This window comes from Pseudomonas sp. KCJK9016 (assembly GCF_046231795.1).
Lineage (GTDB): Bacteria > Pseudomonadota > Gammaproteobacteria > Pseudomonadales > Pseudomonadaceae > Aquipseudomonas > Aquipseudomonas bananamidigenes.
This window is the reverse complement of record NZ_JBJJMM010000005.1, coordinates 167,976-265,044: the sequence shown is the minus strand read 5'-3', so window position 1 is coordinate 265,044 and position 97,069 is coordinate 167,976. Positions and strand designations below refer to the sequence as shown.

General features: G+C 61.8%; 65 protein-coding genes, 1 tRNA gene and 1 pseudogene (1 of these 67 running past the window's edge). 52 read left to right on the top strand and 15 right to left on the bottom strand.

What is annotated here, in order from left to right; translation table 11 throughout:
• Positions 1 to 253: 253 nt before the first annotated feature.
• Positions 254 to 1,279, top strand: a pseudogene (locus ACK6BI_RS07155) (cache domain-containing protein); the annotation flags it as partial.
• Between the two features lie 69 nt (positions 1,280 to 1,348).
• Entirely contained in the window at positions 1,349 to 2,134 is a 786-nt protein-coding gene (locus ACK6BI_RS07150) for a methyl-accepting chemotaxis protein (protein WP_404820990.1), read from the top strand.
• A gap of 58 nt (positions 2,135 to 2,192) precedes the next feature.
• Here ACK6BI_RS07150 and ACK6BI_RS07145 read toward each other — a convergent pair whose 3' ends face one another.
• The 5 genes from ACK6BI_RS07145 to ACK6BI_RS07125 all read right to left on the bottom strand — a co-directional run bounded on the left by ACK6BI_RS07145 (position 2,193) and on the right by ACK6BI_RS07125 (position 9,251).
• A complete protein-coding gene (locus tag ACK6BI_RS07145; protein ID WP_409316494.1) occupies positions 2,193 to 2,660 on the bottom strand; it encodes an SRPBCC family protein in 468 nt (155 codons plus the stop codon).
• A gap of 23 nt (positions 2,661 to 2,683) precedes the next feature.
• Positions 2,684 to 6,073 carry an amino acid adenylation domain-containing protein gene (locus tag ACK6BI_RS07140; RefSeq protein ID WP_409316493.1) on the bottom strand — a complete coding sequence of 1,130 codons (3,390 nt, stop codon included), beginning with the start codon at positions 6,071 to 6,073 and terminating at the stop codon, positions 2,684 to 2,686.
• A gap of 13 nt (positions 6,074 to 6,086) precedes the next feature.
• On the bottom strand, positions 6,087 to 7,016 hold the full coding sequence (locus tag ACK6BI_RS07135; protein ID WP_409316492.1) for a diiron oxygenase: 930 nt from the start codon (positions 7,014 to 7,016) through the stop codon (positions 6,087 to 6,089).
• Positions 7,013 to 7,786, bottom strand: a complete 774-nt coding sequence (locus tag ACK6BI_RS07130; RefSeq protein WP_409316491.1) for a DUF3050 domain-containing protein — start codon at positions 7,784 to 7,786, stop codon at positions 7,013 to 7,015. The genes ACK6BI_RS07135 and ACK6BI_RS07130 overlap by 4 nt, the downstream gene beginning before the upstream one ends.
• A 754-nt stretch (positions 7,787 to 8,540) precedes the next feature.
• The gene (locus ACK6BI_RS07125) at positions 8,541 to 9,251 is read right to left on the bottom strand and encodes a GntR family transcriptional regulator (protein WP_065261688.1); all 711 of its coding nucleotides are present in this window, start codon (positions 9,249 to 9,251) and stop codon (positions 8,541 to 8,543) included.
• 195 nt (positions 9,252 to 9,446) lie between these two features.
• On the opposite strand from ACK6BI_RS07125, the gene lapG reads away from it, so the two are divergent.
• Entirely contained in the window at positions 9,447 to 10,139 is a 693-nt protein-coding gene (gene lapG / locus ACK6BI_RS07120) for a cysteine protease LapG (protein WP_409316490.1), read from the top strand.
• A gap of 14 nt (positions 10,140 to 10,153) precedes the next feature.
• Positions 10,154 to 12,097: a cyclic di-GMP receptor LapD gene (lapD, locus tag ACK6BI_RS07115; protein WP_260521719.1), complete on the top strand. Its 1,944-nt coding sequence runs from the start codon at positions 10,154 to 10,156 to the stop codon at positions 12,095 to 12,097.
• Positions 12,098 to 12,142: 45 nt separating this feature from the next.
• Here lapD and ACK6BI_RS07110 read toward each other — a convergent pair whose 3' ends face one another.
• Positions 12,143 to 12,481 carry a tryptophan synthase subunit beta gene (locus ACK6BI_RS07110; RefSeq protein ID WP_065261691.1) on the bottom strand — a complete coding sequence of 113 codons (339 nt, stop codon included), beginning with the start codon at positions 12,479 to 12,481 and terminating at the stop codon, positions 12,143 to 12,145.
• Between the two features lie 148 nt (positions 12,482 to 12,629).
• Complete coding sequence (locus tag ACK6BI_RS07105; RefSeq protein ID WP_409316489.1) at positions 12,630 to 27,962, bottom strand: LapA family giant adhesin; 15,333 nt, start codon at positions 27,960 to 27,962, stop codon at positions 12,630 to 12,632.
• 360 nt (positions 27,963 to 28,322) lie between these two features.
• On the opposite strand from ACK6BI_RS07105, the gene ACK6BI_RS07100 reads away from it, so the two are divergent.
• From ACK6BI_RS07100 to ACK6BI_RS07030, 15 genes are all read left to right on the top strand, one after another.
• The gene (locus ACK6BI_RS07100) at positions 28,323 to 29,675 is read left to right on the top strand and encodes a TolC family outer membrane protein (RefSeq protein ID WP_260521721.1); all 1,353 of its coding nucleotides are present in this window, start codon (positions 28,323 to 28,325) and stop codon (positions 29,673 to 29,675) included.
• Positions 29,676 to 29,709: 34 nt separating this feature from the next.
• Positions 29,710 to 31,866: a type I secretion system permease/ATPase gene (locus tag ACK6BI_RS07095; RefSeq protein WP_065258111.1), complete on the top strand. Its 2,157-nt coding sequence runs from the start codon at positions 29,710 to 29,712 to the stop codon at positions 31,864 to 31,866.
• Positions 31,856 to 33,223: an HlyD family type I secretion periplasmic adaptor subunit gene (locus ACK6BI_RS07090; RefSeq protein WP_065258110.1), complete on the top strand. Its 1,368-nt coding sequence runs from the start codon at positions 31,856 to 31,858 to the stop codon at positions 33,221 to 33,223. The genes ACK6BI_RS07095 and ACK6BI_RS07090 overlap by 11 nt, the downstream gene beginning before the upstream one ends.
• Positions 33,224 to 33,606: 383 nt before the next feature.
• Positions 33,607 to 34,503, top strand: coding sequence for a TauD/TfdA dioxygenase family protein (locus tag ACK6BI_RS07085; protein WP_409316488.1), 897 nt, complete (start codon positions 33,607 to 33,609; stop codon positions 34,501 to 34,503).
• Between the two features lie 18 nt (positions 34,504 to 34,521).
• Positions 34,522 to 35,547, top strand: coding sequence for an ABC transporter substrate-binding protein (locus tag ACK6BI_RS07080; RefSeq protein WP_409316487.1), 1,026 nt, complete (start codon positions 34,522 to 34,524; stop codon positions 35,545 to 35,547).
• A 5-nt stretch (positions 35,548 to 35,552) separates the two neighbouring features.
• Positions 35,553 to 36,413: an ABC transporter ATP-binding protein gene (locus ACK6BI_RS07075; protein ID WP_409316486.1), complete on the top strand. Its 861-nt coding sequence runs from the start codon at positions 35,553 to 35,555 to the stop codon at positions 36,411 to 36,413.
• Positions 36,414 to 36,433: 20 nt separating this feature from the next.
• Positions 36,434 to 37,300: an ABC transporter permease gene (locus ACK6BI_RS07070; protein ID WP_409316485.1), complete on the top strand. Its 867-nt coding sequence runs from the start codon at positions 36,434 to 36,436 to the stop codon at positions 37,298 to 37,300.
• Positions 37,301 to 37,358: 58 nt separating this feature from the next.
• The gene (locus ACK6BI_RS07065) at positions 37,359 to 38,276 is read left to right on the top strand and encodes a LysR family transcriptional regulator (RefSeq protein ID WP_409316484.1); all 918 of its coding nucleotides are present in this window, start codon (positions 37,359 to 37,361) and stop codon (positions 38,274 to 38,276) included.
• Between the two features lie 102 nt (positions 38,277 to 38,378).
• Positions 38,379 to 39,914 carry an MFS transporter gene (locus ACK6BI_RS07060; RefSeq protein ID WP_409316483.1) on the top strand — a complete coding sequence of 512 codons (1,536 nt, stop codon included), beginning with the start codon at positions 38,379 to 38,381 and terminating at the stop codon, positions 39,912 to 39,914.
• A gap of 19 nt (positions 39,915 to 39,933) precedes the next feature.
• The gene (locus tag ACK6BI_RS07055; protein ID WP_409316482.1) at positions 39,934 to 41,004 is read left to right on the top strand and encodes an HlyD family secretion protein; all 1,071 of its coding nucleotides are present in this window, start codon (positions 39,934 to 39,936) and stop codon (positions 41,002 to 41,004) included.
• The gene (locus tag ACK6BI_RS07050; protein WP_409316481.1) at positions 41,001 to 42,452 is read left to right on the top strand and encodes an efflux transporter outer membrane subunit; all 1,452 of its coding nucleotides are present in this window, start codon (positions 41,001 to 41,003) and stop codon (positions 42,450 to 42,452) included. The genes ACK6BI_RS07055 and ACK6BI_RS07050 overlap by 4 nt, the downstream gene beginning before the upstream one ends.
• A gap of 83 nt (positions 42,453 to 42,535) precedes the next feature.
• Complete coding sequence (locus ACK6BI_RS07045; RefSeq protein ID WP_409316480.1) at positions 42,536 to 43,315, top strand: efflux RND transporter periplasmic adaptor subunit; 780 nt, start codon at positions 42,536 to 42,538, stop codon at positions 43,313 to 43,315.
• The gene (locus ACK6BI_RS07040; protein WP_409316479.1) at positions 43,312 to 44,631 is read left to right on the top strand and encodes an efflux RND transporter periplasmic adaptor subunit; all 1,320 of its coding nucleotides are present in this window, start codon (positions 43,312 to 43,314) and stop codon (positions 44,629 to 44,631) included. Before ACK6BI_RS07045 ends, ACK6BI_RS07040 begins: the two co-directional genes overlap by 4 nt.
• Entirely contained in the window at positions 44,632 to 46,728 is a 2,097-nt protein-coding gene (locus ACK6BI_RS07035; protein ID WP_409316478.1) for a biotin/lipoyl-binding protein, read from the top strand.
• Between the two features lie 11 nt (positions 46,729 to 46,739).
• The gene (locus ACK6BI_RS07030) at positions 46,740 to 47,228 is read left to right on the top strand and encodes a GNAT family N-acetyltransferase (protein ID WP_409316477.1); all 489 of its coding nucleotides are present in this window, start codon (positions 46,740 to 46,742) and stop codon (positions 47,226 to 47,228) included.
• 7 nt (positions 47,229 to 47,235) lie between these two features.
• Here ACK6BI_RS07030 and ACK6BI_RS07025 read toward each other — a convergent pair whose 3' ends face one another.
• On the bottom strand, positions 47,236 to 47,547 hold the full coding sequence (locus tag ACK6BI_RS07025; RefSeq protein ID WP_409316476.1) for a DUF6916 family protein: 312 nt from the start codon (positions 47,545 to 47,547) through the stop codon (positions 47,236 to 47,238).
• 58 nt (positions 47,548 to 47,605) lie between these two features.
• Positions 47,606 to 48,193: a phage tail protein gene (locus tag ACK6BI_RS07020; RefSeq protein WP_065258091.1), complete on the bottom strand. Its 588-nt coding sequence runs from the start codon at positions 48,191 to 48,193 to the stop codon at positions 47,606 to 47,608.
• Between the two features lie 241 nt (positions 48,194 to 48,434).
• Here ACK6BI_RS07020 and ACK6BI_RS07015 point away from each other — a divergent pair, with 241 nt between their 5' ends.
• The 7 genes from ACK6BI_RS07015 (at position 48,435) to ACK6BI_RS06985 (ending at position 61,331) form a co-directional block, all read left to right on the top strand.
• Positions 48,435 to 50,030: a glycosyltransferase family 39 protein gene (locus tag ACK6BI_RS07015; protein WP_409316475.1), complete on the top strand. Its 1,596-nt coding sequence runs from the start codon at positions 48,435 to 48,437 to the stop codon at positions 50,028 to 50,030.
• Between the two features lie 138 nt (positions 50,031 to 50,168).
• Positions 50,169 to 51,014, top strand: a complete 846-nt coding sequence (locus tag ACK6BI_RS07010; protein WP_409316474.1) for a sulfotransferase family protein — start codon at positions 50,169 to 50,171, stop codon at positions 51,012 to 51,014.
• Between the two features lie 53 nt (positions 51,015 to 51,067).
• Entirely contained in the window at positions 51,068 to 57,451 is a 6,384-nt protein-coding gene (locus ACK6BI_RS07005; protein WP_409316473.1) for an Ig-like domain-containing protein, read from the top strand.
• A 50-nt stretch (positions 57,452 to 57,501) separates the two neighbouring features.
• A complete protein-coding gene (locus ACK6BI_RS07000; RefSeq protein WP_260521743.1) occupies positions 57,502 to 59,016 on the top strand; it encodes a TolC family protein in 1,515 nt (504 codons plus the stop codon).
• Positions 59,000 to 59,605: an adenylyl-sulfate kinase gene (gene cysC / locus ACK6BI_RS06995; RefSeq protein WP_409316472.1), complete on the top strand. Its 606-nt coding sequence runs from the start codon at positions 59,000 to 59,002 to the stop codon at positions 59,603 to 59,605. The genes ACK6BI_RS07000 and cysC overlap by 17 nt, the downstream gene beginning before the upstream one ends.
• Positions 59,602 to 60,387: an aspartyl/asparaginyl beta-hydroxylase domain-containing protein gene (locus tag ACK6BI_RS06990; protein WP_409316471.1), complete on the top strand. Its 786-nt coding sequence runs from the start codon at positions 59,602 to 59,604 to the stop codon at positions 60,385 to 60,387. The genes cysC and ACK6BI_RS06990 overlap by 4 nt, the downstream gene beginning before the upstream one ends.
• Positions 60,375 to 61,331 carry a sulfotransferase family protein gene (locus ACK6BI_RS06985; protein WP_409316470.1) on the top strand — a complete coding sequence of 319 codons (957 nt, stop codon included), beginning with the start codon at positions 60,375 to 60,377 and terminating at the stop codon, positions 61,329 to 61,331. Before ACK6BI_RS06990 ends, ACK6BI_RS06985 begins: the two co-directional genes overlap by 13 nt.
• On the opposite strand, the gene ACK6BI_RS06980 is transcribed toward ACK6BI_RS06985, so the two are convergent.
• Together ACK6BI_RS06980 and ACK6BI_RS06975 are read right to left on the bottom strand one after the other, a co-directional pair.
• Positions 61,313 to 62,071, bottom strand: coding sequence for a slipin family protein (locus ACK6BI_RS06980; protein WP_065257449.1), 759 nt, complete (start codon positions 62,069 to 62,071; stop codon positions 61,313 to 61,315). The genes ACK6BI_RS06985 and ACK6BI_RS06980 overlap by 19 nt on opposite strands.
• Before the next feature lie 2 nt (positions 62,072 to 62,073).
• A complete protein-coding gene (locus ACK6BI_RS06975; protein WP_409316469.1) occupies positions 62,074 to 62,604 on the bottom strand; it encodes an NfeD family protein in 531 nt (176 codons plus the stop codon).
• 195 nt (positions 62,605 to 62,799) lie between these two features.
• Between ACK6BI_RS06975 and ACK6BI_RS06970 the strand changes: the two genes are divergently transcribed.
• The 14 genes from ACK6BI_RS06970 (at position 62,800) to pgaD (ending at position 81,418) form a co-directional block, all read left to right on the top strand.
• Positions 62,800 to 63,261 carry an aminoacyl-tRNA deacylase gene (locus ACK6BI_RS06970; protein ID WP_409316468.1) on the top strand — a complete coding sequence of 154 codons (462 nt, stop codon included), beginning with the start codon at positions 62,800 to 62,802 and terminating at the stop codon, positions 63,259 to 63,261.
• A 115-nt stretch (positions 63,262 to 63,376) separates the two neighbouring features.
• Positions 63,377 to 63,622, top strand: a complete 246-nt coding sequence (locus ACK6BI_RS06965; protein ID WP_409316467.1) for a DUF2789 domain-containing protein — start codon at positions 63,377 to 63,379, stop codon at positions 63,620 to 63,622.
• A gap of 191 nt (positions 63,623 to 63,813) precedes the next feature.
• Positions 63,814 to 64,242, top strand: coding sequence for a MarR family winged helix-turn-helix transcriptional regulator (locus ACK6BI_RS06960; RefSeq protein WP_065257455.1), 429 nt, complete (start codon positions 63,814 to 63,816; stop codon positions 64,240 to 64,242).
• The gene (locus ACK6BI_RS06955) at positions 64,239 to 66,302 is read left to right on the top strand and encodes an FUSC family protein (protein ID WP_409316466.1); all 2,064 of its coding nucleotides are present in this window, start codon (positions 64,239 to 64,241) and stop codon (positions 66,300 to 66,302) included. The genes ACK6BI_RS06960 and ACK6BI_RS06955 overlap by 4 nt, the downstream gene beginning before the upstream one ends.
• Positions 66,299 to 66,508, top strand: a complete 210-nt coding sequence (locus ACK6BI_RS06950) for a DUF1656 domain-containing protein (RefSeq protein ID WP_065257457.1) — start codon at positions 66,299 to 66,301, stop codon at positions 66,506 to 66,508. Before ACK6BI_RS06955 ends, ACK6BI_RS06950 begins: the two co-directional genes overlap by 4 nt.
• A complete protein-coding gene (locus tag ACK6BI_RS06945) occupies positions 66,505 to 67,389 on the top strand; it encodes an HlyD family secretion protein (RefSeq protein ID WP_065257458.1) in 885 nt (294 codons plus the stop codon). Before ACK6BI_RS06950 ends, ACK6BI_RS06945 begins: the two co-directional genes overlap by 4 nt.
• On the top strand, positions 67,386 to 68,828 hold the full coding sequence (locus ACK6BI_RS06940; RefSeq protein ID WP_409316465.1) for an efflux transporter outer membrane subunit: 1,443 nt from the start codon (positions 67,386 to 67,388) through the stop codon (positions 68,826 to 68,828). The genes ACK6BI_RS06945 and ACK6BI_RS06940 overlap by 4 nt, the downstream gene beginning before the upstream one ends.
• A 93-nt stretch (positions 68,829 to 68,921) precedes the next feature.
• On the top strand, positions 68,922 to 69,557 hold the full coding sequence (locus ACK6BI_RS06935) for an NADH:ubiquinone oxidoreductase subunit N (protein WP_065257460.1): 636 nt from the start codon (positions 68,922 to 68,924) through the stop codon (positions 69,555 to 69,557).
• A gap of 69 nt (positions 69,558 to 69,626) precedes the next feature.
• Complete coding sequence (locus tag ACK6BI_RS06930; protein ID WP_409316464.1) at positions 69,627 to 73,118, top strand: AAA domain-containing protein; 3,492 nt, start codon at positions 69,627 to 69,629, stop codon at positions 73,116 to 73,118.
• Between the two features lie 152 nt (positions 73,119 to 73,270).
• A complete protein-coding gene (locus ACK6BI_RS06925; RefSeq protein ID WP_409316463.1) occupies positions 73,271 to 74,782 on the top strand; it encodes a YdgA family protein in 1,512 nt (503 codons plus the stop codon).
• 255 nt (positions 74,783 to 75,037) lie between these two features.
• A complete protein-coding gene (gene pgaA / locus ACK6BI_RS06920; RefSeq protein ID WP_409316462.1) occupies positions 75,038 to 77,521 on the top strand; it encodes a poly-beta-1,6 N-acetyl-D-glucosamine export porin PgaA in 2,484 nt (827 codons plus the stop codon).
• Between the two features lie 12 nt (positions 77,522 to 77,533).
• Entirely contained in the window at positions 77,534 to 79,531 is a 1,998-nt protein-coding gene (pgaB, locus tag ACK6BI_RS06915) for a poly-beta-1,6-N-acetyl-D-glucosamine N-deacetylase PgaB (RefSeq protein WP_409316461.1), read from the top strand.
• A 1-nt stretch (position 79,532) separates the two neighbouring features.
• Positions 79,533 to 80,888: a poly-beta-1,6-N-acetyl-D-glucosamine synthase gene (gene pgaC / locus ACK6BI_RS06910; protein ID WP_409316460.1), complete on the top strand. Its 1,356-nt coding sequence runs from the start codon at positions 79,533 to 79,535 to the stop codon at positions 80,886 to 80,888.
• The gene (pgaD, locus tag ACK6BI_RS06905) at positions 80,885 to 81,418 is read left to right on the top strand and encodes a poly-beta-1,6-N-acetyl-D-glucosamine biosynthesis protein PgaD (protein WP_409316459.1); all 534 of its coding nucleotides are present in this window, start codon (positions 80,885 to 80,887) and stop codon (positions 81,416 to 81,418) included. The genes pgaC and pgaD overlap by 4 nt, the downstream gene beginning before the upstream one ends.
• On the opposite strand, the gene ACK6BI_RS06900 is transcribed toward pgaD, so the two are convergent.
• Positions 81,411 to 82,940, bottom strand: coding sequence for an FAD-dependent oxidoreductase (locus ACK6BI_RS06900; protein WP_409316458.1), 1,530 nt, complete (start codon positions 82,938 to 82,940; stop codon positions 81,411 to 81,413). The two genes, pgaD and ACK6BI_RS06900, sit on opposite strands and share 8 nt — an antisense overlap.
• Before the next feature lie 136 nt (positions 82,941 to 83,076).
• Between ACK6BI_RS06900 and ACK6BI_RS06895 the strand changes: the two genes are divergently transcribed.
• The 5 genes from ACK6BI_RS06895 (at position 83,077) to ACK6BI_RS06875 (ending at position 86,916) form a co-directional block, all read left to right on the top strand.
• Positions 83,077 to 83,637: a YbhB/YbcL family Raf kinase inhibitor-like protein gene (locus ACK6BI_RS06895; RefSeq protein WP_065257467.1), complete on the top strand. Its 561-nt coding sequence runs from the start codon at positions 83,077 to 83,079 to the stop codon at positions 83,635 to 83,637.
• An 87-nt stretch (positions 83,638 to 83,724) separates the two neighbouring features.
• Positions 83,725 to 85,416, top strand: coding sequence for a vWA domain-containing protein (locus tag ACK6BI_RS06890; protein ID WP_409316457.1), 1,692 nt, complete (start codon positions 83,725 to 83,727; stop codon positions 85,414 to 85,416).
• A 29-nt stretch (positions 85,417 to 85,445) separates the two neighbouring features.
• Positions 85,446 to 86,027 carry an RNA polymerase sigma factor gene (locus ACK6BI_RS06885; RefSeq protein WP_409316496.1) on the top strand — a complete coding sequence of 194 codons (582 nt, stop codon included), beginning with the start codon at positions 85,446 to 85,448 and terminating at the stop codon, positions 86,025 to 86,027.
• Entirely contained in the window at positions 86,024 to 86,626 is a 603-nt protein-coding gene (locus ACK6BI_RS06880) for a hypothetical protein (protein ID WP_409316456.1), read from the top strand. Before ACK6BI_RS06885 ends, ACK6BI_RS06880 begins: the two co-directional genes overlap by 4 nt.
• A gap of 20 nt (positions 86,627 to 86,646) precedes the next feature.
• Complete coding sequence (locus ACK6BI_RS06875; protein ID WP_409316455.1) at positions 86,647 to 86,916, top strand: hypothetical protein; 270 nt, start codon at positions 86,647 to 86,649, stop codon at positions 86,914 to 86,916.
• A gap of 66 nt (positions 86,917 to 86,982) precedes the next feature.
• Here ACK6BI_RS06875 and ACK6BI_RS06870 read toward each other — a convergent pair.
• Positions 86,983 to 87,059 (bottom strand) — tRNA-Arg (locus ACK6BI_RS06870).
• Between the two features lie 199 nt (positions 87,060 to 87,258).
• On the opposite strand from ACK6BI_RS06870, the gene ACK6BI_RS06865 reads away from it, so the two are divergent.
• The 6 genes from ACK6BI_RS06865 to ACK6BI_RS06840 all read left to right on the top strand — a co-directional run bounded on the left by ACK6BI_RS06865 (position 87,259) and on the right by ACK6BI_RS06840 (position 92,965).
• Positions 87,259 to 87,486: a RebB family R body protein gene (locus tag ACK6BI_RS06865; protein WP_409316454.1), complete on the top strand. Its 228-nt coding sequence runs from the start codon at positions 87,259 to 87,261 to the stop codon at positions 87,484 to 87,486.
• Positions 87,486 to 88,025, top strand: a complete 540-nt coding sequence (locus ACK6BI_RS06860; protein ID WP_409316453.1) for a hypothetical protein — start codon at positions 87,486 to 87,488, stop codon at positions 88,023 to 88,025. The genes ACK6BI_RS06865 and ACK6BI_RS06860 overlap by 1 nt, the downstream gene beginning before the upstream one ends.
• A gap of 43 nt (positions 88,026 to 88,068) precedes the next feature.
• Positions 88,069 to 88,386: a RebB family R body protein gene (locus ACK6BI_RS06855; protein ID WP_409316452.1), complete on the top strand. Its 318-nt coding sequence runs from the start codon at positions 88,069 to 88,071 to the stop codon at positions 88,384 to 88,386.
• Positions 88,387 to 88,705: 319 nt separating this feature from the next.
• Entirely contained in the window at positions 88,706 to 90,148 is a 1,443-nt protein-coding gene (gene gabD, locus ACK6BI_RS06850) for an NADP-dependent succinate-semialdehyde dehydrogenase (protein WP_409316451.1), read from the top strand.
• 184 nt (positions 90,149 to 90,332) lie between these two features.
• Positions 90,333 to 91,613, top strand: coding sequence for a 4-aminobutyrate--2-oxoglutarate transaminase (gene gabT, locus ACK6BI_RS06845; protein ID WP_260521762.1), 1,281 nt, complete (start codon positions 90,333 to 90,335; stop codon positions 91,611 to 91,613).
• 140 nt (positions 91,614 to 91,753) lie between these two features.
• Positions 91,754 to 92,965 (top strand): HDOD domain-containing protein, encoded by a 1,212-nt coding sequence (locus ACK6BI_RS06840; protein WP_409316450.1) that lies wholly within the window; start codon positions 91,754 to 91,756, stop codon positions 92,963 to 92,965.
• A gap of 60 nt (positions 92,966 to 93,025) precedes the next feature.
• Here the strand turns inward: ACK6BI_RS06840 and ACK6BI_RS06835 are convergent, their stop codons facing one another.
• Together ACK6BI_RS06835 and desA are read right to left on the bottom strand one after the other, a co-directional pair.
• Positions 93,026 to 94,015: a GGDEF domain-containing protein gene (locus tag ACK6BI_RS06835; protein WP_409316449.1), complete on the bottom strand. Its 990-nt coding sequence runs from the start codon at positions 94,013 to 94,015 to the stop codon at positions 93,026 to 93,028.
• 228 nt (positions 94,016 to 94,243) lie between these two features.
• Complete coding sequence (desA, locus tag ACK6BI_RS06830; RefSeq protein ID WP_409316448.1) at positions 94,244 to 95,422, bottom strand: delta-9 fatty acid desaturase DesA; 1,179 nt, start codon at positions 95,420 to 95,422, stop codon at positions 94,244 to 94,246.
• Between the two features lie 147 nt (positions 95,423 to 95,569).
• On the opposite strand from desA, the gene dibA reads away from it, so the two are divergent.
• Positions 95,570 to 97,069, top strand: partial view of a phosphodiesterase DibA gene (gene dibA, locus ACK6BI_RS06825; RefSeq protein WP_409316447.1) — the 5' portion only. It continues 420 nt past the right edge of the window; only the first 1,500 of its 1,920 coding nucleotides appear in the window; the start codon lies at positions 95,570 to 95,572; its stop codon lies beyond the right edge, outside the window.

Genomic DNA, 97,069 nt, shown 5'->3' with positions numbered 1-97,069 from the left:
GAATTCCGAAACCCCGATTGCGAAAGCAGTCGGGGTTTTGTCGTTTCAGGGCTCGGCGCACACCATTCGGCGGGAATCTGGCAGAAATGCCATCCATTTCATACAAAGCGCTAAGTTTTATTCGAATCGTGCCGACAGACTAGTGAGACATGCGTGCACCAAAGTAGAGCAGCTGACAGAACGTTGCCTGCGCTGTACATGGAATGTTGCATCCGGAACGCATCCCCACTTTTGGCATAAGAAGTCCCATGAAATGAATCTCAAGTTCAGCCATAAAATTTTGTTGGCAGCCTCGGGCGTCGTGGTCCTGGCGTTCGCGTTGTTCACTTTTTACAACGATTACCTGCAGCGAAACACCATTCGCCAGAATCTCCAGTCCTCCGTCCAGCAAGCCGGTGATCTGACTGCAAGCAGTGTGCAGAACTGGATGAGCGGGCGGATTCTGGTGCTGGAAAACCTCGCGCAGAACGTCGCTCATCAGGGCAAGAATGCCGACTTCCCGGGTCTGGTCGATCAACCGGCCTTCACCTCGAATTTCCAGTTCACCTATGTCGGCCAGTCCAACGGTGTATTCACCCAGCGTCCGGACGCGAAGATGCCGGACGGCTACGACCCGCGTCAGCGTCCCTGGTACAAGCAGGCTGTGGCCGCTGACAAAACCATGCTGACTCCGCCGTACATGGCTGCCGTCGGCGGTCTGGTAGTGACCATCGCCATGCCGGTAAAAAAGAACGGTGAGCTGCTCGGTGTAGTGGGCGGTGACCTGAGCCTGGAAACCCTGGTGAAGATCATCAACTCGGTCGACTTCGGCGGCCTTGGCCACGCATTCCTGGTCAGCGGTGACGGTCAGGTGATCGTCAGCCCGGACAAAGACCAGGTGATGAAGAACCTCAAGGACATCTATCCGAACGCCGATGTGCGCATCCAGAAGGGTAACCAGAACGTGGTGCTCAATGGCCAGGAGCGCATCCTGTCGTTTACCCCTGTCACTGGCCTGCCGAATGCCGAGTGGTACATCGGTCTGTCGATCGACCGCGACAAGGCCTACGCTGCATTGAGTCAGTTTCGTACCTCGGCGCTGATCGCGATGTTTGTTGCGGTAGGCGCGATTGCGGTATTCCTGAGCCTGTTGATCACTGTTCTGATGCGTCCGCTGATCACCATGGGCCGCGCGATGCAGGACATCGCCCAAGGCGAAGGTGACCTGACCCGTCGTCTGGTGGTGGAAAGCAAAGACGAATTCGGTGAGCTGGGCAGCTCGTTCAACCAGTTCGTGGAGCGGATTCACGCGTCCATTTCCGAAGTGTCTTCCGCGACTCGCCACGTACACGACCTGTCGCAACGGGTGATGGCATCGTCCAATGCCTCGATCATCGGTTCCGACGAGCAAAGCGCACGCACCAACAGCGTGGCGGCCGCGATCAATCAGTTGGGTGCCGCGACCCAGGAAATCGCCCGCAACGCCGCCGATGCTTCGCAACACGCCAGCGGTGCGAGCGAGCAAGCCGATGACGGACGTCAGGTGGTCGAGCAGACGATTCAGGCGATGACCGAGCTGTCGCAGAAGATCAGCCTGTCGTGCACCCAGATCGAAACCCTGAATGCGAGCACCGACAACATCGGCCACATTCTCGATGTGATCAAAGGCATCTCCCAACAGACCAACCTGCTGGCACTCAACGCGGCCATTGAAGCGGCCCGTGCCGGTGAAGCCGGTCGCGGCTTTGCGGTGGTGGCGGACGAGGTGCGCAACCTCGCTCACCGCACCCAGGAATCGGCAGAAGAGATCCACAAAATGATCACCTCGCTGCAGGTCGGCTCCCGCGAAGCAGTGAGCACCATGAACGCCAGTCAGGCGTCCAGCGAGCAATCCGTGGAAGTGGCGAACCAGGCGGGCCTGCGTCTGGTCAGCGTGACCCAGCGCATCGGCGAAATCGACGGCATGAACCAGTCGGTGGCCGCTGCGACAGAAGAGCAGACCGCCGTGGTGGAAACCCTCAATGTCGACGTTAACCAGATCAACCTGCTGAACCAGCAGAGCGTGGCCAACCTCAATGAGACGTTGAAGGATTGCGATGCGTTGTCGCAGCAGGCCAACCGGTTGAAACAACTGGTCGACAGCTTCAAGATCTGATCTTTTGCGATCAAAAGAAGCCCGCTGCGGTGTGATCCGCAGCGGGCTTTTTCATGCCTTACACAAACAGCTTCAGCACATTGCCCATCGCATCATCGGCAAATCCCTGGACGAAATCCTTGAACCCCGGCAGCGCCTCGGGCCCACCGCTGGCCGGCTCGGCGATGATCGTCCAGGTCGCCCGCGACTTGCCCGCGCCCAGCGATTCCACATTCATCGCTGCCCAAAGATTGGCCACGCCCAGGGTGTTGTAGATGGTGGTCCAGGTCATGCGCAGCGCCTGGTCGTCCCGGGAGTTGAGTTGCTCGACCACAACGTTGCCATCCTTGAAGAACTTCTTGCGCAGCGAAGACACGCCTTCGCCGGTCATCTCGATGTGCGACAGGGCCGGAATGAAACGGTCGAAGCCGTCGAACTTGCCGACCACCGCCCACACCTGCCTGGCGTCTACCGGCACTTCCACCGAAGACACGACGTGGCAGCCGTGAGGATTCTTGATCAGGGTGTCGGGTTGAAGATTGCTCATGGTGTTGCTCCTTGGTGGTTGAGTCAGATGAAGTTGATTTCTTTCAGGTAATCGCAGCCGCGACGCAGCAGCGCCGGGGATTTTTCCGGGTAGTGCGCGCCCATCTGCTGCACGCCGGCCTGGGCGTTGGCGTGGCCGATCAGGGAGATGTCGCCGATGTCTTCCTCGAAGCCGTTGAGGTAGAAACCGAGCACGCCGAACAGCGCGTTGTCGGCATCGACCCGGCCCAGTTGCTGCTGCCAGTCGGCGACGCTAACCAGCGCAAACTCGCTGCCGGTTTCACGGAACGACGCGACGTAGGCATCCCAGCTCAAAGGCTCCGGGTTATGCAGGTTGAACACCGCCCGCTCCGGCGAATAACGGCTGGCGTGGAAGGCGATGAAACGTGCCAGAAAATCCACCGGCATCAGGTCGAAATTCAGCGCGAAGGCCGGCACCTGCCCGAGCTGGATCGAGCCCTTGAGCATCAGCATCAAACGGTTCTTGTGCGGCTGGCAGACGCCGCTGAGGCTGTTGAAACTGATGTTGCCTGGCCGATACAGATTGACCCGCACGCCACGTTCCCGCGCCCGTTCGAGGATGCGTTCGCCGACCCACTTCGACAGGTTGTAGCCGTTGCGGATGTAGATCGGCGGCGTCGGTGCGGCGGGCAGTTCCAGCACCCGGCCTGTGTCGTCGACGGTGCTGGAAGCCGACAGCGTCGAGACGAAATTGAACACCTTCTTGCTGCGCCCTTCGCACAACCTGAGCAGTTCGAAAACCGGCTCGACGTTGTCCGCCGCCAGCGACTCGTAATCGAGGACGTGATTGACGTTCGCCGCGTTGTGCACCAGCGCGCCGAACTCACGGTCAAGTCGCTGGTAGTCGTCATCGGACAGTCCCAACTGCGGCCGGGTGATGTCTGCCGAATAGACCCGCACCCGACTCAGGTCCAGATGCTCCAGCCGGTTCTCCCGAAGCGCCTGGGCAAAGCGCTGCACCGCCGATTGCCCGGCACCGTCGCGCACCAGACACGCGACCTCGCTGGCACCCCATCCCAGCAGGGCTTCGACGATGTGCACGCCGACAAAACTGTTGGCGCCAGTGACGATCACCTTGTGTACATCGCCCATGCGGCTGATCGGCAACGGTTCGATGTCCAGCGGTCGCTCGGCGTCGGCCATCGCCTGGGCGCTGAGTACCGCGCTGTCATCGGTGCCGCGCACCAGCGTGGCGAGCTTGGCGATGGTCGGCCGTTCGATGAAGCGGTTGATCGAGATGCTGCGACCGAATTCCTCCCGCAGACGCAGGAGCATGCGCGACAGCAGAATCGAGTGACCGCCGAGATTGAAGAAGCTTTCATCGGTGGAGATGTCGCTGGTCGGCAGCTCCAGCAGTTCGCCCCAGATATCCAGCAGCAGCGCTTCGTCGGCGTTGGCCGGCAGGCATTTCGGACCGCTGACTTGCACGCTGACCGGCAGCTCCAGCAATGCCTTGCGATCGACTTTGCCGTTGGCCGCGAACGGCATGTTAGGTAGTTCCGTCCACGCTACGGGTTGCATGTAGTCGGGCAAGAATTGCTGGGCATGTGCCTTCAGTGCATCGCGTGCGGCATCCGATTGCGGCTGGGCGAGAAAGGCCAGAATCCGCCGTTGACTGTCGATCACCACGGCAATCTGCCGATACAGCTGACTCTCGCGCAGACACCGCTCGATCTCTTCAGGCTCGACCCGAAAGCCGCGGATCTTCACCTGATTATCGCGTCGCCCGCACAGCTCGATGCCGTCTTCGCCCCACTTGGCCATGTCGCCGCTGCGATAGGCGCGCAGACGCTGGCCGTCCGGCAACTCCAGATTCAGATAGCGCTCGGCGGTCTGCTGTGGATTGTTCAGGTAGCCCAGACACACACCGGGGCCGATGATGAACAGTTCACCTACGGTCTGCTCGGGCACTGGTTGCAGGTCGTCATCGAGGATCAGCACCTGACTGTTGGCAATCGGCCCGCCGAGGCTGCGATTGCTGTCGCCCGGTTGCAGTTGCCGCGCGGTGATCAGCACGGTGGCTTCGGTAGGACCGTAAAGGTTGTGCAGCATGCCCTGACGCGTCAGTTGCTCGATCACGAACGGCTCGCAGACATCGCCGCCGGTCATGATCTGCCCGACACTTTTCAGTTGCTCCAGTGGCAGGATGCTCAGTAGTGCCGGCGGCAGGAAGGCGTGAGTCAGCTGTCGACGGCGAATCAGCGCCACCAGTTGCAGTGGATCGCGGCGCTGATTGTCGTCGGGCACCACCAGTTCCGCGCCTTCAAGCAGGGTCGGGAAAATGTCGATCAGCGATGAATCAAAACTCAACGACGAGAACTGCAGCACCCGGCTCTCGGCGTCCAACTGCACGTAGTCGGCGTACCACGCCGTGAAATGCGCCAGGTTCGCCTGACTGAGCAGCACACCCTTCGGATGGCCGGTGGTGCCCGAGGTGTAGAGCGCCATGCAGGGTGAATCGAGCTCGGGCCGGTGAAGCATCAGCGGTAGCGTCAGATCGACTTCAGTGTGGTCGATGCGGCAGACATCCAGCCCCGGCATCGAACCGCTCAGCGGATGTTCGCCATCGTGCAGCAGCAACACCGCCCCGGCGTTTTCCAGGATGTACTGCTGGCGCTGAAGCGGATGACTTGGCTCCAGCGGCAAATACACCGCGCCGCTGCCGAGAATCGCCAGAATAGAGGCAAACAGCGCATCGCATTTCGGCAGGCAAATCCCCACGACCCACGGTTGCGGTTGTGCCTCCAGCATTGCCAGCAATCGCTGCTGGATCGCCCGGCTGTGATCATGCAGCTGGCGATAGCTGATCGACTGTTCGGCGAGGTGCAGCGCCGGGCGCTCCGCGTGCTTGAACAGGCTTTGTTGCAGGCGCTCGATGAGCGGGGTATGCCCCTGTTGCAGCAAGGACGGATTGGCCGTGGCATTGAAGCGATGGACGTAGGCCAGGCTGTCGAGAAACAGCAGGTTTTCCACCTGCTCGAAGTCCGGCGCCCGGGCCGTCGTCGCGTGCTGGAAATACTCGGCATCGCGGGAGAAGCGGCTGACCAGCAGCGCAACTTCGTCCACCACCAGCGCGAGTGTTCGCTGGCGCAGGGCCTGACCGTTGCCGGACAGTTCGTCGGCAATGGGCACGCGGCTCAGCAGTGTCGAATTGCACAGGCACAGCAGATCGAGCACCGGCAAACCGCCGTTGCCCGTTGCATCCACACCCAGGCGCAATGTGAGCTGCGGTGTCGCGCCGTAATCCTGCGGCGCAAGACTGCCGTCATCGATCACCAGATCCGCCGACAATGCAGCTTCCGTCAGCACTGCATGACCGTGTTGTTCGAGCTCTTGCGCCAGGTCGGTCAAGGCCTGGCTGCGGCCCCTCAGCAAAATGTCGAGACGTCTCATGTCAGCCTCCTTGTCATACCAGGTAGTCACGCAGGGCGTGCTGTACGCACGGTGTGTCGAGCAATGAACTGTTGTGGAAAAACCGCACGATGTTGCCCACCAACGGGTGGTGGCGATTGATCGGGAAAGCCAGCCCGGCCATCTCTTCCTTCAGCTCGCGACGTGTTGCATCGTTGACCGGCAAGGCATCGATCAGACGCAGGTCGAAGGACTTCTGGATGTCGTTGGTCAGGTAGTGGCCGATAAATACCGGCAGGATCTGCGCGATGCATTCGCGATCCGCATCGCTTGCGGTGTGCCAGTAGATGCGTACCATCCGCGCCCAGAAACTCGAGTGCCGGCCCTCGTCGAGCAGATGGTCGGCCATCAGGCCCTTGATCGACGGCTTGACCGTGTCATCCCGGGCAAATGCCGCGACATCGCCGGTCACGGTGTTCTCGGCGATGGCGACGCAGATCAGTTCCACAGCGCTGCGCAGATGTTCCGGAGCCAGTTCCACCGCAGCAGGAATCGCCCGGCTCAGTTCGATTTCATTCGGCAACTCGATGGGCTCGATACCGGTCAGGGCGACGGTCTGCTGCATGAAGTCCATCGCCACCAGCGCGTGGTAATCCTCGTCCACGACAACGGTCATGGCGTCGTAGCGACAGGCGAACGGGAAGGCCATGGCGAAGCGATTCTTGGCGATGCTGCGGGCGGTCTTGTCGACGATCTCCGTCTCGAAAATCACCACGTCGTTGATGAACTTGTACAGCGTCTGCACCAAGGCAAAATCTCGTTGCTCCGGGCATTCGCGCAGGAAGGTTTCACTGAGCACCAGCGGTTGGCGGCTGAGCGGATAGATCAGCCGCGCATCGTCCTCCAGCACGCGGCGCGGCCGGGTGCGGATGGTGGCGCGGCTTTCCCAGGCGTCGGCGAAGGATTGGTAGTCGGCGGCGTTCATTCGGCCACCTCCGCCAGTGGCTCGCGCATGCTCTGGCGCAGGCCGTCCCATAGCGCGATGCGGCTTTCCACAGCGGCGATGGCGCTGGCATAGACCTCGGCCTCACGTTGCGGATCACCAGCGACCAGGCGCTCCAGCAGATGCTCGGCGGCCGGGCCGTGGTCTTCGGAGTCGACTTCGATGTGTCGCTCCAGGTAGTAACGAAAGGTTGGCGCCTGTTCGACACCGATGCCCCAGGCATCGAGCATGCGCTGGAACATGGTTGGAATCACACTCTCGCGCCCATGCAGAAAAGCCGCAGCAACGCTGTGTCCTGGTGCGTGCAGCGCGGTGTGCAGGGTTTCGCGGACGAACTGTGCGGCGGCCGGATCGACATCGACACTTTGCAGCGCGACGTCGTAGCTCACGCCCTCTTGCTGCAATGCGACGAAACGCTCCACCGCCGAGGTGTTCGCACCGACTTCGCGCATCGCATCCAGGTACAACTCGAAATGACTGTAATGACCGTGGGTCAGTCGGTCGTCCGACTCCTCGCCCAGTACGATTTCATTGATAAGCCGTGCGGCGTGCGGATCCCGCGGCGGCAGCCACGGCAGTCGGGTGCAGGTCAGTTCCTGTTGCAGGCGCTTGGTCAGCGACATGAAGTCCCACACGGCAAATACATGGGATTCCATGAAGCGCCGCAACACCGGCAGCGAGTCGATTTCGGAGAAAATCGGATGAACACTGAGTTCGGCTTTTTTTTGGGCGAGTTGTTCTTTAGTTGGCATGATGCGAGCCTCTGGCTTATAGGGATATAGGGACTGCTCAATCAATGGCTAACAACGTTGGATATATATTCCAGGCGAGCGATAGCCTCATTCGTTTCGATGAAAGTTAAAGTTGTAGAGAGAGGCCTGGTACATCGGCACGCCAGTAAAGACTGGCATGCACCGGGCCTGACTGTTGGAGCTTGCCGGTTTTTCGGTGTGATAAAAATCCCGGCGAAGAAAAACTAATACATCGCAAAACAACTTAACAAGTATATTTTCAATAAATTTAAGTTTGCTGTTTTTCTGGCGTGAGTTGGGCTTATAAAACTTTTGATTAAAGTTTTATTTGGGCGTAGTTGCTCCTTTCGGTGTTTAAAGACCAAAATTGAATAACAAGAGTGAATGCCTCACTCGAAGCAACTTTCTAATGAGTTGATTGAAATGATCTGAGGGGATGAAGTTGGCCTGGTACGGCGGCGTATCTTCCTTTTCCCGTGACAAGGCTCCTTCCGTAGGTTCCTGGTGCGGGGACTGCTGCCGGGGCGGCGCGTCCCCGTTCTATAGTGGGTTGGCGATCCAAGGGTGCGCGTAATTCGGCGCCGCGGCTATCGTCGAAAATGACTTCCTTGCGGTGCAAATTCCGGGCTGTCCGAAGCTGGGGGGAGGTTAGAGCGCAGGCACGCAAGTGCCACGGCAATTGAGCGCGATCGGGATGGGGATTTGTAAGCGGGTTATTCACCGGGTGAACGCGAGTCCACCCGAAATAGGAGAGTCAGCGGGCTGTCTTGCGGTTCTGGGCGGCGGGGCTGGCAAGGTAACGAGTGATGACCTCGACACCGCGATTGAGGTGTTGCTCCAGCAATGCGACCGCGAGCGGGGTGTCCCGTTGCTTTACGGCTTCCAGCAACGCCCGGTGATCGTCCTGGGAGATCTTGCCCAGCCCCATGGCCTCAAGGTTGAAGCGCAGAAAGCGTTCCTCTTCATTCAAACCGTCCTCGACCAGCCGCAGCAGACGACCGTTCGGGGATTGGCAATAAAGTGCCATGTGGAACAGGCGATTGAGCCGGCCGATTTCGGTGTAGTCGTGCTCGGTTTCCAGCTCTTCGATGTAACCGGCGGCGCGTTCGTGATCGGCGCTGGTCAGCAGCGGGATCGACTGGCGTAACGCTTCGGACTCCAGCAGGATCCGCAGCTCGTAGGTTTCGGTCGCATCGCCCTGGATCAACGGCGCCACCACGGCCCCCTTGTGGGCGACCACGCTCAACAGGCCTTGGGCTTCCAGTTGACGCAACGCTTCGCGCACCGGCATGCGGCTGACGCCGAAGAGGTCCGCCAGGTCCTGCTGGCGCACGGCAGTGCCGCACGGCAGGCGTCCGTCGAGAATAGCCGAGCGCAATGTTTCTTCGATGACCGAGCGCGCCAGGTGCGCGGGAATCGGCCCGTCGACTTTGATGCTGTGGAGTGGCTTGGGCTTCTGGGTCACAACTGCACACCCTGTTGACTGCGAAATTTGGATCCAAAGGACACTAGTGATTGCTCTACGGGTTGTCAAACCGTGTAGAAGAACCCTGTCACATCTGAAGTTTAGCGCGCATGCGATGATCTCAGGGTGCCATTGTTTTTTGCTGGACTAACCTTCACCATCAGACGCCTTTCCTCCTGCCCTGGATGCCTAGCATTGGCGGTACGTTTCGCGATCCCCCGGTTCGTGCGCTGGTTTGTCTGCGCGCTGCTGCTGGCCGGCATCATGCTGGGCGGCCTGCATGCCGATTGGGATTTTTCCGCGATCAGCCGCAAGGCCACGGCATTGTACGGACCGCTGGGCGCCGGGCAACAGCGGATCGATGCCTGGCAGAACCTGCTGGCCACCCAGAAGCAGGTCAGCGAAATGGAAAAGCTCAAGGTGGTGAACCTGTTTTTCAACAAACAGATGCGCTATGTCGAGGATATCGATCTGTGGGGCCAGGTCGATTACTGGGAGACACCCATCGAAGCCTTGTGGAAGGGCGCCGGTGACTGTGAAGACTACGCGATCGCCAAGTATTTCAGCCTGCGCCACCTCGGTGTGGCCAGTGACAAGTTGCGCATCACCTACGTCAAGGCTCTTCGCCAGAACCGGGCGCACATGGTGTTGACCTACTATTCCAGTCCCGATGCCATGCCGCTGGTGCTCGACAGCCTGATCGACCCGATCAAACCGGCCTCCGAGCGTACCGATTTGCTGCCGGTCTACTCTTTCAATGCCGAAGGTCTGTACCTGCCGGGCGCCAAGGGCAACAAAAAGGTCGGCGACACCAAACGCCTGTCACGCTGGCAGGATGTGTTGAAGAAAATGCAGGCCGAAGGATTCCCGGTCGAGACGACTAACTAGGAGCACGCGCTCAGATGTCTTTGTTCAAACAGCTGTTGATCGCTATCTGTCTGTTCCTGGTGGTCGCCTTCACCGGCAGCTTCATGGTCAGTCTGGAGAGCTCGCGCACCCAGTACGTCAACCAGTTGCGCTCCCACGCCCAGGACGCCGCCACGGCGCTGGCGCTGTCGCTGACACCGAATATCGATGACCCGGCGATGGTCGAGCTGCTGGTCAGTTCGATCTTCGACAGCGGTTATTACTCGAGCATCCGTGTGGTCGATCTGAAGACCGACCAGACCATCGTCGAACGCAGCGGCATTCCTGCCGTCACCAACGTTCCGGACTGGTTCGTCAAGCTGATCGGCCTCGAGCCGGCCGGTGGCGATGCGCTGGTCAGCCGTGGTTGGGAACAGGCGGCGCGGGTCGAAGTGGTCAGCCATCCGATGTTCGCCCTGGCCAAGCTCTGGCAGAGCGCACTCGGCAGCCTTGGCTGGCTGCTGGTCTGCGGTGCCGTCAGTGCGGTGCTCGGCGCGCTGTTGCTGCGTCGCCAGTTGCGGCCGCTGGATTACATGGTCAAGCAATCCCATGCCATCGCCCGTCGCGAATTCCTCAGCCTGCCCGACTTGCCGCGTACACCTGAACTGCGTCGCGTGGTGCTGGCGATGAACCAGATGGTCGAGAAACTCAAGGCGTTGTTCCAGGAGCAGGCCGAACGCAGCGAAAAACTGCGCACCGAGTCCTATCAGGACAACCTCACCGGGCTGGCCAACCGACGCTACTTCGAGATGCAACTGAACGCCCGGGTGAGCAATCCGGAGCAGGCCAGTTCCGGTTATCTGTTGCTGTTGAGGGTCAAGGACCTGGCCGGGCTGAACCAGCGCCTCGGCGGTCAGCGCACCGATGAATTGTTGAAAGCGGTCGGTCAGCAACTGTCCCGCGAATGCGCCAGATACCCGGAAACCCAAAACCTCGTGACCCGCATTCGTGGCGGTGAGTTCGCTGTGCTGGCGCCGGGCCTGACCCGTGAAGAAGCGCTGCAACTGGCGCAGAATCTCGACAGCGCTCTGGGCAGTCTGCACGCCACCGGTGCTACCGATGTGCCTGCTGTGGCTTCCATCGGCCTGGCGCCGTTCGCCCACGGTGATTCACCGCAAGCGGTCCTCAGCCTGGGGGACCAGGCGCTGGCCCAGGCCGAAGGTCAGGGCGAGCAGAACTGGGCGTGCCTCGATCAGAGCCTGGTGGCGGATGTCGGCGACGATCATCACGCCTGGCATCGTTTGCTCGATCAGGCGCTGAATCAGCGGCGTTTCGAACTGTTTTTCCAGCCCGTGGTGGCGGCGCAGGACACGCAACTGGTGCTGCATTACAAAGTGCTGTCACGCCTGCTCGACGAGCAGGGCCAGACCATTCCCGCCGGGCGTTTCCTGCCCTGGCTGGAGCGCTTTGGCTGGACCGCGCGACTGGACCGGTTGATGCTCGAGCGAGTGCTGGAGCAAATGGCCGGGCATGAAGAATCCCTGGCGCTGAACCTGTCCTCGGCGACCCTGGCCGATCAACAGGCGCTGAACAAGGTGTTCGAGATCCTGCGCTCGCATTCCAATCTCGGCTCGCGTCTGACCCTGGAAATCGGCGAGGAGCAATTGCCGGAGCAAGCGGTGCTGGAGCAGTTGACCCGGCGCCTGCGTGAACTCGGTTTCTCCCTGAGCCTGCAGCGTTTCGGCGGGCGCTTCAGCATGATCGGCAATCTGGCGCGGCTGGGGCTGGCCTATTTGAAGATCGATGGCAGCTACATTCGCGCGATCGATCAGGAGAGCGACAAGCGCCTGTTCATCGAGGCGATCCAGCGTGCCGCGCACAGCATCGATCTGCCGCTGATTGCCGAACGTGTGGAGACGGAAGGGGAGTTGTCGGTGATTCGCGAGATGGGGTTGTACGGGGTTCAGGGGCAGCTCTTCGGTGAGCCAAAACCTTGGTGATGAATTGTCAGTTCCCACAGCGTGGGAACTGACAAGACAAAAAGATCAGATCAACCCGGTCTCTTCATCATCGATCAACTGGCTCAGCCCGCCCAACGCTACCCGGGCCTGGTTCCGGTCCATCAACTTGGCCTGTGCCGCCGGCGGCAGGTCGGTGACGCGGATCACGCCTTTCTGGGTGAGGACCTGGATCAGGTCGTCGAGCACCCGGATCATTTCCAGATCGCTCTGTTTGAGCTGTTTGAGGCTGTTTTCCACGGCGGCGTTGGCAAACCAGGCCTGGATTTCATGGTGGTCGGCCGGCAGCGTTTCCGTGGCCTCGGCCCAGGCTGCAGCCTCCACGCGACTCAACTGACCCTGCGCATCGCGTTGCACGTAAAACATTGAGCATCCCTCGAAAATGGACTGGCGTCATGCTGTCAGCAGCATAGCCAACTGCACGGGAGTATGCGGTGTGGCGACGAAATCGTCACCGCAAAGAAAGGCGCAAACGTGACGACCGCCCCATTGGGGCGGTCGTTTTGTTCACGCATCAGCTGTTGTTGTGATCGACCTTGATGGTCGGGTCGCTGCCGGCAATCAGGTTGTGAATGTTGGCAGTGGACCAGTTGTTGCCTTCCAGTTTGATCGTCACGTCCGGTGTGGCGGCAGCCGCATCGGCGGAGTTGAACTTGCCCGCCGAGCTGACTTGCAGCGACGACACGCCGTCGACCGTGGTGATTTTCAGGAAGTTGTCGATGGTGCTGCCGGTCTCGCCCTGCAGCAGGTCACGCAGGTCGATGCGGTCACCTTCGCTGGCGTTGAAGTCCTTGATCACATCGTTGCCGGTGTCGCCTGCTTTCCAGACGAAGGTGTCGGCCCCGGAACCGCCGATCAGGATGTCGTTGCCCTGACCGCCGATCAGTGTGTCGTTGCCGGAACCGCCCAGCAGGATGTCATTGCCCTTGCCACCATCGAGCACGTCATTGCCGCCATTGCCGAACAGGATGTCATTGCCTGCGCCGCCCAGCAGCGTGTCGTTGCCGTCGTGGGCACCGGAGACATCGAACGCCTGATAGTGCTCGGTGATGTACTGGTGCACGTTGCTGGTGGTGACTTTGCTGACATCGACGCCGGTCTGCTGCGCAACGAACGCCTGCATCGCCTGATAACCCTCGCCGGCAATGCCGTTGAAGCTCACCAGGTCGCCGAACAGGATGTCGTTGCCGTCGCCGCCGTTGACCGTGTCGTTGCCCGGCAGCGTCGCTTCGGTGTGGCCGATGATCGAGTTGGCCAGGTCCTTCGGATCGATGTTGGTCTGCGGGTTGTGATCGGTGTCGTACGGTTTCAGGTCGTTGAGGCTGACACCGCTGTTGATCCCGATGGCTTCCACGTTGGACAGGTTGCCCAGCAGCGCGAAGGCGCTGTTGGCGTTGTCGGTGGTGGCCGAACTGGTGCTGCTGCCGGAGCCCGCCAGGTTCGACAGCTCGTATGTGCCGTCGCCCTGAGCGTGAATCGTACCCAGACTGTTCCAGTTCCAGCTGCCGTTCTTGTACGTCTGCAGCACCACGGCACCGGCCGTGTTGATGGTCAGGTAGTGCGTGCTGTCGATGTAGGTGCTGAAGCTGTCGCCCAGTTTGTAGTTGCTGGTCTTCACCACGTCGTCGAGCTTCACGTTGCCGTACAGCGTCGGGTTGGTCTGTTCGCCGCTCTGGTAGTAGGTCGGCTGGCCGTCGGTGATGAAGTACGTGAGGTTCTTCGCCCCGGTATTGGCAACCGCTTCGGCGCTCTGGAAGAAGTTGGCCGTGGCCTTGAACACGTCTTCGTAGTTGGTGCCGCCGCCGGAGGTCATCGAGTCCAGCACCGCTTTGAGCTTGGTCAGCGCGTTCGGGTCGTTGAGGTTTACCGACACCGACTTGTTGACCTGGGTATCGAAGTCCACCAGGAAGATGTTCACCGTACCCGAGTTGTTGCCCATGCTCTGCTTGAGGGTGTTGAACACCGAGGTCAGCGAGTCTTTGGCGGCGTTGATCGACGAGGTGCTCATGCTGCCCGAGCTGTCGACCATGAATGCGATGTTGTAGTTGGTGCCCGGCACTACGGTCAGGCCGCCGATGTCGGCGACGATGATGTCATTGCCATCGGTGCCGGTGACGGTGTCGTCAGCCGAGGTGGCGACAATCGAGTTGTACACCGCCGGTACAACGGTGACCGGAATGGTCGCGGTGGTGCTGGCCGAGCCGCCCAGGGCCTCGGTGGAGGTCGAGGTCACGGTCAGGTTGAACTGGCCGTTGTAGTAGGCCGGCGGGGTCACGGTCAGGCTGCCGAGGTTCCAGCCGGTGACGTTGGCGTCGCCGCTGGTGGCGGTCACGGTGAAGCTGTGACCCGCGCCGTCGCTGAGCACCGAACCGACCGGTGCGCCGCTGATCTTGATGCTCAGGGTTTCCGAGCCGTCGGTGTCGGTCAGCGCGGTGCTGATCGACGACAGTTTCACGGTGGTGCCTTCAGCGCCGGTGTTGAGCTTGTAGCCGTCGTAATAGCCTTCGCCATTGGTGCCATGCAGGTCGGAAACGGTCACGCCGGAGTTCACCAGATCCTGCACGCCGGTGTAGATCGGCACGCCGGCACTGCTCAGGTCGATCGGCGCAGCGCCGTTGACTGACAGGTTGACGTCGTAGCTGCCCGGACCGTTCTGGTTGTGGTGGTAGATCTCCAGGGTGTAGTAACCGCTGGTGGTCGGGGTGAACGAACCGTTGAGGTTGCCGCCCGCGCCCCATGTCGTGGAGGCCACGTTCTTGCCGCCGATGTTCACCAGCAGGCTGTCATCGCCGGTGCCGGTAAAGGTGTAGGTCTTGCCGGCTTCGAGGTAGATCAGGCCGGACGTCTTCGACGCCGTACCTGCCGCCACGTTGCCGTCGGACTGCACGTTGGTCACGTTGCCTTTGGAGTTCGCGGTGCCGGCACCGTCGATCACGTTTTTCAGGGTGGTCGAGTTCGCGCCGCTGCCGTCGGTGCCCAGGCCCGACAGGCCGGTCCAGACTTCCTTGACCAGTCCGGTGGACTTCACGCTGTTGTCGGCGACCGACAGGGTCGGAGCATCCGCCACCGGCGTGATGTCGATCTTGATCGTGCCGGTGTTGCCCAGCAGTTGACCGTCGGTTGGCTGGAACTTGATCTGCGCGTAGTCAGCCTGGTTGTTGCCCACACCGTTTCCGCCGTAGCCGTTCGCGCCCGATTCGTTGGCGTCCGGCAGGAAGCGGAGCTTGCCGGCATCGATGTCGGCCTTGCTGAACGTCTGGTTGGTGGCAACGTCTTTCCAGGTCGAGCCGTCCAGGTACTGCAGTTTGCCTTCGCCCGGCAGCTGGGTGATTTTCACCCCCAGGCTCGAGGCCGGGCTGTCGACGTCGGTCACACCGAAGGTCGACCAGCCGAGAATCAGCGGGGTGTCTTCGGTGCCGATGACGTTGACCGGAGCAGCGACCGGCGCGTCGTTGACGGCCACCACGTTGACCGTGGTGGTGGCAACGTTGGAGTAGTTGCCGCCATCGGTCACCGTCACGGTGATGATCCGCGGCACGGTGCTCGGGTCTTCACTGCTGTTGGTGAAGGTGATGTTCTTGATCGCCTGCATGTAGTCGGCGAGCGTCGCGTTGCCCGAGAGTGTCAGCGTGATCGTGCCATTGGTGCTGTTGGCGTTGATGGTGATGCCGTTGACGCTGTTGCCCAGGTTCAGCGCATCGCCGTCCTGACGGTTGGTCAGCACGATGGTCGCACCGGTCAGCATGGTGCTGTCCGGGTCGGTGATGCTGATGTCGGTATCGGCAATCGACACGCCGGCGCCCGGGGTGTTCTCGGTGAACGTCACCTTGTAGTCGGCCCCGGTGGCGCCGCTGGAGTTGTTGGCGTCGAGGTCGATCACCGGTGGCGCATCGTTGTCGATGATCGAAGTGCTGACGCTGCCGTTGGTGCTGCTGACGGCCAGGTTCTCGAAGTTGCCGCCGGTGGCCGAGTCGATCTTGACCACGAAGTTCTCGGTGCCTTCGGTGATCTTGTCGTCGATGGTTGCAACGTTGAACTGTGCGCTGCTGGCGCCCGCCGGGATCTTCACGGTGTACACGCCGGTGAAGTCCGAACCGTCGGCGGCGGTGCCGCTGTAGACGATCTTCAGGGTCACTTCGGTTTGCGCCGGGTGCGTCAGGCTGACGGTGTAGCTGGCGGTCTGGCCTTCGGTCACCGAGGTGCTGCCGGTGATGCTGACGGTGGTGGTGTCGATGGTGTCGGTGACGTTGGTCACCGCTGGCGTGTTGCTGGTCACCAGATTTTCGAAGTTGCCACCGGTGGCGTTGGTGATGGTTGCCTGCACGGTGCCGGCGTCTTTGTAGACGTCGTCGGCCGGTGCCGGAACGGTCACGGTGCCGGTGGTTTTGCCGGCATCGATGGTGATTACGGCGCCGTTGCTCAGGGTTACGGTCACTGGCGAGCCAGCGGCGTTGGTCAGGGTCGCGGTGTAGGTGATCTGACCACCCTCGGCCACGGTGCCGGTCGCAGTCAGCGACAGGTTGGTGGTGTCGATGGTGTCGGTGACGGTTGTCGAAACCGGCGTCTTGTCGGCCACGAGGTTTTCGTAGTTGCCGCCGCTGACGTTGGTGATCGAGTTGGTCAGTGGTGCGTGACCGTTCAACACGTCGTTCGGCGCGGTCGTGGTGACAGTGCCGGTGGTCTTGCCGATGTCGATGGTGATGGTCTGGCCGTTGGACAGGGTCACGACAACCGGCGAACCGGTGACCGGAGCGCCCACGGTGGCGGTGTAGACGACGTTGCCACCCTCGGCCGCTGTTGCGGTGGCGGTCAGCTTCACGGTGGTGGTGTCGATGGTGTCGGTGACGTTGGTCACGGCTGGCGTGTTGCTGGTCACCAGGTTTTCGAAGTTGCCACCGGTAGCCGACTTGATCGTGGCCTGAACGGTGCCGGCGTCTTTGTAAACGTCATCGGCTGGAGCCGGAACAGTGACGGTGCCGGTGGTTTTGCCGGCGTCGATGGTAATCACGGCGCCGTTGCTCAGGGTTACGGTCATCGGAGTGCCCGCGGCGTTGGTCAACGTTGCGGTGTAGACGATCGAACCACCCTCGGCGACAGAATTGGTGGCGCTGAGGGTCAGGTTGGTGGTGTCGACGGTGTCGGTGACGGTGGTCGAAACCGGAGTCTTGTCGGCGACCAGATTTTCGTAGTTGCCGCCGCTGACGTTGGTGATCGCGTTGGTCAGCGGTGCGTGACCGTTCAACGCATCGTTCGGTGCAGTGGTGGTCACGGTGCCGGTGGTTTTACCCACTTCGATGATGATCGACTGACCGTTCGACAGGGTCACGACAACCGGCGAACCAGTTACAGGCGCTCCGACGGTCGCGGTGTAGGTGACGGTGCCACCTTCAGCAGCGGTTTCGGTCGCGGTGAGTTTGACCGTGGTGGTGTCGATGGTGTCGGTGACGTTGGTTACGGCTGGTGTGGTGCTGGTCACCAGGTTTTCGAAGTTGCCACCGGTGGCGGATTTGATCGTGGCCTGTACGGTGCCGGCGTCCTTGTAGACGTCATCGGCTGGAGCCGGAACGGTTACGGTGCCGGTGGTCTTGCCGGCGTCGATGGTGATCACGGCGCCGTTGGACAAGGTCACAGTGACTGGCGAGCCAGCAGCATTGGTCAGCGTCGCGGTGTAGGTGATCTGGCCACCTTCGGCCACGGTGCCGGTCGCACTGAGCGACAGGTTGGTGGTGTCGACGGTGTCGGTGACGGTGGTGCTGACTGGGGTCTTGTCGGCTACAAGGTTTTCGTAATTGCCGCCACTGACGTTGGTGATGGCATTGGTCAACGGCGCGTGGCCGGTCAGCACATCGTTTGGCGCCGTGGTGGTCACGGTGCCGGTGGTTTTACCCACTTCGATGGTGATCTGCTGACCATTGGCCAGGGTCACGGTGACCGGCGAGCCGGTTACAGGTGCGCCGACAGTAGCGGTGTAGGTGACCGTGCCGCCTTCAGCGGCAGACTCGGTCGCGGTGAGTTTGACCGTGGTGGTGTCGATGGTGTCGGTGACGTTGGTCACCGCCGGCGTGGTGCTGGTCACCAGGTTTTCGAAGTTGCCACCGGTGGCGGATTTGATCGTGGCCTGAACGGTGCCGGCGTCCTTGTAGACGTCATCGGCGGGCGCCGGGACGGTTACGGTGCCGGTGGTTTTGCCCGCGTCGATGGTGATGACGGCACCGTTCGACAAGGTCACGGTCATTGGCGAGCCAGCGGCGTTGGTCAGAGTCGCGGTGTAGGTGATCTGGCCACCTTCGGCCACGGTGCTGGTCGCAGTCAGCGACAGGTTGGTGGTGTCGATGGTGTCGGTGACGGTGGTGCTGACCGGTGTTTTATCGGCGACCAGATTTTCGTAGTTGCCACCGGAAACGTTGGTGATGGCGTTGGTCAACGGCGCGTGGCCGGTCAGCACATCGTTTGGCGCCGTGGTGGTCACGGTGCCGGTGGTTTTACCCACTTCGATGGTGATCTGCTGACCATTGGCCAGGGTTACCACAACCGGCGAACCGGTCACCGGCGCGCCGACAGTCGCGGTGTAAGTAACGGTGCCACCTTCCGCCGCCGACTCGGTCGCGGTGAGTTTCACCGTGGTGGTGTCGATGGTATCGGTGACCTGCGTCACTGCGGGAACCGTACTGGTCACCAGATTTTCGAAATTGCCACCGGTAGCGTTGGTAATGGTGGCCTGAACAGTGCCGGCGTCCTTGTAAACGTCATCGGCCGGTGCCGGAACAGTGACGGTGCCGGTGGTTTTACCGGACTCGATGGTGATGACGGCGCCGTTGCTCAAGGTCACGGTCACCGGAGTGCCCGCCGCGTTGGTCAGGGTGGCGGTGTAGATGATCGAACCGCCCTCGGCGACCGAATTGGTGGCGCTGAGGGTCAGGTTGGTGGTGTCGACGGTGTCGGTGACGGTGGTCGAAACCGGAGTCTTGTCGGCGACCAGATTTTCGTAGTTGCCGCCGCTGACGTTGGTGATCGCGTTGGTCAGCGGTGCGTGACCGTTCAACGCATCGTTCGGTGCAGTGGTGGTCACGGTGCCGGTGGTCTTGCCGACTTCGATGGTGATTTGCTGACCATTGGCCAGGGTCACGGTCACAGGCGAACCGGTGACTGGTGCACCGACAGTCGCAGTGTAAGTAACGGTGCCGCCTTCAGCTGCCGACTCGGTCGCGGTGAGTTTCACCGTGGTGGTGTCGATGGTGTCGGTGACGTTGGTCACGGCTGGCGTGTTGCTGGTCACCAGATTTTCGAAGTTGCCACCGGTGGCATTGGTGATGGTGGCCTGCACGGTGCCGGCGTCCTTGTAGACGTCATCGGCTGGCGCGGGAACGGTTACGGTGCCAGTGGTTTTGCCGGCCTCGATGGTAATTACGGCGCCGTTGCTCAAGGTCACGGTCACCGGAGTGCCCGCAGCGTTGGTCAGTGTGGCGGTGTAGGTGATCTGGCCACCCTCGGCCACGGTGCCGGTCGCACTGAGCGACAGGTTGGTGGTGTCGATGGTGTCGGTGACGGTGGTGCTGACCGGAGTCTTGTCGGCCACCAGGTTCTCGTAATTGCCGCCAGTGACACCCGTGATCGAGTTGGTCAGCGGTTCGTGGCCGTTCAACGCGTCGTTCGGTGCTGTGGTAGTCACGGTGCCGGTGGTCTTGCCGACTTCGATGGTGATTTGCTGACCATTGGCCAGGGTCACGGTCACAGGCGAACCGGTGACTGGAGCACCGACAGTCGCGGTGTAGGTGACAGTGCCACCTTCAGCCGCGGTTTCGGAAGCGGTCAGCTTCACGGTCGTCGTGTCGATGGTGTCAGTGACTTCCGTTACGGCTGGAACGGTGCTTGGCACCAGGTTCTCGAAGTTGCCACCGGACGCGTCCTTGATGGTCACTTCGACTTTACCGGCGTCTTTGTACACGTCATCGGCCGGAGCCGGAACGGTTACGGTACCAGTGGTTTTACCCGCTTCGATGGTGATGACGGCGCCGTTGCTCAACGTCACGGTCAGCGGCGTGCCGGCCGGGTTGGTCAGGGTCGCGGTGTAAACGATCGAGCCGCCCTCGGCCACGGTGCCGGTCGCAGTCAGCGACAGGTTGGTGGTGTCGACGGTGTCGGTGACGGTGGTCGAAACCGGAGTCTTGTCCGCTACGAGGTTCTCGTAGTTGCCGCCGCTTACATCGGTAATCGCGTTGGTCAGCGGTGCATGGCCGTTCAGCACATCATTCGGCGCGGTGGTGGTCACGGTGCCAGTGGTCTTGCCGACTTCGATGGTGATTTGCTGACCGTTGGACAGGGTCACGACAACCGGCGAGCCGGTCACCGGTGCGCCAACCGTCGCGGTGTAAGTAACGGTGCCGCCCTCAGCCGCCGACCCGGTCGCGGTCAGTTTGACCGTGGTGGTGTCGATGGTGTCGGTGACCTGAGTCACGGCCGGAACGATGCTTGGCACCAGGTTCTCGAAGTTGCCGCCGGTTGCATCCTTGATGGTGACTTCGACTTTGCCGGCGTCTTTGTAGACGTCATCGGCCGGGGCCGGGACGGTCACGGTGCCGGTGGTTTTACCGGCTTCTATGGTGATTACAGCGCCGTTGCTCAACGTCACGGTCACCGGCGTGCCGGCCGGATTGGTCAGGGTCGCGGTGTAAACGATCGAACCGCCTTCGGCCACAGTGCCGGTCGCAGTCAGCGACAGGTTGGTGGTGTCGACGGTGTCGGTCACCGTGGTGCTGACTGGAGTTTTGTCAGCCACCAGATTCTCGTAGTTGCCACCGCTCACGCCGGTGATCGAGTTGGTCAGCGGTGCGTGACCGTTGAGTGCGTCGTTCGGTGCGGTGGTAGTCACGGTGCCGGTGGTTTTGCCCACTTCGATGGTGATCTGCTGACCATTGGCCAGGGTCACGGTGACCGGCGAGCCGGTTACAGGTGCGCCAACGGTAGCGGTGTAGGTGACGGTACCGCCTTCAGCAGCCGACTCGGTCGCGGTGAGTTTCACCGTAGTGGTGTCGATGGTGTCGGTGACATTGGTCACGGCCGGAACAGTGCTCGGCACCAGGTTCTCGAAACCGCCGCCAGTGACAGTCGAAATAGTTGCTTCGACCTTGCCGGCATCCTTGTAGACGTCATCGGCCGGAGCCGGAACGGTCACGGTCCCCGTAGTCTTGCCGGCTTCGATGGTGATCACGGCACCGTTGGACAGGGTCACGGTCACCGGGGTGCCGGCCGGGTTGGTCAGCGTCGCGGTGTAAACAATCGAACCACCCTCGGCCACCGAATCAGTGGCGGTCAGGTTCAGATTGGTCGTGTCGACTGTGTCCGACACCGAGGTGTTCGCCGGTGTGCTGTCGACCGCCAGGTTTTCGTAGTTGCCACCGGTGGCTTTGTCGATTGTCACGCTAAGCGAGCTGCCGCCCGCCAATGGGCTGTTCGGCGCGACGAAGTTCACGGTGCCGGTAGTCTCGCCTACGGCGATGGTGATGGTCTGGCCGTTGGACAGGGTCACCACGACCGGCGAACCGGTCACTGGCGCGGTCACGGTCGCGGTGTAGACCACGGTTTCGCCTTCGGCAACGCTGGCGGTGGCGGTCAGCGACACGGTGGAGGTGTCGATGGTGTCGTGGACGGTGGTGACCGCCGGGGCAGTGCTGGTGACCAGGTTCTCGAAGTTGCCGCCGGTGGCGCCCTTGATGGTTGTTTCAACGGTGCCCGCGTCCTTGTAGACGTCGTCTTTCGGCGCGTCGACGGTCACGGTGCCGGTGGTCTTGCCGGCCTCGATGGTGATCACCGCGCCGTTGCTCAGGGTCACGGTCACCGGAGTGCCGGCGGCGTTGGTCAGGGTCGCGGTGTAGGTGATCTGGCCACCTTCGTTGACTTCCGGCGTCGCGCTCAGCGTCAGGTTGGTGGTGTCGACGGTGTCGGTCACGGTGGTGCTGACCGGGGTCTTGTCGGCCACCAGATTTTCGTAGTTGCCGCCGCTCACGCCGGTGATCGAGTTGGTCAGCGGTTCATGACCGTTGAGTGCGTCGTTCGGTGCGGTGGTGGTGACGGTGCCGGTGGTCTTGCCCACTTCGATGGTGATCTGCTGACCATTGGCCAGGGTCACGGTGACCGGCGAGCCGGTTACAGGTGCGCCAACGGTAGCGGTGTAGGTGACGGTGCCGCCTTCCGCCGCCGACTCGGTCGCGGTCAGTTTGACCGTGGTGGTGTCGATGGTGTCAGTGACTTCGGTCACCGCTGGAACAGTGCTCGGAACAAGGTTCTCGAAGTTGCCGCCGGACGCGTCCTTGATCGTGACTTCAACCTTGCCGGCGTCTTTGTAGACGTCATCGGCCGGGGCTGGAACGCTCACGGTGCCGGTGGTTTTACCCGCCTCGATGGTGATCACGGCACCGTTCGACAGGGTCACGGTGACCGGCGTGCCGGCCGGGTTGGTCAGGGTGGCGGTGTAAACAATCGAGCCGCCCTCGGCCACGGTGCCGGTCGCGGTCAGCGACAGGTTGGTGGTGTCGATGGTATCGGTGACCGTGGTGCTGACCGGGGTTTTGTCGGCGACCAGATTCTCGTAGTTGCCACCGCTCACATCCGTAATCGCGTTGGTCAGTGGTGCATGGCCGTTCAGCGCATCGTTCGGCGCGGTAGTGGTGACGGTGCCGGTGGTTTTGCCGACTTCGATGGTGATCGACTGACCGTTGGACAGAGTCACGGTGACTGGCGAGCCAGTCACAGGTGCGCCGACAGTCGCGGTGTAGGTGACGGTGCCGCCTTCCGCCGCCGACTCGGTCGCGGTCAGTTTGACCGTGGTGGTGTCGATGGTGTCGGTGACCTGGGTGACTGCAGGAACAGTGCTTGGCACCAGGTTCTCGAAGTTGCCGCCAGTAGCCGTCGAAATGGTCGCTTCGACTTTGCCCGCATCCTTGTAAACGTCATCGGCCGGGGCCGGAACGCTTACGGTGCCGGTGGTTTTACCGGCTTCGATGGTGATCACCGCGCCGTTCGACAAGGTCACGGTCACCGGAGTACCTGCCGGGTTGGTCAGGGTCGCGGTGTAGACGATCGAACCCCCTTCGGCCACGGAACCAGTGGCGCTCAGGGTCAGGTTGGTGGTGTCGACGGTGTCGGTAACGGTGGTGCTGACCGGAGTTTTGTCAGCGACCAGATTCTCGTAGTTGCCACCGGTCACGCCGGTGATCGAGTTGGTCAGCGGCTCGTGACCGTTCAACGCGTCGTTCGGCGCGGTGGTGGTCACGGTGCCGGTAGTTTTACCGACTTCGATGGTGATTTGCTGACCGTTGGACAGGGCCACGGTCACAGGCGATCCGGTCACTGGCGCGCCAACAGTGGCGGTGTAAGTGACGGTGCCACCTTCAGCAGCGGTTTCGGTCGCAGTCAGCTTGACCGTGGTGGTGTCGATGGTGTCGGTGACTTCGGTAACCGCTGGAACAGTGCTTGGCACGAGGTTTTCGAAGTTGCCGCCAGACGCATCCTTGATGGTGACTTCGACCTTGCCGGCATCCTTGTAGACGTCATCGGCAGGGGCCGGAACGGTCACGGTGCCGGTGGTTTTTCCGGCTTCGATGGTGATGACCGAGCCGTTGCTCAAGGTGACGGTCACCGGAGTGCCGGCGGGGTTGGTCAGCGTGGCGGTGTAAACAATCGAACCTCCCTCGGCCACGGTGCCGGTCGCGGTCAGCGACAGGTTGGTGGTGTCGACGGTGTCGGTCACGGTGGTGCTGACCGGAGTTTTGTCAGCCACCAGATTCTCGTAGTTGCCGCCGCTCACGCCAGTGATCGAGTTGCTCAACGGTTCGTGACCGTTCAACGCATCGTTCGGTGCGGTGGTGGTCACGGTGCCGGAGGTCTTGCCGACTTCGATGGTGATGGTCTGGCCGTTGGCCAACGTGACAGTCACTGGCGAACCGGTCACAGGCGCACTGACCGTCGCGGTGTAGGTGACAGTGCCGCCCTCAGCCACCGATGTATCGGCGCTCAGCTTCACAGTCGATGTATCGATTGTGTCAGTGACTTCGGTGACGGTCGGGACGGTGCTAGGCACCAGGTTCTCGAAGTTGCCGCCGGTTGCATCCTTGATGGTGACTTCGACTTTGCCGGCGTCCTTGTAGACGTCATCGGCGGGTGCCGGAACGGTCACGGTGCCGGTGGTCTTGCCGGCCTCGATGGTGATCACCGCGCCGTTGGACAGGGTCACGGTCACCGGAGTGCCGGCTGGATTGGTCAGCGTGGCGGTGTAAACGATTGACCCGCCTTCGGCCACGGTGCCGGTTGCGGTCAACGACAGATTGGTCGTGTCGACGGTATCGGTCACGGTGGTGCTGACCGGCGTTTTATCGGCAACCAGATTTTCGTAGTTGCCACCGGAAACATCAGTGATCGCGTTAGTCAGCGGTGCGTGACCATTCAATGCATCGTTCGGCGCGGTGGTGGTCACGGTGCCGGTGGTTTTGCCGACTTCGATGGTGATTTGCTGACCGTTGGCCAGGGTCACGGTGACCGGAGAACCCGTTACTGGAGCGCCAACAGTCGCGGTGTAGGTGACCGTTCCACCTTCAGCCGCCGACTCGGTCGCGGTGAGCTTCACCGTGGTGGTATCGATGGTGTCAGTCACTTCGGTGACCACCGGAACGGTGCTTGGCACCAGGTTCTCGAAGTTGCCACCGGACGCATCCTTGATGGTCACTTCGACCTTGCCGGCGTCCTTGTAGACGTCATCGGCAGGCGCAGGAACAGTCACGGTGCCGGTGGTTTTACCGGCCTCGATGGTGATGACGGCGCCGTTGCTCAAGGTCACGGTGACCGGAGTGCCGGCCGGGTTGGTCAGCGTGGCGGTGTAAACGATCGAACCGCCCTCGGCCACGGAGCCGGTAGCGCTCAGGGTCAGGTTGGTGGTGTCGATGGTGTCGGTGACTTCGGTAACCGCTGGAACGGTGCTTGGCACGAGGTTTTCGAAGTTGCCGCCAGAGGCGTCCTTGATGGTGACTTCGACTTTGCCGGCGTCTTTATAAACGTCATCGGCAGGAGCCGGAACGGTCACGGTGCCGGTGGTCTTCCCAGCTTCGATGGTGATGACGGAGCCATTGCTCAACGTTACGGTCACCGGGGTGCCGGCCGGGTTGGTCAAGGTGGCGGTGTAAACGATCGAACCACCCTCGGCCACGCTACCGGTAGCGCTCAGGGTGAGATTGGTGGTGTCGACGGTGTCGGTGACCGTAGTCGAAACCGGGGTCTTGTCGGCCACGAGGTTTTCGTAGTTGCCGCCGCTCACGTCGGTGATCGAGTTGGTCAGCGGCGCGTGGCCGTTGAGTACATCGTTCGGCGCCGTGGTGGTCACGCTGCCGGTGGTCTTGCCGACTTCGATGGTGATGGTCTGACCGTTGGCCAGGGTCACGGTGACTGGTGAGCCGGTCACTGGGGCGCCAACGGTGGCGGTGTAAGTGACGGTGCCGCCTTCAGCGACCGACGTGTCAGCGGTCAGTTTCACGGTCGAAGTGTCGATGGTGTCGGTCACTTCGGTAACCGCTGGAACGGTGCTTGGTACCAGGTTCTCGAAGTTGCCGCCGGACGCGTCCTTGATGGTCACTTCGACTTTGCCGGCATCCTTGTAGACGTCATCGGCCGGGGCCGGAACGGTCACGGTGCCGGTGGTCTTGCCGGCCTCGATGGTGATCACCGCGCCATTGGACAGGGTTACGGTGACGGGCGAGCCGGCTGCATTGGTCAGGGTCGCGGTGTAAACGATCGAACCACCCTCGGCCACAGTGCCAGTGGCACTCAGGGTCAGACTGGTGGTGTCGACGGTGTCGGTGATCGTGGTCGAAACCGGGGTTTTGTCGGCCACGAGGTTTTCGTAGTTGCCGCCCGTCACGCCAGTAATCGAGTTGGTCAGCGGCGGATTGCCAGTCAACGCGTCATTCGGCGCGGTGGTGGTCACGGTACCGGTGGTCTTGCCGACTTCGATGGTGATCTGCTGACCATTGGCCAGGGTCACGGTGACTGGTGAGCCGGTCACAGGGGCGCCGACGGTAGCGGTGTAGGTGATGGTGCCACCTTCTGCTGCGGATTCGGTCGCGGTCAGTTTGACCGTAGTGGTGTCGATGGTATCGGTGATTTCGGTGACGGCTGGAACGGTGCTCGGCACCAGGTTCTCGAAGTTGCCGCCCGTGGTGCCGGTAATGCTGACTTCGACTTTGCCCGCGTCCTTGTAAACGTCGTCGGCGGGTGCCGGAACGGTCACGGTGCCGGTGGTCTTGCCCGCTTCAATGGTGATGACGGAGCCGTTGCTCAACGTCACGGTCACCGGGGTGCCCGCCGGGTTGGTCAGCGTTGCGGTGTAAACGATCGAACCGCCCTCGGCCACGGAACCGGTCGCGGACAGCGACAGATTGGTGGTGTCGATGGAATCGGTGACGGTGGTGGTCGCCGGCGTGGTGTTCGGCACCAGATTCTCGAAGTTGCCGCCGGTAGCGCCGGTAATGGTGGTGCTGACGGTGCCGCCATTGTTGTAGACGTCATTCGGTGCGGTCGGCACGTTGACGCTGCCGCTGGTTTTGCCGGCTTCGATGGTGATGGTCGAGCCGTTGGACAGGGTGACGGTGACCGGCGTCTGCGCCGGATTGGTCAACGTCGCGGTGTAGGTGATCTGGCCGCCCTCGACCACGGTGCCGGTCGCGCTCAGGGTCAGGTTGGTAGTGTCGATCGAATCGACGATGTTGGTAACGGCTGGCGTCGGGTTCGCCACCAGATTCTCGAAATTGCCGCCCGTGGCACCGGTGATCGTGGTGGTGACGGTGCTGCCATTGTTGTACACGTCATTCGGTGCGGTCGGCACGTTGACGGTGCCGGTGGTCTGGCCGGCTTCGATGGTGATGGTCGAGCCGTTGGACAGGGTGACGGTGACTGGCGTCTGCGCCGGGTTGGTCAGGGTTGCGGTGTAGGTGATCTGGCCACCTTCGGTGACGCTGCTGCCCGCCGTCAGCGTGACGGTGGTGGTGTCGATGGTATCGGTGACCTGGGTCACGGCTGGTGTGGTCGGCACGGTGACGGTAATGCCGTTGCCGCCGGTGGTGCCGGTGACGGTCACGTTGATCTGGCTGGCGTCGTTGTAGACCGTGTCATTCGGTGCCAGCGGCACGTTGACCGTGCCGGTGGTGGAGCCGGCCGGAATCACGATCACCGCACCATTGGACAGGGTGACGGTCAGGTCGGTCAGCGGCGCCTGGGTCAGGGTCGCGGTGTACACCAGCACGCCGCCGGCTTCGGTGATGGTCGGTGTGGCGCTGAGGCTCAGGGTCGAGTCGCGCAGGGCGTTGGTGGTGGTGTCGGTGGTCTGGCCGCCGGTGATGTTCTGGGCGGCCTGGCCGGCAGAATTGATGCCTGCGGTCGGGAAACCGATGGTCGGGTCGACACGGCCAGCGGTGGCATCGAGCATCACGAAGCTGTGGCCACCACCGGCGGCACCACCGGTGCCCGCAGCGGTCGGACCGGCAGCGGTGGCTTCAAGCGCGGTGGTCGGGTCGGCGCCGGCGGCAATGGCTTGCTGCAGCTCTTCAACGGACGGTGCGGCCTGCGCAGTGGCTTCGGCCAGGTCAGTGCTGGAGTCCGGAGTATCGGCGCTCCACTGAGTATCACGACCCAGATCGAGGGTGCGGCCATCCGCCAGTTCCAGGGACACCGCGCCAGCGACGCCGGTATCGACCTGATCGCCTGCGAACAAGCGGTCGCCTTCAACGAGTACGCGACGGACGCCCTCCGGGGACACCACGAAAACCTGACCGACAATGCTTTTGACGATGGCAACAACACTGCTCATTGAAGACTCTCCGGGTGTCACGTTCAGTTGACTTCCATAGACCTGATGGCTTTTCTGCGCCGATTCAGTCTGGACGTACTTTTAAAAAAATGTGAATCAAGTTTGACGCTGATCTGTGTCAATATTTTGGCTAGATTCTTTCGCTATTAACTTTATGCCAAACTATTGACCTTCTGGGTGCCATCCTAAACAATCGTCCCACTAATGTCACATTGATATTTACCGGCGACTTGCCCTTGAGCATGTGATCCAGTTCCGGTTTTAAAATTTCCGACATACGGTCATACCGGTTGCCATCATCCGACGCAGCACCCTTGTTTGCTGTGATTCACGACAAGAAGTTCTGGGAAAATCCTCACCATGCGTTCGCCCCTGTTCAAGGCACTGCCTTTCGCTCTCGCCGCGTCTTTCGCACAAGCACAAACCCTGCCCGAAGCCATGCAACAGGCGCTGGATGTCCATCCGGAAATCCAGGCAGGGGTCAACAGTCGTTTGGCTGCGGATTATCAGTTAAAGGCTGCCAAAGGGGGATACCTGCCCAAGGTTGATCTGCTCGGTGGTTATGGCCGTGAAGGAACCGACAGCGTCACCACCCGCGCCAATGGCGGTGGCAATCACTGGGAAACCCTGAACCGTGGCGAGTCAAGTTTACGTCTGTCGCAAATGGTTTTTGACGGTTTTGCGACGTCCAGCGAAGTCGGGCGTCAACAAGCCACCGTCAACTCCCGCGCCTACGCCTTGCTCGGCACCTCCGAGCGTACTGCGCTGACGGTCGCCCAGGTTTACCTGGATGTGCTGACCCGTCGTGAGTTCGTGCGCCTGGCCGAGGAAAACCTCAAGAGCCACCAGCGCATCTACGACCAGATCCAGTTGCGTACCCAGCGCGGTGTCGGCAGCGGTGCCGACCTCGATCAGGCCGAAGCACGGATGGCCCAAGCCCGCAACAACCTGATCACCGAGCAGACCAACCTGGCCGACTCGGAAACCAACTTCCTCAGCGCCGTCGGCCAGATGCCCGATCAACTGGAGCGTCCGGCGCCGTTCATGGCGATGATGCCCGCCAACCTCAATGAAGCCCGCGCGCAGATGCTGGAAAACAGCCCGATCCTGCGTTCGGCCGAATCCGACATCGCCGCTGCCGAGAAGCAGTACGAAACCGCCAAGTCGACCTTCTATCCGCGTTTCGATGCCGAGCTGGGCCGCACCGCCGACAACGACCTGGACGGCCAGAACGGTCACAACAATGAATGGCAGGCGATGCTGCGCATGCGCTTCAATCTGTATTCCGGTGGCAGCAACAAGGCTGACCTGGAATCCAAGGCCTACCTGTCGAACCAGGCGCTGGACATCCGCAACAACGCCTTGCGTCAGTTGAACGAAGAGCTGGGCCTGGCCTGGAACGCCCTGAACAACGCCAACGCCCAGGTGCCGATCGCTCAGCAGTACGTCGATCACAGCACCGCGGTGCGCACCGCGTACCAGCGTCAGTTCAGTCTGGGCGAACGAACCCTGCTGGATTTGCTCGACAGTGAAAACGAACTGTTCACCGCTTCGCGCCGTCTGGCGGAGATCAAGAACATTCAGTTATTTACTCAATACCGAATCAAGGCGACCATGGGCGAGTTGCTCAAGAGCCAGGGAGTGGTCGCGCCGATGGCATCCGTTGTGCAGAACGACGTGAAGCCCAAGGTTCAACTGCCCGGGATGAATTGAGTTGTCCCTTTTCAACTGTTAAAGAGTGTCGAGCGTGGAATCAGAAGTCAGTCGAGTTCATCTCAGTCATGATCCACGCGCGATGCACGACGATCCGTTGCTGGATGGTCTGCTCGCTCTTTGCATGCTGCACCAGAAGCCTGCCAGTGCGGCGATGCTGACCACCGGCCTGCCGTTGCCCAAACAGCGCCTGAGCGTCGAACTGCTACCCCGTGCAGCCGCGCGCGCCGGCCTGCAGGGGCGGGTGCTGCAACGCAAGCTGGAAGAGATTCCGGCCATCGCCATGCCAGCGTTGTTGCTCCTCAAGGATGGCCGCAGTGCCGTCCTGTTGGGCTGGCAGGGTGAGAACGAAGCCCGGGTGCTGCTCAGCGAAACCGATGGCGGCGAATCACTTGTCAGCCGCGAACTGCTGGCCGACGATTACCTCGGCAAAGTGTTCTTTGCCCAGCCCCAGCACAAATTCGACGTCAACCACGGCACGCTGATTCCCCGTGCGCGTTCGTGGTTCCGCGACACCCTCAAGCGTTCACGCTGGCTGTACGCCGACGCCATCGCTGCGAGTTTCCTGATCAACATCATCGCCATGGCCGCGCCGCTGTTCGTGATGAACGTTTATGACCGCGTGGTGCCGAACCAGGCCGAAGCGACCCTTTGGGTGCTCGCACTGGGCATCACCGGTGCCTATCTGTTCGATCTGATCCTCAAGAGCCTGCGCAGTCTGTGCCTGGATCTGGCCGGCAAGAAAACCGACCTGATCATCTCCGCCACGCTGTTCGAACGCATCGTCGGCATGGCCATGAAGTACCGCCCGGCACGGGTCGGCAGCTTTGCCCAGAACATCCACGAGTTCCAGAGCCTGCGCGATTTCCTCGCCTCGCTGACCTTGACCAGCCTGATCGATCTGCCGTTCACCATTCTGATCTTCATTGTCATCGCCATTCTCGGCGGGCATCTGGTGTGGATTCCGGTGCTGGCCTTCCCGATTGCACTGCTGATCGGTTATGCGTTGCAGAAGCCGCTGGTGGCCACCATGGAGCGCACCATGGCGCTGGGTGCCGAGCGTCAGTCGAGCCTGATCGAGACCCTCGCCGGCCTCGACGCGGTGAAGGTCAATAACGCCGAAAGCGAACGCCAGTACCAATGGGAACAGACCATCGGCACCCTCAGCCGTCTCGAATTGCGGGTAAAGATGCTTTCCGGTCTGGCGATGAACATCACCTTGCTGATCCAGCAACTGGCCGGGGTGATCATGATTGTCTTCGGCGTGTACCAGATCATCGCCGGCAACCTGAGCATGGGCGGCCTGATCGCCTGCTACATGCTCAGCGGCCGGGCACTGAGCCCGCTGGCGTCGCTCTCCGGTCTGCTGACCCGTTACCAGCAGGCGCGAGTGACCATGACCTCGGTCGACCAGATGATGGAACTGCCGCAGGAGCGCAATTTCGAAGAGCGCCCGCTGAGCCGCAAGGTCCTGCAAGGCGCCATCGAATGCCGCCAACTCAGTTTTACCTATCCGGAGCAACAGAACCCGGCGTTGAAAAACATCAACCTGGTGATCCGTCCCGGCGAGAAGATAGGCATCATCGGTCGCAGTGGCTCGGGCAAAAGTTCGCTGGCCAAACTGCTGGTCGGCCTCTATCAGCCGGATGACGGCGCGTTGCTGGTGGACGGTGTCGACATCCGCCAGATCGATGTCAGCGAGCTGCGCTACAACATCGGCTACGTCCCCCAGGACATCCAGCTGCTGGCCGGTACTCTGCGCGACAACCTGATTTCCGGTGCCCGTTACGTCGAAGACGAGCTTGTCCTGCAAGCCGCCGAACTGGCTGGCGTCCACGAATTCGCCCGTCTGCACCCGCAGGGTTATGAACTGCAAGTCGGCGAGCGTGGGCAGAATCTGTCCGGCGGCCAGCGGCAGAACGTCGCCCTGGCGCGGGCGCTGCTGCTCAATCCGCCGATCCTGCTGCTCGATGAACCGACCAGCGCCATGGACAACACCGGCGAAGAACGCCTCAAGCAACGCCTGGCCGCCGTCGTTGAAAACAAGACCGTGGTGCTGGTGACGCACCGGGCATCGCTGCTGTCGCTGGTGGACCGCCTGCTGGTGGTGGACCGTGGGCAGATTCTCGCCGATGGCCCGAAAGCCGCCGTGATGGAAGCGTTGAAGAAGGGGCAGATCAGTGTTGCTTAAGTCGGGTTTCAAGGATTCGATCCGTCGCTATTTCAAAGGCTCTGCATCGTTGCAGGGCCAGCCGCTGCCGGAGGTCAACAAGGCCTTGATCGAAGACGCGCCGCGTGTGGTGCGGCTGACGATCTGGGCGATCATCGGCTTCTTCGTGTTCATGATGCTGTGGGCCAACTTCGCCGTGATCGACGAAGTGACCAAGGGCGACGGCAAGGCGATTCCGTCGTCGAAGATCCAGAAAATCCAGAACCTCGAGGGCGGGATCGTCTCCGAGCTGTTCGTCAAGGAAGGTCAGATCGTCGAGGCCGGCGCGCCGCTGATTCGGCTGGACGATACGCGGTTTGCCTCCAACGTCGGCGAAACCGAAGCCGATCGCCTGTCGATGCTGCTGCGGGTCGAGCGCCTGAGCGCCGAGGTCGATGACCGGCCGCTGAACTTCCCTGAGGATGTGCTCAAGGCGGTGCCGGGTCAGGCCAAGAGTGAAGAATCCCTATACATCAGCCGTCGTCAGCAACTGCACGACGAGGTCGGCGGCTTGCAGGAACAGTTGATCCAGCGTCAGCAGGAGCTGCGCGAATTCACCTCGAAGCAGGCGCAGTACCGCCAGCAACTCGGCCTGCAACGCCAGGAAATCAACATGTCCGAGCCGCTGGTGGCCCAGGGCGCGGTGTCACCGGTGGAAGTGTTGCGGCTCAAACGCGCCGAAGTGGAAACCCGGGGACAACTCGACGCCACCACCCTGGCGATTCCACGTGCCGAGTCGGCAATCAAGGAAGTGCAACGCAAGATCGACGAGACTCGCGGCAAGTTCCGCAGCGAAGCCCTGACCCAGCTCAACGAGGCCCGCACCGACCTGAACAAGGCCCAGGCCACCGGCAAGGCGCTGGAAGACCGCGTCAGCCGCACGCTCGTCACTTCGCCGGTGCGGGGCATCGTCAACAAGATGCTGGTCAACACCATCGGCGGGGTGATCCAGCCGGGCAGCGATCTGGTGGAAATCGTGCCGCTGGACGACACCCTGCTGGTCGAGGCAAAGATTCGCCCGCAGGACATCGCGTTCCTGCATCCTGGGCAGGAAGCCACGGTGAAATTCACCGCCTATGACTACACCATCTACGGTGGTCTGAAGGCCAAGCTGGAACAGATCGGCGCGGACACCATCACCGACGAAGACAAGAAAACCACTTACTACGTCATCAAGCTGCGTACCGAGCGCAGTCATCTCGGGACTGACGAGAAGCCGTTGTTGATCATCCCGGGGATGGTGGCGTCGGTGGACATCATCACCGGCAAGAAGACCGTGCTGAGCTATCTGCTCAAACCGATCATCCGGGCGCGGGCCGAGGCGTTGCACGAACGCTAGATCTTCATTGGTCTTTCGGTCCTCATCGCTGGCAAGTCGAATCGTCGCACCGCAGCTCCCACAGCGACCTGGGGTGGACACAAGCTTGTGTGTTTACCCGGAATCTGTGGGAGCTGGCTTGCCAGTGATGGCGTAAGTGAATTCGCCACTTTACGCACAGAAGTGACATAAATGGTCACTCACCATTCGGTCCATTCCGAAGCAATCGCCATATCGTTATGCATTAACGGTATTTAAATTAATTTTATTATATCTATAAAGTCAGCTTCCTGCGTACCTGCCGACCAATCGGCGCGCCGCACGACACGAACCCACACGCAATTCAGCGTGAGTTTCCGATCGACGCGCGTGCCCTTGAGCGTGCCGTGCGTGGGAGATTGATGATGTCCGCAGCTACTGCTACCCCAAGCGCCGCGACTGTCGCGCCGCAAGTCTTCGAGATTCGCCCGTTCAACGGTGCCGTCGGCGCCGAAATCATTGGCCTGGACCTGAGCCGCCCGGTCAACGACCAGGATTTCGCCCGTATTCATCGTGCGCACCTCGATCACCACGTCGTGGTGTTCCGCGACCAGCGCATCACCCCGCAACAGCAGATCGACTTCAGCCGTCGTTTCGGCGTGTTGCAGATCCATGTGCTCAAGCAATTCCTGCTGGCCAATCACCCGGAAATCCTCATCGTTTCCAACATCGTCGAGAACGGCCAGAACATCGGCCTCGGTGATGCCGGCAAGTTCTGGCACTCGGATCTGTCCTACAAAGAACTGCCGAGCCTCGGCTCGATGCTGCACGCCCAGGAGCTGCCGTCCGAAGGCGGCGACACCCTGTTTGCCGACATGCACAAAGCCTGGGACAGCCTGCCCGAGGCACTGCGTAACGCCGTCGAAGGCCGCTCGGCTGCGCATTCCTACACCGCGCGTTACAGCGAAACCAAATTCGAAGGTAACTGGCGCCCGACCCTGACCCCGGAGCAATTGGCTCAGGTCGCCGAAGTCGTGCACCCGGTGGTCCGCACCCATCCGGAAAACGGCCGCAAGGCGTTATTCGTCAGTGAAGGTTTCACCACCCGTATCGTCGGTCTGCCGGAAGACGAGAGCAAACAACTGCTCGACGAGCTCTACGCCCACAGCGTGCTGCCGCAGAACATCTATCGCCATCAATGGCAACCCCACGATCTGGTGTTCTGGGACAACCGTTCGCTGATCCACCTGGCCGCCGGCTGCCCTGCGCACCTGCGCCGCAAGCTGTATCGCACCACCATCCAGGGCGACGCGCCTTTCTGATTTGCCGGAGATCCGATCATGTCCAGACGTCTTCCATTCGCCCCGCTGGCGGCGGCCATCGGCCTCGGTTTCAGCCTGATCGCCGGCAGCCTAGTGGCGCCGGCCGCGGCCCACGCTGAAGGTGAAATTCGCATCGCCGAACAGTTCGGCATTGTTTATCTATTGCTCAATGTGGTGCGCGATCAGGGACTGATCGAGAAGTACGGCAAGCAGGAAGGTCTCGACATCAAGGTCGACTGGACCCAGTTGTCCGGCGGTGCGGCGGTCAACGATGCGCTGCTTTCCGATTCCATCGACATTGCCGGCGCCGGCGTCGGGCCGTTGCTGACGATCTGGGATCGCACCCACGGCAAGCAGAACGTCAAGGCCGTGGCTTCGCTCGGCAATTTCCCGTACTACCTCGTCAGCAACAATCCCAAGGTCAAAACCATTGCTGACTTCACCGACAAGGACCGCATTGCGGTGCCGGCGGTTGGCGTTTCGGTGCAGTCGCGCTTCCTGCAATACGCAGCGGCCAAGCAGTGGGGTGACAAGGAATTCAATCGCCTCGATAAATACACCATCGCCGTCCCGCACCCGGACGCCACCGCAGCCTTGATCGCCGGTGGCACCGAGCTGACCGGGCATTTTTCCAACCCGCCGTTCCAGGATCAGGCGCTGCAGAACCCGAACGTGCACGTCGTCCTCAATTCCTATGATGTGCTCGGGCCGAACTCGCCAACCGTGCTGTTCGCCACCGAGAAATTCCGCAACGAGAACCCCAAGACCTACAAGGCGTTCGTCGAAGCCCTGACTGAAGCCGCGCAATTTGCGCAGAACGATAAAGGCGCGGCGGCGGACACCTACCTGCGCGTGACCAAAGCCAAAATCGACCGCGCCGAGCTGCTGAAAATCATCGATAACCCGCAGTTCGAATTCAGCGTCACGCCGAAAAACACCTACCCCCTTGCCGAGTTCCTCTACCGCGTCGGCGCGATCAAGAACAAACCCGAATCGTGGAAGGACTACTTCTTCCAGGACGCCAGACCGCTGCAGGGGAGCTGATCGACATGAACGCCCCTTTGCAAGGCCACGCGGCCAGCAACCCGATCGCCACGGCGCAGACGTTGCTGGCGGTCGACCAGGTCAGCCTCGAATACCGTACGCCGCAGCGCGTCGTGCGCGCCACCCATCAGGTCAGTTTCGAGGTTGATCAGGAGGATCGCTTCGTACTGCTTGGCCCGTCCGGTTGCGGCAAGTCCACCTTGCTCAAGGCCGTCGCCGGGTTCATTGCGCCGTGCGAGGGCGAGATCCGCCTGCAAGACCAGCGCATCGACGCGCCGGGGCCGGACCGGATCGTGGTGTTTCAAGAGTTCGATCAACTGCCGCCGTGGAAAACCGTCAAACAGAACGTGATGTTTCCGCTGTTGGCTTCGCGCACGTTGAAGAAAAAGGATGCCGAAGAGCGTGCGCTGCATTACCTGGAAAAGGTCGGTCTGGCGGCATTCGCCGATGCCTATCCGCACACCTTGTCCGGCGGCATGAAAGCGCGGGTGGCGATTGCCCGGGCACTGGCGATGCAGCCGAAAATCCTGCTGATGGATGAACCGTTCGCCGCGCTGGACGCCCTGACCCGGCGCAAGATGCAGGAGGAGTTGCTGCGGCTCTGGGAGGAAGTGCGCTTCACCCTGCTGTTCGTCACTCACTCGATTGAAGAAGCGCTGGTGGTGGGCAATCGCATCCTGTTGCTGTCGCCGCACCCGGGTCGGGTGAGAGCGGAAGTGCACAGTCATCAATACGATCTGCACAGCCTCGGCGGCGTGGCGTTTCAGGAGTCGGCGCGGCGTATTCATCGGCTGCTGTTCGACGAAGGTCAATCACCGGAAACCGAGCACGAACACGATTTCAACGACATTCGCATCGCTTATTGAGCCACCCGGAGGATCGCCCGATGAGCCATTCATCGTCTGTACGTCAGGAATTCGAAAACCATCTGCAACCGTTGACCAGCGTGCCGGTGGAGCGCCAGTTGCCACTGGGCCAGCGCCTGTGGCAGCAAGGCTGGCTGCGCAAAAGCGTGATCCTGATTCTGCTGGCGGTGCTCTGGGAAATAGTGGCCCGGGTGCAGAACAACGACCTGCTGCTGCCGAGCTTTTTGCAGACCAGCCATGCGCTGTATGACGGCATGCTCAGCGGCGAACTGCCGGGCAAGGTATGGATCTCGCTGCAGGTGCTGCTCAAGGGTTACGTGATCGGCATCGTGCTGGCTTTTGCTCTGACCACGCTGGCCGTTTCGACTCAATCTGGCCGGGATCTGTTGAGTACGCTGACCTCGATGTTCAACCCGCTGCCGGCGATTGCCCTGTTGCCGCTGGCGTTGCTGTGGTTCGGCCTGGGGCAGAACAGCCTGATTTTCGTGCTGGTGCATTCGGTACTCTGGGCGCTGGCGCTGAATACTTACGCCGGGTTTCTCGGCGTTTCGGAAACCCTGCGCATGGCCGGGCGCAATTACGGTTTGAAGGGCATGCGCTTCGTACTGTTCATCCTGATCCCGGCGGCGCTGCCGTCGATCCTCGCCGGACTTAAGATCGGCTGGGCCTTCGCCTGGCGCACCCTGATCGCCGCCGAACTGGTGTTCGGTGCCACCAGCGGCAAGGGTGGCCTAGGCTGGTACATCTTCCAGAACCGCAACGAGCTGTACACCGACAAAGTGTTCGCTGGGCTGGCCGTGGTGATTCTCATCGGTCTGCTGGTGGAAAACCTGGTGTTCGACACGCTGGAACGGGTGACGGTGAAGCGCTGGGGCATGCAGCGCTGATTTTTTGATCTGCTAGCATTGCGTTCCGATCAATCCTGATCGGTTACGAGTGCTCAGCATGCAACTTCCGGACATGAACCTGTTGGTCGCCCTCGACGCCTTGCTCGACGAGGGCAGCGTGGTCGGCGCCGCGCGGCGGATGAATCTCAGCCCGGCGGCCATGAGCCGCACGCTGACGCGGATCCGCGAAGCCATTGGCGATCCGATTCTGGTACGCGCCGGTCGGGGATTGGTGCCGACACCCAAAGCGCTGGAGTTGCGTGAGCAGGTGCGTGATGTGGTCGAGCAGGCAGCGCTGCTGTTTCGCTCGGCAGATGCCGTGGAGCTGGGCACGTTGCGCCGACGCTTCAGCATTCGCGCCAACGATTTTTTCGTCGGTGTGTACGGCGGCAAACTGTTCGATACATTGGATCAACTGGCGCCGCACTGCGAGTTGCGCTTCGTTCCCGAGGGTGACGGTGACGATGAAGCGCTGCGAGAAGGGCGGATCGATCTGAGCGTCAGTAACACGCGCCCGGTGACCCCGGAAGTCAAAGTGCAGAACCTGTTTTCCACCCACTTCGTCGGTCTGGTGCGTGAAGATCACCCGTTGCTGGACGGCGAGATCACCGCCGAGCGTTATGCCGGGTTTTCCCATATCAGCATGTCCCGTCGCGGCATTGCCCGTGGCCCCATCGACACTGCACTGAATGCCCTGGGGCTGGAGCGACGGGTAGCGGTGATCGCGCCGAGTTTCCATGCGGCAATGTTCGCCCTGCCGGACTCCGATCTCATCCTGCCGGTGCCCAAGGAAGCGCTGCTTAGCATACGGCGGCTGGGCTTGAAACTGCGCTCGTTCAATCTGCCGATCCCGCTGCCGACGCTGATGCTGACCCAGGCCTGGCACCCGCGTTTCGACAAGGATCCGGCCCACCGCTGGCTGCGGGAAACCCTCAAGACCTGCTGCGACGAAACCTGGCTGGCGGCGCAGCCCTGACGATTGCGTCTGACGCACTTATAAGCTGCCGATAAGTCAATTTTCGTCAGTACCAAGCCTTACTAAGATGCTCCGGTATTTTTCCCTCCGGAGTTTGCCTGCATGACATCCCTGACGGTTACGGCGCCAATGGCCGCTGCCGCTCCGATGGCGGCCGCACCACCGGTGTTCGGAGCGCGGATCATCATCGGTCTAGTCGGCGTGTTGCTGGCAGTGCTGGTGTCGGGCCTCAACGAGATGGTGACCAAGGTCGCCCTAGCCGACATTCGCGGTGCGCTGAGCATCGGCTACGACGAAGGCACCTGGCTGGTTGCCGGTTACACCGCGACCTCGGTGGCCGCCATGGCGTTTGCACCGTGGTGTTCAGTGACCTTTTCCCTGCGCCGTTTCACCCTGTGCGCCATCGGTCTGTTCACCTTGCTCGGGGTGCTCTGCCCGTTCGCCCCGAACTACGAAAGCCTGCTGCTGATGCGCATCCTGCAGGGCCTGGCCGGCGGCGCGTTGCCGCCGATGCTGATGACAGTAGCCCTGCGGTTTCTACCGCCGAACTTCAAGCTTTACGGCCTCGCCGGTTACGCGCTGACGGCCACGTTCGGCCCCGGTCTCGGTACGCCGCTGGCCGGGTTGTGGACCGAATTTGTCGGCTGGCAGTGGACCTTCTGGCAAATCATCGTGCCGTGTCTGATCGCCATGGCGATGGTGGCGTACGGCATCCCTCAGGACCCGTTGCGTCTGGAGCGCTTCAAGACTTTCAACTGGAAAGGCCTGCTGCTGGGGTTTCCGGCGATCTGCATGCTGGTGATCGGCCTGTTGCAGGGCAATCGTCTGGACTGGTTCGAGTCGAACCTGATTTGCGCGCTGCTGGGTGCCGGCTCGCTGTTGCTGGTGGCGTTCATGATTCATGAATGGTCGCAGCCGATTCCATTTTTCAAGTTGCAGATGCTCGGCATTCGCAACCTGTCGTTCGCCCTGATGACCCTGGCCGGAGTGCTGGTGGTGTTGCTGGCGGTGGTGCTGATTCCTTCGAGCTATCTGGCTCAGGTGCAGGGTTATCGGCCGGTGCAGACCGCGCCGATCATGCTGCTGGCGGCGTTGCCGCAATTGATCGCGCTGCCGTTGGTGGCGGCGCTGTGCAATCTGCGTTGGGTCGACTGCCGCTGGGTGCTCGGCCTCGGGCTGAGCATGTTGGTGCTGTCCTGCCTGGGCGGATCGCAGCTGACTTCAGTGTGGATTCGCGACAATTTCTACGTCCTGCAATGGCTGCAGATTTTCGGCCAGCCGATGGCGGTGCTGCCGTTGCTGATGCTCTCCACCGGCAGCATCCAGCCCCAGGACGGCCCGTTCGCTTCGGCCTGGTTCAACACCGTGAAAGGCCTGGCGGCGGTGGTCGCCACCGGGGTGATCGAGGCATTGACCACGGCGCGCCTGCATTTTCACTCGACCATGCTGGTTGATCGCCTCGGCAATTCGCCGCTGGCCGCAAGCAACGACCCGGCACTCGCTCATCGCCTGCACGAACAGGCGGTGGTGCTGACTTCTTCGGATCTTTATCTGTGCATGGCTGGCGTCGCGGCGGCGCTGATCCTGCTGATTTTCTGGCTGCCGACGCGGATCTATCCGCCTCGTGCGCCGACCTGACTGAAACAGAAGGTTTTTTATGACGACTCAAGCAAAGCAAAAACTCGCAGTGGCCGTGGCGGCCGCGCTGGCGGTTGGCGTGCTGGTGTATCTGGCGATGCCCGGCCTGTTCGGCAAGCGTACCCAGCAGAACACCAACGACGCGTTCGTCTCCGCCGACTTCACCTTGGTAGTACCGCGTGTGGCGGGGTTCATCAAGGAAGTGCTGGTGGAAGACAACCAGCAGGTCAAGGCCGGGCAATTGCTGGCGCTGATCGATGACCGCGACCTGCGCGCCGCCGCCGAAGCCGCCGATGCGCACACCGTGGTTGCCCGTGCGCAGTTGCAGAACGCCAAAGCCACTTTGGAGCGGCAGACCTCAGTGATCGCTCAGGCGCAGGCATCGGTGGTTTCGGCCAAGGCTGAAATGGCTTTCGCCCAGCAGGAGTTGAACCGCTATGACCACTTGGCCGGCGTTGGTGCAGGCACCGTGCAAAACGCCCAGCAGGCACGCACTCGCATCGATCAGGCGACTGCGCGACTGGACACCGCCACGGCCAGACTGGCGGCGGAACGCAAACAGATCGAAATCCTCACGGCGCAGCGCGATGCCGCCGAAGGCAGCTTGAAGCAAGCTCAGGCGGCGCTGGAAATCGCCAGTTTCGAGCTGTCCTACACGCGCATCACTGCGCCCCAGGACGGCATGATCGGCGAGCGTGCCGTGCGGGTCGGTGCTTATGTGACGCCGGGCAGCAAATTGCTGGCGGTGGTGCCGTTGAAACAGGCTTATGTGGTGGCCAACTTCCAGGAAACCCAGCTCACCGACGTGCAACCGGGGCAGGATGTTGTCGTGCGGGTCGACAGTCTGGGTGGTGAAGCCTTGAGCGGTCGCGTCGAAAGCATTGCCCCGGCCACCGGCGTGACCTTCGCCGCCGTCAAACCGGACAACGCCACCGGCAACTTCACCAAAGTCGTGCAGCGGATTCCGGTGAAGATCCTGCTGGAGCCGGGCCAGCCATTGGCCGAGCGCCTGCGGGTGGGCATGTCGGTGGAGGCGAGCATCGATACCAAAAGCTCGGCAAGCTCGGTGCGCGAGGTGACGCAGCGATGAAACGCATTCAGTCCATGACGATGGTCCTGAGTCTTTCGGCGTTGACGGCGTGCACTGTCGGGCCGGACTTTCAGAAGCCCGAAGCCACCCGAATCGCCGAATGGGCAAAACCATCAAAACCCGCCCCGAGTCAGGCGGTCAGCGAACCCGTGAACGAACGCTGGTGGGAGGTCTTCCACGACGCGCAACTCTCAGCCCTGACCCAGCGTGCCGTGAGCAGCAACCTCGATCTGCAACTGGCCAGCAGCCGCCTGCTACAAAGCCGCGCCGCTCGCCAGGTGATCACTGCCGACCGCTATCCGACCACTGCCGCAACCGGCAGTTACGCCCGCAAACGCAACAGCGGTGAAGGTTTGAGCGATCCGTCCGGACACAACGGGGATTCTGCTTTCAACCTGTGGGACGCCGGTTTCTCCGCCTCCTGGGAGCTGGATTTCTGGGGCCGTGTGCGTCGGGAAACCGAGGCCGCCGATGCCAACCTCGAAGTCGCGGAAAACGACCGGCGCGGCGTGCTGTTGGCGGTACTCGCCGACACTGCGCAGAACTACATCCAGCTGCGCGGCGTGCAGAACACTCGCGTGGTCACCGAGCAGAACCTCGATGTCGCGCGACACAGCCTGAAACTCTCGCAACTGCGCCTCAATGACGGCGTGGCCACCGATCTCGATGTGGCCGAAGCGGCTGCGCAGGTGGCGGCCATCGAATCGCGGTTGCCGGCGCTGGAGCAGCGTCAGGCGCAACTGATCAACGCCATCAGCCTGTTGATGGGCGAACCGCCACAGGCGCTGGCCAAAGAGTTATCCACAGACGCGCCGGTGCCGCAGTCGCCGCTGGAAGTCGCCATCGGCCTGCCGTCGCAACTGGCCGAACGCCGTCCGGACATCCGCCGGGCAGAAGCCCGGTTGCACGCCGCCACTGCCAACATCGGTGTGGCCAAGGGCGATTTCTATCCGCGCATCACCTTGTCCGGCAACCTCGGCTCGCAAGCCATGCAGCTCAGTGATTTCGGCTCCTGGGGCTCACGGGCCTTCGGCATCGGCCCGCAATTCAGCCTGCCGCTGTTCGACGGCGGCCGCTTGCGCGGCGTGCTGCAACTGCGCGAAGCCCAGCAACAGGAGGCTGCCATCGGTTATCAACAGACCGTGCTGCGCGCCTGGCATGAAATCGACGACCAGTTGACCGCCTACAACGCCAGCCAGCGCCGCCGCGACAGCCTTGCCGAAGCCGTGCGCCAGAACCGGATCGCCCTGCGCACTGCGCAACAGCAATACGTCGAAGGCGTGGCTGACTTCGTCAACGTCCTGACCGTACAAGGCGCGCTGCTCGCGACCCAGGAACAATGGGTGGAAAGCTCCACCGGCGTTTCACTGGCGATGGTCGGGTTGTACCGGGCGTTGGGCGGGGGATGGGAGTCGGTGTATCCGGTGGGGGAGATGGCGCAGCGTTGATTCTCGCACCCGAATGATGGCCTTTCGCTTGACGCTAAACCCCGCTGTCGTAGACTCCGCTCATCCGTCAGGGAGTAGCGGTCATGCAGCGTTTTCGTGGTTGGGTTATCGGATTGGCCTTTGTAACGTGTGCAGTCCAGGCGCAAACGCCTGTGCCAGACGATCCTCTGCAGGATAACGTCGGCGCTGCCAATACCTCGGCCAGCAGCGAGGCGCGGGGCGTATTGCGGGCTCGGGATCAAGCGACGCTGGCCAGCGAGCTGTCCGGGCGAATCGTCGAGTTGCCGTTCAGCGAGGGCGAGTCATTCAAGAAGGGCGATACCCTGGCGAAGTTCGACTGTTCGGCCTATCAGGCCCAGTTGAATGCGGCGCAGGCCGCCAGTCGAGGTGCCGGTGAGGAACTGGCGCACAACCGGCAACTGGCGGCGCTCAACTCGGTCGGGCGTTTCGAAGTGGCCCGGGCCGAGGCCAAGGTCAGCGAAACCCAGGCGCAATCTCAGGTTTATCAGGTTCAGGTCAAGCGCTGCAGCGTGGTCGCGCCGTTCGACGGACAAGTGGTCGAGCGCAAGGTGCAGCGCTACGAAAGCGTGGCGGCCGGTGCGCCGCTGCTCGATGTGGTCGACAACCGTACCCTGGAAATTCATTTGCTGGTGCCTTCGCGCTGGATGGCGAAACTCAAGCCCGGCCAGACGTTCAGCTTCGTTCCCGATGAAACCGGGCAGCCGATCGACGCCACGGTCAAACGCCTGGGGGCACGGATCGATGAGGGCAGTCAGACGCTGTTGCTGGTAGCAACACTGCCCGAAGCCAAAGGCTTGCTCGCCGGCATGAGCGGCACGGCGCGTTTCCCGGAGCTCAAGTGAACGCCCCGGTGAGCGGCGGCGCCGAGCAGGTGTTCGCACGGTTTCTGGATCTCGAACGGCAGACCCGCGCTGCCCGCGATGCGTCGCAACTGGCCTACAGCCTGGTCAATGACGGGCAGTCGCTGTTCGGTTATCGCCATGCGGCGCTATTGATCGCCGGCAAGGTGCAGGCGGTCACCGGCGTCAGTGCCGTTGAGCCGAATGCGCCGTTCGTGGCCTTCGTCGAGCAGGCGGTGGCGCAGTTGTTCAAGCAGGATGTGTTGAAGGTGGCCCGTGTCATTTCGCCGGAAATGGTCAGCGAGTCGATCCAGAGCGACTGGCGCAGTCTGTCGGCGTTGCAGGTGTTCTGGCTGCCGCTGGTCGACCGCGAGGGTCAAGTGTTCGGCGGATTGTGGCTGGCACGCGACGTGCCGTGGAATCCTTCCGAACAAGTGCTGCTGTCGCAACTGGGCGACACCTACAGCCACGCCTGGCTGGCCTTGCAACCGCGCAAACCGTGGCGCCTGCGCTGGACCCGCAAACGCCAGGTGGCGCTGGTCGCTGTGCTGTTGCTCGGTTTGTTGATTCCGGTGCGCCAGTCGGTGCTGGCCCCGGCTGAAGTGGTCCCGCTGGGCGGGCGTGTGGTGGCGGCGCCGCTGGACGGGGTGATCGCCGAGTTTTTGGTCAAACCCAATCAGAGCGTGAAAACCGGTGATCTGTTGCTGCGCTTCGAAAGCACCACGCTCAAGGCCCAGGCCGATGTCGCCGAGCGTGCGCTCGGCGTGGCCGAAGCCGAACTCAAAGCCAACGCCCAGCGCGCTTTCGCCGATGCCGAGTCCAGCTCACGGGTGGATCTTCTGGCGGCCCGGGTCGAGCAGAAACGCGCCGAACGGGACTACGCCCGGGAATTGCTCAACCGCAGCGAAGTGCGCGCCGAGCGTGACGGCATTGCGGTGTTCGCCGATGCCGAGCGCCTGACCGGCAAACCGGTGCAGACCGGCGAGCGACTGATGGAAATTGCCGACCCGAACCAGGCCGAACTGCGTATCGAACTGGCGGTGGGCGACGCGATTGCGTTGGAACCGGGTGCCGATATTGCGCTGTTCCTCGACAGCGATCCGTTGCAACGCCACGTCGCCAGACTTGAACGCTCCGCCTACGAGGCGCAACCCACCGCCGGCGGTCAACTGGCTTATCGACTGGATGCCAGCTTCACCGACGTACCGCCGCGCATCGGTCTGCGTGGCACGGCGAAGATCTTCGGTGACCGCGCGCCGCTGGCGCTGTATCTGCTGCGTCGGCCATTGGCCGGTTTGCGTCAGAGTGTGGGCCTGTAGATGAATCTGCCGAGCCTGCGTGCCGACCTGCAACTGTCGCCCGCGGCGCCGGCACTGGACGGTTCGCCGCGCTGGACCCTGGCCGATCCGGTGCGCGGTCGCTATTTCAAACTGGGTGCGGCGGCGATGCGCCTGTTGCGCCACTGGTCCCTGGGCGACCCCGAGCAAGTGCTGCGCGCCGCCAATCGCGAGCCTGGCCTGCCGCTGGATGGCGTCGAACTGGAGCAACTGCTGACGTTTCTGCGCGGGCATGACCTGATCAGCGCCCTCGACGATCAGCAACGCGCCAGCTACCCGCTCAAGGCCCTCGCACAACGCCAGAGCCTGTGGAAAATCCTGCTGCATCAATATCTGTTTTTCCGGATCCCGTTGTGGCGGCCGGACGCGTTTCTGAATCGGGTGTGGCCGTGGCTACAGCGCTTTGGCCCCAACATCCTGCGCTACGGCTTTCCGGCGACCCTGGGACTGGGGGTGTTTCTGGTATCGCGGGACTGGCAGCGCTTCGTCGGCACCTTCCCCCACCTGTTCAGCCTCGGCGGGGCGATTTCGTTCGGTGTGGCGTTGTTCTTTGCCAAGCTCTGCCACGAATTCGGCCACGCCTTCATGGCCAAACGCGCAGGGTGTCGGGTGCAGAGCATGGGCGTGGCGTTCATGGTCTTGCTGCCGATGTTCTACACCGACGTCAGCGATGCCTGGCGAGTCAACGACCGGCGTGCGCGGCTGCTGATCGGCGCCGGCGGGGTGCTGGCGGAATTGCTGCTGGCGTGCATCGCCTTGCTGGTCTGGTCGCTGCTGCCGGATGGTCCGGCGCGCACGGCGGCGTTCATGCTTGCCAGTGCGACCTGGATCACCACGCTGGTGGTCAACCTCAACCCGTTCATGCGTTTCGATGGTTACTTTCTGCTCAGCGATCTGTGGGAAGTCGACAACCTTCAGGGCCGGGCATTTGCCTTCTGTCGCTGGCGCCTGCGTGAGTTTTTGTTCGGCTATGGCGCTCCCGCGCCGGAGCCTTGGTCGCCGGCGATGCAGCGGCGTTTGCTGATCTGGGGGTATGGCTCGTGGTTATGGCGTGCGGCGTTGTTTTTCGGGATCGCGCTGGCGGTCTATCACCTGTTCTTCAAGGTGTTGGGGATCTTCCTGATGCTGGTGGAACTGGTGTGGTTCATCTTTCTGCCGATCATGAGTGAGTGGCGCCAGTGGTGGAGCCGCCGCGAACAGGCTCACGGCCCGCGCGCGCTGCTCAGCAGCCTGGCGGTGCTTGGTCTGCTGCTGGTGCTGATCGTGCCTTGGCGCAGTGCCGTCGAATTGCCGACGATGCTCGAGGGTGGTCGGGCCAGTGCGCTGCATGCACCGATGGCGGCACGGATCAAAACCGTGAAGGTCGTGGACGGCCAGACTGTCGCTCAGGGAGATGTGCTGATCGAACTGGAGTCGCCGGACCTGGATTCGCGGCAGGCCATCGTCCGCCGGGAAATCCAGATTCAACAATTGCTGATGCGCCGTCAGGCCGGCCGCAGCGAAACCGCCGCCGACGCCGGTATCGTCGAGCAGCGACTGGCCGAAGCCGTGGCGGAATACCGTGGCCTGAGTGCCCGTCGTGAACGCCTGCTGCTGCGGGCGCCTCATGCCGGCACGGTGCGTGATGTGCTGCCGAACCTCACGCCGGGCCGCTGGCTGTCGAGCAAGGATGCGTTGGTGCGGGTGGTCGAGGATGGCTCGCGACTGCGTGGTTATGTGGCCGAAGCCGAACTGTGGCGGGTCAAACCGGGCGCCACCGGGCGGTTTATCGCCGATGACCCGATGCACCCGGCGATCACCGTGAAACTCGATGAAATCGATACCAATGGCGTGGCCTATGTCGATCAGGAAGCCCTGACCTCCGATCATCACGGTCCGATCGCCGTGCGCCGCGACCAACAGCAACGGGCGGAGCCGATGCAGGCGCAATACGGTGCGCGATTGACTACGCTGGATCAGCCATCGACACCGGCGCAGCCATTGCGCGGCGTGGTGGTGTTGCAGGGCAGCGGTGAATCGGTGCTTGGGGTGGCCTGGCGACGGCTGGCGGCGCTGGGGGTCAGGGAAAGCGGTTTCTAGGGAGCATGGAGATGACGGAAAACCTGGCAGCAGACGGATTGGTGGTGCGGCCTTCGCGGGCGACCGACGGCCCCTTTCTGCAAAGCCTGTATCAATCGGCGCGGCCTGATCTGCAATGGATCGACGGCGAGCAGGAACAGGTGCAGCAAATCGTTGCCCAGCAGTTTCAGGTGCAGGAGCAGGGCATGGGTGAAAACCACCCCAACGCGATGCACTACGTCGTGGAAAAACTCGGCACGGCCATCGGCGCGCTGAGCACCGACTTCGGACCCAATGAGATCCGTGTGTTGTACATCGCCTTCATCCCCCAGGCGCGGGGCAAGGGCTACGGTCGCGTGGTACTGCAAGGCGTGCAAAAGGCCGCACAACAGGTGCGCTGCCCGGTGGCGACGGTGGTCTGGGCCAATAATCCCCATGCGCGCCAGCATTACCTGGCGCTGGGGTTTGCGGTGGAGGAGCGCAATCCGGCGGCGGAGCGGTTGGTCTGGTATCCGCAGTAGTCCGGCATCAGTTGAATGAAATGCAGAAATACCCCAACTGCGAATCCCGCCCCATCGCCGGTACCCGGGACACGAAAATATCCTCCACCCGGCCGAACTCCGGCAGCTCCAGTGCGCACAGACCGTCGACAAACTCGGTCGGCTCCAGGCTGTTGAATTCGAGGCAGAAGGGCATGCGTTCGCTGTAGCGCATTTTTGCCGACGGGACCTCTTCGAGGTGGGCGAGGAGAATCGGCAGCGCCGTGCCATCCGGCAGGTGCAGTGTGTGTTGTTGCCCCAGCAACGGCTGGAGGTGTTCGATCTGAACCGATTGCAGCATGGTCTGACTCCAGAGAGAAAACGCAACGTCCGGGGGCTCGGGGCCCCCGGACGATCACTCAGTTGCGCGACGGGAAGAGGCCGTTCAGGGCAACGCTGAAGTTGAGCACCAGGAAAGGGTTCATGATGCCCAGCGGCTGGCTGCCGCCGGTGGACGAAATGTCTCCGGTGACGGTGGTGGTCAGGCCTTTGATCGGCACTGGCGTGGCGCCCTGGGCGTCGGAATAGATGTTCGCCGAGCCAGGGCCGCCGCCGGAGGCGCCGATGTAGGAATTGGTGGCGGTCGGTACGGTCGCCGGATTGCTTGCCGGAACGGCCAGTTGCAACGCGGTGTTGGCGCTCAGACCGGTCATCGCGTGGGTGTGGTTGGGCATGTTGGCAATGGTGGCGGTGACGCTCTCGGTACCGGCCACCTGGCCGATGACGCGCGGCGTCAGGCCCAGACCGTTACCCTGGGCCATTGGCACGCGCCCCTGCAGGTTGGGCAACTGAAAGTTGGTCGTGCCGTTGCCGCCGTAGTAGGTGCCCAGCAACGCGAACAGCGCGTTGTATTGTGCAATGGACAGGGTCTGTCCATTGCACAGGGCCCAGCCGTTGGGGGCGAAGTTGAAGGCGAACGGTTGAATCGTACCCATAAAGACTTCCATGGTTCCTCATCCTTCTGTTATGTGGTTGGCGCGCCGCGCGTTAGCCTGTGTTGTCGGGGCCGGTGAAAGACGCCGATGACACCCGCCGCTTGCGCGGGCAGGTCACGCCAAGCCGTAGCGTAGACCCGGATCGGCGGACTTGCCGGACGTCGTCGCGGTCGCGCGTCGGCTTCGCCGCTGGCCTACAGTGAGCGCAATGATCGAAGCTGTTCTGTACTCGGAAAAATCTAAGGGAAGCTTGATGGAAGTCCGTCGCGAGACTCCGCTGGGGGATACCCAGGATCCGTTTGCCGCACCGAATGCCGGTGTCCGGCGTCTGCTGCGCTGGGTCCGTCGACAGTGGCTGATACCGATTCTGCTGCTGGCGACAGCCGTGCGTTTTTATGACCTGACCGCCGCCGCGATCTGGGGCGACGAAGGCTCCAGCCTGCTGCTGGCGCGCTATACGCTGGGCGGTATCTGGGAGCACGCGGCGTTCGATGTGCATCCGCCGTTGTACTTCATGTTGCTGCACGGCTGGATCGGACTGTTTGGCGAAGGGATCCTGTCGATCCGCAGTCTCAGTGCCCTGGCCGGTATTGCCACGGTGGGTGTGGGCATGTGCCTGGTCGATCGTCTGGCGACCCGCCGCGCGGCGATCATCGCCGGGGTGCTGCTGGCGCTGCTGCCGACGGCGGTGCGCTACAGCCAGGAAGTGCGCATGTACTCGCTGCTCGGCCTGCTGCTGGTCGGCACTACCCTGGCGTTGATCTGCTGGGTCAGACGCCCGCAGCGCCGACGGTATCTGGTGATCTATGCGCTGCTGATGAGCGCCGCGTTGTACACCCACTACTTCGCGGTGCTGGCGGCGTTGAGCCATTGGCTGTACCTGGGGCTGATTCGCCTGCTGCCGGGCTATCGCCTGCGGCATATCCAGCGCAAGGACTGGTGGCTGGCCAATCTGGCAATCGTCGCGCTCTACCTGCCGTGGCTGCCGAACCTGTTCGATCTGACCCGGCACATGGAAGAGCTCAAGGTCGGGGGCGATGTGGGCTGGGAAGATCCGGTGACCCTGTCGTCACTGCCGTCGATGATCTGGCTGTGGCTGACCCAGAACGAGGGCGATCATCTTCCGTTGCTGCTGTTCTGCGGCATGCCGCTGGCCATGCTGGCGCTGGCGGGCGTGGCCGTCGCCCGTGACCGCAGCGTGAACCATGGCAGCGTGTTGCTGGCGCTTTATACCGGTGTGCCGTTGTTTCTGGTGTTCGCCGTGTCGTTCATCAGCCCGGTGTTCATCGAGCGCTATCTGACGGCCTATGCGTTGGGCCTGCCGATGCTTGCAGCGCTGGCCATCGACCGCTTGTACAGCCGCGCTCGCGTATGGGCGCTGGCTTTGCTGGTGGCGTTTGTCGGCATCGAAATGGTCGGTGTGAACACCAACGCCACGGTCGATCCGAATGATCAGTTCAATGTCATGGTCGAGCACATCAACCACCACTTCGTCAGCGGCGACCGGATCGTCACCAGCGACATGCTCTGGTACTTGAGTTATGTCTATTACAACCGCACCGATGCTCAAGTGCGGCTGTTTACACCACCGACTGCCGAGGGGCGTTCGACCCGTCCGAACCATTACGGATTTGGCACGCTGGTGTCCGACGAGGTGTATCTGGATCGTCTTGCGGACCTGCCGCAGGGCAGTTCCCGGGTCTGGCTGATCGGCGATCTGGACCCGGAAGTCGCGGACCCGTTCCTGCCGCTGCCCAAGACCTGGCAGTTGCGTGAACAGTCCAATGCTGGCGGGGCGAAAGCGCGACTTTTCGTACTGGAAAAGGACGATCGTACCAACGGGGAGTGACTTAAACGCTTCACCTTACGGCTGGCAATAAGAAAAGGTCTGACAAGTCCGTTTTGCTCTATGTTGATGTCAAAACACTACTAGTCGAAAGGGCTTTGTTGGACTACGCTCGTCGGACAAAAGGACTTACAAAGTAAGGTGAAGGGATTGCAGCAGTTCCACTTTATCTCCGGCTTGCCGCGCTCGGGCTCGACCCTCCTTTCTGCGATCCTTTTGCAGAACCCGCGCTTTCATGCCGGCATGACCAGCCCGGTCGGCGCGTTGTTCTCAGGTGTCCTCGAACAATGCAGCGCCGGCAGCGAATTCGGCGCGGTAATCGACACCGACATGCGCCGTCGTCTGTTGCGCGGTCTGTTCGACTCCTACTACGCCGGCAAGGCCGACAAACCGGTGGTGTTCGACACCAACCGACAGTGGAGCGCGCGCCTGCCGGCGATCAACGATCTGTTTCCCAAAGCCAGGGTCATTGCTTGCGTGCGCAACGTCGCCTGGGTGATGGACAGCCTGGAGCGGCTGTACCGCGCCAACCCCTACGAAAACACCAAGCTGTTCGGCGATGCCGTCGAGCGCAACACCGTCTACAGCCGCTGCGAAACCCTGGCCCAGCGCAACCGCCTGGTGGGTTTTGCCTGGGCGGCGCTCAAGGAAGCCTATTACGGCGAGCATGCCGACTCGCTGCTGATTGTCGATTACGACTTGTTGACCCAGGCCCCGGAGCGGGTGCTGCGGCTGGTTTACGAATTCATCGGCGAGCCCTGGTTCGAGCACGATTTCGAACACCTGGCCTATGACGCGCCGGAGTTCGATCAAGCTCTCGGCGTGGCCGGTCTGCACAAGGTCAAGCCCAGGGTCGCCCTGGAGTCCCGGCGCACTATCCTGCCGCCGGATCTGTTCAAGCAATACGCCGATCTGTCCTTTTGGCTCGATGGCTCGGCCAGCGCTGCCAATGTGATTCGTATGAAGTCCGACGCCGCGATCAGCTGATTGCGGCGTTTTTCATTGATGCATTTACAACTGTTCGAGTCCGGGTGAGCAACATGTGGTGGAGCAAGCAAAAGTCGCGGGTAACCGAGGGCCAACGGACGCTGGCTGCGCCGCTGATCATGTCGCTGGAGCCGCGCATGCTGTTCGACGGCGCGGTTGCGGCCACCGTGGCCGATACCGCCGCAGCCCAGCCCGACAGCCATCCCGCCGCCGAAGCAGCCAAGGCGCCGACCGCCGATCATCCGGTGGCCAGCAAGGACACCCACGGCCAGGCAGACGCCACACCCGCCGCCAGCCCTGTCGCCGTGCCGGGCCAGACCGTGGTGTTCGTCGATGCCCGGGTCAAGGATGCCGACAGCCTGCTCAAAGGCGTTGCTCCCGGCACACAAGTGGTCAGGCTCGACGCGAGCAAGGACGGCTTGCAGCAGATCGCCGATTATCTTGATCAGCATTCGGGCGTCAGCTCGGTGCAGATCATCGCCCACGGCAATGCCGGTGACCTGTGGCTGGGTAACAGCTACCTTTCGGCGGACAACGTCGCGCAACGCAGTGCGGTGCTGGCAGAGATCGGCAAGGACATGAACGTCGGCGGCGACATCCTGATCTATGGCTGCTACACCGCCGAGGGGGACCGTGGACTGAGCTTCGTCGATTCCCTGGCGCAAATGACCGGTCGCGACGTCGCGGCATCGAACAACCGCACCGGGGTGGGCGGCGACTGGGATCTGGAGATCGCCACCGGCAAGATCGAAAGTGCCAACGTACTTTCGGCTCAAGCGATGAGCGAATACCAGTGGGGCCTGGCCACCTGGACCGCGACCAACAACCTGAATACCGGCGCCGGTTCGCTGCGCGCTGCGCTGGCGTCGGCGCAGAACGGCGACATCGTGACCTTCAGCACCGGCATGACCGTGCAGCTCACCTCGGAATTGCTGATCAACAAGAACATCACGGTCGACGGCGACCTGAACAACGACGGCGTCGCGGACGTGACCCTCGACGGCCAGTACAGGACCCGGGTGGTGGAAATCACCTCCGGCAGCACGGTGACGCTGGACGGGCTGGTCATCACTCGCGGCCTCGTTTCCGGCAACGGTGGCAATGGCGGCTATAGCGCCACCGGCGCCATGGGCGGCGGGATTTTCAACGCAGGCATTCTCACGCTGAACAATGTTTCGGTCACCGGCAACGCAGCCGCGGGTGGTGGCGGTGGCGGGGGGGTCACCGGCGCCAACTACGGCGGTGGCGGCGGCGGTGGCGGCGGTCTTGGCGGCCAGGGCGGCGGCCATGGCGGTACTGCCGGGCCGGGCACCGGTACGCTGGGCGGCCAGGCCGGCAGCGGTGGCGTCGGTGGCTACGGCGGCGGCTATGACGCAACGCACATGGGCGGGCGCGGCGGTTCCACCACCGGTGGTGCGGGCGGCGTCGGCGTGTCGTATTACAGCAACGGCGGCAACGGCGGCACGGCCAACAACGGCACGATTTCCATCGGTGGCGGTGGTGGCGGCTCTGGCTGGGACAAGGTCGGCGGCGCGGGCGGTAACGCCGCCGGCGGCATTTACAATGCTTCTACCGGGACCCTGAAAATCGTCGGTACGTCGGTCATCAGCAATAACATCGGTGCGGGCGGCGGTGGTGGCGGCGGCAGCGGTCAGGGGAGCAACAACCAGAACGGCGGCGACGGCGGACGCGGGGTCGGTGCGATCTGGAACCAGGGCGGCACGGTACTGATTACCGCCTCCAACTTCAGTGCGATCAGCGGCAACGCGGCGGGCAGCGGCTCCGGTGGCCTGGAGCTGGGGGGCGGCGTCACGGGCTCCGTGCCGTTGGCTTTTGCAGCGATCTACAACAATGGCGGAACTCTTAACACCGCTTATGTGGAACCACCGACCGCCACGATCGTGATGTCGGACACCGCGCTGAAAATCGGTGAAACCTCACTGGTGACCATTACCTTCAGCCGCGCGGTGACCGGTTTCACCAACGCCGACCTGACCATCGCCAACGGCACGTTGAGCGCAGTGAGCAGCGGCGACGGCGGCATCACCTGGACGGCGACCTTCACCCCGACCAACAACATCACTGACGCCACCAACCTGATCACCCTGGACAACACCGGCGTGACCGCGATCAACGACGGCGTGGCGGGCGTCGGCACAACCAGCTCCGTCAACTACACCATCGATACCGTGCGGCCGACCGTCAGCATCGTGATGTCGGATACGGCGCTGAAAATCGGCGATACCTCGCTGGTGACCTTCACGTTCAGCGAAGCGGTGACCGGTTTCACCAACGCCGACCTGACCATCGCCAACGGTACGCTGAGCGCAGTGAGCAGCAGCGACGGCGGCATCACCTGGACAGCGACGTTCACCCCGACCGCCAGTATCACCGACACCACCAACGTCATCACTCTGGACAACACCGGTATTGCCGATCTGGCCGGCAACGCCGGCAGCGGCACCACCGACTCGGCCAACTACGTGATCGATACGGTGCGTCCGACCGCAACCATTGTCGTCGCTGACAGCAATCTGACGGCGGGCGAAACCTCGCAAGTGACCATCACCTTCAGTGAAGCGGTGACCGGCTTCACCACGGCCGACCTGACGGTGGCCAACGGCACCCTGACCGGCCTGAGCAGCAGCGACGGTGGCATCACCTGGACCGCCACGCTCACGCCGAGCGCCAACATCACCGACACCACCAACCTGGTGACTCTGGACAACACCGGGATCAGTGACCTGGCCGGCAACGCCGGCAGCGGCACGACCAACTCCAACAACTATGCCATCGACACCGCACGACCAACCGCGACCATCGTGCTGGCCGACAACAACCTGAAAATCGGTGAAACCTCGCTGGTGACCATCACCTTCAGCGAGGCGGTGACCGGCTTCACCAACGCCGACCTGACCGTCGCCAACGGCACATTGAGCGCGGTCAGCAGCAGTGATGGTGGCATGACCTGGACGGCGGCGTTCACACCGACCGCCAACATCACCGACGCGACCAACCTGATTACCCTGGACAACACCGGCATCGCCGATCTGAACGGCAACGCCGGCAGCGGTACCACCAATTCGAACAATTACGCCATCGACACCCAGCGTCCGACCGCGACCATCGTGATGTCCGATACCGCGTTGAAGATTGGCGAAACCTCGCAGGTGACCATCACCTTCAGCGAAGTGGTGACCGGTTTCACCAACGCCGACCTGACGGTCGCCAACGGTACGCTGAGCGCAGTGAGCAGCAGCGACGGCGGCATGACCTGGACCGCGACCTTCACGCCGACCGGCAACATCACCGATACCACCAACGTCATCACCCTGGACCAGAGCGGCGTCACTGATATGGCCGGCAACGCCGGCAGCGGTACCGTCGATTCCGGCAATTACGCCATCGATACCCAGCGCCCGACGGCAACCATTGTGGTAGCCGACAGCAACCTCACCGCCGGTGAAACCTCGTTGGTGACCATCACGTTCAGCGAAGCGGTAAGCGGGTTCACCAACGCCGACCTGACGGTTGCCAACGGCACGCTGACGGCGCTCAGCAGCAGCGACGGCGGCATTACCTGGACGGCGACCTTCACACCGAACCTGGGCGTCAACGACGCGACCAACGTGATCACGCTGGCCAATACCGGCATCGCCGATCTGGCCGGCAATGCCGGCAGCGGCACGACCAGCTCCAACAACTACACCATCGATACAATGGTGCCGACCGCGACCATCATCGTGTCCGACCCCAGTCTGAAGATCGGTGAAACGTCGCTGGTGACCATCACCTTCAGCGAGGCGGTAACCGGTTTCACCAACGCCGACCTGACCATCGCCAACGGCACGTTGAGTGCGATCAGCAGCAGCGACGGCGGCATTACCTGGACCGCGACCTTCACGCCGACCAGCAACATCACCGACACCACCAATGTGATCACGCTGGACAACAGCGGTGTCCAGAACCTGTCCGGCAACGCCGGTGTCGGCACCACGGATTCCAACAACTACGCCATCGATACCCAGCGCCCGACCGCGACCATCGTGGTCGCCGATTCCGCACTGGGCGTCGGCCAGACCTCGCTGGTGACCATCACTTTCAGCGAAGCGGTGACCGGTTTCACCAACGCCGACCTGACCATCGCCAACGGCACATTGAGTGCAGTCAGCAGCAGTGACGGCGGTATCACCTGGACCGCGACCTTCACTCCGGCGGCGGGGATCACCGACACCACCAACGTGATCACCCTGGACAACACCGGCATCGCCGATCTGGCGGGCAACGCCGGCAGCGGCACCACCGACTCCAACAACTACGCGGTCGACAGTCAGCGCCCGACAGCCACCATTGTCATGAGCGACAGCGACTTGCGCCCCGGCGAAACGGCGCTGGTGACCATCACTTTCAGTGAGGCCGTGACCGGTTTCGACAACTCGGACCTGAGCGTCGCCAACGGCACCTTGAGTAATGTGACGTCGAGCGACGGTGGCATTACCTGGACGGCCACGTTCACCCCGAATATCGGTGTCACCGATCTCACCAACCTGATTGTCCTGAACAATACCGGCATCGCCGACCTGGCCGGCAACAGCGGTGCCGGCACCACCAGCTCGGCCAACTATCAGGTGCAGACCCAGGTGCCGACCGCCACCATCGTGGTGGCCGACACTTCGCTCAAGGCCGGGGAAACCTCACTGGTGACCATCACCTTCAGCGAAGCGGTAAGCGGTTTCGACAACAGTCACCTGGCCATGGCCAACGGCACGTTGAGCAACGTCAGCAGCAGCGACGGCGGCATCACCTGGACCGCGACCTTCACCCCGACCGCCAACGTCACCGACAGCACCAACCTGATCACCCTGAATTTCGCCGGAGTGAGCAACGTGTCAGGCAACAGCGGCATCGGCACGCTCGATTCCAACAACTTCGCCATCGACACTGCGCTGCCGACCGCCACCATCGTGGTCGCCGACAATCGCCTGGGCATCGGTGAAACCACCACCGTGACCATCACCTTCAGCGAAGCGGTGAGCGGTTTCGATCTGTCGGACCTCAGCGTCGCCAACGGCACCCTGTCCAATTTGAGCAGCAGTGACGGCGGCGTGACCTGGACCGCGACCCTGACGCCGACTGCCGGGATCAACGACGCGACCAACCTGATCATCCTCGACACCGCCGGTGTGCAGGATCTGGCCGGCAACGCCGGGGCGAGCATCGCCATCTCCAACAACTACATCCTCGACGCGACCCGACCGACGGTGAGCATCGTGGTTGCCAACCCACATTTGGGCATCGGCCAGACCACCACGGTCACCTTTACCTTCAGCGAGGCGGTGAACAACTTCGATCTGTCGGATCTGAGCGTGACCAACGGGGATCTGAGCAACCTGAGCAGCAGCGACGGCGGCAAGACCTGGACCGCGACGTTCACGCCGACCGCGAATGTCACCGATCCGAGCAATTTCATTGCCCTGGACACCAGCAATGTCACTGATCTGGCGGGCAATGCCGGCAGCACGGTGGCCGTGTCGAACAACTACGCCCTCGACAGCGAACGGCCGACCGCCACGGTTGTGGTCGCCAATCCGAATCTGGGCATCGGCCAGACGTCGCAGGTGACCATTTCCTTCAATGAGGCGGTCACCGGTTTCGACCTGTCGGACATCAGCGTGGCCAACGGCACCTTGTCCAACCTGAGCAGCAGCGACGGTGGCAAGACCTGGACCGCGACCCTCACGCCGAACGCCAACGTCAACAGCGCCAGCAATGCGATCAGCGTCAACAGCGCCGGGGTCAGCGACCTGTCGGGCAACAGTGGCAGCGGGATCAGTCAGTCGGGCAACTATGTGATCAACACGGTGCCTGCCGTTTCGCCGACTTCACCGCTCGTCGTGGTGCCGCCGGACCCTGAGTTCCGCAGCAGCGACCCGGTCGTGCAGCCACCGCTGCCGAACGTGCCGCTGCAACCGCTGGTCTTTGCGCCACCCACCGGTGACCTCGGTTCACCGTTGACCTTTGCGCCGCTGTTCGAGCAGCGGGTATTGGGTAACGGCCTGCGTCCTCTGGGTGACATCTTCATCAACCACGGCGCCTTGAGCCCAAGCTTCATCGCTCAGGTCTTTGGCAGCAGCGAAAGCGGCGGTGACGGTTCCGGCCATGGCTTCCTCGGCTTCGGCGGTGGCGATGGCGGGGTGTTCGCCAGCAGCACCCTGTCGAGCTTCTTCAACCAGAACAGTGCTGCCGAGCGGGATTCCTTGAGCACGTTCGACAGCCATTCGCTCAAGGGCGGTGATATTTCCCAGGGACTGCGCGGCGTGTTCGGCGCGCCGACCCTGGGCCAGCAACTGCAACAGATCAAGGACAGCGAGCAGCATCGGGTGGACAACCTGGCCGCGGCGCTGCAACAGGTCGGCATCAGCGAAATGCCGGCCTGACGAACCAGAACAATTCAACAATTATGCGGGACCCAAGGGGCGATCCAGGGATGAAGAAAGGTCAGAAACTGTTCGGCGCCAGCCTGCTGGCGTTGGCGATCAGCGGATGTGCAGTCACCAGTGAACCGATCGAACGCAGCGTCAGCGAACAACGGGCCAAAGCCGACCTGCAAACCATGTACAAGGGCCAGGAACCGCTGCGCGGTCCGCTGACCCTGCATCAGGCCATGGCCCGCGCGGTGAAATACAACCTCGAAGGACGCCTGAAGATCATGGAGGAAGCGCTGGCCAAGCGGCAGCTCGACCTCGCCAGTTTCGACATGCTGCCGCGCATGGCGCTGGACGCCGGTTACGTCGGGCGCAACAACGTCAGCGCTTCCAGCAGCCAGAGCGTGCGCACCGGCACCCAATCCCTGGAACCCTCGACCTCCCAGGACCGCGACCGCAACGTCGCCGACCTGACCATGGTCTGGAACGTCCTCGATTTCGGTGTCAGCTACATCAACGCCAAACAGCAGGGCGACCAGCGCCTGATCGTGCAGGAGCGCCGGCGCAAGGTGATCAACACCATCGTTCAGGACGTGCGCTCGGCCTATTGGCGGGCGATGGCGGCCGAGCGGCTGCTCAAGCAGATCGACAGCCTGATGGCGCGGGTCGACAGCGCCCGGCGCAACAGTGAAAGCATGAGCGAGCAACGCATCGGCGATCCGGTGCAGTCCCTCGGCTACCAGCGTTCGCTGATCGAAGCCACCCGGCAACTGGAAGAGCAGCGCCGCGCATTGTCGCTGGCGAAAACCGAGCTGGCGACCCTGATCAACCTGCCGATGGGCACTAACCTGACGCTGGCCACCGACGACGGTTATCAGATCCCGGAACTCAAGGTGGATATCGCCAAACTGGAACAGGAAGCCCTGACCAGCCGTCCGGAGCTGCGCGAGCAGGATTACCAGACCCGGATCAGTGCCGCCGAAACCCGCAAGGCCATGCTGCGCATGTTACCGGGCCTGGAGTTTTCCGCCGGCGGGCACTACGACAGCAACTCGTTCCTGGTGAACGATCGCTGGGCGGACTATGGCGTGAAGGTGACCTGGAACCTGTTCAACGTGATCTCCGCGCCGGCCGCCATCGATGTGGCCAAGGCCGGTGAAGAAGTCGCCACCGCCCGGCGTCAGGCCATGTCGATTGCGGTGCTGGCGCAGTTGTACGTCGCCAACGCCAACTATCAAGAGGCGCTGCGTCAGTTCAAGACCAACCAGCAGCTCTCGGATATCGACGGGCAAATCGTCGGCCAGTTGCGCAACCGCCATCAGGCGGCGGGCATCGGCGAACTGGATCTGATCCAGGGCGAACTGAACAACCTGCAGGCGGACTTGCGTCGCGATCTGTCCTACGCCGATCTGCGTAATGCCTACGGTCAGATCTTCGCCAGTGCCGGGCTCGATCCTTTGCCGGACCAGGTGCAGTCGACCGAAGTGCAGTCGATTGCCACGGCGCTGGCCAACCGCGAAGCGGCGTGGGCCTCGGGGGATATTTCGGTGCCGGTGGCCCATGCCTCCGCGAAGTGACGTGCTGGCGCCGACCGCGAGCATCAGCCGTGCGCAGCGCGAGGCCCGCAATGGTCATCGCGGCACGGCAGTGTTGCTGACCGGTTTGCCGGCGGCGGGCAAATCGACGCTGGCTCAGGCGCTGCATGCCGAACTCTTCGAGCAGGGCCTGCAAAGTGTGGTGCTCGACGGCGATGGCTTGCGCGTCGGGCTCAACCGCGACCTGGGTTTCACCGACGCGGACCGTCTGGAAAACATCCGTCGCGCCAGCGAACTGGCGGCGCTGCTGGTGGAGAACGGGCAAATCGTGATTCTGGCGATGATCGCGCCGCTGGTGGAGTTGCGCGAAGTGTTCGCCCGACGCCTGGGCGATGACTATCGCGAAGTCTGGTGCAGCGCCGCGCTCGCAGTGTGCGAGCAGCGCGATCCGAAAGGACATTACGCCCGGGCACGGCGTGGTGAGCTGGCTGGTTTCACCGGCGTTTCCGCTCCTTACGAACCGCCAGTCGAGGCCTCGCTGGTGCTGGACACCGGAGCGCTGTCGGTCGACGCCTGTCTGGATCGTTTGCTGACCTGGCTCGGCGAATCCGCAGTACTGCCCCGGACATGAACCGGCCAGCGTTTTCGCGACTGCCGGTGACGGTGGATCTGCCGCTGTTGTTGCAGGCGCTGGCGGCGATTGCCGACGATGCCTGGCGCGGTCATTTCAACACCGCCTGCTTCGCCGGTGACTGGAGCGGGGTGGCGCTGATCTCGGCAGCCGATGCCCTGACCGAATTGTCCCCGGGCCGCGCCGAACCCGTGCAGCGTGCCCCTTGGCTGAACGACCGCCGCTGGCAGCAGGCATTGCGCGATCTGCCGCTGGAGATCGTCAGTGCGCGTCTGTTGCGCCTGGGACCGGGCGGGCAGATCCATGAACATCGTGATTACGACCTTGAGGGGCCGGAGGCTGACCGGCGCCTGCACATCCCGTTGCTCAGCCCGCCCGCCGTGGACTTCTGGCTCGATGGCCTGCGCATGCCGATGGCGGCAGGGGAGTGCTGGTTTCTGGACCTTGCGCGGCCCCATCGGGTCGACAATCGCGACAGCGCAGCGCGCATTCATCTGGTACTCGATTGCCGCCCCGGCGCGTGGCTGGAGCAGATGATTGCCGAGGGTTTGCCGAGTACTCCGCAGCCTGACGCGCAAGACTCGGCGTTACAGCGCTATGAGCGTCTGCTGGTCGCGGATCCGTCGTTGTCCGCAGCGTTGCAGGCACTGCACGACCCCGAAGCGTTTATCCAGCAGGCAGTGGCACTGGCCGCCGGGCGCGGTTTGTCTGTCTCCCGGGAAGAACTGCTGGCGGCGATGCGCAAGGGACGTCGATCCTGGAACGAACAATGGCGAGCCTGAATCTGCACGGCTGGTTGCCGATCCGCATCTGGAAAGCCACCGGGCAATGGCAGGTCGACTGGTGCTGGTTCGGTGATTCGCCCCTGCGCCAGCCGTTTTTTCGCGAGGCGGTAGAGCAGGCGCTGCAGCTGCCGTTCAATCAGGCGTTTCGTCGGCAGACGCCCTTGTCGACGCTTGCCGATTGGCAAGCGGTCAGCCCGGGCCTGGCACCGAGTGCTTTCATCCTGCATGCCTCGCGCTGCGGTTCGACGTTGATCAGCCAGATGCTGGCGCGGCTCGATGATCACATCGTGATCTCGGAACCTGCGCCCCTCGATACCTTGCTGCGCAGTGATCTGCCGGATGTCGAACGTCGGGCAGCCATCGCAGGATTGCTCTCGGCCTACGGACAGCGTCGGCGCGGCATGGAACAACGACTGGTGATCAAACTCGATGCCTGGAACATCGGCGAATGGCCTTTGCTGCAGGCGTGCTTCCCCGATACACCGTGGCTGTTTGTCTATCGCGATCCGCTGGAAATCGCCGTCTCGCATCTGCGGCGTCCGGGCATGCACATGGTGCCGGGCATGCTCGGTGCATGTGTGCTGGACGATGGCTTGCCGTTTGTGGGGCGTGAGGACTTCATCGCCCGGCGACTCGGTCGCTTGCTGGAGGCCGGACGTTTGCATTGTGCAGACTCGGGCGGCCTGGCGGTGAATTACAGCGAGTTGCCCGAGGCCATGGCGGGACGTCTGGCGAGTTTTTTCCGCCTGAACGCCACGCAAGGCGAACAGGCCCTGGCAGGCTCTGCGCAGCATGCAAAACAGCCGTCACAGATGTTTGTCGCCGACGGCGACAGCAAACGCCGCGAAGCCTCGACGCTGTTACGGGCACACGTGGAGCGTTGTGCGCGATCACCCTATGAAGCGCTTGAGCGCCTGCGCCTTCACGATTTGGCCGATTGATCCGCCATCCCCTTGAGCAATTCGATCGGCAACGGGAAGACGATGGTCGAACTCTTGTCGCCGGCAATCGAACTCAAGGTCTGCATGTAGCGCAATTGCATGGCACCGGGCTGGCGGCCGAGCATCTCGGCGGCCTGCATGAGCTTTTCCGAGGCCTGCAATTCGCCTTCGGCGTGGATCACCTTGGCCCGCCGTTCCCGTTCGGCTTCAGCCTGCCTGGCGATGGCGCGGATCATCGATTCGTTGAGGTCGACGTGTTTGATTTCGACATTGGCGACTTTGATGCCCCAGGCGTCGGTCTGGGCATCGAGCACTTGCTGGATGTCGATGTTCAGCTGTTCCCGCTCGGCCAGCAGTTCGTCCAGTTCATGCTTGCCGAGTACTGCGCGCAGGGTGGTCTGGGCCAGCTGACTGGTGGCGGTCAGAAAGTCCTCGACCTGGATGATCGCCTTCTGCGGGTCGAGCACGCGGAAGTACAGCACCGCGTTGACCTTGACCGAGACGTTGTCGCGGGTGATCACATCCTGCGGTGGCACATCGAGCACGATGGTGCGCAGATCGACCCGGACCATTTGCTGTACCACCGGAATCAACAGGATCAGCCCCGGCCCCTTGACCTGCCAGAAACGCCCGAGCTGAAACACCACACCCCGTTCGTATTCACGCAGGATGCGGAACGTCGAGCCGGCCATGGCAATGAGCAACAGCAGCAGCGCGACAAAACCGATTTGCAGACCCATGATCACTCTCCGAGCGGTGCCGCATCAGTCGCGGCCACTTGCAGCAACAAGCCCCTGCGCCCGACCACCCGCACCGGTTGCCCGGTGTGCAGCGGTGTGGCACTCGACACTTGCCAGCGTTCTCCCTGTAATTGCACCCAGCCATTGCGGGTGTCCTGCGATTCCACCAAGGTCACCGCCGTCACGCTGCCGACCAGGCCGGCGTCGCCGCTGACCGGATGGCGTGGCCGGGTTCTCAGAGCACGGATCAGCAACGCGATCAGCAACAGGGCGCTGACCAGACCGAGGCCGATCATCATCGGCACCGGCAGTGCGGTGTTGTTCAGGATCAGCGCGCCGACCACGAACATGACAAGCCCGGCAAGACCGATGACTCCGTAATTGGGCAGCACGGCTTCGGCGATCAGAAAGCAGATGCCCAGGGTGATCAACCACAGACCGAAAGGATCGATGTCGGGCACCGGCGCGTCTGCAGACAACGCCGATCCGCTCAACAGCATCAACAGGACCCATACACAGCAACGGATGTTCACGTGACCCTCCGGGAGAGTCAGGGGTTCTCTTTACAGTCTAGTTGAGCCCGGGGCCGGATGAATTCCGGTCGACCTGCCCATGCCGCCAGTGAGCGGAATTTCCTGCGTCCGCGGCGTGTCCGACTAGACTTTCAAGGACGGGAACAACGTTCATCACCGCCCGCCACGCAGCGTCGACGGGCACCGAGGTGCATCATGCGCATGGCAAAAAAAGTGCAGAGCAGCCTGACCCGGGCGCAATGCGAATACGACATCGTCGCCCATCCGCATTCCAGCAGCAGCCTGGAAACGGCGCGGGTTGCGGGAATTCCGGCGGAACGGGTGGCCAAATCGGTGATCCTCGACGACCACCACGGGCATTACCTGATGGCCGTGCTGCCCGCCAGCCGCCATCTGGACCTGAGCAAGGTGCGCACCAGCGGCGAGTGGCAGATCACCCGCGAAAGCACCCTGGCGCATCTGTTCGATGACTGCGAGCGTGGCGCGGTGCCGCCGCTGGGCGATTCCTATGGCCTGGACATGGTTATCGACCCGCTTGTGACCCGGCAGAAAGACATCTACCTGGAGGCCGGCAACCACCACAACCTGCTGCACATGAGCATGCCCGAGTTTCTGAGAATGGTGCCCCATGCGCAGGTGCGGGAGTTGAGTCAGTAGGTTTTCCAGCGTCTGTGCCGACGCCAATCGCGAGCAGATTCTGCGCTGAACCTGTGGGAGCGAGCCTGCTCGCGAAAAATCTTTCACACCCTATGAATCTCGCAGGAGTTCCAACATGGAAAGCCCGACGCACAGCCTTCCGTCCCTGTTCAAACAGCTCGGTCTGCCAAACGACCCGGTCAGCATCGACCAGTTCATCGCCGCCCATTCACCGCTCAAGCCCGAATTGCACCTGTGTGATGCGTTTTTCTGGACCAAAAGCCAGGCGGATTTCTTGCGGGACGAGATTCTTGACGATGCGGATTGGGCGGAGGTGGTGGATCAGCTGGATGTGATGTTGAGGAAGGGGCGGGGGGTGTAGAAAAATGTCTGAAAAGACCGAAATGTAAAAAAACAGCGCAGAAGTCAGGGAGAGATCATTTTTCTGAATTCACACTTGAACATGGATTTGTTTCAAAACTTGACTGAATTTCCCATCCAATGCCATATTGATAGTTAGCAAACTAACAGTGTGTGCATTCCCTCGTGCCGAACGACCTCGAATCCCTCCAGATGAACATCAGCAGTGCCATGGTGGTGGCCGCCAGGCATTGGCGGAAGATCTGCCAGACCACGCTGGTCAACTACGGAATTTCCGAAGCCTGCGCCGTCCCGCTCTTGATGATCGGACGTCTGGGCGAGGGTGTGCGTCAGGTGCAGGTGGCTCAGGCCGCGGGGATGGAGAGCCCTTCGCTGGTGCGGTTGCTCGATCAGCTATGTCACGCCGGCTACGTGTGCCGCACCGAAGACGCCCAGGATCGCCGGGCCAAATGCCTGAGCCTGACCGACACCGGCCGCGAGCTGGTACAAGCGGTGGAAACCGAACTGGTGCGTCTGCGTCATGAAGTGCTCGAAGGCATCGACCAGAGTGATCTGGCAGCTACGCTTCGAGTATTGAGAGCTTTCGAGGCGGCGAGCCCGCCAGCGGTGATCCATCCGTGAACGGCTTTTTTACCGGCATTCCTCCGGCCCGCGACTGGTTCTACGGGATCCGTACTTTCGCGGCCTCGATGATTGCGCTGTACATCGCCTTGCTCATGCAGATGCCGCGTCCGTATTGGGCGATGGCCACGGTGTACATCGTCTCCAGCCCGTTTCTCGGCCCGACCAGTTCCAAGGCATTGTACCGGGCGATCGGTACGTTCCTCGGCGCTGCCGCGGCGGTGCTGTTCGTGCCGATGTTCGTCCAGAGCCCTTACGTGCTGGTGGTGGTCATCGCGTTGTGGACCGGGATTCTGCTGTTCCTGTCTCTGCATCTGCGCACCGCCAACAACTACGCCCTGATGTTGGCCGGTTACACCTTGCCGCTGATTGCCCTGCCGGTGGTGGATAACCCGCTGGCGGTGTGGGACGTGGCGGAGGCACGTACCGAAGAGATCTTCCTCGGCATCGCGGTGGCGGCGGTGGTCGGTGCGATGTTCTGGCCTCGGCGCCTGGCGCCGGTGTTCAACGATGCCGTAGGCAAGTGGTTCGCCGATGCGACCACTTACAGCCTGAAATTCCTCAGCCGTGACGTGAATCCCGAAGAAGTCACCGCCCTGCGCATGGCCATGGTCGGCAGTTTCAACAGCCTGGAATTGATGATCGGCCAGTTGCCCCACGAAGGCGCGCGACCGCAAACCGTGCGCAATACCAAGGAACTGCGCGGGCGGATGATCCATCTGCTGCCGGTGATCGATGCGCTGGAAGATTCGCTCTACGCTCTCGAACGGCGCACGCCGGAACTGGTGGAAAAATTCGCGCCGCTGCTCAGCGCCACCCGCGAATGGCTCGGCTACAAAGACGCCGATCTCGACCGCTGGCAAGCCCTGCGCAATCAGCTCGAAGCCTTGCAGCCAAGTGCCGAAGCACTGGAAGACCGCAAGCAATTGCTGTTTTCCAACGCGCTGTACCGCCTCGGCGAATTCGTCGATCTGTGGCAGGACTGCCGCAGTCTGCAGGACGCGATCCTGTGCGAACGCCAGGACAGCTGGCGTGCGGTCTATCGCCATTGGCGCCTCGGTCGTCTGACGCCATTTCTTGACCGTGGGCTGATGCTGTATTCGGTGGGCTCGACCATTCTGGCGATCATCGTCGCCTCCGTGCTGTGGATTCTTCTGGGCTGGACCGACGGCGGCAGCGCGGTGATTCTGGCGGCGGTGTCGTGCAGTTTTTTCGCCTCGATGGACGACCCGGCCCCGCAGATCTACCGGTTCTTTTTCTGGACAGGGATGTCGGTGCTGTTCGCCAGCCTTTACCTGTTTCTGGTGCTGCCGAACCTGCATGACTTCCCGATGCTGGTGCTGGCGTTTGCCGTTCCGTTCATCTGCGTCGGCACCCTGACGGTGCAGCCACGGTTCTACCTCGGCATGCTGCTGACGCTGGTGAATACGTCGTCGTTCATCAGCATTTCCGGTGCGTATGACGCCGACTTCTTTGCTTTCGCCAACTCCAACCTGGCGGGCCCGATGGGGTTGTTGTTCGCTTTCATCTGGACCCTGATCGCCCGCCCGTTCGGTGCCGAACTGGCGGCCAAGCGCCTGACCCGTTTCAGTTGGAAAGACATCGTCAACATGACCGAACCGGCGAACCTCGCCGAGCACCGGCAACTGGGTGTGCAATTGCTCGACCGCCTGATGCAGCACCTGCCGCGTCTGGCGCTGACCGGTCAGGACACCGGTATCGCCCTGCGTGAAGTGCGTGTGGGCCTGAACCTGCTCGATCTGCTGGCCTACACCCCGCGTGTGACCGGCGTGCCGAACGTGCTGTTGCAGCAGGTGGTGAACGAGGTCGGCGAATATTTCCGCGCCTGCCTCAAGGCCGGCGAACGCTTGCCGGCGCCGAGTCCGTTGCTGATGACAATGGACCGCACCCGTCGTGCGCTCAACGGCCACGGCGATGAAGAAACCCGGTTGCACCTGTTGCACGCCTTGAGCGGTTTGCGGCTGGCGCTGTTGCCCGGCGTCGAATTCGTCTCCAGCGCCGAGCCCGAAGAACCCCTGCCTGAAGGAGCGCCCCTGTGATCGGTGACCTGGATATCAGCGGCATCTTCCTGCCGACCCTGCTGGTGCTGATGGGCATCACCTATGTGCTGTTCGTGCTGGTACATGGCGTGCTCACACGTCTGCATTTCTACCGTCTGGTCTGGCACCGGGCATTGTTCAACGTGGCCCTCTACGCCGTGATGCTGTACGGCGTGGACGCACTCAGTCGATACCTGATGACATGAAAAAACCGTTTTTGACTATCGGTCGCGTGATGCTGACCTTGCTGATCGTGGCTTTCGCCGTCGTCGTAGTCTGGCGCATGGTGATGTATTACATGTTCGCCCCCTGGACCCGTGACGGCCACATCCGCGCCGATATCGTGCAGATCGCCCCGGACGTGTCCGGGCTGATCCAGCAGGTCGAGGTCAAGGATAACCAGTTGGTGAAGCGCGGCCAGGTGCTGTTCAGCATCGATCAGGACCGCTTCAAACTGGCGTTGCGCCAGGCCAAAGCGGCCGTTGCCGACCGCGAAGAAACCCTCGCCCAGGCCCAGCGTGAAGCCAAGCGCAACCGGGGTCTGGGTAATCTGGTGCCGACCGAGCAACTGGAAGAAAGTCAGTCGAAAGTCGCCCGCGCGCAATCGGCACTGGCCGAAGCGCTGGTGACCGTGGACAGCGCCCAACTGAACCTCGACCGTTCGGTGATCCGCAGCCCGGTGGACGGCTACGTCAACGATCGTGCGCCGCGTGCCCAGGAGTTCGTCACCGCCGGGCGCCCGGTGTTGTCGGTGGTCGACAGTAACTCGTTCCACATCGACGGCTATTTCGAAGAGACCAAACTCGATGGCATCCACATCGGTCAGTCGGTGGACATTCGTGTGATCGGCGACCGCGCCCGTTTGCGCGGGCATGTCGAAAGCATTGTCGCCGGTATCGAGGACCGTGACCGCTCGAGCGGCAGCAACCTGCTGCCCAACGTCAACCCGGCGTTCAGCTGGGTGCGACTGGCCCAGCGGATTCCGGTGCGTATCGCCTTCGACGACGTACCGCAAGACTTCCGCATGATCGCCGGACGTACCGCCACGGTGTCGATCATCGATGACCAACAGGAGCCCGCAAAATGAGCAGGGCCCTGATGATCGTCGGTCTGGGCATGATGCTGTCGGCCTGTTCCATGGTCGGGCCGGACTATCACTTGCCCGCTGATGCAGCGATTCAGCGCAAGGATTTTCAAGGTGACCTGGCGGTGGCCGGCAAGCCTGTGGTTTCCAGTCCGGTGCCGGCGGACTGGTGGCGGTTGTATCGGGATCCGCGCCTGGACCAACTGGTGCAGCAGGCCATGGCGTCCAACACCGATCTGCGGGTGGCGGCGGCGAACCTGTCGCGGGCCCGGGCACAGGTCGATGAGGCCGAGGCGGCCGGTGGCTGGAGCGGCGGCGTGAAAATGGGCGCTCAGCGTTTGCAGGAGTCCGGTCAGGCATTCCTGCTGCCGGAGAAAGTTCCGGTGGCCAACGTCGCCGACATCGGCATCAGTGCCTCGTATCAGTTCGATCTGTGGGGCGTTTTGCAACGCGGGATCGAAGCGGCGAAAGCCAACGCCGATGCGACTCAGGCCGCAGCCGACACCGCGCGCATCACCCTGGTCGCCGATGTCGTCCGGGCTTACACCCAGGTCTGCGCGGCCAACGAAGAACGGGAAATCGCCCAGCATTCCCTCGACCTGCAATCCCGGAGCACCGAGTTGATCCAGCGTCTGCGCGATGCCGGGCGTGGCGATGAAACCCAGGTCACGCGCTCGCAAACCCAATTCAAGTCGCTGCGTGCCGATTTGCCACGTTATGAGGCCGCACGTCAGGCCGGGCTGTTCCGTCTGTCGATGCTGTTGGCCAAACCGGTCGATCAATTGCCGGCCGGCACCGCCACCTGCGCCGAACTGCCGAAAATCGCCCAGTTGGTGCCGGTCGGCGATGGCGCCGCGCTGCTCAAGCGCCGTCCGGACATCCGCCAGGCCGAGCGGCGACTGGCGGCTGCTACCGCCGGTATCGGCATCGCCACCGGCGAGCTGTACCCGGACATCAGTTTTGGCGCGACGATCGGCACGGTGGGGATTGTCTCCGACCTTGGCGATCCGTCGACCAATCGCTGGGGATTCGGTCCGTCGCTGAGCTGGAAGGTGCCGACCAACGCTGCACGGGCGCGGATTCGTGAAGCCGAGGCCTCGACCCAGGGTGCACTGGCGCATTTCGATGGCGTGGTGCTGAACGCCATTCGCGAAACCCAGACCGGTCTGGCTCAGTACACTGCGCTGTTGCAACGCCGCGATGCCCTGGCCGATGCCGAGCAATCGGCGAAGCTGGCGGCTGATCAGACTCACCGCTTCTTCCAGGCGGGCCGCGAGTCGTTCCTCGCCGACCTGCAAGCCACTCGCACCTACACCGATGTCACCGCGCAACTGGCCGCTGCCAACACCCAGGTCGCCATGAGCCAGATCGATCTGTTCCTCGCCCTCGGCGGCGGCTGGGAAAGCGGACGAACGCAAGTCTCGAGCGCCAGCAAACCCTGAAGCCGTTGCTATGCTTTGAAGTGTTGGGGGGGCGCCCTGAGCAAGGCGCCTTTTCAGTGCACATTGCTAGCGCAGGTCCAGGGGAAACCAATAATGAAAAACCCTTACGCTCTCGGCTTCTGGTGCGCGCTGGTCGCACTGGTGCTGCTATCGGCCACCTATTTCTACGGCATCATGCTGGCCCATCAGATCGACAAGGCGATGGTCTTCCTCGACAGCGCGACCGCGTTGATCGCGGTCATGGCGATCGTGGTGGTGGCCTGGGCGTCGGTGCAGGTGCAGCGGCTCAAAAAAAGACAGCTTGAACAAAGCAAGACCCTGTTGCTGATCTGGGACACCAAAGTCGCGCTGCGCAAGGTCGAAACCGTGTTCGACCGCTACTTCTGGGGCAGCTACTGGCAACCGGGGCGCACCTTCGCCGAAGTCATGGGCGAACTCACCGGCACCCCGCTGGAAAAGAGCCTCGAGGCCCTGAAGAAGCAGTGTCTGGAGCTCGACAGGCAAGTCGCCGATGAAGGCTGGCACTGGCTGAACAACGCCCGGGAACTGTCCGACGTGGCCACGGCCATGGCCCGCGAGCGTTACCAGCTGGACTTCTGCGACCCGCGCGGCGACGGTCCTGGCGGGGCGGTGATCGACCGGGATTTCGAGGTGCTGGTGTACACATGGAGCGCACGGCTGAAAAGCTTCGATCATCAGCTTGATGAAATCGAGGTGCAGTATTCCTGAAAGTAGGTGGGGTTGTGTTGTCGTGCTGGCATAATGAGGGCAAGCTCTCTGTCATGGCAGCAAAAACTGATGCAAAGGAATGTAAAGGTTCATCTTGACTACTTGAGTGCCTCTTTGTCGGATGCCTGTAATTTGATGCCGGATCTGGAGAAGGCATCGCCAGCGTTGACGCTGGATGAAATCATCCGAGGAAAACTGTCCAGTCATTGCTGCAAATCGTTGTATGCGCAACGTCCCCGATCCAAGTCAGCCGAGACTGAAACCCGGATCTCGGCCGATGAAGGCTGGCCGTTGCGGGTGATCGTCTGTCCGCTATTGTTCGGCTTGCGGCCAGAGCATGGGCGCCCGAGCAACTTGTTGCCGGAGCATATGGTTCCGCTCTTTTTCTTCGGGCTGCTGGAGCGTGACGGTTCGCTCAACCTGGATCCCGAAAATCGCTTGCCCGTGACGCCACGAAATTTTCTGGCGCCGAGTGCTTACCAGGTGACGATCGGTACGGTTCAGGAAGTCGATGCGTTTTATGCCCAGCTCACCCGTCCGACTGACTGGAACAGTCTGATAAAGAGTGCGAGAGCGTTTTGTCTTCAGGTGTCAGGCGAAGATTGGGACAACCTGGAGATCGATCAGTATGAAAGGCTCAATCACCCACTGATCATGCTCGGGACTTCAACCGGCGGTGCGGCGCAAGGGATCCAGACGCTCCTGGATCATTTGCGACAGCAGGACAACCTGAAGGCAGGGTTGCTGGAAACACTCATCACACCCGCTACCGAGAAACCGCTACTGACCCAGCAACAACAGTTGTCCGTTTCGAAAGAACATCTTGGACAAATGGAGTGCCGATACGGGTTGTCGCCGTCCCAGCGTGAATCGCTGATGCATTTTTTTTCGTTGCCTGCAGCCATTACTGCCGTCGACGGTCCTCCGGGCACCGGGAAAACAACGTTACTGCTCAGTGTCATCGCCACTTTGTGGATCAAACAGGCGCGGGCGCAGCAAGAACCTCCGCTGATTGTCGCTGCGTCTACCAATAATCAAGCTGTTCTCAACATTCTCGAGGCTTTCGCCAAGGTCAAGGAAAAAGCCGGCCCCTTGGCGGGTCGTTGGATCAAGGGGCTTGAAAGTTACGGGCTCTACATGCCGGCTAAAAGCCGGGAAAACGACAAGCAAGGATTTCAGGTTCATGCGCTCAAGGGCATGGGCAAGAAGTCCGTGCACGATTTTCAGTTGATCGAAAAGCGCGAAGGTTTCGAGCTTGCTCGCGACGAGTTTCTCAAGTGTGCGCAAGACGCGCTTGGACGATTAAGAGAGCCAACACTTGCTGCCGCCATCGAAGCTCTTCATGCCAAGCTTGAGAACTGCTGCAACATAATCGAGCAAGTGTCGGCTGACCTTGCCGCGCTTAATGATTTGTTTGGCGAGCCAGTTGTTTCGCAAGAAATGGTCAGTGAAGCACGCACGGCCCTGCAATCACTGATCGATGAAACAAAAGGTCAGCAGAGGGACTTGGCGGCCAGGGGTGTGAAGCTTCAAATGGCCAAGCTCGCGTGGAAGCGTCATGTTGGTACGGAAAGTGTTTTCTGTACTTTTTTGGCTTGGTGCGGGATCGAGTCGGCAAGAACCAGGCGTGATGATGTTTTCTTAGCTCAAGCGGTCATCGATCACGGAGAAATCCTCGGGGCCCGGTTGAAGCAGGTTGGTAATCGTCAGGCGCTGGAGCAATTGATTGCGGATCAGGAATCGTCGTTGGCGAAAGCAGAGGAAGACGCACAGGAAAAACTTAGCAAGACGCAAGCGTCGATCCACGCGCTCAATAGTATTGTTACTCGTCTGGAACGCGTGGCGGGAGGCGATGGCCGACTTGAAACACCGCTGATCCAGAACGCGCTGGATATGGGCGCGAGATTTGAAGCCTTCAAATGGGCTACCCACTATTGGGAGGCGCGTTATCTGTCAGAAGTCGAAGAAACGCTCGATCGCTACAAGAAAGTGGAAGATACCCAGTCTCCGGATCGGATCGAACGCCAATACCGGCGTCTGGCCAAGCTTTTTCCTTGTTCGGTTGTGACCCTTTATTCATTGCCCAAGCGCTTCAGCGGATGGAATGGCCAGAACCAGCCGATGCTCGAATGCATCGATCTGCTGATCGTCGATGAAGCCGGCCAGGTCGCTTCGCAAATTGGTATACCCGCGTTTGCGCTGGCCAAACGGGCGCTGGTAGTCGGTGACGTGGATCAGATCTCGCCGGTACATGGTCTGCCCAAATCGATCGACCTGTCCAATGCACGGCATTTTGGATTGATGGATTCAGGCTGGGATGCGTTTTGTGAGTCTGGCAAGGCGGCATCCTCCGGCAATCTGATGCAGGTTGCGCAACTGGCAACCCCCTATACCAAGCACGCCAGGCGGGGGCGAGGCATGTTTCTCAGTGAGCATCGGCGATGCTGGTCGGAGATCATCGAGGTGTGCAACGAGTTGGTCTACAAACAGTTGTTGGAGCCTTGTCGTGACGAAGCACCAAGACGGCTGAACCCGAGCCTGGGTTATGTGCATCTGTCAGGGCTGGATCAGCGAGTCGGGAAGAGTCGTTGCAACAAAGTCGAAGCGCAGGTCATCGCCTACTGGCTGAAAACCCATCGCGCTGAAATCGAATCGGCGTTCGCCGCAGACCAGAAGGCGTTCAAGGATCTGGTGGCAGTTGTCACGCCTTTCGCGGCGCAGTCCTCGGCGATTCGTCAGGCACTGGACAACAGCCTCGGTGCAGATCACGGGATTACGGTGGGTACGGTCCACAGTCTGCAGGGGGCCGAACGTAGAGTGGTCATTTTTTCTCCAACATACGGCCTGGACACCGAACCAGGGTCGCCATTTTTCGATAAGGATGGAGGGTCACTGTTGAATGTGGCCATTTCCCGTGCCCAGGATGCGTTTCTGGTGTTTGGCAACATGAATCTGTTCAATCCGATTGGAAATACGCCCTCCGCGATTCTCGGCAAACATCTTTTCAGGGAAGAGCGGCATGAACTCAAAGGCGTACCGCTCCAGTGGCTGGTTCCTGCCTATAACCCTGACTTCACCGAGCAGATCAGCGATCTTGAAGGTCACAGGACAACGTTGCGTTCGGCATTCGAAAGCGCTCAACGACAGCTGATTGTCGTGTCACCCTATCTGTCGAAGGACGCTATCCAGCAAGACAATGTACTTGCTCTGATCCGGGAAGCTCGTCTCCGGGGAGTCAAGGTTGTCGTAATCAGCAGCGAGGCGTTGTGCGCGGGCGAGCAACAAAAAGTCGAGTCGTTCAAGGCTTGTGTCGAGGAGCTCGAGCGCGCAGGTGCCATTTTCAGGAATACCAAGGTCCGCAGCGTTCACGGAAAAATGTTGTTGGTAGACGAGTCCTGGCTGGTAGTGGGGTCGTTTAACTGGTTGTCCTCGGTCCGTCGGGCTTCAAGCGATTACCGCTATTACGAATCGAGCATCCGTTACGACGGAGAGTTCGCTTCAACCATGATTCAGAGCAGCATGAAGGATTTGCGACTCTTGCTGGGAGCCAAGGCAGCCTAGTGGCCAAACGCGGCGTCGAGCGCTAAAAAACGAACCTTGAAAGTATACGAATGCTAACCTTCCAGCATTTTTAACGGAGTCGAGCCACGGCCCGGTCACGGGTTCACGGAAGACGACCACACCTTCAGCCACGGAAATCGATCAGGTCATTCATGAATAAATCAGCAGGCGTGCTTCTCGGAATTGTTGTTGCCATCGGCGCCATCAGCGTCGGCGGGGCCTGGTACACCGGCACCAGGATCGAAGGCGTGCTCAATAACGCCGTTGTCGACGCCAACAAAGAGTTGCAGACCGCCATGGCCGGCTCCAACGGCAGCGCATCGCTGGAACTGGTGTCGCTGGAGCGTCATACCTTCAGCAGTACTGCACACTATCGCCTCAAGGGCGAAGGCGAGCTGTTCGGCGAAGCGCCGGTCGAGTTGTTGTTCGTCGATCACATCGAACACGGTCCGCTGCCTTTCTCGCGTCTGGTATCGCTCAAATGGCTGCCGGTCATGGCCACCAGTCACTATGAGCTGGAAAAGACCCCGGTCACCGAAAAATGGTTCGCCGCCACCAAGGGCGCTGCGCCACTGAAGGGTGTGGTCAACATCGGCTACGACCAGTCCACCACCGGCAACATCGAACTGCTGCCGCTGGAGACCGCGCTGGACGACAAGTCGAGCCTGAAGTTTTCCGGGCTGAACATGGACATTTCCGCCAGCGCCCAGGCGCAGAAGGTCAAGGCCAACGGTTACATGGACAGCCTGCACCTGACCACCGTGGCCGAAGATCAGGCGCCGGTTCAGGTCGAGCTCAATGGCCTGACCCTGGCCAGCAACCTGACCAAGAGCAGCTACGGCTATTACGCCGGCGAGAACACGCTGGAGCTGACCGGCAGCAAGACCACCTTCGGTGCCAAACAGTCGGTGCTGGGCGTGAAGAACTTCGAAATGAAGAACCTCACCGAAGAGAACGGCAGCAGCGCTTCCGGTCGTGCGGACTACAAAATCGGTGAAATCACGCTCAACGACAAGAAAATCGGCTCGGCCAACCTGGCCATGAGCCTGAAGAATCTCGACATTCCGTCGGCGATGTCGCTGATGCAGATCTACCAGACCAAACTGCAGCCTTATGAACAGGCCGCCGCCGAAGCGACCGCCGCCGGTTTGCCGGCACCGGAGCTGAACCTGACCGAAGCCGAGTCCGCGCAGGTCAAGGCTGACCTGCAGAAACTGCTGGCCGCCGGGCCGCAACTGGCGCTGGAAGATCTGTCGCTGAAAACCGCCAACGGCGAGAGCCGTGCCAATCTGGTGCTCGACCTGACCAAACCGGCTTCGATGGACCTGCCGCCGGATCAACTGGGCAAGCAACTGATCGCCCTGCTCGACCTCAATGTGCGGGTGTCCAAGCCAATGCTGGTGGATCTGCTCAGCGTGCAGGCGCAGGTCGATGGCCAGACCGACGCCAAAGCCATTGTCGACCAGGCCAGCGCTGCCGCTGACATGTTCTCGGGCATGGCCGTGGGCTCGCAGCTGGCGACGCTGGATGGCACCAATGTGACGACCAAATTGCATTACGCCGCCAATCAGGTGGAGTTCAACGGCCAGAAAATGACCGTCGAGCAATTCGTCGGCTTCCTGATGAGCAAATTCGCCGGCGTCAGCGTCAGCCAGGAACAGTAAACCTTCGCAACACCCGGCGCCCGGCCTTCGCTATCCGCGAAGGCCGGGCGTTTTGCTGTCTGGCGTTCTCGTCGACGGCGCGAACCCGTGTTTTCGGTCATGAATCTGAACAAATATTGTGTTCTGAATATTGGTCTACGCTTGCGTGCAAGACTGCTTGGATAAGTTTGGCCAAGTGATACTGACTTGGCCGCCGTCACGAATCGGGCAAGGGGGGGCGTAGCTACCCGGCTGGCCATGTAAGGATGCTGACGAATGCCGCGTATTGATGTTCCCGTATTACATCGTGGTTTACGCCCTTTGTTTCGAGTCGCGCTGTGCAGCCAGTTGCTGTGGCCTGCGATTGCGTTGGCCGATACGGCCTATGATCAAATGGTGCTCGATGCCCGGGCAGGTCATTACACGCCTGCGCTGACCGCTTTGCGTCAGGTGCCGCCAGCCCAGGCCACCACGGGGCAGATCAGCGATCATCTGCAAATCGCCAGTTGGGCCGGCCTCGACGCCGAAGTGGTGCAGGTCTACGAGACACAGGGGCGCGGCCATGCATTGCCGATTCAGGCCCTGACCGCCACCGCCCGCGCCTATCGTAATCTCAAACGCTGGGACCAGGCCATCGAGGTCTACAACAAAGCCCTGGCGCTGGAGCCGAACAATGCCGACCTGCAACTCGGTCTGGCGCTGACCCAGGCAGACTCCGGCAAACCCGATGAAGCCGTGACCCGCGCCAGGGCGCTGGTTGCCGCCAGGCCCGATGACCCTTCGCGCCGCCTCGCACTGGGCTACGCCCTGACCCGTGCCGGCAAACAATACGACGCGCTGTTCGAATACGACCAGGCCTTCGTTCGCGCCGGCAGCAAACCGGAAGTCGCCCGTGAATACGTGGTCGCCCTGCAAAAGGCCCGTCTGCCCGAGCCTGCACTGCGCCTGGCCAACCAGCGCCCGGGGCTGATCGACCCGGTGACGCTGCGGCGCCTCGAAGGCGATCTGGCTGCCGAACGGGTGCGTCTCGCCGAATTCGCCACCCGCAGCGAAAAAGAACGTTATGTGATCGCCGACCGCGCGCTGGCCGACTACGACAAACTGCTCGCCACCTGGACTCCGGACGCCAGCGCCCACGACGACGTGACCCGCTGGCGCATCGACCGCATGGGCGCGCTCAAGGCCCGGGCGCGCACCGCCGAGGTCATTACCGAATACCAGAAGCTGCAAGCCGAAGGCGTGAAGATCCCGACCTATGCCCTGCGCTGGGTGGCCGCTTCCTATCTGGATCAGCGTCAGCCGGAAGTCTCCACCGACCTGTATCGCCAGGTGCTTTCGGCACCGGACGCCGATGCCGGCGATCGCCTTGAAGACACCACGGCGCTGTATTACTCGCTGCTCGAGAGCGACCGTGCCGAAGAAGCGCGCAAGGTCGCGGAGGATCTGGCCAAAAACGAGAAACCACGCGTCGAACTCAAGGGCTTGCCGATCGGTAACCCCAGCGACGACTGGATGGATGCGCAACTGCTGTCGGCCCAGGCCGCCGGCACCTATGGCGCGGACTTGCCCCATGGTGAGGATCGCTTGCAGACGCTGGTCGATCAGGCGCCGGGCAACGTCGGTCTGCGTCTGTCCCAGGCCGATCTTTACCTGGCGCGTCAGTGGCCGCGCCGTGCCGAGACCCAACTCAAGGAAGTCGAGAGCATGGTGCCCCGGGACATGGGCCTGGAAGTGGCTCAGGCCCGTACCGCCATGACACTTCAGGAATGGCGGCAGATGGATGCCCTGACCGACGATGTCGTGCAACGCTTCCCGGACAACCGCCAGGTGCAGCGCGCCGCCCGCGAGCGTGAGGTGCATGACATGTCCGAACTGCGCGTCGAAGCCTATGGCGGCAAGGCCAACGGTGGCGGCAGCGGCGGGGCGGGAGCGGTCAGCGGCAGCCGCGATTTCGGCATCCAGAGCACGCTGTACAGCCCGCCGATCAATGAAGACTGGCGTGTGTTCGCGGGAATCGGTTACGCCACCGGCGATTTCGCTGAAGGTACCGGCAACCACCGTTTCCAGCGCGTCGGCCTGGAACGGCGCACCCGTGACATGACCCTTGAAGCCGAAGTCTCCAACCATTCCTATGGTTACGGCGACAAGCAGGGCGCGCGTCTGGCGATTGCCCGGGACATCAATGACCACTGGCAGTACGGCGGCAGTCTTGAATACCTGTCGGCGGACACTCCGCTGCGTGCGTTGAACAGCAACATCAAGGCCAACGGCGGCAGTGGTTTCATCCGCTGGCGCGCCAACGAAAGCCGCGAATGGAAACTGTCGGTCAGCCCGTCGCACTTCAGCGACGGCAACAACCGTGTCGAAGCCTTGCTGACCGGTCGAGAAGGCGTCTACAGCACCCCCCACGTACAGGTCGACGCCGGTCTGGAGGTCAGCACCAGCCATAACTCCAAATCCGAAGACGTGCCGTACTTCAACCCGAAGTCGGACTTCAGCGTGATGCCGACGGTCAACGTCAACCATGTGCTCTACCACCGCTACGAAACCTCCTGGAGCCAGCAGTTCCAGGCGGGGGCGGGCACGTACAGCCAGCGTGATCACGGCACCGGCGGCATGGCGATGCTGGGCTACGGCCAGCGCTATGCCTGGAACGACGTGTTCGAGGTGGGCGGTTTGTTCAGTGTGATCAACCGGCCCTACGACGGTGACCGGGAAACCGATCTGCGTCTGCTCGTCGACCTCACTTTCCGCTTCTAGAAGAGTTTGAAGATGCCTTTGATTTCGCGTTTCATCCTTTTGCTGGGAGCGCTGCTGGTCAGCGCCTGCGCCCAGCAGGCTCCGGCCTTCGCGCCGCCGTCCGAGCGTCCGGTGGCGGCCAATGAGAAGCCGTGGCCGAAAAACCACGTGCTGGGTATCGCCTATCACGACGTCGAGGATCGCGACCCCGATCAGGCCGTGGTGGCCGTGCGCACCGAGCGTATGATCGAGCAACTGGCGTGGCTGCGGGAAAACGGCTACAAGCCGGTGACGGTCGATCAGATCATGGCTGCGCGCAAGGGCGGGCCGGAACTGCCGCCCAAGGCGATCCTGCTCAGCTTCGACGATGGCTATTCGAGTTTCTATACCCGCGTGATGCCGGTGCTGCGCGCCTACAACTGGCATGCGCTGCTGGCACCAGTGGGCGTCTGGATCGACACACCGCTGAATCAGCCAGTGGATTTCGCCGGCACTCCGCGTCAGCGCTCCGATTTTCTGACGTGGGATCAAATACGGGAAATCTCGCAATCGGGCCTGGTGGAAATCGCCGCCCACACTGATGCCAGCCACAAAGGCATCCTCGCCAACCCGCAAGGCAACCTGCAGCCGGCGGCCGCGACCCGGCGTTACGATCCAGTGACCAGACGCTATGAATCCGAGGCGGATTTCCAGGCGCGGATCCGCACCGACGTGGTTACCATCTCGGAAAAAATCCGCAAGGCCACCGGCAAGAAACCACGGGTCTGGGTCTGGCCTTACGGTACGGCGGATGGCACTTCGCTGGCTGTCGTGGGCGAGCAGGGCTACGAAATGGCCCTGACCCTCGATGACGGTCTCGATGCCCTCGACAATCTGATGAGCAGCCCGCGTTTCCTCGTCGCTTCAGACCCGGATGGCGAGCATTTTGCCAACAGCATCGTCGCAGTGCAGTCCGACTCTCCCATGCGTGTGGTGCACGTCGACCTGGACAACGTTTATGACCCGGACCCCGCACAACAGGAAGTCAACCTCGGCAAGCTGATCCAGCGCATGGCCGACATGGGCGCCAACACCGTGTTCCTGCAGGCCTTCGCCGATCCGAAAGGCGATGGACTGGTGCATTCGCTGTATTTCCCCAACCGTCATCTGCCGGTACGCGCCGATATCTTCGACCGTGTCGCCTGGCAGCTGCGTACCCGGGCTCACGTGAAAGTGTTCGCCTGGATGCCGGTGCTGAGCTTTGCGCTGGATTCGAAATTGCCACGGGTCACGCGCTGGGATCCGAAGACCGGCACTACCGCCGTCGATCCTGATCAGTACAAGCGGCTGTCGCCGTTCGATCCCGAAGTGCGGCGGATCATCGGTGAGATCTACGAAGACGTGGCGCGCCTGACTTCGGTCGACGGCATCCTCTACCACGACGACGCCGTGCTGTCGGACTTCGAGGACGCCAGCCCTGAAGCCCTGAAGGCCTACGCTGCCCACGGTCTGCCGGGTTCGATTGCGGCCCTGCGTGAAGATCCGGCCACCCTGCAGCGCTGGACCCGGTTCAAGAGCCGCTACCTGATCGATTTCACCCACGAACTGACTGCCAGGGTGCGGGCGATCCGGGGACCGCAAGTGCTCACTGCACGCAACCTCTTCGCCGAGCCGATTCTCAACCCGGAGAGCGAAGCGTGGTTCGCGCAGAACCTCGACGATTTCCTCGTGAGCTACGACTGGACGGCGCCAATGGCCATGCCGCTCATGGAAAAACAGACCCATGCGCAATCCGGCCCGTGGCTGGAAGAGTTGGTGGCGAAGATCAAGCAGCGCCCCGGTGCGCTGGATCGCACAGTGTTCGAACTGCAGGCCCGGGACTGGACGAAAAAGGATCAGGCCGACATCGATGGCGCACTACTGGCCGACTGGATGGGCCGTCTCAAGCGTCAGGGCGCGACCAGTTTCGGCTACTACCCGGACAATTTCCTCGAGAACCTGCCGGACCTGAAAACCGTGCGGCCTGCGCTCTCCAACAAATGGAACCCATGACATGCTGGATAGACTGCTCGCCCTGCTGGTTCTGGCGATCGTCCTCGGCGTCCCGCTGGGGCTGATCTTTCTGGTCACCGGGCAATTCCTGATGGACTTCGTGTTCTTCTACCCGCTGTTCATGTCCGGGTTGTGGATTTCCGGCGGCCTGTATTTCTGGCTGCACTGGGAGCGGCACTGGCCGTGGAAGGACGACACGCTGCCGCCGCCGCTGGCAGGTGAACCGCTGATTTCGATCCTGATCCCTTGCTACAACGAAGGCGATAACGCTGCCGACACCATTCACGCGGCGCTGGCCCAGCATTACCCGAACATCGAAGTCATCGCGATCAACGACGGCTCCAAGGACAACACCGCGCAAGTGCTGGATGCCCTGGCCAAGGAAGACCCACGACTGCGGGTGCTGCACCTGGCGGAAAACCAGGGCAAGGCCGTGGCCCTGCGCATGGGCGCCATTGCGGCGCGCAGCGAATATCTGGTGTGCATCGACGGAGATGCGCTGCTGGCGCCGAACACCGCCGCCTACCTGGTGGCGCCGATGCTCGACAACGCGCGGCTTGGCGCGGTGACCGGCAACCCACGGATCCGCACGCGTTCGACACTGGTCGGGCGAGTCCAGGTCGGCGAATTTTCGTCGATCATCGGCCTGATCAAGCGCACGCAGCGGGTGTTCGGACGGATCTTCACGGTGTCGGGTGTGATCGTGGCGTTCCGCCGCACCGCGCTGAACCGGGTGGGCTACTGGAGCCCGGACATGATCACCGAAGACATCGACATCAGCTGGAAACTGCAACTCGATCACTGGAGCATCTTCTACGAGCCCCGCGCCCTGTGCTGGATCCTCATGCCGGAAACCCTGCGCGGTCTGTGGAAACAGCGCCTGCGCTGGGCCCAGGGCGGCGCCGAAGTACTGTTCAAGAATATTCGGGGGATCTGGCAGTACCGCCATCGCTACCTGTGGCCGCTGCTGTTCGAATATTGCCTCTCGACCGGCTGGGCGTTCACGTTCCTGTTGTCGGTCATCTTCTGGGCCGTCGGCAAATTCGTGGTCCTGCCCGACGCAATTGCCGTGCATCACCTGATGCCGCCGGCGTTCACCGGGCTGTTGCTGGCGTTTGTCTGCCTGGTGCAATTCGCGGTCAGTATCGTGATTGACCGGCGTTACGAACCGGGCCTCGGTCGGACGATGTTCTGGGTGGTCTGGTATCCGTTGGTGTTCTGGTTCATCAGTCTGCTGACCACGCTGGTCAGCTTTCCCAAGGTGCTGTTCGGCCAGCATCAGAAGCGTGCGCGTTGGGTCAGTCCCGATCGGGGGATCAAACCGGTCGAGGACGACGAAGAGGAGGTCATCAAATGAAAATCATCCGGACCCGCCAGCGACCTTTTCTGGTGGTGATCGATGTGATCCTCACCGTGCTGGCCTGGGTCGGCCTGCTGTATCTGCTGGTACGCGGACTGTGGCCGTTGATTGAAACCCATGCCGGTGGTCCGCGTATCGACAACTCGGCGTTCGAGGCCCTGGGCACACTGCAGGTTTATCTGTGGGTGGCGCTGGTCAATGCCGTGATCCTGATTTCCTGGGCCCGTTATCAACAGCGCAAGAGCCGCAGTTTCGCCCAGCGTCGGTTGGCTGCACCGGTGGTTGACGATGACGGCCTGAGCAAAAGCTTCAAGCTGTGCGATGACCGTCTGCAGAAGCTGCGCAGCCCGGGCGTCATCACCATCCACAACAATCAGGAAGGCGACGTCAGTCACGTCGTACCGCACCTGTGGCCGGTTGAGCCTGCGGAACTGCCACCACCGCTGGCGCCGCTCGAGCACCCACGGGTGATCTTTCTGCACGCCGAGGACGACGATAACCGCGATCCCACGAACCGGCTCAACTGACCGCGCGAATCAGCCGCCAGGCCTCTTCCATGGGCAGCGGCTGTTTCATGCGTTCAGCCAGCAGCGCCATGGCGCGCTCCCGTTCACAGGCCACCGCAGCCACCACCAGGCCGTCGGCGCCGAACAGGCCGATGAAGGGCGGCTGTTCGGGCTCGCCCATGAATTCGATGGCGTCCCACTGTTCGGCATGGCCGAGATAGTCGTAATTGCGGCCGAAGTGCCAGGTCCAGAAATACGGCACGTCGAGGTAGTGTTCGTCGGCGCCGAGCATATTGGCGGCAGCGATCCGTGCATGTTGCTGGGCCAGGCGCCAGTGTTCGATGCGCGTTGGCTTGCCGCCTGACGGGAAGGTGGCGATATCGCCGATGGCCCACAGGTTGTCGGTGACTTTCATGCCGGCATCAACCCGAATCGATTGGTCTTCCTCCAGCGGTAATGAGGTGAACGCCGCGGTCGCCGGATGCACGCCGATCCCCGCCAGCACCAGATCCGCCGAAAGACGCAGACCGTTATCGAGCAACACCGCCTCGACCCTGCCATCGCCAGTGATCTCCCGGACGGCGTGATCGACGATGAATTTCACCCCGTTCTCTTCGTGCAGCGCTCGGACAGCCTTGCCCGTGGCCTCACCGAACTGCGCCGCGAAGGGCGTGGCGTGGCGCGCCAGTACCGTCACCTCGAGACCGTGCTGGCGCAGGGCTGAAGCACACTCGAGGGCGATAAAGCTGTCACCGATGATGACGGCGCGTTGTCCCGGCTCTGCAGTTCTCATGATCTGTCCGGCCTGTGACCTCGAGCGCAGGACAAATACCTGCGGCAGGTCTGCACCGGGCAATGCCAGCGTATTGGGCGTCGCTCCGGTTGCGAGGACGGCGGCGCTGTAGTTCAGCGTCCGGCCATCGGCCAGATTCAGGGTTCTGGTCGGCGCATCGAGGGCCACGACTTCGCCTGAAACCCGGTTGATGTGTTGCGCGCGGTAGAAGTCGTCATCACGCAAGGCCGGGGTTTGCTGTGATTGCATCTCGCCGGACAGGACAAATTTGCTCAATACCGTACGGTCGTAGCCAGCGTCCGGTTCACGGTCGATCATCACGATCCGCCCTCCAAAGCCTTTCTCCCGCAGGGCGGCGGCACACGCGGTTCCTCCGGCGCCGGAGCCGACGATGACAAAGGTGCGTTGGTCGTCCAGTGGTGGGCTGTGAGGATCCGGCAAAGGCTGGTCATCGACCCAGACATCATCACCGCGCAGTTCCAGCGGGTAGCGCTTGAGGCTGTCCAGCGCCGGCGGCTCGCACAAGGCGCCATCTTCAAGACGAAAGGCTGCCTTGTGCCAGGGGCAGATCAACCGGCCATGGCACACGGCACCCTCCGCCAGGGGGGCTCCGGCATGCGGGCATTCGCCCTGAAACGCGCGTAACTGGCCAGCCGTGCGCAACAGGACAATCCGGCAGTCGCCGATCTGTACTTCAAGGCCTCGGTCTTCAGGTACATCGGCGAAACGGGCGACACGATGCAAGGACATGAGTGTGCTCCACGGGTATTTCTCTTACGAGTCTGGCCCGGATTACGAGGTTCAGCCATTTCCCACTGCCACGGTGCGAACGGTACGGCTATAGTTTGCAGGCCGACGAAGGCCCAACTGCACAAGGTGCTCCCGGATGACCCGATTGACCTCTCTCAACCCTTGGCTGGCGGCCGTTGCCGTCGCCCTTTGCGTGCAGTTCCCGGCGCAGGCCCAGGAACGCTTCACCCTCAGCATTCCCGGTGTTTCGGACAATCGTCTGTTCACCGCGGCCGCCGCCAGCGACGCTGCCGGTTGCGGCGGCAAGAACCTGTCCCCGGCGCTGAGCTGGAATGCCGGCCCGGCCGCCACACAGAGCTATGCCATCGTGATGCACGATCCGGACGGCCAGAAAGGCCTGGGTGTCGATCACTGGGTTCATTACGGCATCAAGGCCACGACCCGGCAGATCCCGGCCGGCATCGGCACCAAGCCGACCTTCGAAGGCGTCGGTGGCACCAACAGCAAAGGTACGACCACCTATGTCGGCCCGTGCCCGCCGACCGGTGACAGCGCTCATCACTACATCATTCAGATCTACGCCCTGGACCTGGCCCCCGATGCGTTGCCGGCCGGCCTGACCCGCGCCCAGTTGCTGGAAAAGATCAAAGGCCATGTGCTGCGCAACAGCAGTGCGGTGCGGCGTTATCACCGCTGAAAAATATTCAGCGGCGTTTAACCCGAACGCAAAGGGCTGCCCGTCTCAGAGGTTGAATGGATCAATTCTTCCTCGAGGTCAGCCCCCATGTCTCTTTCTTCGATGCTTCTGCGACCCCTGGCTGCCGGTGTGCTGCTGGTCGTCGCCGGTTGCGGTGTTTCCTCCAGTCCGGAATCGGCTGCCGTGCCACCACCGGCACAGGCCGAATCCAGTCCACGGATACAGCACGAAGCGGTCATGGCTGATCGCGCGCTGGCCAAACGCAGCGCGCTCGTAGCGCCGATGGCCAGTTTTGCCCCGATGCCCGCCGGGGAAAGTTATCCACAGGGCTATCGCGTCGAGCAGCGCGAACAATATGCCAACCTGGCTGATAATCCGATCCACAGCGTTGCCGAAACACCCGTCTCGACCTTCAGCGCCGACGTCGACACCGGTGCCTATGCCAACGTCCGCCGACTGCTCAATCAGGGTCGATTGCCGCCAGAAGGCGCGGTTCGGCTAGAGGAGATGGTCAATTACTTTCCCTACGACTATGCGCTGCCCACCGACGGATCACCTTTCGGTGTAACCACGGAACTGGCCGCGACGCCCTGGAATCCGCATACCCGTTTGTTGCGCATCGGCATCAAGGCCTCCGACCGCTCGGTGGCGGAGCTGGCACCGGCCAATCTGGTGTTTCTGGTGGACGTATCCGGCTCGATGGATCGTCGTGAGGGGCTGCCGCTGGTCAAAAGCACCCTGAAGTTACTGGTCGATCAATTGCGTGAACAGGATCGCGTGTCGCTGGTGGTGTATGCCGGCGAGTCGCGAGTGGTGCTGGAGCCGACCTCCGGACGGGAAAAGGCGAAAATTCGCACGGCCATCGAGCAATTGACGGCGGGAGGCTCGACCGCGGGTGCCTCCGGCATCGAACTGGCCTACCAAATGGCGCAACAAGCCTTCATTCCCAAAGGGATCAACCGCATCCTGCTGGCCACCGACGGTGATTTCAACGTCGGCGTCAGCGACTTCGACAGCCTCAAGCAAATGGCTGTGGATAAACGCAAGACCGGGATTTCCCTGACCACCCTGGGCTTCGGTGTGGATAACTACAATGAACACCTGATGGAGCAACTGGCGGATGCCGGGGACGGCAACTACGCCTACATCGACAACCTGCGCGAGGCGCGCAAGGTATTGGTGGATCAGTTGGGTTCGACCCTCGCCGTGGTGGCGAAAAACGTCAAATTGCAGGTGGAATTCAACCCGGCGCAGGTCAGTGAATACCGGCTGCTCGGTTACGAGAACCGCGCGCTCAAGCGTGAGGATTTCAGTAATGACAAGGTCGATGCCGGTGAAATCGGTGCAGGGCATACGGTGACGGCGCTGTATGAAATTGTCCCGACAGGCGAGAAGGGCTGGCTGGAGCCGTTGCGCTACGGTCAATCGGAGTCGGTTGCTTCCGGAAAGAGCGGAGAATTGGCAATGCTGCGTGTGCGATATCAAAAGCCTGAGGGTGGGAAAAGTCTGCTGATCGAGCGGCCGATTGCCAGTCAGGTAGTACCGGCCAGTGAAGACCTGCGTTTTGCCGCCGCCGTTGCTGCGTTCTCCCAGCAGCTCAAGGACGGTCGTTACACCGGTGATTTCAGCCTCAAGGACACTGAAACCCTTGCTCGCGGTGCCCGGGGCGATGACCGATTCGGCCTGCGCAACGAATTCGTGCAACTGGTGGAGCTGGCACAGAGTCTGCGGGCCTCGATCGCTTCCAATACGCTGGCAACCGAGCGACGGGTTGAATAGTGAGCCGCCTGAAGGGCTTTATCAGCCAGCTGTTTGCCAGCGCCGACAACCTTGAGGCCAGCAGCGACGAATCGTTGCTGGCCCGTTATCGCGAGGGCGAGGGCAAGGCGTTCGAGATCCTGTACGCTCGTCATCGCCAGAGTCTGTATCGGTTTCTGCTCGGGTTGAGCGGCAAACCGGAACTGGCCGACGAGGTGTTCCAGGAGACCTGGCTGAGCCTGATCCGCAGCACCAGTCAGCTACAAGGCCGGGCGACCTTTCGTACATGGTTGTTCCAGATTGCCCGCAATCGCCTGATCGATCACTGGCGCAAACACGGTGTCCGGCAACCGCTGCATGACAGTTACGACGAGCAAATCCACGCCATCAGCGACGACGCCTCCGATCCCGAACAGCTGCTCAACCTCAGCCGCGACAGCGAGCGCCTGGAAAGCGCCCTGCAAACCTTGCCCGCCGACCAGCGCGAAGCTTTCCTGCTGCGCGCCCATGGCGACCTCGACTTGGCGCAAATCGCCAGCCTCACCGAAACACCGCTGGAAACCGTCAAGAGCCGTTTGCGCTACGCCCAGCAAAAACTGCGTCGGCTGCTGGCCGAGGAGGTACTGACATGACGGACGCCCGCCCGACCCCCGAAGAGCAAGTGCTCAAGCACGTGCGCGAACAGCACAACACCGAGCCGCCGGCGCATCTCGATGCGCTGATCCTCAACGCCGCCCGCCATGAAACCACGATGCCACGGCAGAGCCTGTGGCAACGCTGGCTCAAGGCCTGCCAGACACCGCGCTATCAGGTGGCTTTTGCCAGTCTGGTCGGCATCGCGCTGATGCTGTCGCTGGTGCAACGCGCGCCGGAGCCCGTGGCTCAATACGATTTCGCCCCCGCCGCGAAACCGGCTGCGCCTGTGGCCCGCCAGGAGGCCCGATCATTGTCGGCGCCCGCCGGCGCGCTTTCTGCGCCAGTTCCCTCGCCAATGGCGGAAATGGCTGCACCGATGCAGAGCGAATCGATCAGGGCCGACACGGCAGACGAAGCCAAGGTCAGCAAGCGCGCCGCTGCCCCGGCCAATGGCCTGGATGAGCAGCTTCGTGAAGTCCTGCGCTTGCGCGACTCCGGTCAATCGCAAGCGGCGGATACGCTGTACAACAATCTGCACAAACGTTACCCAGGCGTGAATCTGGACGTGCGTCTTGAACAAATCCGCCGGAATTGACCGATTGAGCCCCCAGCCATTTGGCATTGCCCTGCAAAAACGCGCACTATCGGGGCATTGCCGATGCGCTGGAGGATGCCGTGGCCCAAAAAATCGACCGCATCGCCCAAATGCTCAACTGCCCGGTGAAGGGTGAGGAACTGCGGCGGGCAGTGACGGAGAGTCGCAAGGAGTTTCTTCTGGCCAGACAGGCGGAGGAAGATCCGGGGCACGACGTGCTCGATGAGGAGTGGATCGAGGACGAAGAAGACGATGATGAATACGACGAGTTTGACTGGACGACGGAGTGAGCCGTCAATCGGCAGACACAAAAAAGCCCCGGACCTTAAAAGTCCGGGGCTTTTTCGTTTTGTTCATGGCGCACCAGGCGGGATTCGAACCCACGACCCCTGCCTTCGGAGGGCAGTACTCTATCCAGCTGAGCTACTGGTGCAGCGGGCGACATCATACCTAGGTCGGCTCGGGGCGTCCATGCCGGTTTTTGCCGGGCCATTGTCAGTGTTTGTGTCGGGTCCGGGGCGCATTCCGAAAGGCTGTAACGTCCTGCAAAATGCTCTCGTGGCAGTTTGGCGCAGCTGTTCTATTGTTTTCCTGCGGCGGGTTTCTCGATCGCCTTACTCAGGGAGAACAGCATGAGCGTCGTCAATCCTCAAATCACCGACTCCGTCACCCAGTCGAACGTGCAGGTGGTCGGTTGCGCACCGGCCACGGCCATCGCCATGCTGACCCAGGTCACCGGTCATGCGGTCAGTCTGGCGCTGCAGAACGCGGTCAGCCATCAGCAAGCGATGAATATCATCGGCAATGCGACGGTTGCAGCCGCCGTGCAGCAGATTCTGTCGGTGGGAGGGCGATCCTGATGGCCGGGGAAAAGGCGCAGGGCGAAAACGTGGAGCAACCGGCAGTCGACCCTGCCGCCGCAGCGGCGGCGTTGCTCGAGTCGCTCAATGAGCACTTGCTCAAGCAATCGGCCGATGGCGTGGGCGCCGAAGCCTTGAACCGCCAGATTGTCGAAGCGGTGAACCTGCTCAATGCTCAGCTTGCTTCCCATGCGCCCGCCCTGGCGCAGTTGGGGTCGGAACTGCTGGTCCGACAGGCCAGCGGGCTGGTGGCGCAATCGGCGGCGAGTTATTTCGACGGAGTTACCAAACTCGCCCTGGCCTCGCAAGGCGTGCTGTTGCGCAAGATGACCGAGAGCATCATCGAGGACGACCTTGATGCCGCCACCGAAAGTGCGCTTGGCGCCTTGAATACCCATCTTCTGGTGGGCGGCGCTGCGGCGGTGGCCGCGGCGAGCGGTGTGCTGGACGCCGACGGAGTGAACCAGGCTCTCGAGCGAATCGATCAGAGCATCGCCCGGTTCAACGCCAGCCATCCCGAGCGTACCTCGGGCGCCTGAGCAATATTTGCAACATCCACTGTCCCTTGAAAGGAGTCGGAAGATGGCAACCGTGAATGATCAGATTACCGATGCGGTCACCCAGAGCAGCGTCAAGGTTGTTGCCGAGGCGCCAGCCATGGCGATGGGCAGCGTTTACCAGAGCATGGCGCATTCGACCGGCATTCTGTTCGAGAACGCTGTCAGCGCCCAGCAGCAACAGAACACACTGGCGCAGGCGGCGACCAACCAGGGTGTGATGCAGATCTACAGCCTGGATACCACGGCGGGTGCCGGCGCGACGGAAAAAGTGGGGCAGACCGGGGTTGCCGACAACCTGACCAGTCTGTTGACGGTTCTAAAGTCGTTTCAGAACAAGTAGCCCTGACGTCTCGATCCCTGCCGTTCGGCGCCGGCAGGGAACGTCAACGCATGCACGCTGATCCGAAATGTTCAGCAATAGCGGTGTTTTTGTTCTTTTTTTCGAACGACCTATTGTCCTTTAACCCCTTTGATCCTAGGATCCGTTTGAGATTTCAAACGCTCTTTGATCGGGTGCCGAGCCGCACGTGTTTGCAACCGTGCACCATTGAGGTGCTCCAGCCCGTTGAATGATTTCCCTGACGGCAGCCTTGCGAGGCGCCTTTCTACAATCATAATTTTGCTCCGCGCTGGCCGCGGTGCTGTTAAGGAAAGCCGACATGCAGCTTAAAGACACCCAGTTGTTCCGCCAGCAAGCCTTCATCGATGGCGCTTGGGTCGACGCGGACAACGGTCAGACGATCAAGGTCAACAACCCGGCCACCGGCGAAATCCTGGGCACCGTGCCGAAGATGGGCGCCGCCGAAACCCGCCGTGCCATCGAAGCTGCCGACAAGGCCTTGCCGGCCTGGCGCGCACTGACCGCCAAGGAGCGCGCAGGCAAACTGCGTCGCTGGTTCGAACTGATCATCGAGAACCAGGAAGACCTGGCTCGCCTGATGACTCTCGAACAAGGCAAGCCGCTGGCCGAAGCCAAGGGCGAAATTGTCTACGCCGCTTCGTTCATCGAGTGGTTCGCCGAAGAAGCCAAGCGTATCTACGGTGACGTGATTCCAGGCCACCAGCCTGACAAGCGCCTGATCGTGATCAAACAACCGATCGGCGTGACCGCCGCCATCACCCCGTGGAACTTCCCGGCGGCAATGATTACCCGTAAAGCGGGCCCTGCGCTGGCCGCCGGTTGCACCATGGTGCTCAAGCCGGCTTCGCAAACCCCGTTCTCCGCTTTCGCCCTGGCCGAACTGGCCCAGCGCGCCGGTATCCCCAAAGGTGTGTTCAGCGTGGTGTCCGGCAGTGCCGGCGACATCGGCAGCGAGCTGACCGGCAACCCGATCGTGCGCAAACTGTCCTTCACCGGTTCGACCGAAATCGGTCGTCAGCTGATGTCGGAATGCGCCAATGACATCAAGAAAGTCTCGCTGGAGCTGGGCGGCAACGCACCGTTCATCGTGTTCGACGACGCGGATCTGGATAAGGCCGTCGAAGGCGCGATCATTTCCAAATACCGCAACAACGGCCAGACCTGCGTCTGCGCCAATCGTCTGTACATCCAGGATTCGGTCTACGATGCTTTCGCCGAGAAACTGAAAGCGGCGGTCGCCAAGCTGAAGATCGGCAACGGTCTGGAAGAAGGCACCACAACCGGCCCGCTTATCGACGAGAAAGCCGTGGCCAAGGTGCAAGAACACATTGCTGACGCGGTAGGCAAAGGCGCTACCGTGCTGGCCGGTGGCAAGCCGATGGAAGGCAACTTCTTCGAGCCGACCATCCTGACCAACGTGCCGAAAGACGCGGCTGTGGCCAAGGAAGAGACCTTTGGCCCGCTGGCGCCACTGTTCCGCTTCAAAGACGAAGCGGAAGTGATCGCGATGTCGAACGACACCGAGTTCGGTCTGGCCTCCTACTTCTATGCTCGCGACCTGGGCCGTGTGTTCCGTGTGGCGGAAGCCCTGGAATACGGCATGGTCGGCGTCAATACCGGGCTGATCTCCAACGAAGTCGCGCCGTTCGGCGGCATCAAGGCCTCCGGCCTGGGCCGTGAAGGCTCCAAGTACGGCATCGAGGATTACCTGGAAATCAAATACCTCTGCCTGGGCATCTGAGCCCGGCAGAAGATCGCTGTAAACGCAAAGGGCACGAGAGCGCTGTCCCTTTGCGTCGTTTCAAACCGGAATTTTCTCTGCGGCCGGGAACGCCGTGGCAGTCGATCATCGCATGCTGTCACCGCCAATCCTTGCGCTTAATCCTTGAACCACGCCGCCCGATGAGCGGTGAATGAGGACTGTAATGAGCAAGACTAACGCTGACTTGATGGCCCGTCGTACCGCTGCTGTTCCACGCGGTGTTGGCCAGATTCACCCGATCTTCGCCGATTCCGCGAAGAACGCGACCGTGACCGACGTTGAAGGTCGCGAGTTCATCGACTTCGCCGGTGGTATCGCCGTACTGAACACCGGCCACGTGCACCCGAAAGTCATCGCTGCCGTGACCGAGCAATTGAACAAGCTGACCCATACCTGCTTCCAGGTACTGGCCTACGAGCCGTATGTCGAGCTGTGCGAAAAAATCAACGCACGCGTGCCGGGCGACTTCGCCAAGAAAACCCTGCTGGTGACCACCGGTTCCGAAGCCGTCGAAAACGCCGTGAAGATCGCCCGTGCCGCCACTGGCCGCGCTGGTGTGATCGCTTTCACCGGTGCCTACCACGGTCGAACCATGATGACCCTGGGTCTGACCGGTAAAGTCGTGCCTTACTCGGCCGGCATGGGCCTGATGCCAGGCGGCATCTTCCGCGCGCTGTACCCGAACGAACTGCACGGCGTGAGCATCGACGACTCGATCGCTTCCATCGAGCGCATCTTCAAGAACGACGCCGAGCCGAAAGACATCGCCGCGATCATCATCGAGCCTGTGCAGGGTGAAGGTGGTTTCTACGTCGCACCGAAAGAATTCATGAAGCGTCTGCGTGCCCTGTGCGACCAGCACGGCATCCTGCTGATCGCTGACGAAGTGCAGACCGGCGCTGGCCGTACCGGCACTTTCTTTGCCATGGAACAGATGGGCGTTGCCGCCGACCTGACCACGTTCGCCAAATCCATCGCTGGCGGCTTCCCGCTGGCCGGTGTGTGCGGTAAGGCCGAATACATGGACGCCATCGCGCCAGGCGGTCTGGGCGGCACCTACGCCGGTAGTCCGATCGCTTGCGCTGCGGCCCTGGCCGTGATGGAAGTGTTCGAAGAAGAGAAACTGCTGGATCGCTGCAAGGCTGTCGGTGAGCGTCTGGTAACCGGTCTGAAGGGTATCCAGGCCAAGTATCCGAAAGTCATCGGTGAAGTGCGCGCCCTGGGTGCGATGATTGCCGTCGAGCTGTTCGAAAATGGCGACAGCCACAAGCCGAACCCGACCGCAGTCGCTGCCATTGTGGCCAAGGCGCGTGAAAAGGGCCTGATCCTGCTGTCCTGCGGCACCTACGGTAACGTACTGCGCGTACTGGTTCCGCTGACCTCGCCGGATGAGCAACTGGACAAAGGTCTGGCGATCATCGAAGAGTGCTTCTCGGAACTGTAAGTCCGGGCACTGTGTGATCGGTTCAACAGAAACCCGCTTCGGCGGGTTTTTTTACGCCTGTTGAAACACATCCTGTGCATTCGGGCTGTATCGAAGCGCTCGCATTGGCTAAGGTTGAAGCATTGCAAGGGAGGGCGAGCATGTCAGCCGTCGAATTACCCGCTGTACCCCGAGTCCTGATTGCCGAGGCCGATCCATGGTCCCGCGACTTGCTCAAACAGGTTCTGCTGAACGTGCGCTGCGATGCGCGGCTGGATCTGTGCGCCGATGGCCAGGAGGCGATGTCTTTGCTCAGTGAAGTGCCTTATGACCTGGCGATCGTCGACTGGGAGCTGCCCGGCGTCGATGGCTTGAACGTGTTGCGCAGTGTCCGCCAGCGCAAACGCAATCCGCCGCTGCCCTTCATTCTGATGAGCAACCGCAACGACAGCGCCAGTGTGCGTGAAGCCCTGCCGCTGGCGCCGACGGCTTACCTGGCCAAGCCCCTGAACATGGAAAGCCTGACCGAGCGTTTGCAGGGTCTGCTGCTCACTGCGGGTGAGGAAGTGTTCTGCGAAGTGCCTGCATTGGCGCCGGGCATGACCCTGTCGGTATTCCTTGAGCGTCGCCGCGAACAGGCCGATGGCGCACCGCTGATGACTGACGTGCAGGTGGCAGTCAAACGCAGCCTCAACCCCAACGGTCTGGATCTGAGGCTGCTGGAGGAGGAGATCCGCACCGATCCGCAGATCACCGCTGTGCTGATAGCAGCGGCCAACAGCGCCGCTCAGCACCATGGCGCGCCGGTACAGACGTTGGCCCAGGCTTTGCAACGTCTGGGCACCGGACAGAGCATGAACCTGATTCTCGGCCTGGCCCTCAAGCGCAGCGCCAGACTCAGCGATCCGTGCCTCGCGGACTACGCCGAGCGCTATTGGGGCCTGTCGCTGCACACCGCCGAGTACGCCCGCACGCTGGCGCGTCTGCTCGACCTCGATCAGGAGCGCTGTTACTGCGCCGGTATGCTGCATCGTCTCGGCGATCTGGCACTGCTGCGTTGTTTGCAGGAGTGGAAGCAGGCGGGCGGCGAGCTGGACGAGCTGGAGGAAATCGGCGATGCGCTGGCCGAGTTCGGTGCGGCATACGGCTCGGCGTTGCGTACCCGCTGGCGCCTGCCGCTGGAGCTGCGCGAGTTGATTGCCTCGGTCTATCAGCTCGGTGGCGGTGTGTACTCGCGCGAGGCACTGGTGATGAACATGGCGGCGCAGATGGCGCGGCTGACCGAGCATGAGGGTGTTGAAGAGCTGGCGAAGAGCCGCACGGCGCGATTGCTCAAGATTGGGTTGCCGGAGTTGACGCGGATGCGCAAATAACCTGTGGAAGCGGGTGAACCCTGCTCCTGCAGGGTCAGGTGTCGAGTCGAAAATCCGGTGTCAGCCCGAGATGATCCTGTTCTTGCCCTGACGCTTGGCCTCGTACATCGCCGCATCGGCCCGGGCGAACAGGGCGTCGAGATTCTCGTCTTCCGGGGTGAGGCTGGTCAGGCCCTGGCTGACCGTGATGCCGAACGCCTGTTCACCCTGACTGAAACTCAGACGCTGAATCTCCCGTTGCAGACGCTCGGCCACCTGCATCGCCATGTCCGGCGCACAACCAGGAAACACCGCTGCGAATTCCTCACCTCCAATCCGTCCGAACAGGTCGCCCCGGCGCAATGAGGCACGACCGCATTCAGCGATCCGTTGCAGAACGTTGTCGCCTTCCGGATGGCCGTAGGTATCGTTGATCACTTTGAAATCATCGATATCCAGCAGCAGGAACGCCAACGGCGCGGCCTGGAGGCGAGCCTCTTCAAACTCGCGATTGGCGCATTCGAAGAAGTGCCGACGGTTGCTGCTCTGGGTCAGCACGTCGGTGGTGGCCAGGCGCTGCAGTTCGCTTTCCATCTGTTTCTTTTCGGTGATGTCTTCGGCGAGACCGACGATGATCACCGGTTGTCCAGGTTCTTCCTGGCGGTTGATGAAACACTTGTCGCTGATCCAGCGTACCTGGCCGTCAGCGTCGATGATCCGGTATTCGCGGTCTTCCACGGCGCCTTTGTGCAGCACTTCGGCGAGGCTGCGTTCGGCGTATTCGAGGTCTTCGGGGTAGATGCTGTCGCGCCACTGGTTGTAGTCGGCCAGCAACAGGGCAGCCGAGCGGCCGAAAATCCTTTCATAAGCAGGGCTGACGTACAGCACCTGACGGGTTTCCCAGTTGAAGGCCCAAAGCACGGCGTTGACACTGACCAGCAGCGAGCTGAACAACTGTTCGCGCTCGCTCAGTCGGGCGACTTCGCCCTGGGCGTGCATCAGTGCCATCAAGGTTTGCGCGGCTTCTGGCCACTGGGGAGGGGACGAGTCTTTTTGATTGTTGTTGACCATCGACACGGATCTCAAAGGGCGTGCCGGGAAGTCGACAACGGCCACGGGATAGCCCGCCAGAGTGGCGAAGTGTCTTTGAGATAGGGTATCGCGAGTGAAGTTCCGCGCTTTCGTGGAGAGGGAGTTTGCTCCCGCCGGGCGGTAGTGACGACGTGTTCCGAAGAAAACACGTCGCCAGCTTTTGCGTTTGCTGTGCAGTCTTCGCGGGAGCAAGCTCCCGCGCCACAATCAGGCAGGGCGTAGCGAGTAGGTTTTCAACTGATCGGCAAATTCACGCAGGGACTGGATACCACTGGCCTCGGCCTCGTGTACCCAATCCTTGATGGCCGCGAGCATGTCGTGGCCATTTGCGCTGGTCTTGACCCAGATCTGCTGCAGGGCCAGGCGTTTTTCGTAAATTACCTTCAGCGCCTGGCTGTGTTCGAGCATGTTCTGGATGCGTGCGTGATGACGATCCTCGAGCAGGCTGGTTTCACGGGAGAGCAAACGCTTGGCGCGGTGGAACTGGTGACGTACCGAATGATCGACCTTGGCCAGTTCCTGCTTGACCAGCGGCCCGATCACCAGCTTGCGGTACTGGGCCATGATCTGGAAACGGTTGTTGAGGATCGCCATGGCTGTGTCCATGTCGAGGCTGCCCTTGCCTGCCACGCGGTGAGCGATCGGAGCGACCCGTTGTACCCTGGCCAGGCGCAGGAAACAGAAAACCTTGATCCAGGCCCAGCCGAGGTCGAACTCCCACTTCCTGACCGACAGTTTGGCCGAGTTGGGGTACGTATGGTGGTTGTTGTGCAACTCTTCGCCACCGATCAGGATGCCCCACGGCACCAGATTGGTCGCGGCATCGCGGCATTCGAAGTTGCGGTAGCCGACGGCGTGGCCGAGGCCGTTGACCACGCCGGCGGCCCAGACCGGAATCCACATCATCTGGATCGCCCAGATGGTGATGCCGATGGTGCCGAACAGCATCAGGTCGACGACGGCCATGAGCGCCACGCCCAGCAGGCGATAGCGGCTGTAGAGGTTGCGTTCGATCCAGTCTTCCGGGCAGTTCTTGCCGTAGATGCGCAGGGTCTCGGGGTTCTGCGCTTCTTCGCGGTACAGCTCGGCACCTTTGCGCAGCACCGTGGACAGACCTTTGACGACCGGGCTGTGCGGGTCATCCTCGGTTTCGCATTTGGCGTGGTGCTTGCGGTGGATGGCGGTCCACTCGCGGGTGTTCTGTGCGGTGGTCAGCCACAGCCAGAAACGGAAAAAATGCTTCAGCCCGGCATTCAACTCCAAAGAGCGATGGGCCGAGTAGCGGTGCAAATAGACCGTGACGGAAACAATCGTCACGTGGGTCATCAACAGGGTCACGGCGACCAGCGACCAGGCCGACAAACCAAGAAAACCTTCGTACCACATAGGCTATAGGGCCCTCGATAGAGAAAAAACAGCCGTTGCATTATCACCAAGCACACAGATAAAACCAGTCGCCCTTTCAGATAAGAGATGGCTGGATGTTTCTTGACCTATAATCCCGACATTTTTTGTAGGGACATGGACGGCCGAATGTCTGCCACATACCGCGATGCCTTGCGTGCAGCGCTGCTTTACCTGGTTCTTGCCGTTGTCTGGCTGCAAGGAACTGGCTATTTATTGAACAGTTTCTTCGATAGCTCTGCTGATCTGGTGCGTTGGCAACTGATCAACGGTTATGTCTTTGTGGCGCTCAGTGCCGGGCTGATCTTCCTCGCCCGGGCGCGCCTGTTCGAATGTCTGGGCATCGGTGCCCGGTTGCGCGAGCGTCAGGCCGATCGCGAACGCCTGCGCCAGGCCGCCGCGGTGTTCGACTGCACCCGCGAGGGCGTGCTGGTCACGGATCGACAGGGCCTGATCGTGCACGTCAATCGAGCCTTCATGGAAATCACCGGTTATCAGCACGACGAAGTGCTTGGCCGTCAGCCCAGCCTTTTCAAGTCCGGACACCATCCGCCGGGGTTCTATCAGGCGATGTTCGCCACCTTGCAGGCGCAGGATGAATGGAGTGGCGAGATCTGGAACCGGCGCAAGAGCGGTGAAATTTATCCACAGTGGCAAACCATCCGGGTGATTCGTGACGATGACGGTCGCCTCAGTCACTACGTTGCGGTGTTTTCCGACATCAGCGCGATCAAGGATTCGGAGCACGAACTCAAGCACCTGGCCCACCACGATCCGTTGACCGACCTGCCCAACCGTTTGCTGTTCAGTGACCGCGCCGAACAGGCACTGGCTTCGGCGCAGACCCACAAGCGTGGTTGCGCGTTGCTGATGATCGATCTGGACCACTTCAAACTGATCAACGACAGCCTCGGCCACAATATCGGAGATCGCCTGCTCAAGTCGGTCGCTGTGCGTTTGCAGGCGCTGTTCGGATCGGGCATCACGCTGGCGCGCCTGGGCGGCGACGAGTTCGCGGTGCTGATGGAAAGTTGTCCACAGCCGGCGCAGGCAGCGGCATTGGCCCAGCGCATTCTCGATGCCCTCAAGGAGCCGTTCTGCCTCGACGGCCACGAGTTATTCATCAACGCCAGCCTCGGTATCAGTCTGTTTCCCAGCGATGCCTTGAGTGCCGAGCAACTGCTGCGCAATGCCGATGCGGCGTTGTTCAAGGCCAAGAGCAGCGGTCGGAACGGCTACGCGCTGTACACCGAAGAACTGACCGCCCACGCCCAGCAACGGGTGGAGATTGCGTTCGAATTGCGTCGAGCATTGGAGCAACAGGAGCTGCGGGTCTACTACCAACCGGTGCATGACCTGCAGACCAGCCGCCTGGTAGGTGTCGAGGCCTTGGTGCGTTGGGAGCACCCACAGCGTGGTCTTGTGTCACCCGCAGAGTTCATTCCGATTGCCGAACGCACCGGGATGATCGCCGAGATCGACGCCTGGGTGATGCAGCAGGCCTGTCGGCAGATGTGCCAATGGCAGCAGGCCGGGGTGGTGCTGTCGTTTGTTGCGGTGAATGTGTCGTCGCGACTGTTCGCGCGCCGCGAGTTGTATCAACAGGTGGCAAAGGTGCTGCATGACACC

Coding starts and splice junctions, on each gene's coding strand:
- ACK6BI_RS07150 (WP_404820990.1), top strand. CDS start 1,349: ATGGCATCGTCCAATGCCTCGATCATCGGTTCCGACGAGCAAAGCGCA.
- ACK6BI_RS07145 (WP_409316494.1), bottom strand. CDS start 2,660: ATGAGCAATCTTCAACCCGACACCCTGATCAAGAATCCTCACGGCTGC.
- ACK6BI_RS07140 (WP_409316493.1), bottom strand. CDS start 6,073: ATGAGACGTCTCGACATTTTGCTGAGGGGCCGCAGCCAGGCCTTGACC.
- ACK6BI_RS07135 (WP_409316492.1), bottom strand. CDS start 7,016: ATGAACGCCGCCGACTACCAATCCTTCGCCGACGCCTGGGAAAGCCGC.
- ACK6BI_RS07130 (WP_409316491.1), bottom strand. CDS start 7,786: ATGCCAACTAAAGAACAACTCGCCCAAAAAAAAGCCGAACTCAGTGTT.
- lapD (WP_260521719.1), top strand. CDS start 10,154: ATGTCTTTGTTCAAACAGCTGTTGATCGCTATCTGTCTGTTCCTGGTG.
- ACK6BI_RS07110 (WP_065261691.1), bottom strand. CDS start 12,481: ATGTTTTACGTGCAACGCGATGCGCAGGGTCAGTTGAGTCGCGTGGAG.
- ACK6BI_RS07105 (WP_409316489.1), bottom strand. CDS start 27,962: ATGAGCAGTGTTGTTGCCATCGTCAAAAGCATTGTCGGTCAGGTTTTC.
- ACK6BI_RS07100 (WP_260521721.1), top strand. CDS start 28,323: ATGCGTTCGCCCCTGTTCAAGGCACTGCCTTTCGCTCTCGCCGCGTCT.
- ACK6BI_RS07085 (WP_409316488.1), top strand. CDS start 33,607: ATGTCCGCAGCTACTGCTACCCCAAGCGCCGCGACTGTCGCGCCGCAA.
- ACK6BI_RS07080 (WP_409316487.1), top strand. CDS start 34,522: ATGTCCAGACGTCTTCCATTCGCCCCGCTGGCGGCGGCCATCGGCCTC.
- ACK6BI_RS07075 (WP_409316486.1), top strand. CDS start 35,553: ATGAACGCCCCTTTGCAAGGCCACGCGGCCAGCAACCCGATCGCCACG.
- ACK6BI_RS07070 (WP_409316485.1), top strand. CDS start 36,434: ATGAGCCATTCATCGTCTGTACGTCAGGAATTCGAAAACCATCTGCAA.
- ACK6BI_RS07065 (WP_409316484.1), top strand. CDS start 37,359: ATGCAACTTCCGGACATGAACCTGTTGGTCGCCCTCGACGCCTTGCTC.
- ACK6BI_RS07060 (WP_409316483.1), top strand. CDS start 38,379: ATGACATCCCTGACGGTTACGGCGCCAATGGCCGCTGCCGCTCCGATG.
- ACK6BI_RS07055 (WP_409316482.1), top strand. CDS start 39,934: ATGACGACTCAAGCAAAGCAAAAACTCGCAGTGGCCGTGGCGGCCGCG.
- ACK6BI_RS07050 (WP_409316481.1), top strand. CDS start 41,001: ATGAAACGCATTCAGTCCATGACGATGGTCCTGAGTCTTTCGGCGTTG.
- ACK6BI_RS07045 (WP_409316480.1), top strand. CDS start 42,536: ATGCAGCGTTTTCGTGGTTGGGTTATCGGATTGGCCTTTGTAACGTGT.
- ACK6BI_RS07035 (WP_409316478.1), top strand. CDS start 44,632: ATGAATCTGCCGAGCCTGCGTGCCGACCTGCAACTGTCGCCCGCGGCG.
- ACK6BI_RS07030 (WP_409316477.1), top strand. CDS start 46,740: ATGACGGAAAACCTGGCAGCAGACGGATTGGTGGTGCGGCCTTCGCGG.
- ACK6BI_RS07025 (WP_409316476.1), bottom strand. CDS start 47,547: ATGCTGCAATCGGTTCAGATCGAACACCTCCAGCCGTTGCTGGGGCAA.
- ACK6BI_RS07020 (WP_065258091.1), bottom strand. CDS start 48,193: ATGGAAGTCTTTATGGGTACGATTCAACCGTTCGCCTTCAACTTCGCC.
- ACK6BI_RS07015 (WP_409316475.1), top strand. CDS start 48,435: ATGGAAGTCCGTCGCGAGACTCCGCTGGGGGATACCCAGGATCCGTTT.
- ACK6BI_RS07005 (WP_409316473.1), top strand. CDS start 51,068: ATGTGGTGGAGCAAGCAAAAGTCGCGGGTAACCGAGGGCCAACGGACG.
- ACK6BI_RS07000 (WP_260521743.1), top strand. CDS start 57,502: ATGAAGAAAGGTCAGAAACTGTTCGGCGCCAGCCTGCTGGCGTTGGCG.
- cysC (WP_409316472.1), top strand. CDS start 59,000: ATGCCTCCGCGAAGTGACGTGCTGGCGCCGACCGCGAGCATCAGCCGT.
- ACK6BI_RS06990 (WP_409316471.1), top strand. CDS start 59,602: ATGAACCGGCCAGCGTTTTCGCGACTGCCGGTGACGGTGGATCTGCCG.
- ACK6BI_RS06985 (WP_409316470.1), top strand. CDS start 60,375: ATGGCGAGCCTGAATCTGCACGGCTGGTTGCCGATCCGCATCTGGAAA.
- ACK6BI_RS06980 (WP_065257449.1), bottom strand. CDS start 62,071: ATGGGTCTGCAAATCGGTTTTGTCGCGCTGCTGCTGTTGCTCATTGCC.
- ACK6BI_RS06970 (WP_409316468.1), top strand. CDS start 62,800: ATGCGCATGGCAAAAAAAGTGCAGAGCAGCCTGACCCGGGCGCAATGC.
- ACK6BI_RS06965 (WP_409316467.1), top strand. CDS start 63,377: ATGGAAAGCCCGACGCACAGCCTTCCGTCCCTGTTCAAACAGCTCGGT.
- ACK6BI_RS06960 (WP_065257455.1), top strand. CDS start 63,814: ATGAACATCAGCAGTGCCATGGTGGTGGCCGCCAGGCATTGGCGGAAG.
- ACK6BI_RS06945 (WP_065257458.1), top strand. CDS start 66,505: ATGAAAAAACCGTTTTTGACTATCGGTCGCGTGATGCTGACCTTGCTG.
- ACK6BI_RS06940 (WP_409316465.1), top strand. CDS start 67,386: ATGAGCAGGGCCCTGATGATCGTCGGTCTGGGCATGATGCTGTCGGCC.
- ACK6BI_RS06935 (WP_065257460.1), top strand. CDS start 68,922: ATGAAAAACCCTTACGCTCTCGGCTTCTGGTGCGCGCTGGTCGCACTG.
- ACK6BI_RS06930 (WP_409316464.1), top strand. CDS start 69,627: ATGCAAAGGAATGTAAAGGTTCATCTTGACTACTTGAGTGCCTCTTTG.
- ACK6BI_RS06925 (WP_409316463.1), top strand. CDS start 73,271: ATGAATAAATCAGCAGGCGTGCTTCTCGGAATTGTTGTTGCCATCGGC.
- pgaA (WP_409316462.1), top strand. CDS start 75,038: ATGCCGCGTATTGATGTTCCCGTATTACATCGTGGTTTACGCCCTTTG.
- pgaB (WP_409316461.1), top strand. CDS start 77,534: ATGCCTTTGATTTCGCGTTTCATCCTTTTGCTGGGAGCGCTGCTGGTC.
- pgaC (WP_409316460.1), top strand. CDS start 79,533: ATGCTGGATAGACTGCTCGCCCTGCTGGTTCTGGCGATCGTCCTCGGC.
- pgaD (WP_409316459.1), top strand. CDS start 80,885: ATGAAAATCATCCGGACCCGCCAGCGACCTTTTCTGGTGGTGATCGAT.
- ACK6BI_RS06900 (WP_409316458.1), bottom strand. CDS start 82,940: ATGTCCTTGCATCGTGTCGCCCGTTTCGCCGATGTACCTGAAGACCGA.
- ACK6BI_RS06895 (WP_065257467.1), top strand. CDS start 83,077: ATGACCCGATTGACCTCTCTCAACCCTTGGCTGGCGGCCGTTGCCGTC.
- ACK6BI_RS06890 (WP_409316457.1), top strand. CDS start 83,725: ATGTCTCTTTCTTCGATGCTTCTGCGACCCCTGGCTGCCGGTGTGCTG.
- ACK6BI_RS06880 (WP_409316456.1), top strand. CDS start 86,024: ATGACGGACGCCCGCCCGACCCCCGAAGAGCAAGTGCTCAAGCACGTG.
- ACK6BI_RS06865 (WP_409316454.1), top strand. CDS start 87,259: ATGAGCGTCGTCAATCCTCAAATCACCGACTCCGTCACCCAGTCGAAC.
- ACK6BI_RS06860 (WP_409316453.1), top strand. CDS start 87,486: ATGGCCGGGGAAAAGGCGCAGGGCGAAAACGTGGAGCAACCGGCAGTC.
- ACK6BI_RS06855 (WP_409316452.1), top strand. CDS start 88,069: ATGGCAACCGTGAATGATCAGATTACCGATGCGGTCACCCAGAGCAGC.
- gabD (WP_409316451.1), top strand. CDS start 88,706: ATGCAGCTTAAAGACACCCAGTTGTTCCGCCAGCAAGCCTTCATCGAT.
- gabT (WP_260521762.1), top strand. CDS start 90,333: ATGAGCAAGACTAACGCTGACTTGATGGCCCGTCGTACCGCTGCTGTT.
- ACK6BI_RS06840 (WP_409316450.1), top strand. CDS start 91,754: ATGTCAGCCGTCGAATTACCCGCTGTACCCCGAGTCCTGATTGCCGAG.
- ACK6BI_RS06835 (WP_409316449.1), bottom strand. CDS start 94,015: ATGGTCAACAACAATCAAAAAGACTCGTCCCCTCCCCAGTGGCCAGAA.
- desA (WP_409316448.1), bottom strand. CDS start 95,422: ATGTGGTACGAAGGTTTTCTTGGTTTGTCGGCCTGGTCGCTGGTCGCC.